78 protein-coding genes and 1 pseudogene are annotated in these 90,532 nt (G+C 67.1%); 41 read left to right on the top strand and 38 right to left on the bottom strand.

Features of this window, described 5'->3' with window-relative positions; translation table 11 throughout:
- Positions 1-37: 37 nt before the first annotated feature.
- The 4 genes from U0177_RS24120 to U0177_RS24105 form a co-directional block, all read right to left on the bottom strand.
- A complete protein-coding gene (locus U0177_RS24120) occupies positions 38-556 on the bottom strand; it encodes a hypothetical protein (protein WP_409573230.1) in 519 nt (172 codons plus the stop codon).
- Positions 557-736: 180 nt separating this feature from the next.
- Complete coding sequence (locus U0177_RS24115; protein ID WP_409573229.1) at positions 737-1,495, bottom strand: class I SAM-dependent methyltransferase; 759 nt, start codon at positions 1,493-1,495, stop codon at positions 737-739.
- Positions 1,492-1,941, bottom strand: a complete 450-nt coding sequence (locus U0177_RS24110) for a hypothetical protein (RefSeq protein ID WP_409573228.1) — start codon at positions 1,939-1,941, stop codon at positions 1,492-1,494. The genes U0177_RS24115 and U0177_RS24110 overlap by 4 nt, the downstream gene beginning before the upstream one ends.
- A 73-nt stretch (positions 1,942-2,014) precedes the next feature.
- Positions 2,015-2,680, bottom strand: a complete 666-nt coding sequence (locus U0177_RS24105) for a thiamine diphosphokinase (protein WP_409573227.1) — start codon at positions 2,678-2,680, stop codon at positions 2,015-2,017.
- Positions 2,681-2,962: 282 nt separating this feature from the next.
- Between U0177_RS24105 and U0177_RS24100 the strand changes: the two genes are divergently transcribed.
- Positions 2,963-3,340 carry a response regulator gene (locus U0177_RS24100; RefSeq protein WP_409573226.1) on the top strand — a complete coding sequence of 126 codons (378 nt, stop codon included), beginning with the start codon at positions 2,963-2,965 and terminating at the stop codon, positions 3,338-3,340.
- On the opposite strand, the gene U0177_RS24095 is transcribed toward U0177_RS24100, so the two are convergent.
- Together U0177_RS24095 and U0177_RS24090 are read right to left on the bottom strand one after the other, a co-directional pair.
- On the bottom strand, positions 3,335-3,802 hold the full coding sequence (locus U0177_RS24095; protein ID WP_409573225.1) for a hypothetical protein: 468 nt from the start codon (positions 3,800-3,802) through the stop codon (positions 3,335-3,337). The genes U0177_RS24100 and U0177_RS24095 overlap by 6 nt on opposite strands.
- Positions 3,802-4,746 carry a UV damage endonuclease UvsE gene (locus U0177_RS24090; RefSeq protein WP_409573224.1) on the bottom strand — a complete coding sequence of 315 codons (945 nt, stop codon included), beginning with the start codon at positions 4,744-4,746 and terminating at the stop codon, positions 3,802-3,804. Before U0177_RS24090 ends, U0177_RS24095 begins: the two co-directional genes overlap by 1 nt.
- A 201-nt stretch (positions 4,747-4,947) precedes the next feature.
- Here U0177_RS24090 and gltX point away from each other — a divergent pair, with 201 nt between their 5' ends.
- Positions 4,948-6,447, top strand: a complete 1,500-nt coding sequence (gene gltX / locus U0177_RS24085; RefSeq protein WP_409573223.1) for a glutamate--tRNA ligase — start codon at positions 4,948-4,950, stop codon at positions 6,445-6,447.
- Positions 6,448-6,722: 275 nt separating this feature from the next.
- Positions 6,723-7,850, top strand: a complete 1,128-nt coding sequence (locus tag U0177_RS24080) for a type III polyketide synthase (RefSeq protein WP_409573222.1) — start codon at positions 6,723-6,725, stop codon at positions 7,848-7,850.
- Here U0177_RS24080 and U0177_RS24075 read toward each other — a convergent pair.
- From U0177_RS24075 to uvrB, 3 genes are all read right to left on the bottom strand, one after another.
- Positions 7,847-8,404: an FHA domain-containing protein gene (locus tag U0177_RS24075; protein ID WP_409573221.1), complete on the bottom strand. Its 558-nt coding sequence runs from the start codon at positions 8,402-8,404 to the stop codon at positions 7,847-7,849. The genes U0177_RS24080 and U0177_RS24075 overlap by 4 nt on opposite strands.
- A gap of 313 nt (positions 8,405-8,717) precedes the next feature.
- Positions 8,718-10,079, bottom strand: coding sequence for a nuclease-related domain-containing protein (locus U0177_RS24070; protein WP_409573220.1), 1,362 nt, complete (start codon positions 10,077-10,079; stop codon positions 8,718-8,720).
- 196 nt (positions 10,080-10,275) lie between these two features.
- Positions 10,276-12,285 carry an excinuclease ABC subunit UvrB gene (uvrB, locus tag U0177_RS24065; protein ID WP_409573219.1) on the bottom strand — a complete coding sequence of 670 codons (2,010 nt, stop codon included), beginning with the start codon at positions 12,283-12,285 and terminating at the stop codon, positions 10,276-10,278.
- 396 nt (positions 12,286-12,681) lie between these two features.
- Between uvrB and U0177_RS24060 the strand changes: the two genes are divergently transcribed.
- Positions 12,682-14,919, top strand: a complete 2,238-nt coding sequence (locus U0177_RS24060; RefSeq protein WP_409573218.1) for a 6-phosphofructokinase — start codon at positions 12,682-12,684, stop codon at positions 14,917-14,919.
- A 154-nt stretch (positions 14,920-15,073) separates the two neighbouring features.
- Here the strand turns inward: U0177_RS24060 and U0177_RS24055 are convergent, their stop codons facing one another.
- The 3 genes from U0177_RS24055 to U0177_RS24045 form a co-directional block, all read right to left on the bottom strand.
- Entirely contained in the window at positions 15,074-16,144 is a 1,071-nt protein-coding gene (locus tag U0177_RS24055; RefSeq protein WP_409573217.1) for a class I fructose-bisphosphate aldolase, read from the bottom strand.
- Between the two features lie 170 nt (positions 16,145-16,314).
- Positions 16,315-17,472 (bottom strand): 6-phosphofructokinase, encoded by a 1,158-nt coding sequence (locus tag U0177_RS24050; RefSeq protein WP_409573216.1) that lies wholly within the window; start codon positions 17,470-17,472, stop codon positions 16,315-16,317.
- 102 nt (positions 17,473-17,574) lie between these two features.
- Positions 17,575-17,838, bottom strand: a complete 264-nt coding sequence (locus U0177_RS24045) for a hypothetical protein (protein ID WP_409573215.1) — start codon at positions 17,836-17,838, stop codon at positions 17,575-17,577.
- A 309-nt stretch (positions 17,839-18,147) separates the two neighbouring features.
- Between U0177_RS24045 and U0177_RS24040 the strand changes: the two genes are divergently transcribed.
- On the top strand, positions 18,148-18,570 hold the full coding sequence (locus tag U0177_RS24040; protein WP_409573214.1) for a hypothetical protein: 423 nt from the start codon (positions 18,148-18,150) through the stop codon (positions 18,568-18,570).
- A gap of 133 nt (positions 18,571-18,703) precedes the next feature.
- Here U0177_RS24040 and U0177_RS24035 read toward each other — a convergent pair whose 3' ends face one another.
- The 6 genes and pseudogenes from U0177_RS24035 to U0177_RS24010 form a co-directional block, all read right to left on the bottom strand.
- On the bottom strand, positions 18,704-20,929 hold the full coding sequence (locus U0177_RS24035) for a Tex family protein (RefSeq protein ID WP_409573213.1): 2,226 nt from the start codon (positions 20,927-20,929) through the stop codon (positions 18,704-18,706).
- Positions 20,930-20,991: 62 nt separating this feature from the next.
- Positions 20,992-21,843: a PASTA domain-containing protein gene (locus U0177_RS24030; RefSeq protein ID WP_409573212.1), complete on the bottom strand. Its 852-nt coding sequence runs from the start codon at positions 21,841-21,843 to the stop codon at positions 20,992-20,994.
- Positions 21,800-22,753, bottom strand: coding sequence for a protein kinase domain-containing protein (locus U0177_RS24025; RefSeq protein WP_409573211.1), 954 nt, complete (start codon positions 22,751-22,753; stop codon positions 21,800-21,802). The genes U0177_RS24030 and U0177_RS24025 overlap by 44 nt, the downstream gene beginning before the upstream one ends.
- Before the next feature lie 111 nt (positions 22,754-22,864).
- Positions 22,865-23,074 (bottom strand): ribonuclease H-like domain-containing protein, encoded by a 210-nt coding sequence (locus tag U0177_RS24020; protein ID WP_409573210.1) that lies wholly within the window; start codon positions 23,072-23,074, stop codon positions 22,865-22,867.
- 67 nt (positions 23,075-23,141) lie between these two features.
- A pseudogene (locus U0177_RS24015) lies at positions 23,142-23,186 on the bottom strand (hypothetical protein); the annotation flags it as partial.
- Entirely contained in the window at positions 23,183-23,368 is a 186-nt protein-coding gene (locus U0177_RS24010; RefSeq protein WP_409573209.1) for a hypothetical protein, read from the bottom strand. The gene U0177_RS24010 and the pseudogene U0177_RS24015, both read right to left, overlap by 4 nt.
- A gap of 161 nt (positions 23,369-23,529) precedes the next feature.
- Between U0177_RS24010 and U0177_RS24005 the strand changes: the two genes are divergently transcribed.
- The gene (locus tag U0177_RS24005) at positions 23,530-24,570 is read left to right on the top strand and encodes a nucleoside hydrolase (RefSeq protein ID WP_409573208.1); all 1,041 of its coding nucleotides are present in this window, start codon (positions 23,530-23,532) and stop codon (positions 24,568-24,570) included.
- 21 nt (positions 24,571-24,591) lie between these two features.
- A complete protein-coding gene (locus tag U0177_RS24000; protein ID WP_409573207.1) occupies positions 24,592-25,305 on the top strand; it encodes a glycerophosphodiester phosphodiesterase in 714 nt (237 codons plus the stop codon).
- Here U0177_RS24000 and U0177_RS23995 read toward each other — a convergent pair.
- Both U0177_RS23995 and U0177_RS23990 read right to left on the bottom strand, forming a co-directional pair.
- Positions 25,262-26,587, bottom strand: coding sequence for an MFS transporter (locus U0177_RS23995; protein ID WP_409573206.1), 1,326 nt, complete (start codon positions 26,585-26,587; stop codon positions 25,262-25,264). The genes U0177_RS24000 and U0177_RS23995 overlap by 44 nt on opposite strands.
- A gap of 485 nt (positions 26,588-27,072) precedes the next feature.
- Positions 27,073-30,144, bottom strand: coding sequence for a tetratricopeptide repeat protein (locus U0177_RS23990; protein ID WP_409573205.1), 3,072 nt, complete (start codon positions 30,142-30,144; stop codon positions 27,073-27,075).
- Positions 30,145-30,254: 110 nt separating this feature from the next.
- On the opposite strand from U0177_RS23990, the gene U0177_RS23985 reads away from it, so the two are divergent.
- Positions 30,255-31,100, top strand: a complete 846-nt coding sequence (locus U0177_RS23985) for an IS5 family transposase (RefSeq protein ID WP_409573204.1) — start codon at positions 30,255-30,257, stop codon at positions 31,098-31,100.
- On the opposite strand, the gene U0177_RS23980 is transcribed toward U0177_RS23985, so the two are convergent.
- The 4 genes from U0177_RS23980 to U0177_RS23965 all read right to left on the bottom strand — a co-directional run bounded on the left by U0177_RS23980 (position 31,091) and on the right by U0177_RS23965 (position 33,862).
- Positions 31,091-31,264: a hypothetical protein gene (locus U0177_RS23980; RefSeq protein ID WP_409573203.1), complete on the bottom strand. Its 174-nt coding sequence runs from the start codon at positions 31,262-31,264 to the stop codon at positions 31,091-31,093. The genes U0177_RS23985 and U0177_RS23980 overlap by 10 nt on opposite strands.
- 81 nt (positions 31,265-31,345) lie before the next feature.
- The gene (locus tag U0177_RS23975; RefSeq protein ID WP_409573202.1) at positions 31,346-31,657 is read right to left on the bottom strand and encodes a hypothetical protein; all 312 of its coding nucleotides are present in this window, start codon (positions 31,655-31,657) and stop codon (positions 31,346-31,348) included.
- Positions 31,658-31,830: 173 nt separating this feature from the next.
- Positions 31,831-32,862 carry a C25 family cysteine peptidase gene (locus tag U0177_RS23970; RefSeq protein ID WP_409573201.1) on the bottom strand — a complete coding sequence of 344 codons (1,032 nt, stop codon included), beginning with the start codon at positions 32,860-32,862 and terminating at the stop codon, positions 31,831-31,833.
- A gap of 61 nt (positions 32,863-32,923) precedes the next feature.
- Positions 32,924-33,862: an ROK family protein gene (locus tag U0177_RS23965; protein ID WP_409573200.1), complete on the bottom strand. Its 939-nt coding sequence runs from the start codon at positions 33,860-33,862 to the stop codon at positions 32,924-32,926.
- A gap of 170 nt (positions 33,863-34,032) precedes the next feature.
- Between U0177_RS23965 and U0177_RS23960 the strand changes: the two genes are divergently transcribed.
- From U0177_RS23960 to U0177_RS23935, 6 genes are all read left to right on the top strand, one after another.
- Complete coding sequence (locus tag U0177_RS23960) at positions 34,033-35,157, top strand: Stp1/IreP family PP2C-type Ser/Thr phosphatase (RefSeq protein WP_409573199.1); 1,125 nt, start codon at positions 34,033-34,035, stop codon at positions 35,155-35,157.
- Between the two features lie 383 nt (positions 35,158-35,540).
- Positions 35,541-37,403, top strand: a complete 1,863-nt coding sequence (gene mutL / locus U0177_RS23955) for a DNA mismatch repair endonuclease MutL (protein WP_409573198.1) — start codon at positions 35,541-35,543, stop codon at positions 37,401-37,403.
- Between the two features lie 90 nt (positions 37,404-37,493).
- A complete protein-coding gene (locus tag U0177_RS23950; RefSeq protein ID WP_409573197.1) occupies positions 37,494-38,327 on the top strand; it encodes a hypothetical protein in 834 nt (277 codons plus the stop codon).
- A gap of 21 nt (positions 38,328-38,348) precedes the next feature.
- On the top strand, positions 38,349-38,711 hold the full coding sequence (locus U0177_RS23945) for a hypothetical protein (protein ID WP_409573196.1): 363 nt from the start codon (positions 38,349-38,351) through the stop codon (positions 38,709-38,711).
- Positions 38,692-39,225 (top strand): hypothetical protein, encoded by a 534-nt coding sequence (locus tag U0177_RS23940; RefSeq protein ID WP_409573195.1) that lies wholly within the window; start codon positions 38,692-38,694, stop codon positions 39,223-39,225. The genes U0177_RS23945 and U0177_RS23940 overlap by 20 nt, the downstream gene beginning before the upstream one ends.
- A gap of 164 nt (positions 39,226-39,389) precedes the next feature.
- Positions 39,390-40,607: an MFS transporter gene (locus U0177_RS23935; RefSeq protein ID WP_409573194.1), complete on the top strand. Its 1,218-nt coding sequence runs from the start codon at positions 39,390-39,392 to the stop codon at positions 40,605-40,607.
- Positions 40,608-40,681: 74 nt separating this feature from the next.
- Here the strand turns inward: U0177_RS23935 and U0177_RS23930 are convergent, their stop codons facing one another.
- Together U0177_RS23930 and U0177_RS23925 are read right to left on the bottom strand one after the other, a co-directional pair.
- Positions 40,682-40,945 (bottom strand): hypothetical protein, encoded by a 264-nt coding sequence (locus tag U0177_RS23930; RefSeq protein ID WP_409573193.1) that lies wholly within the window; start codon positions 40,943-40,945, stop codon positions 40,682-40,684.
- A gap of 78 nt (positions 40,946-41,023) precedes the next feature.
- Entirely contained in the window at positions 41,024-41,728 is a 705-nt protein-coding gene (locus U0177_RS23925; RefSeq protein WP_409573192.1) for a metal-dependent transcriptional regulator, read from the bottom strand.
- A 247-nt stretch (positions 41,729-41,975) separates the two neighbouring features.
- On the opposite strand from U0177_RS23925, the gene U0177_RS23920 reads away from it, so the two are divergent.
- Positions 41,976-43,499, top strand: a complete 1,524-nt coding sequence (locus U0177_RS23920; protein ID WP_409573191.1) for an FTR1 family protein — start codon at positions 41,976-41,978, stop codon at positions 43,497-43,499.
- 347 nt (positions 43,500-43,846) lie between these two features.
- On the opposite strand, the gene U0177_RS23915 is transcribed toward U0177_RS23920, so the two are convergent.
- On the bottom strand, positions 43,847-44,710 hold the full coding sequence (locus U0177_RS23915; RefSeq protein ID WP_409573190.1) for an alpha/beta fold hydrolase: 864 nt from the start codon (positions 44,708-44,710) through the stop codon (positions 43,847-43,849).
- Positions 44,711-44,774: 64 nt separating this feature from the next.
- Positions 44,775-45,611 (bottom strand): GNAT family N-acetyltransferase, encoded by an 837-nt coding sequence (locus U0177_RS23910; RefSeq protein WP_409573189.1) that lies wholly within the window; start codon positions 45,609-45,611, stop codon positions 44,775-44,777.
- A gap of 229 nt (positions 45,612-45,840) precedes the next feature.
- Between U0177_RS23910 and U0177_RS23905 the strand changes: the two genes are divergently transcribed.
- Positions 45,841-47,388 carry a sensor histidine kinase gene (locus U0177_RS23905; RefSeq protein ID WP_409573188.1) on the top strand — a complete coding sequence of 516 codons (1,548 nt, stop codon included), beginning with the start codon at positions 45,841-45,843 and terminating at the stop codon, positions 47,386-47,388.
- 86 nt (positions 47,389-47,474) lie between these two features.
- On the top strand, positions 47,475-48,242 hold the full coding sequence (locus U0177_RS23900; RefSeq protein WP_409573187.1) for a sortase: 768 nt from the start codon (positions 47,475-47,477) through the stop codon (positions 48,240-48,242).
- A gap of 264 nt (positions 48,243-48,506) precedes the next feature.
- Here U0177_RS23900 and U0177_RS23895 read toward each other — a convergent pair whose 3' ends face one another.
- On the bottom strand, positions 48,507-49,016 hold the full coding sequence (locus U0177_RS23895) for a cyclic nucleotide-binding domain-containing protein (RefSeq protein WP_409573186.1): 510 nt from the start codon (positions 49,014-49,016) through the stop codon (positions 48,507-48,509).
- 337 nt (positions 49,017-49,353) lie between these two features.
- Entirely contained in the window at positions 49,354-50,049 is a 696-nt protein-coding gene (locus U0177_RS23890) for a class II aldolase/adducin family protein (protein ID WP_409573185.1), read from the bottom strand.
- Between the two features lie 338 nt (positions 50,050-50,387).
- Here U0177_RS23890 and U0177_RS23885 point away from each other — a divergent pair, with 338 nt between their 5' ends.
- From U0177_RS23885 to U0177_RS23865, 5 genes are all read left to right on the top strand, one after another.
- Positions 50,388-51,656 carry a BMP family ABC transporter substrate-binding protein gene (locus tag U0177_RS23885; RefSeq protein WP_409573184.1) on the top strand — a complete coding sequence of 423 codons (1,269 nt, stop codon included), beginning with the start codon at positions 50,388-50,390 and terminating at the stop codon, positions 51,654-51,656.
- Between the two features lie 98 nt (positions 51,657-51,754).
- A complete protein-coding gene (locus tag U0177_RS23880; protein WP_409573183.1) occupies positions 51,755-53,272 on the top strand; it encodes an ABC transporter ATP-binding protein in 1,518 nt (505 codons plus the stop codon).
- On the top strand, positions 53,269-54,399 hold the full coding sequence (locus tag U0177_RS23875; RefSeq protein WP_409573182.1) for an ABC transporter permease: 1,131 nt from the start codon (positions 53,269-53,271) through the stop codon (positions 54,397-54,399). Before U0177_RS23880 ends, U0177_RS23875 begins: the two co-directional genes overlap by 4 nt.
- 54 nt (positions 54,400-54,453) lie before the next feature.
- The gene (locus U0177_RS23870; protein ID WP_409573181.1) at positions 54,454-55,422 is read left to right on the top strand and encodes an ABC transporter permease; all 969 of its coding nucleotides are present in this window, start codon (positions 54,454-54,456) and stop codon (positions 55,420-55,422) included.
- A 3-nt stretch (positions 55,423-55,425) separates the two neighbouring features.
- Positions 55,426-56,028 (top strand): hypothetical protein, encoded by a 603-nt coding sequence (locus tag U0177_RS23865; protein WP_409573180.1) that lies wholly within the window; start codon positions 55,426-55,428, stop codon positions 56,026-56,028.
- Positions 56,029-56,072: 44 nt separating this feature from the next.
- Here U0177_RS23865 and U0177_RS23860 read toward each other — a convergent pair whose 3' ends face one another.
- Entirely contained in the window at positions 56,073-57,344 is a 1,272-nt protein-coding gene (locus U0177_RS23860) for a thioester domain-containing protein (RefSeq protein ID WP_409573179.1), read from the bottom strand.
- A gap of 87 nt (positions 57,345-57,431) precedes the next feature.
- Entirely contained in the window at positions 57,432-58,643 is a 1,212-nt protein-coding gene (tgt, locus tag U0177_RS23855) for a tRNA guanosine(34) transglycosylase Tgt (RefSeq protein WP_409573178.1), read from the bottom strand.
- Between the two features lie 327 nt (positions 58,644-58,970).
- Between tgt and U0177_RS23850 the strand changes: the two genes are divergently transcribed.
- Both U0177_RS23850 and U0177_RS23845 read left to right on the top strand, forming a co-directional pair.
- A complete protein-coding gene (locus tag U0177_RS23850) occupies positions 58,971-61,751 on the top strand; it encodes a metallophosphoesterase (protein ID WP_409573177.1) in 2,781 nt (926 codons plus the stop codon).
- A gap of 96 nt (positions 61,752-61,847) precedes the next feature.
- Positions 61,848-62,225 (top strand): hypothetical protein, encoded by a 378-nt coding sequence (locus tag U0177_RS23845; RefSeq protein ID WP_409573176.1) that lies wholly within the window; start codon positions 61,848-61,850, stop codon positions 62,223-62,225.
- Positions 62,226-62,302: 77 nt separating this feature from the next.
- On the opposite strand, the gene U0177_RS23840 is transcribed toward U0177_RS23845, so the two are convergent.
- Entirely contained in the window at positions 62,303-63,367 is a 1,065-nt protein-coding gene (locus U0177_RS23840) for a ParB/RepB/Spo0J family partition protein (protein WP_409573175.1), read from the bottom strand.
- Between the two features lie 709 nt (positions 63,368-64,076).
- Here U0177_RS23840 and ilvD point away from each other — a divergent pair.
- The 7 genes from ilvD to cimA all read left to right on the top strand — a co-directional run bounded on the left by ilvD (position 64,077) and on the right by cimA (position 74,126).
- Positions 64,077-65,762, top strand: coding sequence for a dihydroxy-acid dehydratase (gene ilvD, locus U0177_RS23835; RefSeq protein ID WP_409573174.1), 1,686 nt, complete (start codon positions 64,077-64,079; stop codon positions 65,760-65,762).
- Positions 65,763-65,856: 94 nt separating this feature from the next.
- Entirely contained in the window at positions 65,857-67,590 is a 1,734-nt protein-coding gene (ilvB, locus tag U0177_RS23830; protein WP_409573173.1) for a biosynthetic-type acetolactate synthase large subunit, read from the top strand.
- Positions 67,591-67,655: 65 nt separating this feature from the next.
- Positions 67,656-68,204: an acetolactate synthase small subunit gene (ilvN, locus tag U0177_RS23825; RefSeq protein ID WP_409573231.1), complete on the top strand. Its 549-nt coding sequence runs from the start codon at positions 67,656-67,658 to the stop codon at positions 68,202-68,204.
- Positions 68,205-68,463: 259 nt separating this feature from the next.
- A complete protein-coding gene (gene ilvC, locus U0177_RS23820) occupies positions 68,464-69,486 on the top strand; it encodes a ketol-acid reductoisomerase (protein WP_409573172.1) in 1,023 nt (340 codons plus the stop codon).
- Positions 69,487-69,603: 117 nt separating this feature from the next.
- Entirely contained in the window at positions 69,604-71,280 is a 1,677-nt protein-coding gene (locus U0177_RS23815; protein WP_409573171.1) for a 2-isopropylmalate synthase, read from the top strand.
- A 65-nt stretch (positions 71,281-71,345) separates the two neighbouring features.
- Positions 71,346-72,176, top strand: coding sequence for a prephenate dehydratase (gene pheA, locus U0177_RS23810; protein WP_409573170.1), 831 nt, complete (start codon positions 71,346-71,348; stop codon positions 72,174-72,176).
- 321 nt (positions 72,177-72,497) lie between these two features.
- Positions 72,498-74,126, top strand: a complete 1,629-nt coding sequence (cimA, locus tag U0177_RS23805) for a citramalate synthase (RefSeq protein ID WP_409573169.1) — start codon at positions 72,498-72,500, stop codon at positions 74,124-74,126.
- 361 nt (positions 74,127-74,487) lie between these two features.
- Here cimA and U0177_RS23800 read toward each other — a convergent pair whose 3' ends face one another.
- Complete coding sequence (locus U0177_RS23800) at positions 74,488-76,245, bottom strand: CHASE domain-containing protein (protein ID WP_409573168.1); 1,758 nt, start codon at positions 76,243-76,245, stop codon at positions 74,488-74,490.
- A gap of 160 nt (positions 76,246-76,405) precedes the next feature.
- Here U0177_RS23800 and U0177_RS23795 point away from each other — a divergent pair, with 160 nt between their 5' ends.
- From U0177_RS23795 to leuB, 5 genes are all read left to right on the top strand, one after another.
- Positions 76,406-77,329, top strand: coding sequence for a branched-chain amino acid transaminase (locus tag U0177_RS23795; RefSeq protein WP_409573167.1), 924 nt, complete (start codon positions 76,406-76,408; stop codon positions 77,327-77,329).
- Between the two features lie 192 nt (positions 77,330-77,521).
- Positions 77,522-78,949, top strand: a complete 1,428-nt coding sequence (gene leuC, locus U0177_RS23790; RefSeq protein WP_409573166.1) for a 3-isopropylmalate dehydratase large subunit — start codon at positions 77,522-77,524, stop codon at positions 78,947-78,949.
- Positions 78,950-79,174: 225 nt separating this feature from the next.
- Complete coding sequence (gene leuD, locus U0177_RS23785; protein WP_409573165.1) at positions 79,175-79,783, top strand: 3-isopropylmalate dehydratase small subunit; 609 nt, start codon at positions 79,175-79,177, stop codon at positions 79,781-79,783.
- A gap of 4 nt (positions 79,784-79,787) precedes the next feature.
- Positions 79,788-80,273 (top strand): YqhA family protein, encoded by a 486-nt coding sequence (locus tag U0177_RS23780; RefSeq protein WP_409573164.1) that lies wholly within the window; start codon positions 79,788-79,790, stop codon positions 80,271-80,273.
- A gap of 10 nt (positions 80,274-80,283) precedes the next feature.
- A complete protein-coding gene (gene leuB, locus U0177_RS23775; protein ID WP_409573163.1) occupies positions 80,284-81,381 on the top strand; it encodes a 3-isopropylmalate dehydrogenase in 1,098 nt (365 codons plus the stop codon).
- A gap of 101 nt (positions 81,382-81,482) precedes the next feature.
- Here leuB and U0177_RS23770 read toward each other — a convergent pair whose 3' ends face one another.
- On the bottom strand, positions 81,483-81,971 hold the full coding sequence (locus tag U0177_RS23770) for a DinB family protein (protein WP_409573162.1): 489 nt from the start codon (positions 81,969-81,971) through the stop codon (positions 81,483-81,485).
- 152 nt (positions 81,972-82,123) lie between these two features.
- Between U0177_RS23770 and U0177_RS23765 the strand changes: the two genes are divergently transcribed.
- The 3 genes from U0177_RS23765 to U0177_RS23755 are packed head-to-tail and all read left to right on the top strand — an operon-like array spanning position 82,124 to position 84,438.
- Entirely contained in the window at positions 82,124-83,719 is a 1,596-nt protein-coding gene (locus U0177_RS23765) for a hypothetical protein (RefSeq protein WP_409573161.1), read from the top strand.
- 57 nt (positions 83,720-83,776) lie between these two features.
- Positions 83,777-84,079: a hypothetical protein gene (locus tag U0177_RS23760; protein WP_409573160.1), complete on the top strand. Its 303-nt coding sequence runs from the start codon at positions 83,777-83,779 to the stop codon at positions 84,077-84,079.
- Positions 84,080-84,138: 59 nt separating this feature from the next.
- Entirely contained in the window at positions 84,139-84,438 is a 300-nt protein-coding gene (locus U0177_RS23755; protein WP_409573159.1) for a hypothetical protein, read from the top strand.
- Between the two features lie 184 nt (positions 84,439-84,622).
- Here U0177_RS23755 and U0177_RS23750 read toward each other — a convergent pair whose 3' ends face one another.
- Positions 84,623-86,938, bottom strand: coding sequence for a xanthine dehydrogenase family protein molybdopterin-binding subunit (locus tag U0177_RS23750; RefSeq protein ID WP_409573158.1), 2,316 nt, complete (start codon positions 86,936-86,938; stop codon positions 84,623-84,625).
- Positions 86,939-87,153: 215 nt separating this feature from the next.
- On the opposite strand from U0177_RS23750, the gene U0177_RS23745 reads away from it, so the two are divergent.
- Positions 87,154-87,900 carry an HAD family hydrolase gene (locus U0177_RS23745; RefSeq protein WP_409573157.1) on the top strand — a complete coding sequence of 249 codons (747 nt, stop codon included), beginning with the start codon at positions 87,154-87,156 and terminating at the stop codon, positions 87,898-87,900.
- Positions 87,901-87,907: 7 nt separating this feature from the next.
- Here the strand turns inward: U0177_RS23745 and U0177_RS23740 are convergent, their stop codons facing one another.
- Together U0177_RS23740 and U0177_RS23735 are read right to left on the bottom strand one after the other, a co-directional pair.
- Positions 87,908-88,228 (bottom strand): hypothetical protein, encoded by a 321-nt coding sequence (locus tag U0177_RS23740; RefSeq protein ID WP_409573156.1) that lies wholly within the window; start codon positions 88,226-88,228, stop codon positions 87,908-87,910.
- An 8-nt stretch (positions 88,229-88,236) separates the two neighbouring features.
- Positions 88,237-89,388: a response regulator gene (locus U0177_RS23735; RefSeq protein WP_409573155.1), complete on the bottom strand. Its 1,152-nt coding sequence runs from the start codon at positions 89,386-89,388 to the stop codon at positions 88,237-88,239.
- Between the two features lie 106 nt (positions 89,389-89,494).
- Here U0177_RS23735 and U0177_RS23730 point away from each other — a divergent pair, with 106 nt between their 5' ends.
- Positions 89,495-90,493 carry a dihydrodipicolinate reductase gene (locus U0177_RS23730; RefSeq protein ID WP_409573154.1) on the top strand — a complete coding sequence of 333 codons (999 nt, stop codon included), beginning with the start codon at positions 89,495-89,497 and terminating at the stop codon, positions 90,491-90,493.
- Positions 90,494-90,532: the final 39 nt, after the last annotated feature.

Raw genomic sequence — 90,532 nt, 5'->3', positions numbered from 1 at the left:
AGCGGGATGATGTGGACATTCCGAGGCCCTAAGAGCGCTAGCGTTCGTGCAGCAGCTCGTCGCGTACGAATACTTGCCCACCGCGCACCTCGACGGGCATGCGCGCCATGTTCTGCGGCTGCTCGCCGCCCTTCAGCCCGTCGAGGTAGCGGCCATCGGCGCTGTAGCGTGCGCCCTGGCAGTTGACATCCTGGTACACACCAGCGGGCTCGTCCCAGTACAGAAAGCAGCCCGACAGCGTATCGACGCCCAGCAGCGCCACCCAGCTACCGTCGGGCGCCTGCCGCACGAACAGCGTATCTTCGCTGAGCGTTACATCGCGGCGCGTGATCAGGCTGCTGACATTCGTCTTCGGCACGCTGAAGCGGTGCGTCTTGCCGTCGGCGTAGTCGGACAGCTGGCCCGCCGGCAGCAGCTTTGACGGCGGCGTGACCATGCGGAGGCTCGCCCAGGCGCAGAAGCCCAGCATGATCACTGCGGCAATCGCGAATATAAACAGCGCGCGGCGCTGCTTGCGCTCGGCCAGCGCAATCTCAATTGATCGTTCTCGCAGCATAATCGTCGTATCTCGTCAGGTTTCTGTTAGAGCCTGTTTGAAAAGGGCGTGAGCGAGGGGCTTTGCCCCTCGCACTTCCCTTCTGGCGGGTGGCGACCACGAATGTGGCCGCCACCCACCAGAAAAAGTGGAAACTTGGAGGGACTTCGTCCCTCCAAACCATCCTTTTCAAACAGCTTCTTAGACTCTACGCGCGACGGCCAGCATCAGATCGCTGGAGCTGATGTAGGGCTCGAGATCATACGAGCCATACACAGCCTCAAGCGCGAAGCCGGCGCGCGCCAGCAGGTGCTCGAGCTCGAAGCGGTACAGCCAGCGCATGGTGAATGGCAGCGTGCTGCGCGTCACCCGGCCTTGCGCGTCAAGCTCGTCGTAGAAAAACGTCACGTAGTTCATCTGGCCGGCCAGGTCGGTCTGCTGCGCCACAAACTTCTGCACGCGCGTGCCGTCGCCGAGCGTGAACACCTTGTCGAGCACCAGCGCGCCGTGGTGCTCGGCGAGCGCGCGCGGGTCGGGGTTGAACAGATCGAGCGCCAGCAGCCCACCGGGCCGCAGCGCGGCGTGGATCGTGCCGAGCGCGGCCAGCTGCTCGGCCGTGCCGGGCAGGTGCATAAACGAGTTGATCGCAACGATTGCCAGGCCAAACGGCCCCTGCGGCGCGCGCGCGCAGATATCGCCCTCGATGAGCTCGACGCGATCGAGCAGCCCAGCGGCCTGCAGCCGCACACGCGCGCGCGCCAGCATTGCGCCCGAGATATCGATACCGACCACGCGCAGCCCGGCGTGGGCCAGGGGCGCCAGCAGCCGGCCGCTGCCGCACATCACCTCGAGCACGCGGCCGCCGCTGCGGCGCGCCAGCTCGCGGTAGAAATCGAGATCGTCGTCGATCGCGCCATAGTCGGCGTCGTAGAAGCGCGCGAATGCGTCGAACTGGCTCATAGCACTCCCAGCAGCAGCGCGGCGCCGGCGATCAGCAGCAGGCCAAGCACGCCAAACAGCAGCACGCGCGGGCTGATGATCGGGTCGAAGCGCGGCGTGCTGAGTGATGGCGTAGCCGCGCCCGGCGGCGCGGCAGCCGGGCCGGTGCTGATCGGCGCGGGGCTGGCTGGCGGCGGCACGCCCGGTGCGGGCGGCATGCTGGTTGGCAGGCGCGTATCGCTGCGGCGCTGGCCTCCCCTGCCGACCGAGCGCACCGCCGACACCACAATGCTCAACAGCACAAGCCCGGCGATCAGCCACGGCAGCAGATTGCTCGGCAGCGACACCGAGCTGCCAAGCGTCTGCCGCAGCAGGTTCACGATCGGGCCGCCGGCGACCACCAGCAAAAAGATCAGGCCGCTGATCGCCGAGCCCCAGTTGATCCCTTTTTTCTTCTCGTCGCGCATGGCATGCTCCTTCCGACGCCGCACATTCTAGCATATATCGCGGTCGCAGCGCCGGGGCGGCAGCGACACAGGCTCACGCGCCGCCGCGCCACTGGTGGGCGCCGCCGTCGTCGTGGTGCACCAGCAGCAGCAGGCCCGCGCGCAGGCTAACGCGGCCGGGCGGATCGAGCAGCACATTGCTAATGCCGCGCGCCCGCTCGAAGCCAAGCGTCGCATCGTCGAGCGGGTACTGCAGGCCTTGGGTCGTAATGCCGTGGGCCGGGCCGGCCAGCGGGATGAGCGACACAGTATCGCCGCGCTGGCCATCGATCGCCGCTGTATCGCGCACAAGCAGGAGCGTCTGGCCATCGGCCAGCAGCCGCACCCGCCGGCCGGCAAGCTCGGGCAGCGCCAGCAGCGCCACGTTCGCCAGCGTGTGATCCCAGCGCCCGCCCAGCGCGCCGATCACGTCGATCGCGCTCGCGCCGGCCGCGGCGGCATACAGCAGCGCAAGCTCCAGATCGGTCTCGTCTTTGTCGCGGCGGAAGCGGCGCAGCTCGGCGCCGCGCGCTGCCAGCTCGCGCAGCGCCGCATCGTCGAGCGAGTCCATGTCGCCAATCACAATATCGGGAGCGCGGCCCAGCCGCAGCAGCGGCAGCGCGCCGCCATCGGCCGCCACCAGCCGGTCGGCGGCGCGCACCTGTTCCACGAATGGCGTGGCGTCCAGGTCGGGCGCGTTGGCGGCGATCACCATATACATGCAGATTCCTAGCCTTGTTAGCACAGATACGCCGCTATTATACCAAGCCGGGCGCACATCCGCCGCATCTACAATACGTATTAGGCATCAGAGTGGCAAATGTGAGTTGCGCATCTCGCTACATATGGTATGATAATAGACCGCGCGTGGCCCCGTATCTCCGCCACGCGCTCAGGCGGTCTCTTAACACATCCGAAGACAACAACCGATTAGCAGCACGCGCCAGGTCGCGCGTACTGTGCCGAGCGCCTCGTGCTGCGGTACACCACGGAGTGGATGGGTATGTCGAAGATCCTTGTGGTGGAAGATGATCCGATGAACCGCGATATGCTGATCCGTCGGCTGCTCTGGGAGGGCTACGAGGTCATCACCGCGGTGAATGGTGAGCAGGCGATTACCATGGCCTGCGACCAGCTGCCCGATCTGATTCTGATGGACGTAGGCATCCCGGTGATCAACGGTTGGCAGGCCACGCGCACGCTCAAGGCGCACGCCAGCGCAGGCTCGATTCCAATCATTATTCTCACGGCCTACGCGATGTACGAAGAGCGAGTTGCCTCGCTCGACGCCGGCTGCGACGACTACGAGACCAAGCCGATCAACTTTACCCAGCTGCTGGTGAAGATGCAGCGCTACCTGAGGCCGGCAGTCGCCTCATAGCCGCGCGTTGACGCCCGCACCCCATATCCCTTCCCACTCTTCCGTTTCGGCCGGCCGCCACAGCTCGGCAACGTCGTGGGCCGAAACCAGTAAATCAAACGTAGTTGGAATAAAGCAGACCCGCCGCAGCCGCCGGCTGGGCACCGGCACCGCCAGCCGCTCGAGCGGGCCAAGCGCGAAGCAGTAGTAGCGCTGGCTCGCGCGTGGGTGCGCCGGCTCGTCGGGCAGCAGCGCAGCGCGCTCGCGAATGCTCACCGCGCGCACGGCGGCGTAGTAGCGCACTGCCCAGCGCTCGTCGCCGAATACTGCCGTCTGGTAGAAGGCCAGGTACTCGGCCTGCATGGCGCGCGGCGCACGCGCCAGCGGGATGCGGTACCAGCCCTCGTCGCGCGCCGCCGCCAGGTCGCGCTGGCGCGTCAGCACCACGACCAGCACGCGCGCGCCGGCCACCGCGTCGTCCATCAGGCCACCTCCTTGGCAAGCTCGGGGGCCAGGCGGCGCAGGTCGTCGCGCAGGCGCAGCAGCGCCAGGTCGGCCGCCTTGGCCTCGAGCATGATGTCGAACTCGGGCAGGCCGCGCGCGGCGCGCAGCAGCCCGATCAGCTCGAATGGGTTGGCGAAATCGGCGTGCTGCCCGAGCTGCGGCGCCAGTACCCGCTGCTGCGCGCCACGCCGCGCCGGCAGCACGTGCGCCTCGGTGCGCTGCGAGCTGAAGTGCAGCTTGGGCCGCACGCCGCGCGGCCAGCTCGCCAGCGCCAGCGCCAGCGCCGCGCCCAGCGGGATGCCGGCCGGGTCGTTGATCTGGTGGTGCAGGCTGTCGAGCACGATCGGCGCACCGGTGATCTGGTGCAGCCGCAGCAGGTCGGCCAGGCTAAAGCAGTCTTCGTCGTGCTCAAGTACGATCCGCCGCCGCGCTGGCTCGGGCAGGCGCTCGTAGCGCGCCGCGAAGCGCTCGAGCGCGGCCTGCCGGTCGCCGTGCGCGCCGCCCACATGCAGCACCAGCACCGCCTCGCCGCCGCAGCCGAGCGCGTCGAGCAGCCGCGCCCGCAGGCCGATCGCCGCGGCGGCGCGCGCGGCAAGCGCGCCGTCGGGGGCCGCCAGCTGCACGTGCAGCGGCATGTGCATGCTCAGCCGGATGCCGTGCGCCCGCGCCAGCGCCCCCGTCTCGGCGAGCATGTCGGCGCACGCGCCAACCTGGCGCAGCGCGTCGTCGCCCGTGTCATCGCCGGGCACCAGGTCGTCGGCCAGGCGGTAGCAGCCGATCTGCTGGCTGGCCAGGTACAGCAGCACCTCGCGCACGAGCAGCAGGCTGACGCTCAGGTGCGGCGCGTGCTCGGCCCGCCGGCCATCGCGCGCCCGCAGCCCGCCCTGGCCCATGATTTTTACTGCAACGCCGAGTCGGATCATGTTTTTACACGAAAGCGGTACCGTTTACGAGTATACCACGCTTTGCGATTGCTGGCAAACCCGGCGCGGCTCGCAGCGCGCGAATCACCATGCGCCGGCATTCGCGGCCCGTGCCAGCGCCAGCTGATTGCGGCGCAGCGCTGGCCTTGCGCGCCGGCCACATCGGCGTATAATAGCGCGATCAGACTCAAAGGAGCATGTATGGCTGAGATCACCCCACCCGTGCGGGTGCGCTTCGCGCCCAGCCCGACCGGGTTTCTGCACATCGGCGGCGTGCGCACCGCCCTGTTCAACTGGCTGTTCGCGCGCCACTATGGCGGCCAGTTCCTGCTGCGGGTCGAGGATACCGACGAGAAGCGCTTTGTGCCCGGCGCCGCCGACGATATGATGGCCTCGCTGCGCTGGGTCGGCATCGACTGGGACGAAGGCCCCGACATCGGCGGCCCGCACGCACCGTATGTGCAATCCGAGCGCAAGGAGCTCGGGATTTACCAGCGCTACGCCGACGAGCTGGTGGCCGGCGGGCACGCCTACAAGTGCTTTGTGACGCCCGAGCAGGAAGAGCGCCTGCGCGCCGAGTGGGCCGCGCGCGGCGAGCGCCCCGAGCGCTTCCGCTTCCGCGGCCCCGAGCGCGATTGGTCGCCCGCGCAGGTTGCCGCAGCCGAGGCCCAGGGCCTGCCGTTCACCATCCGGCTCAAGGTGCCGCTCGACGGCAGCACCGGCTTCACCGATCTGGTGCGCGGCGGCGAGGGCATCAGCGTCAACAACGCCGATCTGTACGACCTGGTGCTGCTGAAAACCACCGGCATGCCGACGTACCACCTGGCGCACTTGGTCGACGACCACCTCATGGGCATTACCCACGTGATCCGCGGCGAGGAGTGGGTTCCCAGCGCGCCCTACCACGTGATGCTCTACCGTGCCTTCGGCTGGCAGATGCCGGTCTTCGCGCACGTGCCGAATATTTTGCGCCAGGATGGGCGCGGCAAGCTCTCGAAGCGCAAAGACGACGTCGCGACCAACCGCTTCTGGGAGCGCGGCTACCTGCCCGAGGCGATGTTCAACTACCTGGCGCTCCAGGGCTGGAGCTACGACGATCACACCGAGATCATGAGCCGCGACGAGATTGTGGCGCGCTTTTCGATCGATCGGGTGCAGGCCTCGCCGGCGCGCTGGAACCCCGACAAGCTCAAGGATATGAACGGGCTCTACATCCGCAAGCTCAGCAGCGCCGAGGTGGCCGCGCGCGTGGCGCCGTTCCTGAGCCAGGCCGGCCTGATCGCCAGCCCGCCCAGCGACGCTGAGCGCGCGTATGCCGAGCGGCTCGTGCCGCTGATCCACGAGCGGCTCGAGGAGCTGAGCGAGGCGTCCGATCTGCTCGAGTTCTTCTTCCACGACCTGCCACCGGCCGAGCCTGCTTTGCTGGTGCAGAAGAAGATGGATCCGGCCGGCACCGCAGCGGCGCTGGCCGCAGCCTACGCCGAGCTAGGCGAGCTTGAGGATTGGAGCGAGGCGGCGCTCGAGACAACCCTGCGCGCGCTGGTCGAGCAGCTTGGGCTGAAAGCCGGGCAGCTGTTCGGCACGCTGCGCGTGGCCGTCACTGGCCGTACGGTTGCGCCGCCGCTGTTCGAGACGCTGGCTGCGCTGGGTCGCGAGCGAGCGCTGGCGCGCATCGCCGCCGCGCGCGACGCGCTGGCCTGATTTCGGCCGCCGATACGCACTACAGGCTCGAAGCTTCGAGGCTTCACAGCACGCCTCCGGCTTCGAGCCTGTATGTCTGCGCGGTAGCCGATCCATTAGCCACCGGCGTACGTACTCTTTACGGCGGCGTGGCGCGATCCGTGCTATACAGCGCTTGTTGTGCCGCTCGCCGCTGGCGCCCAGGCCCGGCGAGGCCAGGTAAAACCACTGGCTGCGCCGGCCATGTTCGCTAAACGACACACGCGGTTGCCTCCAGACTAGAAGGAGCGGTAGCCATGCCCGTTATTCGCTCGGTAGCCACCGCGCTGCCGCCCTACGCGCTGCAGCAGGATGAGATTCGCGACCTGGCGCGCCAGCACTTTGCCCCGGCTTTCCCCGAGATCGACCGCTACATGTCGGTGTTTCGCCATGCCCAGATCGATACGCGCTACTTCGCGGCGCCGCTCGAGTGGTTCATCACGCCGCGCAGCTTCAAAGAGTGCAACGACCTGTTCGTCGAGGCCGCCACCGCGCTGGGCGAGCAGGCGGCGCGGCGCTGCCTGGCGGCGGCCGGGCTCGAGCCCGGCGATGTCGATCACCTGCTGTGGATCTCGACCACCGGCATGGCCGCGCCGAGCCCCGACGCAATGCTGATCAATCGGCTGGGCATGGGCCGCCATACCCGCCGCACTCCCATCTGGGGCCTGGGCTGCGCCGGCGGCGTGGCCGGGCTGGCGCGCGCCTACGAGTACGCCAGCGCGTTCCCCAGCCAGCGCGTGCTGCTGCTCTCGGTGGAGCTGTGCAGCGTCACATTCCAGTGGAACGACCGCTCGAAGCGCAACCTGATCGCGTCGTCGCTGTTCGCCGATGGCGCGGCAGCGGTGCTGGTGGAGGGCGACGAACTGCATACTCGCCAGGCTGATCAGCCGCTAAAAAGGCCGGAAGATCGCGCAAGCGCGGTCGCTTTACCCTCGCGCCCGCCCATCTCGATCCTCGGCACGCAGAGCACGCTCTGGCCCGACACCACCGAGATCATGGGATGGGATATGGTTGACACTGGCATGCAGGTGGTGTTCTCATCGCGCATCCCGTATATTGTGCAGACGCTGATGCGCGAGAATGTGGCCGAGTTTCTGGCCGGGCACGGGCTGACGATCGACGATATCGACCACTGGATCCTGCATCCCGGCGGCGCCAAGGTGATCGGCGCGTACGAAGGCGCGCTGGCGATCGACCGCGAGCGGCTTGGGCATACGCGCGAGGTGCTGCGCGCCTACGGCAATATGTCGTCGGCGACGGTGTTCTTCGTGCTCGAGGCGTTTCTGGGCGCCGGCACGCCCGCGCCGGGCGAGTATGGGGTGCTGGCGGTGCTGGGGCCGGGGTTCAGCTGCGAGCTGGCGCTGGTGCGCGGCCAGGCCGCCTAGTAGAACCGGTCGTTGAAATCCGAGCGCTGGTCGGCCAGGGCCATATCGAGCTGCGAGCGCGTGATGAAGCCCATATCGTAGGCCACCTGCCCGAACTGCAGCCGCGAGCCGTCGCGCTGCAGCCGCGACTGGCGCTCGGCCACGGCTATCACCTGCTCGCGGCTGAGGATGCCGCGCCGGATGAAGTACTCGCCCAGCCGCGGTACGCCGTTGTTGCCTGCCGGCGCCTGGCCGACCTCCTGCTCGATCACGTCTTCCAGATCGACCATGTACGTGACGCTGCCGAGCGTCAGCGCGTCGCCGGGGTTGAGCCGGCTTTGGCCGCTGATCGGCATGCCGTTCAGCGCCAGGCCCTGGCTGTTGCTGGCCAGCGGCACGACAAACCAGCGCTCGAGCACCTGCCGCAGCTCGATATGGCGCGGGTTCAGTAGCCGATCGTGCAGCACCAGATCATTCGATGCCGCGGTGCCGATCGAGCTGACCCGCGCAGTAACCACGTGGCGCTTCCCCGCCTGCGTGCCGGTGATCGCGCGTAGCACCAGTGCTTTCGCCATGCCACCCTCCCGTTGCCACAAAATCAGTGGAGACTAAAACAGCGGATCAGCCAGATGGCGATCCGCATCGGGCTGGCGTGGCCCTCCACCGATCTTGTGGTCTTACGGTGATATACCGCTATAAATGCAGCGCAATTCTATATCGGAGGTGCTGAATTTGTCAATAGTGATGAATAAAGTCTTATCACCATCTTCGGCAGATCAGGAAGCCGAATCTCGCAAGCGCGTAACTCCTATCTCGATTGCGATGGCCTGCCCGGCTTCGCCGGGCAGGCCATCGCAATCGAGAAACCTCTCATAAAGGCGGGCCGGGCTACTTGGCGGCGCTGCTGATCGGCACGATCCAGGTGGCCTCGCCGAATGGCAGCTGCTTGAGCTTGACGCGCAGCACCTTGGCGTTTAGGTTCGCCGGCCGGGCCACCACTGCGGTGCCGCGCGCCTTGCTGCGTGGCGCAACGCTGATCTGCGGCGGCTGCGATTTGTCGTCGGCAATCTGGTAGTCGTTCAGCAGCGAGTCGCTCACCGCGATGTTCTCGACGGTAAGCGGCAGCGCGACGCTCTCGTCGTCCAGGTTGTTGCGCACGCTCCACGTCAGCTTGATCGCCTCCTGGCAGAAGTTGACCTCTTCGAGCGTCACGACCACCTCGGGCTGCAGCGAGGGCGCGTTGCCGCCCACGCCAACGTTTTCCCAGCTGCCGGGCTGCCCGCCGCGCCGCCGCCCAACCGACTGAAATTCATTCCAGACGCAGCTTTCTTGCGATACGACGCCGCCGAAGCCTAGGCCGCCGGCGGCCTGGCTGGTGCTGACAATCCCGCTAGCGGTTTGGTCGGCCAGCACCGGCGCGCGCCGCGTCGCCAGCGCGATCAGCGCCGCCGCCAGCACCAGCGCCAGGGCGCTCATCAACACCGCCGCCCGGCCCGTCCAGGTATGCAGCGCGCGCCGCCCGCGCGACCAGAGTGTTGGCGGCGCCGGCGAGGCGGCCACGGCAGGCTCGGGCGGCGCCGCAGCCGCCGGCGCAGCGGCCTGCTCGGCGAAAGGCGAGTCAATCGCGTCCCAGCGCGGCAGAACGCCGGCCAGCAGCGAGTTGACCTCGTTCCAGCGCGTGCAGTGCAGCAGCTCGGGGATGGCCAGCATCTCCTCTTCGCTCAGGTCGATCTCCGAGGAGCGCTCGGTCACGAGGTATGCCGGCAGCTCGTCGAGGCCTTTGAGCTCGACTTTCCAATCGGTCTCGACCTGCGAGCCTTCCTGGATCGTCGGGGCGATCACCACCAGCCGCTTGCAGGTGCGGAAATCGACCGAGGTGGCCTTTTGCGGCGAGAGGAACTGGGTGCGGTGCTCGTTCAGAAAGTTGATCAGGCTATAGTAGTACGAGATAACCTGATTGTAGGGGTTTTTACGGCCAGGGTTCAGGCGCTTCCGCTCGCCGTTGGCGCTCTCGACAAACCACGGGCCGTTGACATCGCCGAAAATCTTGCCGTCGCACTGCTTCAGCTCGACAATAAAAATCGCGTCTTGCTTGATCAGCACCAGGTCGATATTCCGCCCGCCCACGCTGAAGTTGGCCAGGATCAGATACAGCCCGTCGAGCCGATCGAGCCCATTCGCCAGCGCGACAATCGCCCGGCGCTCGTTTGGATGTTCAGGCTTCTCGCCGATCCACACCTGCACTGCCACTGCGGTTCCCCCTTCCGCAGCTCAACAACCTTGGATGAGCCGTTCAGAACTCGTTGGATGCGCATACACTCTCTGTCGCGTGAGCGGGCTGGCCCCGGCGCGCCGCCAGGGCCGCCGTGTATCGTCCTATTATCGCGCTTTGGCGTGCGGTTTGCAATGGCAAAATTCGTGAAAGTTTCGTCAGGTTTTGGCCTGCCTACGGCGCAGTTTCCTCTTCCAGCGCCAGCGTGCGCCGCAGCTCGATCACCTGGTCGCGCAGTGCCGCGGCTTTCTCGAACTCGAGATCTTTGGCGGCCTGCTTCATCTGCTTCTCGAGCTCTTTGATCAGCTTGACCAGCTCATCCTTCGGGATGGGCAGCTCGCCCGCCGCGCCGCCGCGCCCGGCCTGGTATGCCTCGCGCTCCTCGGCGACCTTGCGCACGCGCTCGGTCAGGTCTTTCACGGCCTTGCTGATGCCCACCGGCGTGATGTGGTGCTCGCGGTTGTAGGCCTCCTGAATGGCGCGGCGGCGATCGGTCTCGTCGATCGCAATACGCATCGAGTTGGTGGTCGTGTCGGCGTACATGATCACGCGGCCCTCGACATGGCGCGCCGCCCGGCCGATGATCTGGATCAGCGACGAGCCCGAGCGCAGATAGCCCTCTTTGTCGGCGTCGAGGATCGCCACCAGCGACACCTCGGGCAGGTCGAGCCCTTCGCGCAGCAGGTTAATGCCGACCACCACGTCGTACACGCCAAGCCGCAGGTCGCGCAGGATCTCGACGCGCTCGAGCGTCTCGATGTCGGCGTGGAGGTACTGCGTGCGCACGCCCATCTCTTTGAGGTAGTCGGTCAGGTCTTCGGCCATGCGCTTGGTCAGCGTCGTCACCAGCACGCGCTGGCTCTTGTCGACGCGGCGCTTGATCTCGCCGATCAGGTTGTCGATCTGGCCTTTGGTCGGCCGCACTTCGATGACCGGGTCGACCAGGCCGGTCGGGCGGATGATCTGCTCGACCACCTGCTCGGAGTGCTCCATCTCGTACGGGCCGGGCGTGGCCGAGACGTAGATTGCCTGGTGGACGTGCTGCTCGAACTCGTCGAACTTGAGCGGCCGGTTGTCCAGCGCCGACGGCAGCCGGAAGCCATAGTCGACCAGCGTCTCTTTGCGCGATCGATCGCCGTTGTACATGCCGCGGATCTGCGGCAGGCTGATGTGCGACTCGTCGACGAACAGCACAAAGTCGTCGGGGAAGTAGTCAAGCAGCGTCCACGGCGTCTGCCCCGGCAGGCGGCGGTCCATGTGCCGCGAGTAGTTTTCGATGCCCGAGCAGTAGCCCACCTCGCCAAGCATCTCGAGGTCGTAGAGCGTGCGCTGCTTCAGCCGCTGAGCCTCGAGCTGCTTGCCGCCGGCCTCGAGCGTGGCCACGCGCTCGGTCAGCTCCTGCGAGATGTCGGCCACCGCCAGCTGCAGCTTCTCGCCGGTGGTGATAAAATGCTTGGCCGGGTAGACATCGACGGCAGTGCGCGTCAGGATCACCTCGCCGGTGAGCGGGTCGAACTCGGTGATCCGCTCGATCTCGTCGCCCCAGAACTCGACGCGCTCGGCAACCTCGGCATTGGCCGGGAAAATATCGAGCGTGTCGCCGCGCACGCGAAACGTGCCACGGTGGAAGTCGATGTCGTTGCGCTCGAACTGCAGGTCGATCAGCTGGCGCAGCAGCTTATCGCGGTTGCGCACCTCGCCGACGCGGATCGGAATCGCCACCTGGCCGTAGTCGGTGGGCGAGCCGAGGCCGTAGATCGCCGAGACCGACGCCACAATCAGCACGTCGCTGCGCGTCAGCAGGGCCTGCGTGGCGGCGTGGCGCAGCCGGTCGATCTCCTCGTTGATCTGGGCTTCTTTCTCGATATACAGATCTTTGCTGGGAACATACGCCTCGGGCGTATAGACATCGTAGTACGAAATAAACAGCTCAACCGCCGACTCGGGCAGCAGATCGCGGAACTCGGAGTAGAGCTGCGACACCAGCGTTTTGTTATGCGCCATCACCAGCGCCGGCCGCTCAAGCTGCTCGAATACCTGGGCCATGACAAAGGTTTTGCCGGTGCCGGTAGCGCCCAGCAACGTCTGATGCCGGTAACCTTTTTTGATGCCCGCCACAAGCTCGGCGATCGCGCGCGGCTGGTCGCCGGTAGGGCGATATGGCGCGTTCACACGAAACGACATACACCACCTGACTACATTTTGCGAGGATTGTATTATACACTGTGGGCGGCTGTTCTGGCATCGGACTTTGGGTTGAAGAGCTGAACATTTGTGTTAGGTAAGGCTTCGCCTTGTTGCCGCCAGCTTTCGCGGGTGGGGCCTGGGGGCGGCTTTGCCGCCCCCAGCGAGATGCTGTTTCGGGCTGTGGCAGGGCGGCGGCTGTGCCACAGCCCGAAAAACGCATACCTTTGGAGGGTGTGCGGCTCTCCAAACCTCTCGTTGGATGCTCGCCAACCGGCAGAGCCATAAAAGTGTGATTTGTTTCTCTGTAGTAAAGAAGTCTTTTCCACCCCGGCCAGGTGCTCGGCTATGATTCAGGGCGGACCCTTGGCAACGCAACGCGAAGGTAGGGCACATATGCCAGCTGAACATACAAAACGCATCGGCATTCTCACCAGCGGCGGCGACGCGGCGGGCATGAATGCCGCAGTGCGCGCCACCGCGCGTACCGCACTAGCACGCGGCATGCAGGTCTACGCAATCTACGAGGGCTACCAGGGCATGGTCGATGGCGGCGACCGCATCCACAAGCTTAGTTGGGATTCGGTCGGTGGCATTCTGCACCGTGGCGGCACGGTGATCGGCACCGCGCGCTGCCCGGCCTTCCGCAGCCGCGAAGGCCGGCTGCAGGCCGCGCGCAACCTGCTCGAGCACGAGATCGACAGCCTGGTGGTGATCGGCGGCGACGGCAGCCTCACCGGCGCGAACCTGTTTCGCCAGGAGTGGCCCGGCCTGTTGGCCGAGCTGGTGGCCAGCGGCGCGATCAGCCAGGAGCTGGCCGACCGCCGCGCGCACCTGGCGATCGTCGGCCTCGTCGGCTCGATCGACAACGATATGGCCGGCACCGACATGACCATCGGTGCCGATACCGCGCTGCACCGCATTACCGAGGCCGTCGACGCGATCAGCAGCACCGCGGCGAGCCACCAGCGCACCTTTGTCGTCGAGGTCATGGGCCGCCACTGCGGCTACCTGGCGCTGATGGGCGCGCTCGCCACCGGCGCCGACTGGGTGCTCATCCCCGAGAACCCGCCGAATGTCGATAACTGGGAGGCCACAATGTGCGATGTGCTGCGCGCCGGGCGCGAAAATGGCCGGCGCGACAGCATTGTGATCGTGGCCGAGGGCGCGCAGGATCGCACCGGCAAGCCAATCTCTAGCGATTATGTCAAACAGGTGCTCGAAGAGCGGCTCGGCGAAGACACGCGTGTGACGATCCTGGGGCACGTGCAGCGCGGCGGCGCACCCAGCGCCTTCGACCGCACCATGAGCACGCTGCTGGGCCACGCCGCCGTCGACGAGATTGCCGCAGCCACGCCCGACAGCGAGGCCATGCTGATCGGCATGCGCAACAACCGCATCACCCGCGCCTCGCTGATGCGCTGCGTCGAGCAGACGCGCAGCGTGGCCGAGGCGATCGGCGCGCACGAGTACGAGCGCGCCATGGAGCTGCGCGGCGGCAGCTTCCGCGATTCGTACCGCACCTTCCGCACGCTGGTGCAGACGCGCCCGCACCAGCCCGACCCGAAGCACAAGCCGCTGCGGCTGGGCGTGCTGATCTCGGGTGGCCCGGCCGCCGGTATGAACACGGCAGTGCGCGCGGCAGTGCGGCTGGGTATCGACAAAGGCCACGCCATGCTGGGCATTCGCAATGGCTTCCAGGGCCTGATCGACGGCGACATCGACGAGATGGACTGGATGAGCGTCAGCGGCTGGGCTTCTATGGGCGGCGCCGAGCTAGGCACTAGCCGCAAGCAGCCCTCGGGCCGCGATTTCTACGCGATCGCCCGCGCGATCGAGCAGCACCAGATCGACGGCCTGCTGATGCTCGGCGGCCTGAGCGGCTACCAGACGATCTACCACCTGTATGCCGAGCGCGAAAACTTTCCGGCGTTCAACATCCCGATGATCTGCCTGCCGGCGACGATCAACAACAACCTGCCCGGCACCGAGCTGAGCATCGGCGCCGACACCGCGCTGAACAATATCATCGAGGTAGTCGACAAGATCAAGCAGTCGGCGGTGGCGGCGCGGCGCTGCTTTGTGGTAGAGGTGATGGGCCGCGACTGCGGCTACCTGGCGCTGATGAGCGGCATGGCTACCGGCGCCGAGCGCGTGTACCTGAACGAAGAGGGCGTGACGCTGCGCGACCTCGAGGCCGACCTGCAGCATCTGATCGACGGCTTTCGCGGCGGCAAGCGGCTGGGCCTGATGATTCGCAACGAGCATGCCAGCCAGATCTACACCACCGGCTTCATGGCGGCGCTGTTTGAAGAAGAAGGCCGCGACCTGTTCGAGGTGCGGCAGGCAATCCTCGGGCATCTGCAGCAGGGCGGCGACCCATCGCCGTTCGACCGGATCCAGGCCACGCGGCTGGCGGCGCGCTGCGTCGAGTTTCTCCTCGACGAGGCGCGCAAGCCTGCCCCCGAGAGCGTGTTCATCGGGCTCACCGAGGGCCAGGTGCGGCTCTTCAGCATGGCCGACTTCCCGCGTATGGTCGACGAGGCGCACCAGCGCCCGAAAACGCAGTGGTGGCTCGATCTGCGGCCGATCGCGCAGCTGCTGGCGCAGCCGGGGCCGGAGATGGCCGAGTAACCCACGTGTATACCAAACCCGGCTGATCCTTTGCTTTATGCTGGGGTTCGGGGGCGGCAATGCCGCCCCCTGCGAACTTTTGAGGTGCCTGACCGGCTTTGCCGGTCAGGGCACTCCAAAAAAAGAAACTCATGAAGCTGTATGCAGGCCGGCCCTACGCCAGCGTGATCTCCTTGGCCAGGTACACATCCTGGATAGCGTGCAGCAGCGCCGCGCCCTCGGCCATCGGCCGCTGGAAGGCTTTGCGGCCCGAGATCAGGCCCGCGCCGCCGCCGCGCTTATTGATCACCGCCGTGCGCACCGCCTCGGCCAGGTCGCCCGCACCGCTCGATGCGCCACCTGAATTGATCAGGCTGACGCGGCCCATGTAGCAGTTGGCCACCTGGTAGCGCACCAGGTCGATCGGGTGCTCGCTGGTCAGGTCGGTATAGACTTTCTTGTTCGTCTTGCCGTAGGGGTTCTCTTTGCTGTTCAGCGCATTGTAGCCGCCGTTGTTCTCGGGCAGCTTCTGCTTGATCACATCGGCCTCGATCGTCACGCCCAGGTGGTTGGCCTGGCCAGTCAGGTCGGCCGAGACGTGGTAGTCGACGCCGCCGATTTTGAACGCGCTATTACGCAGGTAGCACCACAGCACGGTGGCCATGCCCAGCTCGTGAGCCATGGTGAACGCCTGCGCCACCTCGACGATCTGGCGGCCCGACTCGGCCGAGCCGAAGTAGATCGTCGCGCCAACCGCAGCCGCACCCATGTCGCGCGCCTGCTTCAGCGTGCCGAACATGATCTGGTCGAACTTGTTCGGGTAGGTCAGGAACTCGTTGTGGTTGATCTTGACCAGGAACGGGATCTTGTGGGCGTATTTGCGCGCGACAGCCCCAAGCACACCATATGTCGAGGCCACGGCGTTGCAGCCACCCTCGAGCGCGAGCTTCACGATATTTTCGGGGTCGAAGTACAGCGGGTTGGGCGCGAACGACGCGCCAGCCGAGTGCTCGATGCCCTGGTCGACCGGCAGGATCGACATGTAGCCGGTGTTCGCGAGCCGCCCGGTGCCAAACAGCGCCTGCAGGTTGCGCAGCACCGGGATCGGGCGATCCGACTGGGCCCAAACCTGGTCGACAAAATCAGCGCTCGGGGCGTGCAGCTGGTCTTTGGCAATTGTCTTCGACTGGTGTTCGAGCAGCGATGTCGCCTCCGAGCCCAGCAAGTCGACGATACGATCGATCATATGTTTCTCCTTTTGCCTGCTTTGGAAATAACAATGGTGGGAGTTTGGGGGCCGCAGGCCCCCGAAATTTCCTCTTAGTGGGGCGTCTATGATAGCAAAGCTACCATAGATGCCCCGCCAGGGAAGTTCGGAGGCGCAAAGCCCCTCCGGCTCCCCATTTCCGATAAAGTCTAATACAGGAACATGGGCTTGCCAAGCACGTGGCGCACCTTGGGGCGGTAGGCCTCGGTGTCGTACAGCTCGTTCACGTCCACGCGCTTCAACCCCTGCGTGCACGTGTCCACCGGCACCGTCGTGTACTGCCCGTTCTGCAGCGCCACCATCCGCCCGCTGTGCCCCTGCAGCAGCTGATCCACCGCCAGGTTCGCGTAGCTGATCGCCACCATCCGGTCCAGCGAGTCCGGCGCCCCGGCGCGCATCAGGTAGGCGATCTGCTGGTGCACAATGTCGATGCCCGTCAGCTGCTTGAGCGCCTCGCCGGCGATCTGCCCGATCCCGCCCAGCTTCTTGTGCCCGTACGCGTCTTCTTGCCCGTACTCGACCACCTGCCCGCCGAGCATCGACGCGCCCTCCGAGATCACCACCATTGCGTAGTTGCTCGGGTTATCGCGCTTGTCGATGACAACCTGGCGCGCCAGGCGCTCGATGTCAAACGGCACCTCAGAGATCAGCGTGCGGTCGACATCGGCCAGGTACGCCGAGATCAGCGCCGTCTCGCCCGAGTTGCGGCCGAACAGCTCGATCACCGCGATGCGCTCGTGCGAGCCGGTGGGGGTGCGCAGCGAGTTGATGAACTCGACCGAGCGCGTGACGGCGGTGGAGAAGCCGATGCAGTAGTCGGTGCCGAACACGTCGTTGTCCATGGTCTTGGGGATGGCCACGACGCGCACGCCCTCTTTGTGCATACGCGCCGCGAACGAGAGCGTATCGTCGCCGCCGATCGGGATGAGCGCGTCGATGCCGAGGTGCTCGAGCACGCGCAGCGCGTGCGATGTGCAGTCGGCCAGCTTTTTATCGCCGGTAAATGGGAATTTCCCTTCGAGAAACCCCGGCATTGAGGAAGCTTTGACTTTGGCAGGGTTGGTACGGGAGGTATGCAGGTGGGTGCCGCCGTAGCGATCGATGGTGCGGACGGAGGCGGGAGTGAGCGGCTGAATCCATTCATCGGCGCTGGTGGGGTCGTCGGGGTTGAAGTTGAGCAGACCGCCCCAGCCACGGCGAATGCCGACTACGTCCCAGCCGGCGTCGCCGGCGCGGTTGACCACCGCCTTGATGCACGGGTTCAGGCCCGGTACATCGCCGCCGCCGGTCAAGATCCCAATTCGCATAGATCACCTCATAGATCAACACATATTGTGCACAAGGGCATGCCACCGCGCGCCGCGACCGGCTGCGGTGGCCGCGCTGTGATATATTCGGCGTTGGGTGGTTCAGTTGCGCGCAGAGGGGCTGAGCTCAAGTTGGCGCTCAAGCCAGGCCAGGCGATGATGCAGCTCGTACAGATTGCGGTCGGTTGTCTCGAGCAGCAGCTCAAGGCGGCCGGCATCGCCCTCGGGGTAGCGCTCGCGATACTCCGCGATCAGCTGCTCGAATTCGGCGCGTGCGCTCGGCCAGGCCGAGAGCCATGCCACCAGGTTGGGCAACGAGCCGACAATCTGCTCAATCGGCATACGCTGTTCTTGCTGGGTCATCATAGCCCCTCCGTATTCTTAAGGCGACCGAGCGGCGCTGCGATCGGCCGTAGACACAGCAACAGCTGCCAGAACACCAGCAGCTGCTTCATGCGTGGCGCTAGTGCCTTCTTTGCCACCTTTGCGACTTCCCAAAAGAATTAATTTGTATTTTACGGTAGGGTTCGTGGGGCTAAAGTGCAGCGTAGACACTTCTTAGTTAAGGAGCCGCAATTGTACCGCACGGCTAGCCGGCATACGAGTGCGGCACTCACGGCGGCTTTACGGTAGAATGATTGGCGCGAGCGCTGGAGTAGAGTGCGAGGATCGGCGATGCGACGCTGGATGCTGTTCTTGCTGGTGCCGCTGCTTGTGCTGGCGATCGCCGGCGCGGCCGGCTTTTGGTTCGTGGCGCGGCCGGCGGTGGAGCCGTTTGTGGTGCCGGGCGCCAGTGGCGTGCAGGTACGCGAGGTTGGCATCGGCACGCGCCTGATCAGCTACGACGCGCCTGGCGGCCAGTACGATTGGTACTTCACGATCGCCAGCCAGCTCGAGCACAGCGGCTGGATCCCGCCGGACATGTGGGGCCCTGCCGCGCAGATCAACACCTACACGCACGTCTCGGCGATCTGGGGCGGCTATGGCGGGTACCTATGGGAACAGGTCGAGCTGCACGGCGAGCCACGCCAGGCGCGGATCACCGTGCGGCGCTGGTTCAGGTTCCCGTGGCGGCAGTACCTCAGCTACTTGCGCTAAGCGGCTCGGAAAGGTTCAATACATCCCGCTTGCTGGGGGGCGCGGGGCGGCTTTGCCGCCCCGCAGGATGCTTTTTCGCGCTCTGGGAGAGCGCGAAAAGCGGTTTTTCGCGCTTCGCACGAAGCACCGGGCGCTAGGCCTTGCGCATGCTCAGGCCGATCCGGCCGCGCGCCGCGTCGACCGCCAGCACGCGCACGTCGACGACATCGCCCACCTGCACGACGTCAAGCGGGCTCTTGACAAAGCGGCCGGCCATCTCGGATACGTGCACCAGGCCATCCTGCTTGACGCCGATATCGACAAACGCGCCGAAATCGACCACATTGCGCACAGTGCCTTTGAGCCACATGCCGGGCTGCAGATCCTCGATCTTCAGCACGTCGGCGCGCAGCAGCGGCGGCGGCGCGTCGTCGCGCGGGTCGCGGCCGGGGCGCGCCATGGCGTCGAGCATGTCGTTTAGGGTGGGCTCACCGACGCCAAGATCGGCGGCCAGCAGCGCCAGCTCGGCGCCGGGGAACTGCTGGCGCACGCGCGCGGCAATCGCCGGCAGGCGCGGCTCGCCCTCGCCGTAGCGCGCAATCAGCACGCGGGCCGCCGCGTAGCTCTCGGGGTGCACAGCGGTATTGTCGAGCGGGTCGGGGGCCTCGGGGATGCGCAGAAAGCCAGCCGCCTGCTCGAACGCTTTGGGGCCGAGGCCCTTGACTTTCAGCAGCTGCTTGCGGGCGCCGAACGGGCCGTTGGCATCGCGGTGGGCCACGATCGACTTGGCGGTTTTGCTGTTCAGGCCGGCCACGTAGCCCAGCAGCGCCGCCGAGGCGGTGTTGAGATCGACGCCCACATAGTTGACGCAGCTCTCGACCACGGCGCCAAGCTGGGCGCCCAGGCGCTTCTGGTCGACATCGTGCTGGTATAGGCCTACGCCAAGCGCCTTGGGGTCGATCTTCACCAGCTCGGCCAGCGGATCCTGCAGGCGCCGGGCGATCGACACATTGCCGCGTTGGGTCGCATCCAGCTCGGGAAACTCGTCGCGCGCGGCCTCGGAGGCCGAGTACACCGACGCGCCGGCCTCGCTCACCATAACATATCTGAGCAACGAAGAACCAACGACGAAAGACGAACGTTTGTTGTCGCCAGGCTCATGGTTTTGGGATGTTTCCGAGCTGCTTTCGTCCTTGGTCTTTCGTGCTTGGTCAGCCTGCTTGATCACCTCGGCAACCAGCGCCTCGGTTTCGCGGCTGGCGGTGCCGTTGCCGATTGCGATGATCTGCACGCCCCAGCGCCGAACTGTCTTCAGCAGCGTGTCTTTGGCCTTGTCGGGCTGGTGCAGGTACACCACGCCGCCCTCGAGGTACTTGCCGGTAGCGTCGACGACGGCGATCTTGCAGCCGGTGCGAAATCCAGGGTCGACGCCCATTACCACGCGTCCGCGCAGCGGCGGCTGCAGCAGCAGGCCGCGCAGGTTGGCGGCGAACACCGCCAGCGCGTGCTCCTCGGCGCGCTCGGTCAGCTCGGCGCGCAGGTCGCGCTCGATCGCCGGGGCCAGCAGGCGCTTGTAGCCGTCGGCAACGGCCGCGCGAACCTCGCCGGCCAGCCAGCCGCCGCCGTGGGCGTAGCGCTTCTGTAACGTCGCGACAAACGCGTCGTGGTTGGCGTCGACATCGGCCTTCAGCGCACCCTCGTGCTCGCCGCGGTTGATCGCCAGGATGCGGTGCGGCGGCAGCTTCGCCAGGCTTTCGCCGAACTCGTAGTACAGGCGGTACTTGCCCTCGGCGTCGGCGGCCTCGTCTTTCCGCACAACGCGCAGCACGCCGGTGCGGCGGGTGGCCTCGCGCACGGCCTGGCGCACCGCCGCCGTCTCGGCCACCGTCTCGGCCACAATATCGCGCGCGCCGGCGTAGGCGGCCTCGACATCGGCCACGCCCTTTTCCGGATCGACAAACGCCGCCGCGAGGGCGTCGCGGTCGCGCCCGCTCGCGTCCTGGGCAAGCAGCGCCTCGGCCAGCGCGGCGAGGCCCAGCTCGCGAGCCACCTGGGCGCGGGTACGGCGCTTGGGCCGGAACGGCAGGTACATATCTTCGATCGATTGAAGCGTCTGGGCCTCGGCGAGCTGCGCGTCGAGCTCGGGCGTCAGGTGGGCGCCCTGCTCGAGCAGCGCGCGCACCTCGGCGCGGCGGGCCTCGAGGTTGCGCAGGTATTCGAGCCGGTCGGCCAGCTTGCGCAGCTGGTCTTCGTCGAGGCCGCCGGTTATTTCCTTGCGGTAGCGCGTGATGAACGGGATGGTGTTGCCTTCGTCGAGCAGCGCCACGGTGCGCTCGACCTGGCCCAGGCCAAGGCTCAGCTCCTGAGCGAGGCGAGTCAAGATTTCATTATGTAGAGTCATGTTCATTTTCTACGGTCAAAACAAACGACGGGCACAAACGGCTATGGCGCGCGCTGGCCGAGCGTCACGCCGCTATTGCGCTGCACCTTGCTGCCCGGGCGCGGCGCCGAGCTGACGATCGTGCCAGGGCCGAAGCGATTGCACAGGTCGCCGAGCTTGTCGCAGCCCTGAACATCGACAAACGACACGAACAGGCCGGCCGCCTCGATCTTGGCGCGGGCGTCGGCCTCGCTCAGGCCAGTGATCTCGGGCACCACCACCTTGTCGCCAATGCTGACGTAGATCGTTACGGTCTGGCCGCGCGGCAGCTTCACGTTCACCGGGTCCTGGCGCGTCACAAAGCCCTCGCTAAGGTCGCTGGTTTCTTGCTGCTCTTGCACCTGAAAGCCGGCGGCGCTGAGCAGGCTGCGCGCGTCGGAGGCGCGGGTGCGCTGCACATCGGGCACATCGACCAGCTCGGGGCCAAGGCTGAGCGTCAGCGTTACCACAGTGGCAGGCGACTGGTTCACCGGCACGTTGGGCGGCGGGAACTGCTCGAGCACCAGGCCGGCGGTAATCACATCGCTGGCGCGCGGCTCGGCCACAAACGCGCTCAGGCCCTGGGCCTGCAGCGCCGCGCGGGCCTCGGCCTCGGTTTTTCCCACCAGGTCGGGCACGGGCACCAGCGGCACGGTGGCAGTGCCTGGCAGCGGAGCCTCGGTGGCGGCGCCGGCCGGCGGGCGGCTGATCGTGCTGCTGGCGAAGTTAAACAGCCCATCGAACGCGCCGACCGCGAACAGGTACACCAGGCCGAGCACGCCGCCGAGCAGCAGCAGGCCAAGAATGAACCCGCCAACGCCCATGCCGCGATTATCGGGGCGCGGCTGCAGCACGGCCGGGCGCGGCGGCAGCACCGCGCGCGGCTGGGTGGGCCTGGTTGGTGCGCGGCTGCGGCGCCGGGCGCGGCGGGCCAGGCGCCACCGGCCGCACCACGGTGGCCTGGTCGCCGGCAGTGCGGTAGGACTCAAGCAGGTTGGCGAACTCGCGCGCCGAGTGCGGGCGGCGCGACGGATCTTTGTTCAGCGCGCGCAGCACAATCGCCTCGAGCTGCGGCGGGATGCGCGAGTTGTACATGCGCGGCGGCGGCGGCTCGGCGCTGACGTGCTGCATCGCCACGGCGATCGAGCTATCGCCGGTGAAGGGCAGCCGCCCGGTCAGCATCTCGTAGAGCGTCACGCCGAGCGAGTAGATATCGGATTGCGGGGTGGCCGGCTGGCCGCGCGCCTGCTCGGGCGAGATATAGTCGGCGGTGCCGAACGTCACGCCCGTCTCGGTCATAGCCGTCGACATGGTGCTCTTGGCGATGCCGAAGTCGGTGATTTTCACCTGGCCGGCCTCGCCGATGATGATATTCTGTGGCTTGATATCGCGGTGGATCATGCCCAGCCGATGCGCCGCGTCGAGGCCGCGCGCCACCGCCTCGGCGATCGACACCGCGCGCTCGACCGGCAGCGGCGCCTCGCGCACGATCAGCGCTTTCAGGTCGCTGCCGGGCACATATTCCATCACGATGTAGTGCATGTCGCCGTCCTGGCCGACATCGTACACATCGACGATGTTGGGGTGGCGCAGGTTCGCCACCGCCTGAGCCTCGTGGTGGAAGCGCTGGAGAAAGCCGGTGTCGGAGGCATAATGGCTGTGCAGCACCTTGACCGCCACCGCGCGGCTGAGCCGTAGATCGCGGCCGCGGTAGACGCGCGCCATGCCGCCCTCGCCGATCTTCTGCTCGAGCTCGTAGCGGTTGTTGAGGATTTTTTGTTGCATCGTATCGCCGTATAAAAACTGCACCACCGAGGCTCGGGAGGATGCGCGCATCGGGTGCGGCGCATCCTCCCGAGCGCTTCGTTGATGCTCGATTATTACGCTAGGCTGCTGCTAGGCAAACACGTGCCGCACCTGCTCACAGGCCGGCGACAGCTCCGAGATGCCCAGGTGGTATTCGAGCACCGCCAGGTTCACCACATCTTCGCGGTTATAGTCGAGCAGCGTCCGCAACGCCAGGCGGTCGCCGCCGGCCTCGTAGCGCTGCCACAGCCGCGGCGCGTCCCAGCCGGTGATGCCGGCGGTGGCGCCATCCGATCCCAAGCATCTGCTCGACTTTCTTCCAGACGCAGCGCGCGCTTTGCGCCGGCACGTGCAGCAGGTCGCAGTGCTCGAACTCGCGCTTTAGGTCGGCGTACAGGCAGCGGCGGATCACCGGCAGATCAAACGAGCTGCCGTTGAAGTCACCAGCGTGCGCACACCGCCAAGCGCCTCGTACAGCGCCAGGTCGCGCACGCCGCCGCCGACCAGCTGGATGGTACCGATGTCGGGCCGGTAGATGCCGATCACGCTGATCGTATTGCTGAAGGTTGTCTCGATATCGAGATAGGCGCGCATGCTTATTGCCCATTTCAGGCCGCGCTATGCGGCTGGCCGTTAACTGGCCCCGCGCGCGGGCCGTGTCATTATGGCATAGCAATGCAGCATGGTCAAGCCGTGCGGCATGAAACGTGGTATAATCGGCAGCTCACACCGCTCGCCGACAGCAAGGTTGATGTATGCCGTTACGTGTAGTGCTCGATACCGACCCAGGCATTGACGACTCGCTGGCAATCTTGCTGGCGCTGGCCTCGCCCGAGATCGACTTGGCCGGCGTGTGCGTCACCGGCGGCAACTGCCCGCTCGAAGATGGCGTGCGCAACGCGCTGAATGTGCTGGCGGTGGCCGGCCGCCCCGATATGCCGGTGCACGCCGGGATCGGCCACCCGCTGATCCGCCCGCCCTTCACCGCGCCCGAGACGCACGGCGACACCGGGCTGGGCTACGCGCGCCTGCCGGCCTCGCCCGCCGCGCCAGCCAGCGAGCACGCCGTCGACACGATCATCCGCGAGATCATGGCTCGCCCCGGCGAGGTGACGCTGGTGGCAGTGGCGCCATTAACCAACGTGGCGGTGGCGCTGCGCAAAGAGCCGCGGATCGTGCAGAACGTGCGCGAGGTGATCATCATGGGCGCGGCGCTGCGCGCCGATGGCAATACCACGTCGCTGGCCGAGTTCAACTTTTATGTCGACCCGCACGCCGCGCATATTGTGCTCGAAAGCGGCATGCCGATCACGCTGCTGCCGTGGGATATCACCAAAGACGTGCTGCTGACGCAGGCCGACGTCGACCGGCTGCTGGCGCTGCCGTCGCCGGTGACGCGCTTTATCGCCGACGCCACGCGCTTCTATATCGAGTTCCACGAGGCATGCTTCGGCTTCTCGGGCTGCTCGATCAACGACCCGGTCGCGCTGGCGCTGGCGTTCATGCCCGGCCTCGCGCGCACCCAGGCCATGCACGTCGCCGTCGAGTATAGCAGCGAGCTGACCGCCGGCAAAAGCGTGATCTCGTACGTGGGCGACCACCAGCGCGAGCCCGACGCGCACGACCAGCTGGGCTTCGACGTGGCGCGCTGGCCGATGCAGTGGGGACGCCAGGTGCGCAGCAAGCCAAACGTGCGCGCGGTGGTCGAGTTCGACAGCGCCGGCTTCATCGAGCTGTTCGTCGAGCGCATGGAGCACCTGGCCGCAGGCCGGCCCGCCAGCGATCGGCGGCACTGACGCGCAGAGATGGAGCCACCCATGACGCTTGTGATCGCCCACCGCGGCGCGTCGGCCTATGCCCCCGAGAACACCATGACGGCATTCGAGCTGGCAGTGCGCCAGGGCGCCGATATGCTCGAGCTGGATGTACTGCGCAGCGCCGACGGCGCGCTGGTGGTGTTTCACGACGACACGACCGAGCGCTGGGATGGGCGCAGGCGCCTGGCGGCCGGCTGCACCCTGGCCGAGCTGCGGCAGCTCGACATCGGCGGCGAGCGCGTGGCCACGCTGGCCGAGGTGTGCGCCTTCGCGCATGAGCACGGTGTGCGCCTGAATGTCGAGCTGAAAGGCGCCGGCTTCGGCGCCGACGTAGCGCGCATGCTGCGTGCCGAGCGCGTCGAAGAGCTGGTGCTGATCTCGTCGTTCAACGAGACGGCGCTGCACGAGATCGCCGCCGCGAGCCCGGCGCTGCCCCGCGCCTACCTCATGGGCGACGACACGTGGCGGCCGGATGTGCGCCTGCGCGAGGCGTGGCCATTCGCTGCGCTGCGCCGGGTCGGCGCGGTTGCCTGGCACCCCGCTGCCGAGCTGCCGCTGCTGCAGCAGCTCATCCCGCTAGTGCGGCGCGCCGGCTACCAGGTGAATGTCTGGACAGTGGACGAGCCTGCGACGATGCGCGCGCTGCTCGGGCTGCGCGTCGATGGCATCATCAGCAACCGGCCCGATGTGCTGCGCGAGCAGCTTGGCGGCTAGCAGGCTGCGGCGCTGAATCAAATCGGCTATCGATGATCGCGCCGTCCATTGCAAGAGTGGCACGCAGCCGCAGCCCAACGAGTGCCACAGCGACCGAGCTGGCGCCGCCGATTGTGAGCACAGCTGCAGCGGTCGCGTCGTTCATGAGCGCGCCGGCCAGCAGCACACCAAGCGGCCCGAATACCCACGAGACCGCGTTATCGACTGCCGACACGCGGCCGAACACTGCGTCGGGCACAGACAGCTGAAGCGCGCGCGTCCAAGCCAGGCTGCCTGCAGTAAGTGTCCCGCCGTAGATAGCGGCTCCCGCTGCGCACATCCACCAAGCGTCGGCCAGGCCGAAGCCCAGCATAGCCAGGCCACCCACAATGGCGCTACCATAAAACATCAGGTTGAGCCGCTGGGCGGGCAGCTCGAACTGCCCCAGCACCACAGCCACCACCAACGACCCGCCGGCCACAAGTGCAAGCATCACCCCTAAATCGTACGGCTGCGCGCCAGGTCGCGCGGCGACAAGCAGCGGCAGGCCGATGATCATAATAGCGTTTTGCAGTATATTCAACAGCATACAAGCGACAATGCCCACGCGCAGCCAGGGAGTGTCGCGTACCACGCGCAGGCCGGCAGCAGCCTCGTGCAGCAAGCTTTCCGAAGTTTCGCCGGCAGGTGCGCGCACTAGTCGGCGCTCGCCGGCGATAAGGCCAGCGGCCAAAGCACAGCCAGCGGCCACGAAGAACGTAGCGGCGTTGAGCAAGAAGATCAGCGCTGGCCCCCAGGCCGCAATTGCCAGCCCACCGATTGTCATCCCGGCAATATCACTAGTGTCGTAGCCAATGCTACGCAGCGCATTGGCCCCAGCCAGCAGCGTCGCCGGCGCAACCCATGGTACAGCTGCGTCGTAGGCTGGCGTGAAAAACGCCTCGGCCGTGCCAAGCAGCGCCGCAACCAAATACAAGTGCCAGAGCTCAAGCCCACCGCCGAACGCCAGCAGCGCGACCAGGAGCATCAGCGCGCCGCGCAGCACATCGCATACTGCCATCACACGCGTGCGTGGCAGACGGTCGGCCAGTAGCCCGCCCCAAACAGCGAATAGCAGCGAGGGGATATAGCTGCATGCTAGCACCAATGCCAGGTCGAAGCCCGAGCCGCTTTTGCTCAGCACCCACCAGATCAACGCGATGTGATACAGGCCATCGCCGATCTGCGAGCAAACCTGGCCAGCCCAGAGCGTGCCGAACGGGCGGTGTCGTAGCGCGCCGAGGATCGGGCTGTTCGCGAACATGATCTGCTCCTTGAGCGTAGCGCTCGATAATAAACGGCAGGAAGCCATCCTGGCTTCCTGCCGAACAAGCGAGGTGAGCGAGCGAGTAGCTGGGCAATTACTTCTTTCGTCCGCGCCAGCTGCGTATATTGATCTGCGGGGCCGGCTGCGGCTGGCGATTGGCCTGAGTGTTCATGGTCGGTTCCCTTCTGGCATTATGAAGCGCTTCAATACCTAGGGCCAACAAGCTACTTGCGGCGCCCCGACCGGGCGTTGCGGGCGGCATTCCGCCGATTGAACTGCGGGCTGCGGGCGCTGATGGTGTGGCTAGTCATCTCGATATCTCCTTTGCTGTGTGCCGCGCGTCGGTTTGCGCTTGCGATGGCAAAAGCATAGCCGATCAGGATGTGGGGCGCATTGTCAGAACTACCAATCAGGGGATACCTACTTTTCGGATCCAGTCGTTTGGGGGATACCTAGATCTTGGAGCAGGGCGTGTAGAGGGCCTACGCCAGGCCGTGGGTCAGCGCGAAGCGCACGGCGGCAGCGCGGCGATTCTCGCCGCTGCCCTCGTCGGCCAGGCCGATCTTGGCATAGAGGTTGTTGAGGTGAGCATTGACGGTGCGTGGGCTAATCACCAGCCGCTCAGCGACCTGCGCATTCGTCAGGCCGGCGGCCACCAGCCGTAGCACTTCGGCCTCGCGCTCGCTGAGGCCTGCCTGCAGGGCAGGCGCGGCTGGCGGAGCAAACGAAGCAGGTTGCTCAAACGCACTTTCAGGCAGCTCTTCGAGCGCGTAGGCGAGTGCCTGCTCGAGCGGCAAGGCACGGCCCTGGGCGTAGGCTGTGTCGAAGGCTGCGTCGCCGAGCAGCGCGCGCGCGCCTGCATAGCCCTCGCTACGTTGCGCCCGCTCATAGCTTTGAAGCTCGAGACCCGAGGCAGCGAGATACATGTCGAGCGCGCCCCACAGCCGCGCAGCGCGGTGCGGCGCGCCGGTGGCAGTGGCGCACAAAGCGCTTACATTCAAGGCGCCGGTTAAATAGGTAAGAAAATTGCTCTGCCGAATATATGCCAGGCTTTCATGCATATACACCCGCACACTGGCCCAATTCTTGGTCTGTGCAGCCAATTCGCCCAAGGTAACCAGCACAGTACAGGTCAGCTTTCGATTACCGATCACTTGCGCCACTGCCAGGCACTGTTCGGCGAGCTGTTGCGCTCGAACGAGATCGCCGCTTTCCTGTGCATTACACGCCAGGTTATTCAGCGCCACGCCAATGCCTTCGCGATCGCCCAGGTAGCGGCAGGCGTCGAGGCTCTGCTGGTAAAACTCGTTCGACTCGGCTAGGTTACCGAGCTCTGCGAGCGCATTGCCGAGCAACAGCAATTGCATGGCCTGGCTATAGCGATCGCCCAAGGCAACGCTGATCGCCATACTCTCCTTGTGGAGCTCAAGCGCCTGAGCGTACTTGCCCGACATGCACTCGAGCCGCCCAACCCCATCGATCACCCTGGCAGCATTGCGGCGATCGCCGCAGGCACGATACAGCGCCAGGGCCCGATCGAGCAGCGGCCGCACGCCAGGTAGATTGCCTTGCTCCATCTGTGCTGCGCCGCGAACCAGCAGCACTTCCGCAATCCCGCGCTGATCGCCGGCTGTGTGGTAGAGCGCTGCGGCGCGCTCATAATACACGAGCATTTTAGCAATCTCACCCTGGTGCCTGGCAACATTGCCTAATCCCACCCAGGCAGCTGCCTCAGTGCCTGGATCGCCCAATTCGGCTGCGATGGCAACACTACTCTCGTAGAGCTGCCGGGCATCGGTATAATCGTCGGTATCCAGCGCGAGGTCGCCGGCCGAGCGCTGCGCTTGAGCGCGCGCGAGCGAGCTGTTTGTTGATTGGCTAAGCGCAGCGCTCAAGCGGCGGCGGCCTTCGGCGTAGTGGCCATGCACCCGCCAAAAATAGCCCAGCGCGGCGCCCAATCGTAGCGAGCTTTCGGGATCTGCGTGTGCTATAAGGTGATCGAAGGCGGCGCGCAGATTATCATGCTCTTCTTCTAGCCGATCAAACCAGTGCTTCTGGGCTGGGCCATATAGCTGGGGCTCGGCCTGATCGGCAAAAGCCAGGAAGTAAGCCGCGTGGCGCTCGCGCTGGTTGTTTTCCTCGCCGCTGGCAGCCAGGCGCTCGTGCGCGTACTCGCGCACGGTTTCGAGCATGACAAAGCGCGGCTCGCCGTCGGCGCCCGCGCGGGCTAGCAGCAGGCTCTGGCTCACCAAGGCCTCGATCTGGTCGAGCGTAGCGCCACACACCGCCTCGGCTGCCTCGGAGCCAAGCCCACCCACAAACACGGCCAGCCGGGCAAACAGCGCCTGCTCGTCGGTGGCCAGCAGATCGTAGCTCCAGGCGATTGCGGCGCGCAGTGTCTGCTGGCGCGCCGGCAAGTCGCGCGCGCCGCCGGTGAGTGTGGCAAGGCGGTAGCCCAGCCGCGCCAGCAGCGCCTGAGGTGTGAACAGGCGCACGCGTGCGGCGGCCAGCTCGATCGCCAGGGGCAGACCGTCGAGCCGCACGCAGATCTCAGCCAGTGCTGGCGCATTTTCGTTGGTCACGGCAAAGTCGGGCCGGGCCGCCACCGCGCGCTCGATAAACAGGCGCACGGCGTCAAACTGCGTCAGCTGCTCGAGCGTCGGCCAGCCTGCGCCAGGCAAGTCGAGCGGCGGCACCGGGTACTCGCGCTCGCCATAGAGCCGTAGGGCGGCCCGGCTGGTCACCAGCACATTCAGGTGCGGCGCAGCGGCCAGCAGCTCGCCAACCAGGCCGGCGGCTTCCAGCACCTGCTCGAAGTTGTCGAGCACTAGCAGCATTGCCCGGTCGCGCAATAGATCGGTCAGCAGCGCACGCGGCGGCGAGTCGCCGCGCTCTTGCAGTCCTAGGGCGCGTAGAATAGCGCTAGCCACCAGTCCTGGGTCGCTAATCGGTGCCAGCTCGACAAACATCACACCATCGGCGTAGCGGCTCGCGCCGTCGCCGGCCAGCTCGGCGGCCGACTGTAGTGCCAGGCGCGTCTTACCTACGCCGCCTGGCCCGGTCAGCGTCAGCAGCCGCACATCGGCGCGACGCAGCAGCGCGCAGATCTCGCTAAGCTGGCGTTCACGGCCTATCAGCGCGTTCGGCTGTGCCGGCAGGTTGTGCTGGTAGGCGTCGAGGGTCTGCAGCGGCGGGAAGTCGTCTAGCAGATCGGCTGAGCAGAGCTGGAATACGCGCTCGGGGCGGATGAGATCGCGTAGGCGGTGCTTGCCCAGATCGCGCAGGGCTGCATCGGGAGGCAGCGCGTCGCGCACTAGCTCCTCTGCAGCAAGCGACAGCAGCGTCTGCCGGCCATGGGCAGATCCGAGCAGCCGCGCGGCCCGAGCGAGCGCCGGGCCATAGTAATCAGCGGCGCGCAGGTCGGCTGTGCCGGTGTGGATGGCGGCGCGTGCCAGCAGTGGCGACGGCGTGGGCCAGGCTTCGGCTTGCATTGCGCGTTGGGCGCTCAGCGCGGCCAGCAGTGCAGCCGGGGCGATCGAGAAGGCGGCATACACGCTGTCGCCGGTCAGCTTAAGTGTCTATCCGTAAATAGGGGGGAGTGGACAACGAGACGTAGCCGACTGACAATACTGGTGCTAATCCGCATTGTCAGAAAGGCTACGTCATGCGCTATCCTAGCACAAAACCTGCGAACGTTGACTACTTTCGTGTTCCGCGCCCGCTGTGGCGCAAAATCAAGCGACTGTTGCCTAAACACCCTGTCCGCCGTGGTCCGGGACGCCCGCCCGCCAATACGCGTGCGATTATCAATGGCATCTGGTACGTCTTGTGGACCGGCTGCCAGTGGAAAGCCGTCCATCGCTCGTGGTTTGGCGTTTGCAGCTCGGTCATCCACGACCGCTTCCAAGTCTGGCAACAGCAAGGCCGTTTCGCCAAGATCCTGGAGGTGCTGCTGCGCTTCTACAACCGCACCCGCGGCATCCAGTGGACCTGGCAATCGATTGACAGCCGCAGTGGTGCAGCGCCACTGGGTGGCCAAGCCACAGGCAAGAACCCGACCGACCGCGCCCGCTCGGGGAGTAAGATCCACCTGCTGGTCGATCAGCGCGGCGCGCCCATCGCGGTGCAGGTCACGGGGGCGAATGCAGCCGACAAAACCATGGTGCGCGAGGTGGTGGTTGCTATCGCGGCCAAACGACCGACGCAGCAGCAACACTTCTGCGCCGATCGTGGTTATGACTACACGGATGTGCATACCTTCGTCCTGGATGCGGGTTATACGCCACATATCAAGCATCGGCGACGACGAGGTGAACCGGCTGCGCCTGCAGGCGACGTACCAGGCGAGGCAAGCTTTCCGGCGCGGCGATGGGTGGTCGAGCGCACGTTCAACTGGTTGCTCAAGCGTCGCAGTCTGCGTACCCGCTGGTGTAAGAAAGCCAGCAATTGGTTAGCCTTGCTGCAACTCGCTTGCGCCCATATTTTGTGTGACATGGCTATTTACGGATAGACACTAAAGCACCATCCGCCCTGCTCGGCGATCGCCTGCTCCCAGATCTTGCGGTAACGTTCCAGCGCGACAGGCATTGTGGCTGGTGCATACTCCCATATCTGTGAGCTGCCAGCAATATCGGTGAACAAAAACGTGACGGTGCCGTACGGCCGCTCGCCCATCGCCTCTCCCTACTTTGCCGGTGTGCTGGCTCGCGTATGAAGGTGGCGCAAAGTATGCCTAGCTCACTGCGCTGGTTGGCGCTACTTCGAGGTGGTGGCCTTCACCACGCGGCGCTGTGCGTCGATCGTCACGCGGGCGATGCGCGGCAGGGTATAGCCATCCGGGGTGTGGGTGTGGCCGGCGAAGGTGAATGTGTACTCGGCCCCAGCAGCCGTGGCCAGCGGCACGGCGCCAACGCGCTCGAGCTCGGCCGGCGCGGGCATGTGCCGCGCGCGCAGCGTTACAGTTGGCTCGACGCCAGCCAGCTCGGGCCAGCGGCGCTCGACCTCGGCGCGCGCTACCTCACGCGCGCTAGCGACTGGGTCGGGCGGTGCGGGTATGCGTTTGCCCATAGCAGGCTCCTGGTTTGCTCCATCCCGTCGATCGCGCCGCACAGGCAGCGCGGCTGCAGCCGATTCGTTCTGACTTTATTATCGACGAACCGCACGCCAGCTGCGTGGCATTCTTGTCGCCCGGCGTGTGAATCCGGCAATTCTCCAGCTTTCGGCATACGGCAGTGTGGCACTTATAGTACCACGAGAGTCGGATCGCCGTAAAGCACAAACTCCAGCAGCGTCTTCTGGTCGTCTTCGTCGAGCGCGCCCTGGCGGGCCATGGTATCGCGCAGCATGCCCGCGCGCGCCTCGAGGAAGGCCGCGCCGATCGTGGTGCCGGGCTGGCCGAGCGCGCGCAGAAAGTGCAGCGCAATCAGATCGGCCTCGCCGGGCGGCGGCGTGGTCGGGCCATACGAGATCGCCGTAGCGCCCACGAACGCGGCGGCGCCGCGCTCGAGAAACGCCAGCGCCAGCGAGCTATCGGCGTCGCGGCCGGCGATGGCCGCGCCATAGCAGGCCTCGCTGATCACAATCGCGCCGTGCAGATCGAGGCCGGCTAGGTCGGAAGGGCGCAGCGCCGGCACCAGCGCGGGGTGGTTCGCGGATTGGCCGTACCAGGGCGGGCCTTCGGGCACGCCGTGCAGGTTGCAGTATACCAGCCGCGCGCCGTCGAGCCGGGCGCGGTCGAGGGTGGCAGCCACCGTCGGCGGCGACACCACCAGCCGCTCGGGGCGATCGACCTCGGCGTACACGCCCGCCGCGGCGCGCTGCCACACCGCAGTGGCATAGCCGAAGATCTTGCGCCGTGGCGTGAGCGCGCCGAAGCCGGCAGCGTAGCCCAGCAGCTGGATGAGCAGGCGCGGATCGGCGCCTGCGGCGCCGGGGATGCGGCCTACCGGCCAGTCGGGCAGCAGCGCGTAAGGGTTTGACGCGCCGTAGTAGCAATCGCCCGGCACCACCGCGTCGCCGTCGTAGGGCGTGGGGTTCTCGGCCGGATGGAACGGCACGATCTCAGGGCCGCCGATCAGCAGCACGCTGGCCAGCCGGTCGCCCTGGCGGTCGAGCGCGGCCGACAGCAGGGCGATCTGGCGCGCGATGCCGTCGGGCGTCACCAGCGCCGGGGCCACGCCCAGGTCGGGCGCGCCGCGCTCGATCAGCAGCAGCCGCCCTGGCAGGTCGCGGGCCGCGCGCGCGGCCAGCACGCGCTCGGCGGCGGCCAGCACGCGCTCGGCGCGGCGCGGCCATACAGTGCGCGCAGCCGCTCGGACGACGAGATCAGCACATTCACGCGCGGCCCTCGCGCATGTGCAGAAACAGCGCCACCGCGCCCAGAATGCCGGCGCGGTCGCCGAGGGCGGCCAAACCGATCGGCACGCTCTGGTAGATCGCATGGCCGCGCGCGCGCACCACCTCGCGCGCCCAGTCGATCAGGTAGGGGTTATGGATCACCACGCTGCCGCCGATCACAATCTGCTCGGGCGCGAACAGGTGCAGCATGTTCACCAGGCCCGCGCCCAGCAGCTGGCCCTCGCGCTGCATGAGCTGCAGCGCCAGCGCGTCGCCGGCGGCGGCCGCGCGCGAAACCTCGGCGGCTGTGACAGACTCGGGCGAGGCCAGGCCATGCAGCAGGCTGGCGGGCTCGGCGGGCATGCCCTCGGCGGCGGCGCGGCCAAGCGCAGTGCCCGAGGCTAGCTCCTCCCAGTAGCTCCCGCTCGCCGCGTCGACAATATGCAGCCCGACTTCGGCAGCCGAGCCGCGGTAGCCCAGCAGCAGGCGACCGTCGGCGATCACGCCGCCGCCAATGCCGGTGCTGACGGTCAGGTACACCAGGTTGCGCCGGCCGCGCCCAGCGCCGAACATCCACTCGCCCAGCGCGGCGGCGTTGGCGTCGTTGCCCAGCTCGACCGGCAGGGCGCAGCGTTCGGCCAGAATCGCGCGCAGCGGCACATTGTTCCATCCGGGGATGTTTGGCGGGTCGAGCACCACGCCCTCGAACGGGTCGAGCGGGCCGGGCGCGCCTACGCCAATACCGATCAGCGCGCCGCCGGCCGGCAACGCCGCGCGCACCTGCACCACGCAGTCGACGATCTGGTCGATCACTGCGGCGGAGCCTTCGTCGGCGGCAGTGCGCACCCGGACTTCGTCGTAAAGCTGGCCCTGTTCGTCGGCCAGGGCGGCGCGCAGCTGCGTTCCCCCCAAATCGACGCCAATGATGTAGCGCATACAGCTTTGTTCCTCGTTGCAATCACCTCGTGGGCATTATAGCATCGCGCCGGGCGCGCCAGGATGACAAGTTCGCAACGTTTGCCGCAGCCGCATCGCAAAGCTTGTCACCTTGTCGCGAGCATGCTATACTTGCCGCTCAGCAAGCGCACCAGCCATCCGGGGTTTGCATGAAGCTGCGTCACAGCGCCCGAACCGACGTTGGCAAAACCCGCGATCACAACGAAGATAACTTTGGCGTTGGCGGCGACGAGCGGGCCGCGCAGCTTGGCGAGCTGCTGGTGGTCTGCGATGGTATGGGCGGCCATGCCGCCGGCGAAGTCGCCAGCCAGATTGGCGTCGAGACGATCCTGGCCAACTACTATGGCGACTCGTCGGACGATCGCCAGTCTGCGCTCGAGCAGGCGTTCGAGCAGGCCAACAGCTCGATCTTCGCGCGCGGCCAGGGCAGCATGGGCACCACCGGCGTGGCGGCGCTGCTGCACCACGACGCGCTGCATATCGCCAATGTCGGCGACAGCCGGGCCTACCTGGTGCGCGACGGCGAGATCCGCCAGGTATCGCGCGACCACTCGTTTGTGAGCGATCAGGTGGCGGCCGGCCTGATCACCGCCGACCAGGCGCGCTTCTCGCCACACCGCAATGTCATCACCCGCGCGCTGGGCTACCAGCCCGACGTGACGGTCGACCTGTTTCGGCTGCCGCTGCAGGTCGGCGACATTGTCGTGCTCTCGTCGGACGGCCTGCACGGCCTGGTGACCGACGCCGAGATCCTGCAGATTGCCGGCGAGCAGCCGCCCGAGCAGGCTACCCAGGCGCTGATCGACCTGGCCAACAGCCGCGGCGGCACCGACAACATCACGGTGATGATCGCCCGCGTCGACGGGCTGGAGTGGTACGGCGAGGGCGCGCCCGCCCCCGACGACCTGCATGATCGAACGACGATCGAGCTGCCCGCCACCGAGCGCCTGGCCGCGCGCGCCGAGGCGCCCACCGAGCGCCTGGAGCCGCAGCCCGCCCCAGCCGCCGCACCGCCAGCCGCATCGGCCCGGCCCACGCGGCCGCCCGAGCCTGGCCTGAACTGGCGCGGCCTGGTGCTGGCGCTGGCGCTGCTGTCGGTGCTGATCGGCATTATTCTGTTCTACGCGCCGTCGGTGCTGGCGCCTGGCGGCGCCGAGTCCACGCCGACCGCTGCGCCCAGCGCGCCTGCCGCCACCGCGGCCCCGCCCACGCTGCCGCCCGCCCCCAGCGTGGCGCCTACATCCAACGCCGCGATCACACCAACCGCGCGCTGAGCAGGCGCAGGCCATGGCAGCGCGCGATCCACACAAAGCATTGGCCGCGCATATGCGACGACGCGTGCACATTTGTGGCTCGCGCGTAGCGCCCGGCGCGACCCAGCGCCAGGGCTGGTACAAAGTCGGCCCTCACCCCCCTTACCCCCCTCTCGTGCACGCGGGAGAGGGGGATTCTCGGCCAGTGGTGGCTGTGTGGTGCGGTCGCCGCCGCGACCGCACCACCTACAACCAGATGGCCCCTCCTTGCCAGGGGAGGGGGTAGAAGAGAGATCGAAGACGTTGCACGAGCCCTGGGCCTAGCGTGCGGAAAGCTGCATGCGCCACCCCAATATGGTACAATAACGGCTCACACATCTGTTCTCTGTGTAAACGAGGGACGCATGCCCATTCGAGTGCTCGAGCCGACGGTTGCCGCCCAGATCGCCGCCGGCGAAGTGGTAGAGCGGCCGGCATCGGTGGCGAAAGAGCTGATCGAGAACGCGCTCGACGCAGGTGCGACCCGCATCGGCGTTGAGGTGCGCGGCGGCGGCCTGCAGGAGCTGAAGATCCAGGATAACGGCTGCGGCATCCCGGCCGACGAAGTCGAGCTGGCGTTCGAGCGCCACGCCACCTCGAAGCTGCGCGCCCCCGACGACCTATGGGCGATCGCCACGCTAGGCTTCCGCGGCGAGGCGCTGCCGTCGATCGCCTCGGTCGCGCAGGTTGTGTGCATCACGCGCGCGGCCGCCGAAGAGCTTGGCACCGAGCTGCGGATCGCCGGCGGCGAGCTGCAGGGGCGCAGCGCGCGCGGCTGCTCGCCGGGTACCAGCTTCAGCATCCGCAACCTGTTCTACAACGCGCCGGTGCGGCGCGAGTTTCTGCGCTCCGAGGCCACCGAGGCCAGCGCGATCAGCGCGGTGGTGACGCAGTACGCGCTGGCGTACCCCGAGGTGCGCTTCTCGATGCTGGTCGACGGCCGGCTGGCCGTGCAGACGAGCGGGCGCGGCGATATGCGCGAGGCGCTGATCGAGCTGTACGGCCTCGAGGTCGCCCGCCAGCTGCTGCCCGTCGATACGACGATTGGCGAAGATCAGGAGGCGATCAGCGTGCGCGGCCTGGTGTCGCCGCCTGGGCTCACCCGCAGCTCGCGCGGCTACATCCACCTGTTCGTCAACCGGCGCGCGATCCAGCCGCGCGGCCAGCTGGCGATGGTGCTCGAGGAAGCCTACCATACGCTCATGATGAAGGGCCGCCATCCGGTTGCTGCGCTCGACATCCGCGTGCACCCAGCGATGGTCGATGTGAACGTACACCCGACCAAAAGCGAGGTCAAGTTCCGCGACAGCGCCCGCGTCATGGGCGCGCTCGGCCGCGCGGTGCGCGCGGCGCTGATCGAGGGCGGCGGCGTGCGCCCCTGGGACGACCCGGCCGCGCCCATGGCCGGCGAGGTCGCGCAGCGCCGCTTCGAGCTGCGCCGCCTCGGCGACCGCTGGGACACGCCGCAGGTCGGCAGGCAGGGGGCCGACGCGGCCCAGCTGCCGCAGGGCGAGGCCGATCGGTGGGGCGAGCGCGGCCTGCCGTGGCAGGCAGACGAGATCGCGCCGGCGAGCCGGAGCGTCGGCGACGCCACGCAGGCGCCGGCCGATAGCCTGCCCGCCTTCCCCGCGCCTGGCTTGCCCGCCTCGAAGCTCCCGCCGCTGCGCGTCGTTGGCCAGGTGAGCCAGACGTATATCGTCGCCGAGTCGCCCGACGGGATGTACCTGATCGATCAGCACGCCGCCCACGAGCGCGTGACCTACGAGCGCCTGATGGCCCAGCGCGGCGCCGGCGGCTTCGACCGCCAGAACCTGCTGATCCCGCAGACGCTCGAGCTGCCGCCTGCCGCCCAGGCGCTGCTGCTGAGCAACGCCGAGGCGCTGGAGGAGTGGGGCTTCGCGATCGAAGATTTCGGCATGCACCTGAAGATCCGCGCCGTGCCCGCCGGCCTGCGCGACAGCACGCTCGATGGCGCGCTGCTCGAGGTGGCCGACCACCTGCATGGCCGCGGCGGCAGCACGCCCAACGACTGGCGCGAGGCCATGCTTACCACGCTGGCGTGCCATAGCTCGATCCGCGCCGGCCAGACACTTTCGCCCGAAGAGATGCGCCAGCTGATCGTGCAGCTCGAACAATGCCAGGCGCCGCGCACCTGCCCGCACGGCCGCCCAACCATGATCTTGCTGACAACAAGCCAGCTCGAACGCCAGTTCGGGCGCATCAAGTAGTACGCCGCACATTCGAACCACCGCAGCGCCAACGCAACATCACAGCCGATCGACCGCAGATGATCGTATTCGTTATGCGGGGAAGGTGGTATGCGACGATCAAACTGGACAACACGCCGGATCATTCTTTTCGCGCTGCTGGTGCTGGTTTTCTACCTACTGCTGCGCTCGTACCAGGCGCCGCAGCCGTCGCCTCAGCCCGACATCCCGGTGCTGATCAGCACGGAAGCCGCGCCGGGCGGCCCGCTCCCGGCCGATACCGCCGCGCCCGGCCCGGCCGCGACGGCCGCCGCTGGCCCGGCCGGCGGCCTTCCCGATATGCCGCGCAAGCCGCGCCCGGCCGGCAGCGACTTCCAGGGCTGCCCGCCCGCTGGCGACGGCGGCGACACCGCGCTCAACCAGCTGAAGAACCGCGTCGACGAGGGCGACTACGCGCCGGTGAGCTTTGACGCGGTGGCACAGCTGGCCTGGCCGCAGGCGATCGAGCGCAAGCGCCGCAGCGATTGGCCGGCCGCCGACGCGCGCGATATCGCAGCCCACGAGGGCACGCCGATCGCCGTAGAAGGCTACCTGGCCGGCGCCAAGGAGGAAGGCCCCGAGTCGACCAACTGCCACGGCGCCGACGCGCAGTTTCGCGATTTCCACGTCTGGCTGGTCGATCAGCCCAGCACCGATCGCAGCGGCGCGGTGGTGGTTGAGGTCACGCCGCGCCTGCGCGCCAAACACCCGGCCTGGTCGATCGACACGCTCACCCAGCTGGTTCACGCTGGCAGCCACGTCCGCATCAGCGGCTGGCTTATGTTCGACCCCGAGCATCCCGAGCAGATCGGCAAAACTCGTGGTACGCTATGGGAGATTCACCCAATTATGCGCATCGAGGTCGAGCGGCGCGGCCAGTGGGTTGCGCTCGACCAGCTGCAGTAGTCGATAGGAAAGACGCGGCCGATGCATAAAGCGATTCAGCTCAAGGCGCAGTTCGCGCTCGTCGGCGCCGGCGGGCCACCACCTACGCCCGAGGCCGGCGCGCAGATCGTGCGCGATGTGCTCGGCGCCGGCCACTGGCGCCATCCGCGGCTCTCGGTGGCGGTCAAGGCGCTCGCGGCCGGCCCGCCGGCCGCCGATACTCAGCAGCCAACCGTCGTCGCAACACTGTGGATCGAGGGCCAGGCCGCCCCGGCCGACGATTTCGCGCAGTACAGCGGCGGCGCGCTGCGCGAGATCGTCGGCGCTGGGCGCTGGCGGCACCCGCTCGTCGCCATCAGCGTGCTCGACGTGGCCGAGGCAGCCGATGACGCCGACGACGCGTAGCAGGCGCGCGTACTGGCAGATCGGCGTGCTCGCGCTGGTGGTGGGCGGCCTCGCCGTGGCGGTGTTCGCCCTGGGCGCATACTTTCCGGCAGCGCAGGCGCCGCTGGGCGCCGCCGGCAGCCTGCCCGACCCGTGCAGCCTGCTGACCCAGGCCGAAGTGGATCAGGCGCTCGGCGCGCCGCCGGCCGAGCCGATTGGCGAGCACGAGCTGATCGACGCCGAGTGCTCGTACGAGCCGCTGGCGGCCCATACCGCCGCGTCGGTGCTGGTCGAGCTTACGGCGGTGCGATCCGACGCGGCCAGCTTCGAGCAGCGCGCGCGCTTTTTCCAGCACGAGGGCGCGCGCGCGATCGGCGGCTTTGAAACCGCCGCCTATGGCAAAGGTGGCAGCGTGCTGGTGTCGAAGCCCGGCATCATCGTGTTCGTCATTCTTACCGACGCTCGCCGCGCGCCGCAGTCGCTCGGTCCGGCCGCCCAGGCCCTGGCCCACGCGGTGCTCGCGCGGCTGCCCTAAGAACCTTTCTGAAAGGGGAAGTGCGAGGGGCATAACCCTGGCGCACCTCTTTTCTGGTGGGTGGCGGCCACATTCGTAGCCGCCACCCACCAGAAAGAGTGGCTTGGAGGGACGAAGTCCCTCCAAACCACCCTTTTCGGGCAGCTTCTACCATTCGAGGAGCTATGGAATCACAGACACAGCCCACCGGCTGGCGCGCCGGGCTCAACCGCAACGTCGTCGTACTCGGGCTGGTGAGCTTCTTCACCGATATCAGCAGCGAGATGCTGGTGCCGATCCGCTTCATCTTTCTGGTGCGCTGGCTCGGCACCCCGCTGGCGCTGGCCGGCTTGATCGAGGGCATCTCCGAGGCCGCCGCCAGCCTGCTGAAAGTGGCGGTTGGCAAGCGCAGCGACCGGGTGGCGCGCCGCGGCCCGATGATCATACTTGGCTATAGCCTCAGCAACCTGGCCAAGCCGCTGATCGGCTTTGTCAGCACGTGGCAGCCGGCGCTGGCGCTGCTGCTCGTCGACCGCGTCGGCAAATCCATTCGCGGCGCGCCGCGCGACACGATCATCGCCGACAGCGTGCCGGCCGAGTATCGCGGCAAGGCGTTCGGCTTTCACCGCTCGATGGACACCTTCGGCGCTGCGCTGGGGCCGCTCGCCACCATGCTGGTGCTGAACCGAACCGGCGAAGATCTGTCGGCGGTGTTCCGCTGGACGATCGTGCCGGGCCTGATCAGCATTTTGATCATCCCGCTGTTTCTGCGCGAGCCGGCGCGCAAGGCGCCGGTTGCGGCCGAGCCGGCCGCGCCCTCCAGCGCCGAGCCGCTGGGCGCGCGCTTCTGGGCCTTCGCCGTGATCTGGGCGATCTTCTCGCTCGGCAACTCCTCCGACTCGTTTATCTTCCTGCGCAGCTTCGACATCGACGCGCAGCTGATGCTGGTGCCGCTGTTCTATGCCGGCTTCAATATTGCCTACGCGCTGGCCGCCACGCCGCTCGGCTCGCTGAGCGACGTGCTTGGCCGCCTGCCGCTGCTGCTGTTCAGCCTGGTGGTGTTTGGCTTCACCTACCTGGGGTGGAGCGTTGCCAGCCAGCCGTGGCATATCGCCGAGCTGTTCGTGATGTACGGGCTGTACTACGCGGGGACCGAAGGAGTGGCGCGCGCGTTCGTCGCCGATCTGGTGCCGAAAGGCCGGCGCGGCGCGGCGCTCGGCTGGTTCACCGCGCTGAGCGGCCTGGCGACGCTGCCGGCCAACCTGATGGCCGCCTACCTGTGGAATAATGTCGGCAAGCAAGCGCCGTTTGTCTATGGCGCCGGCCTGGCCTTCGGCGCCGCGCTGCTGCTGCTGATCGGCTACCGCTGGCTGCGCGGCCCGCGGGCGGCGCCGGCGCCATAGCGCGCCCTGGCCGAGCCAACGAAAAAAGCAGCCTGGCGTGCCGCCGGCTGCCTTTTTGTGCGATAGCGCCGCCCTCAGCGCGTTGCGGCCGACCGGCGCCGCCACCAGCTCACGCCGAGCACCACCGCCGCGGCCGCGGCAAACACCAGCGGAATATCGAAGAAGATGAAATCCCAGCTGATAAACAGCTCGCCGCTGATAAAGCTGGCCAACACGCCTGCCAGCACGCTCAGCGCGATCAGAGCGATCGCACGAATGCGTGGGCTAGCGATGCGCAGCACTACCAAGCCAATAACTAGCCCAGCAGTGACCGGGAAAAACTCAGAAATTTCGGACATGCGGTGCCTCCATGCTAATATCGAGAAATTCGTCGGTACTACGATTATATGCTATCTTCGGTAAATGTAAATAGCGCATTATGCTCGCTCGCCCCAGAGCACCGCCGCGATCTGCGCCGAGATCGTCAGCGCTTTGCTGGCGCCGCGCAGCTCGACCCCATACGAGGGTGACTGGTCGATCACCTCGAACTGGGCGCCGGGCATCAGCCCGTGCGACTGCAAGTAGCGCATCAGGTCGGAGTCCTCTTCGGCCTCCTCGACGATCCGCCGCAGCACAAACCGGCTGCCCACCGGCGCCTGGTCGAGCCGTACCGTACCAACGTAGCCCACGCCGCTGCCGGGGATCGGGTTGCCGTGCGGGCAGGTGGCCGAGTGGCCTACGAGCGCCACAATGCGCTCTTCCATCAGCGGCGAAAGGCTGTGCTCGAGCCGCACCGCCTCTTCGTGGATCTTGTGCCAGGGAATGCCCATCACATCTACCAGAAAGCGCTCGAGCACCCGGTGGCGCTTCACCATAGCCTCGGCAAGCGCGAAGCCGGTGTCGGTGAAGCGGATCTCGCCGCGCCCATCGCGCAGAATATAGCCCTGCTCCTCCATGCGCTGCACAATATTCGTCACCGTCGGCGGGGTGACGTTCATCCACTCGGCCAGCCGCGCGCCAATGATCCGTTCGTTGCGCGCCGCTAGGTAGTAGATCACTTCCAGGTACTCGCGCATCTTTTCAGTCGGCCCATCCTGGGCGTGGCGCCGGCGCGATGTCGAGTGCTTCTGCGCTTCTGTCATGCATGCGCCCCCTGCGCTAGGCTGAGTTTAGCAAATAAAAAGTTGACAAACTGTCGATATTAGATTATATTAACGCCGTCGATGAGCACATACAAATAACACCAGTTCGCATATAAGAACATTTGTAGCGATGCGCGGCTATTATAGCCCAGCCAGGGGCAGCATGCAAGCTTCCCCTGTGTTTGCGCATGCCCGTGTCATGCGCCAGGTAGCCTGGCCGCCCCCGATAGCATCAGGAGGAACACGCATGATCCCCCGCTTTCGCAACCTCGTGCTCGCCGCGCTAGCCGGTATGCTGGCCTTGTTCACCGCTGGAATAGCGGCCGCGCAAAGCCAGCCGCTGCCTGATCAGGTGCGCGACCTGACGCGCCACACCGCCGAGGGCGTGGCCGCCGCCGAGGCTGGCAAGCCCGAGCTGATGCGCGCCGAGTACGAAGAGCTGCACGCGATCTGGGGCGGCTTCGAGCAGCAGGTCGGCGCCCGCGATCCCAAGGGCTACGCCGACATCGAGGCCGCGCTCGATCAGCTGAAGGCGGCCGCGTATGCCTCCCCGCCCGACCCGGCCGCTGTCAAGGCTGCCTACACGCATCTCGGCAGCGAGATCACCGAAGTGGCCGATCGCCTCGCCACCGCGCCGGCCGAGCCCGCGAGCGCACCCGCCGCCGCGCCCGCCAAGGTAACTCCGGCCGGCCTGCTCGCGACAGTCGGCGCGGTCGACGCGGCGCTCGCGCAGGGCGACGCCGACACCGCGCGCGCGCGCTTCGACGATTTCATCCGCGCGTGGCCATCCGCCGAGGATCAGATCGCCACGCGCTCGAACGACGATTACCACGCGATCGAAGCGACCATGGGCACGGTCGCGGCGGCGCTGCGCGCCAGCCCCGCCGACCTGGCGGGCGCACGCGCCGCGCTTGGCAAAATTCAAACCACGCTTGCGCCCTACAGCACCGCCAGCGCCTACACCGCGGTCGATGCGGCGGCGATCATCTTGCGCGAAGGCCTCGAAGCGCTGCTTGTGATCATCGCGCTGCTGGCGTTTCTGACAAAATCGGGCAACCGCGACAAGCGCGGCTGGATCTGGGCCGGCGGCGCGCTCGGCGTGCTGGCTAGCCTGCTGGCCGCGCTGCTGCTGCAGATGCTGTTCAATAACATCAGCGCCGGGCGCAATCGCGAGCTGATCGAAGGCATTATCGGCCTGATTGCCGCCGCGATGCTGTTCTATGTGTCGTACTGGCTGCATAGCAAGGCCAGCCTGCACGCCTGGCAGCGCTACATCAACCAGCAGACGACCCGCGCGCTGGCGCGCGGCAGCATGGCCGGCCTGGGGTTGCTGGCATTTCTGGCGGTATTCCGCGAGGGTGCCGAGACGGCGGTATTCTACCTGGGCATGGCGCCCTCTATTGCCATGCGCGACATGCTGCTCGGCATTGGCATCGGCGCTGCGGTGCTGGTGGTACTGGCAGTGCTGATGCTCGTAGTTGGCGTGAAGCTGCCGCTGCGGCCGTTTTTCCGCATTGCCGGCCTGCTTGTGTACTACCTGGGCTTTAAGTTCGTCGGCACCGGCATCCACGCGCTGCAGGTCGCCGGCGCCATCCCGGCCTCGCCCATCGGCGATGGATCCGGCAACGCGCTGCTGGAATTTTTCGGCATCTACCTGACGTGGCAAACATTGCTGCCGCAGCTGGCGCTGTTGGCCGGCGCGCTAGCGGCGTTCCTCTACCTGCGCGCCCAGGATCGCCGCGCACGCGGGCTGAGCACCGCAGCAGCATAGCCAAAGCGCATCCGGCCGATCACGTGCTGTATATGGGGTTCGGGGGCGGCGAAGCCGCCGAACTTTGTTGTGGCCCTGCCCGGCTTCGCCGGGCAGGCCACAACAAAAGAGAAGCTACGCACTTGCGTTACATACACGAGCTACGCGGTGCGCGTTTTTGCCTTCGGCAGAGCGGTACTTTTTCATGTTTGGTGCTCAGATGTTGGCGCAAAGCGCCAACATCTGAGCACAAAAGAAAGCGAAGTACCATGCTGCCGCAGGCAGAACAAGCTCATATTGCAGGCGACCGCGTAAGCCCTGTTATATAGAGGTTGTTTCGATCCGAGCGCTGCAATCGGTACCCGGTGCTACCACTGCCCGGCCAGCCCGCCGCCCGCCCGGCCGAGCGCCTGCGGGCCGGCGATAAACGCCTCGATCGCCGCGCTGAACTCGTCGGGCGCCTCAATGTTCGCAAGGTGCCCGGCGCCGGCGATTTCGACAAGCGTGCTGTGAGCGATCGCCCGCTGCATCGCGCGGGCCTCGTCGGGCGGTGTAAGCACATCGGCCGCCCCGACGATCAGCAGCGTCGGTATGTCGATCGTCGCCAGCAGCGAGTTTGAGTCGGGCCGCGCGGCCATGGCCCGCTGCGCCGCAGCAATGCCGGCGCGGTCGTTCGCTACCACGATCTTGCGCACTTCGTCGCGCACTGCCGCGCTGGCGCCGGCCGAGAGCAGCCTGGGCAGCATCTGCTCGGCGATGGCGCCAGCGCCGTTTTGCTCGGCCAGCTGCGCGCTCTGCTCGCGGCCCAGCCGGCCCTCCTCGCTGTCGGCGCCGGCGCGCGTATCGGCCAGCACCAGCCGCGCGATCCGCGCGCGGTGCCGCCGCAGCATGGCGAAGGCAATATAGCCGCCCATCGAGAGGCCAACCAGCGTGGCGCGCTCGATCTGCAGGTGATCGAGCAGCGCCGCCACGTCGTCGGCGGCTTGGTCGAGGCTGGCCATGCCGCTGCCGCGCGCGCTGGCGCCAAACCCACGCAAGTCGGGCGCTACGACGCGAAAGCGCGTGGCCAGGGCGTCGATCTGATCTTCCCACATCGCACCGCTGAGCGGAAACGCGTGAACGAGCACAATCGGCTCGCCCTGGCCTTCGTCGCGATACGCGAGCGCGATGCCGTTGACCGTAGCGCTCGCGCCGGCCGCGCTCTTGCGGCTGAACCAGTCGAATAGCGGCATAGTATTCGCTCCTCTATTTGTCGTTGTGAATCTTCCGTGGCCGCGCTGCCGAAAAGTGTTGGCGCTAGAGTTCGATCGCAAGCTCGTGCTGGCGCTCAAACTCGGCCCAGCCCTCGGCCAGAAACGCGCTGGTGATCGGGCTGTCGGCCGGCTCGTTGATGGCGACAAGCGGCGCGCCATAGGCCCGCAGCCCTCGCAGCAGCTGGGCGGCGGCGCTCGCATCGGCGGCGCCAAGGTCGGCCAGCTGCACCTGGCGGTTTGCCGATACCTGAAACAGCGCGTAGGCCGCCAGCCGGCCGCGCTCGCGCAGCGCCAGGCCGCGCAGCCCGCCGCGTATCAGCAGCGACGGCAGGTCGCGCTGCCAGGCGGCAGCGGCCGGGTGCAGCGCGTCGAAATGCGCCAGCAGCTCGCGCGGCGCACACTCTTCCAGCGCGGTGTCGGCCACAGCCGGCGGCGCGCCTTCAGCCGGCACCCAGCGCAGCAGCAGCAGATCGCGCTCGGCGCGCAGCCCGGCGCGCACATAGGTGGCCAGCGCGGGCTGGTTGCCCGCCAGCACCTCGAGGCTCAGCCGCCGCGCGCCAGCCTGGCGCGCCTGGTCGATCATTGCCACCGCCAGCGGCACGGCCAGCCCGCGCCCGCGCGCCGCTGCCACGATGCCGAAGCCGCCACACCAGGCCTGCGCGCCGCGCAGCCCCAGCAGCGCCACGCCGGCAGGCTCGCCGCCCAGCAGCACCACCAGCGAGCGGTGCAGGTCGATATTCTCGCCGGCAATACGGTCGGAAAGCAGGCTGGCGGTGACGCGCATCGCGTAGCGGTAGCCCTCGAACGCACGGGTAAACAGATCGGCCAGCGCATCAAGCGTAAACGCCGACGCCGGAACGAATTGCTGCGTGTCAGTCATAGCACTACCTTTCGTTAGGTTTGCATCGTTTCTCAGAATTTCGGCCTGCCACTGCGCCGGCGCAGTTTATCGTACCGCTGCGTAAGGCTCGATTCGCGCCGATCTGACAGAAAGTATAGCATTGCATTTGCCGCATCTTACAGACGCGCGTAAACGATAAACATAGTGGATGGCCGTTGCCAGTAGCTATTCGCCGCGCCTTTGCCGCGCCAAGGTTGATCGAAACACCATGTTTGTGCCGATAGACATCCATTTTAATACCGTGCTCGGGTTTACCTGCGGCCTGATCAGCATTGTGGTTGGCCTGGCGACAATGTTGCTGGTGCTGTGGCAAGGATCAGGTCAGCGCAACAACCTATTCATGGCCAGCTACATGGCCACTGTCACCACCTGGGGATTGGCGGGCTTTCTGCTGAGCCTGGCGGTGCTGCTTGGCCGCTCCCCAACCTTCTACATCTTTGTGCTGGCCTTCACCATCGCGCTTAATGGCATCGCCACCTTTGCGCTGGCCGCGCACTACACTGGCCTCTGGGATCGGCCGATCGCGCGCGGGCTCACCGGCCTGGGCCTGCTGCTGCTGCTGTTTGTCACGCCGGCGCTGTTCAATGGGCAAGTGCTCACGTTCGAGTCGCTCAGCGCCGACGGGCGCTATGTGATTCAGTATACGCAGGTAGGCCTGCCGCTGCTTGGCGTCGTCGGGCTGTTTCACCTTGCGGCACTCGGCTGCATTCTGGCGAACCGGCGTGGCCGCGCCCGCCATATTCTGCTGGGCAGCGTGCTCACCGCCTGCGCTGTGCTCGTCAATACGCTGCCAGTGATCAACACCTACTCGACCGACGCGCTGCTGGCGGCGATCGCCAGCATCCTGTTCGCGCGGGCGATCCTGCGCGAGCAGCTGTTCAACCCGCTGCTGTCGGCCAATGCCTACCTGGCGGACAGCAACGCCCAGCTGCTCGAGCTAAGCAATGGGCTGCAGCGCACCACCGAAGAGCTGCAGCGCGCCAAGGAGGCCGCCGAGGCCGCCAACCGCGCCAAAAGCACGTTTCTGGCAAATATGAGCCACGAGCTGCGCACGCCGCTCACCGCCATCCTCGGCTACAGCGACCTGATGGAAGAGCAGCTGCAGGCGCTCGGCCAGATCGATCTGGTAGGCGACCTGAATAAAATCCAGATCTCGGGCCGCCACCTGCTGGCGCTGATCAGCGATATCCTCGATCTCTCGAAAGTCGAGGCCGGCAAGATCGAGCTACAGTCCGCGCCGGTCGATACCCGCGATCTGATGTACGAGGTCACCACCGCCATGGCCTCGCTTGCGCGCCAGCACGGCAACACGCTGAGCGTCGACTGCCCGCGCGAGATCGGGCCGATGTTCACCGACAAGACCAAGCTGCGCCAGGTGCTGTTCAACCTGCTTGGCAACGCCTGCAAGTTCACCCACCAGGGGCGCATCCACCTGAAAGTGCGGCGCCTGCCGGCCGCACCCGGCAGCAGCTTGCCCGAATGGATACAGTTTACGATCACCGACACGGGCATTGGCATGTCGCCCGACCAGATCAAAGGGCTGTTTCAAGCTTTCACACAGCTGAACAAAGGCGGCGAGCGCTTGTATGGCGGCAGCGGCCTGGGCCTGGCGCTCAGCCGCCACTACTGCCATATGCTCGGCGGCGACCTCCAGGCCAGCAGTATTATCGGCGAAGGTTCGACATTCACGATTACGCTGCCAGTAGCAATTGGCACGCCCAACCAGGCCGCCGAGGCCGAGGCGCATGTGGTATAGTATAGCCGAGCATTCGAAAAGGCACCGGCCCGGCCCCACGCCGCCGCGGCCGCACGGGCCACCCCAGGCCCCCCCGGAGAACACACATGCGACGACACCTCTGGCTCTGCATTCCCGCTGTGCTGCTGAGTGCCTGTGGCGGTGGCGAGGCCGCGACTGCGCCCACCGCCGCGCCGGTAGCCACGCTCGCGCCGATCGCCACCGACGACCCGAGCCTGTTCCGCGCTGAGCCAACCGCCGAGCCATCGCCAACCGCCGCGCCCGCGCCGACTGCTAGCGCAACCGCGCAAGCCGAGCCGACCGCCGCGCTGATCCTGCCGCCCACCGAGCCACCCGCCCAGCCGGCCCCCAAGCCTGCCGCCAGCAACCCGGCGCCGGCCGCGCCCGCGCCGGCTCAGCAGCCCGCCAGCAGCGCGCCGACGCGGCTGGTGATCGGCGACATCAACCTCGACTACCGCCCGGTGTCGGTTGGCCTCGACCGCAACAATGTGCCGATCGTGCCAAACCACGATGTCGGCTGGTACAACCTGAGCGCCGGGCCGGGCCAGGGCGAGAATATTGTGCTGTGGGGGCACGTGCTGCGCTTCCGCAGCGCCCCGAATATCGCCGCGCCATTCGCCCACCTGAAAGAGCTCAAGCCGGGCGCCAGCGTAGTGCTGTACGACGCCGCCGGCGCCGCGCATAGCTACGTCATCACCCGGCAGGTGTGGGCCACGCCCGATCAGGTCGAGTATGTGCTGCCGCAGGGCAAAGAGATGGTGACGATGGTCTCGTGCATCGGCGACAAGGTCATTCAGGATGGCGAGGTGATCGACGAGAGCCACCGCCTGATCACCATCGCCGAGCCTTCCTAGAGCCAATACGTCTCATACCAAATTCGCTTGATTACTTACACTTTAGTGGGGGTTTGGGGGCGGCTTCGCCGCCCCCATTTCGTATTGTGTTGCACGACGTAGCTTCGCCACGTCGTGCAACACAATCGAGAAATAATCAAGCGAACAGCGTATCAACCAGGCGGCTGGCGCGGGCATAGCCGGCCGGCCGCGGCCAAGAGCGAGTGCGAGGGGCTACGCCCTTCGCACTCGCTCTTTTCAGGCAAGCGTTTGGGCCGAGAACGGCTACGAAGAAGAGTGAGCTTTGCCCAGCTCGTCGTGCTGCCAGCGGATCTGGCCGCGCAGCAGCAGGTTCGACGAGCGCAGCTTGAAGGCCAGATCCTGGGCGAGGTTGCGGATCACCACATAGCCGATCCGTGGGTCGGACTCGCACAGCTGGCGAAAATCGTGCTCGTACATCACGATAAGCGTGGTGGTATCGACGGCTTCGACGGTGGCCGAGCGCGCGGCGTTGTTCAGCAGGATCATCTCGCCGAAGCACTGGCCGGGGTAGAGCCGGTTGATCGTCGAGGGCGCGAACGAGCCATCGGCGCCGCGCGTGTTGATCATCACGCGCACACAGCCGTCGAGGATGATATACAGCTCATTGCCGCTGTCGCCTTCTTTGAAGATCGCCTTGCCGGCGGCGACCTTCAGCCCCCGGCAAACCGCCGCCACTTTCAGCAGCTCGGCGTCGACAAGGCCGAGGAAGATCTCGGCGCGCCGCAGGTGCTCGATCACTTTGAGGTTGGTCATAGTTGCTCTCCGGGCGGCTGGCGAATGCTGTGCTGGTAGTATAGCACAGCACGCTACTGCGGCTTGAGGCCGTATAAACCTCATCAATCGGCTTGTTCCGGGCAACTGCGCAAATAAATTGCTACACTTTCGTTTATCGAACTGTAATATACGATTCTTGGTCGTATATCTGCAAATCTCCTAAAATAGCTCTAGTTATTGGATCACTGGAGACATGGCAATGCCGCACTACAACGCAACCGATGACTCTCCGGGCTGTGATTGCCCCGAGCATGGCCCCTACGCCGACGACGAATGCCCGAAGTGTTAGACGGCCATCCCTTCATATCAGCCCGCACTACGGCGCGCGCGAGGAAAGCCCCGCGCGCGCCGGGGTTTTCATATCGCCACCCGGCCCTAAGTTAAGCCACCAGCCGTGCAGCTCGGCGCAGACCTCGGGCGGCAGCGCGGCCGGCGCGGCGCCGAGCTGGCAGCCGAAGATATAGGCGCGGGCGCTATCCTCGACGGCCACGGTAGAAGCGTAGGCCCGGCGCAGGTCGGCGCCGCAGGCCACGATGCCGTGCTGGCCCATCACCGCCGCCAGGCCGCTGCCAATCGTCGCAAGCATCAGCTCGGCGAATTGCGGCGTGCCCGAGGGCATGAACGGCGCCACCGGCACCGGCTGGCCAAGGCACGCGGCAGCCTCGGCTAGCACCAGCGGAATGGGGCGCAGCGCCGCGGCGAAGCCCGAGGCATACGGCGCGTGGCAGTGGATCACCGCGCCCACATCGGGGCGGCGGCGGTAGAACAGCGTGTGCAGCGGCGTCTCGATCGTCGGCTTCCAGCGGCCCTCGACCACCGCGCCGTCGCGGTCGACCACCACGATATCCTCGGCGGTCATGGTCGCGTAGTCGGCCGCCGATGGCGTGATCGCCACCAGGCCGCTGGCGGCGTCGAGCGCGCTGATATTGCCCTGCGAGCCGTGGGCCAGCCCATCGGCGGCCATCTGGCGGGCGTAGGCGAACACCTGGCGGCGTAATTCTTCAAGCAGCATTGCGATGCCTCCTTGTCTTTCGAACGTAGCGCCATGGTACATCAAAAGCCGCGCGCCACGGTCGATCGGCGTCATAACGATTTCTTGACAGACAACCAGCCGTACGCTATACTCGCTCCCGCCCAATCCACACGTAGTAGTCTGAGTGAGCAGCGCCGCTCGAAGTCGACGAGTATAACTCGTTTCGAAGCGCACCCGGCCATGCATTCCAGCGACGCGGGCATCGGCGAAAGTCGTGTGCCTGCGTTTCTTTTTCCCATCCCGACGCGGTGATGCGCGCGTGCGCGCTGCCGATAGTAGCTGGAGTTCACGCCAGAAGTATCACAAGGAGAGAACACATGCGAACGGGCTCATTCGTACGGTGGTCGAGCGTGCTGATCGTGCTGGCGCTGCTGCTGAGCGCCTGTGGCGGCAATGCGCCGGCCGCGAGCGGCGGCAACGCGCCGGCCGCTGGTGCCACGGCAGCCCCGGCGGCCGGGGGCGGCGCAACCACCGAGGGCAAGTTCCAGATTCCCGCCGTCGAGGACGGCAAGTTCAATATTGCGATGGTGCTGATCGGCCCGCACGACGACGGCGGCTGGTCGCAGGCGCACTACGAGGGCCTGCAGTTCGTCGAGAAGAACGTGGCGAACGTGCACACCGCGTATGTCGAGAATGTGCCCGAGGGCGCCGACTCCGAGCAGGTGTTCCGCAGCCTCTCGCGCAAGGGCTTCAACCTGATCCTGGGCACCTCGTTCGGCTTCATGGATCCGATGGCTACGGTGGCCGAGGAGTTCCCCAAGATCACCTATGTGCACATCAGCGGCTTCAAGACGAACAACAAGAACTTCGGCAACCTGTTCGGCGCGATGGAGAGCATGAAGTACCTGGCGGGCATGCTGGCCGGCGCGCGCGCCAAGAAGGACGGCAACCCCAAGCTCGGCTACATGGCCACGTTCCCGATCCCCGAGGAGCTGCGCCTGGGCAACGCCTTCGCGCTGGGCATGCGCAAGACATGCCCCGAGTGTACGCTCGACGTGCGCTGGATCAACACCTGGCACGACCCGGTGAAGGAGAAAGAGGGCGCGGCCTCGCTGTTCGACGCCGGCGCGCAGGTGGTGTTCACCGGCGCCGACACGCCCGCCTCGGCCGACGTGGCCCAGGAGAAGGGCAAGTGGGGCATCACCTACGACTGGGCTGGCGGCTGCAAGGTCGAGCGCTGCCTCACCGCGCCGTACTGGAACTGGGGCCCGATCTATGCCAAGGTGGCCAAGGGCGTGCAGGATGGCAGCTATAAGGTCGGCTACGACTACTTCGACGCCGACAGCGGCGGCCTTGGGCTATATGGCTTTATGGAGGGCCAGCAGCCGACCAAGGGCGTGGCCGACCTGCCGCCCGAGGTGATCCAGCAGGTGAAGGACACGCTGGCCAAGATGCAGAAGGGCGAGTTCACGCGCTTCGACGTGTTCTCCGGCCCGATCAAGGACAACACCGGCAAGGAGGTCGTGCCCGCAGGCGCCAAGCTTGAACAGGGCGACCTCGACCAGTTCGACAAGAAGTCGGGCTGCAAGTTCTGCATGTACTGGTGGGCCGAGGGCGTGAGCGCCGAGCTGCCGAAGGCCAGCTAGGCCGCGCGAGGCGACAAGGAGAGCGCGAGGCAAAGAGACGCGCTCTTTCGCCCCAGCTCTCCTTGTCGCCTGAGTTTCAACAAGATAGTGCTGCAACCATGACAGATACGCCGAATGTCGTCACCATGCGCGGTATTGTCAAGCGCTTCCCCGGCGTATTGGCAAGCGATCATGTCGACTTTGATCTGCGGCGCGGCGAGATCCACGCGCTGCTGGGCGAGAACGGGGCCGGCAAAAGCACGCTGATGAACATCCTGGCCGGCCTCTACCGCGCCGACGCCGGCGCGATCGAGGTGCACGGCAAGGCGGTGCAGTTCGGCTCGCCGCGTCAGGCCATCCAGGCCGGCATTGGCATGATCCACCAGCACTTCATGCTCGTGCCGTCGCAGTCGGTCACCGAGAACATTCTGCTAGGGCTGACGCACCCACGCTTCTGGCTGCGCCTGGCCGAGAACGAGCGCGTGGTGTCCGAGCTGGGCGAGCGGTTCGGCCTGAAAGTCGACCCCAAGGCCAAGATCTGGCAGCTCTCGGTTGGCGAGCAGCAGCGCGTCGAGATCCTCAAGATGCTGTATCGCGGCGCCGACGTGCTGATCCTCGACGAGCCGACGGCGGTGCTCGGCCCGCAAGAGACCGAGCAGCTGTTCAAGACGCTGCGCAACATGACCCAGCAGGGCAAGTCGATCATCTTCATCAGCCACAAGCTCAACGAAGTTATGTCGATCGCCGACCGAGTGACGGTGATGCGGCGCGGCCGCGTGACCGCCGCCGACGTGGCGACGAAGGGCAGCACCACCGCCGAGCTGGCGCGCCTGATGGTCGGGCGCGACGTGCTGTTCCGGGTGCATCGCGAGGCGCAGGAGCCAGGGCCGGTGGTACTGCAGATCGAAGATCTGCACGCCGACAACGACCGCGGTGTGCCGGCGCTGCGCGGCCTGAGCCTGGAGGTGCGCGCCGGCGAGATCGTGGGCCTGGCTGGGGTGGCCGGCAACGGCCAGCGCGAGCTTTCGGAAGTGATCACCGGGCTGCGGCGCGCCAAGAGTGGCCGGGTGCGGCTGAACGGCGAGAACCTGACCAACCAGCCGGTGCGCAAGGCGATCGAGCGCGGGCTGGCGCACGTGCCCGAAGACCGCAACAAAGTCGGCAGCTCGCCCAACCTCAGCCTGACCGACAACCTGATCATGAAGCAGTACGCCGAGGAGCCGATCGGGCGCGGCTGGCGGCTCGATGCCGGCGAGGCGGCCGCCTTCGCCAACCGGCTCAAGCACAGCTACGAGATCAGCGCGCCATCGGTCGAGACGCAGGCGCGCCTGCTCTCGGGCGGCAACCTGCAGCGCCTGATCCTGGCGCGCGAGATCAGCACCAAGCCCAAGGCGATGATCGCCATGCAGCCGACGCAGGGGCTCGACGTGGGCGCGGTAGAGGTGGTGCACAACCTGCTGCTCGAGCAGCGCAAGCAGGGCGTGGCAATTCTGCTGGTCTCGGAAGAGCTCGAGGAGCTGCTGTCGCTGAGCGACCGGATCGCCGTGATCTACGAGGGCACGATCGTCGGCGATGTCGAGTCCGGCGATGTCGAGTGGATCGGCCAGCTCATGACTGGCTCGTCAGGAGCGCTATGAGTGCGGAAGTGCCTGTTTCCCCGCGGCGCGGGCTGCCGTTCGGCGTGCGCGCCGTGCCGCGCGAGGTTGTGCCTGCCTGGCTGCCGCCGCTGGTATCGATCGGCGCGATTGTGCTGGCGCTCGCGATCGGCGCGATTGTGCTGGCGCTGGTGGGCGGCGACCCGCTGGCGGCGTATGGCCAGATCGCCCGATCGTCGTTCGGCAGCATTGATGTCTTCTCCGACACGCTGATCAAAGCCATCCCGCTCATGATCGTTGGGCTGGCGTGCTCGGTCGCCTTCCGCATGCGGCTGTGGAACATTGGCGCCGAGGGCCAGTTCTTCATGGGCGCGTGGGGCGCCAGCGCGGTGGTGCTCATCCCGCTGGTGGCCGAAGACACCTCGCGCTGGCTGGTGATCCCGCTGATGCTGCTGGCCGGCATGGCCGCCGGTGCGCTGTGGGGCTTCATCCCTGGGGTGCTGAAGGCGCGCTTCAACGTCAACGAGATCATCTCGACGCTGATGCTCAACTACATTGCGATCGCCTGGAACGACTTCTTTATCTTCGGCGTCTGGAGCGAGGGCGGCTTCCAGATGAGCAAGACATTCCCGAAGAACGCCTGGCTGCCGCGCCTGACCGACTATGCCGATTATGTCGACTGGTTCAGCGGGCTGACGACGCACATGGGCCTGCTGTTTGCGCTGGTGGCCGTCGTCGTGGTGTGGCTGATCCTATACCACAGCCGCTGGGGCTACGAGATCCGGCTGATCGGCGACAACCCGCGCGCGGCGCAGTATGCCGGCGTGCCGATCGCGCGGCACACCGTGCTGGTGCTGATGCTCTCGGGCGCGCTCGCCGGCCTGGCGGGCATGTCGGAAATCAGCGGCGTGGTGCACCGGCTGCAGGGCCAGATCTCGCCGGGCTACGGCTTCACCGGCATCATCGTGGCCTGGCTGGCCAAGCTCAACCCGTTCGTGATCGTGATCGTGTCGATCCTGTTTGGCGCGCTGATCCTGGCCGGGCGCGAGATCCAGCCCTCGGGCATCCCCAAGATGATCCAGGGCATCATCCTGGTATGCCTGATCGCCAGCGACTTTCTGCTGCGCTACCGCGTGCGGCTGCAGCGCGTTGAACGTTTGAACGCCTGAATGCGAGCACGCTGTTTAACCTTCTAAGCTTGCAACCTGCAACCAAAGGAACGTATGGATCCAACCATCATCCTGCAGGCGGGCGTGGCGAGCGGCACGGTGCTGCTGTTCGCCACCATCGGCGAAATTTTTGCCGAGCGCGCCGGCGTGCTGAACCTGGGCGTCGAGGGCATGATGCTGATGGGCGCGATGACAGCGTTCAGCGTGGCGCTGCTGACCGGCAACGCCTGGCTGGGGGTGCTGGCGGCCATGCTGGTGGCCGGGCTGCTGAGCCAGCTGCACGCGCTGATCACCATCCACCTGCAGGCCGACCAGGTGGTGAGCGGGCTGGCGCTCACGTTTGTGGGCACCGGCCTGAGCCTGGTGTTCGGCGAGGGGCTCAGCAAGGCCGGCGGGGGCGCGCTGATCGAGCCATTCTCGATCCCGCTGCTCGCCAGCATCCCGGTGGTCGGGCCGATCTTCTTTGCCAACCAGAGCCCGCTGGTGTACCTGGGCTACCTGCTGGCCCCGGCCGCCTGGTACTATGTCTACCACACCCGCCCAGGCATGAACCTCCGCGCGGTGGGCGAATACCCGGCCGCGGCCGACTCGATGGGCGTGAATATCTATCGCCTGCGCTACCTGTACGTGTTTGTCGGCGGGGTGCTGGCCGGGCTGGCCGGCGCGACGATCAGCCTGGCGGTGTCGCCGGGCTGGTTCAGCGAGCTGACGACTAGCGGCCAGGGGTGGATCGCCGTGGGCCTGGTGATCTTCGCGCAGTGGAACCCGCTGCGCGCGATGTTCGGCGCGTACGCCTTTGGCGCGCTGCGGCGGCTGATTCTCGACATTCAAGGCCCGACGGTGCTTTTTGGCGCGCGCAACCCGTTCTTCTATAACCCGTACCTTGGCTTCTTCCTGCAGATGCTGCCGTACGCCTTCACGATCATTATTCTGGTGCTCGGCTCGCGCGAGGCGGTGCGCAACCGCCTGGGCGCGCCGGCCGCGCTGGGCCTGCCGTATGTGCGCGGCGAGCGAGGGAGGTAGGCTATGGCCGATGAGTACGTGCTCGATACCCCGGCCGTGCGCGCGTTTGTCGGCGCGGTACGCCAGGCGCTGGCTGCGGCCCCGCCCGATCAGGCGATGCACGCCATGCGGCCGGCCTTCGCCGCGCTGCTGGCCGACGAGGGCTGGCTGCCCGAGGCGTTTCGCCAGCCCGACACCAGCGGCGGCATGGGCGGCGGCATCGCCACCTGGCTGATCTACCGCGCCGCCGACGGCGGGCTGTCGCTGTTCGCGCTGGTGGTGCCGCCCGGCGCGGCCACGCCCGTGCACGATCACCTGGCGTGGGGGTTGGTCGGGCTGTACGCCGGCGAGCAGGACGAAGAGGTGTTTCGCCACGCCGGGCCTGCCGATGCCCAGCGCGCGCCGCTTGCGCTGGCCGAGCGCAACCACCTGCGCCCCGGCGATTTCTACGTGCTGCTGCCGCCCGAGGGCGACATCCACCGCGTGGCCACGACTTCGGCCACGCCGTCGGTGAGCATTCACCTGCTCGGCAACGATACCGGCTGCACCTGGCGCCACGCCTATACCCCTGAAGATGGCGGCGTGCGCGAGTTTCGCTCGGGCTGGAGCAACTCGCCCTGCAGCTGAGCCCACCCGCGCGCTACACCACCTCCATCCCGCCACCTTGCGGCCTAGCTGCGCGCCCGCCGCGAGGCTAGCCAGCCGCCCAGCACCATCGCCGACCCAACCAGCAGCAGCCAGGCCGGCCGGTCGGCTGGCGCGCCAGTGCGCGGTAGGCTGCGTGGCTGGTTGGGCGGCGCTCCACCCGCTGGGCCTAGCGGTAGCGTTGGCGCTGGTGTGGCCAGCGTGCCCGACGCCGGCGCGGCCGGCGTTTCGGCCGGCGCGGCTGGCGTAGCAGCGGGCGTCTCGGCCGGCGCGGCTGGCGTAGCCGAAGCAAGCTCGCCGGTCGGCGTCGCCTCTGGCGTGTCGGTGGGGGCGGGCGGGCGCGGCCGGCGCGTTGGAGTGGGCGGCGCCGGCGAGGCGGTAGGCGAGGGCGAAGGCCCCGGCGCACCTGCGGCCCACTGGATCTGTGCCGCCGCGCTGGCGGTAAGGCTGGCGCTCTCGGCCTGCACCAGCCGCTGGGTCGGGTGGCTGGGGTCGTGCTCGGAGTAAACAGTGCCAGCATCGAGCTCGTAGGACAGCGCCGCGCGCACGCTGCTTTGGCCCGCGCCGGTGCCTACCACCCAGAAGCTCGCGGCGCCCTGCGCGTCGAGGGTGATCTGCTGCTGCTGCTGGCCGCCGCTGGCGCCGCTGGCGTCGGTGAGCGCGGCCGGCCCATCGACTGCGACCGTCAGCGGCTGGCCGGCGTCGGCCGGGCCGGCGCGCACGCTGTAGGCCACCACCTGGCCGGGCGCAGCGCTCGTGGCGGCTGGCTCGATCGCCAGGTCGGGCGCCTCGGTGCGGTGCGGCGGGCAGGGCTTACCGCGCGCCTCGTTCGCAAGCGCAATCGCGCGGTCGCGCACCGCCGCGTCGGCCACTGTCGCGAGGTCGAGGTTGTCGGAGAACGCCCAGATCGCCAGCTGGCGCGCGGCGGCCTCGTCGGCGGTGGTGGCGCTCGATGCCGGGTAGGTGTCGAGCAGGTAGCGGATCTGGCAGCCGTTGGGCAGCTCGGCAACCGATCCGCCGCTGGTGTAGCGGTCGCCGGCGCTCACGCGCACGTCGAGCTGAATACAGAACACCGGCACGTCCGAGCCGTCGTCGAGCCGGAACTTCAGCACCCCAGCCCAGTCGTTGCGCGGCTTGCCGTTGTGGCTGAAAGCGACCTGCCGGCCCTGCACCTTGCCGATAAAGGTGCCGCTGAGGGGCTGCGCCAGCGCAGCCACGGGCGCCAGCAACGCCAGCACGGCGAGCAGTGCCAGCAAGTTGCGCCAGCCGTGCCCGGTAGCGCGCGTGATTCGGTTCATATGCCATCTCTCTTTCCACGGCGCAGGCTCCTCCGCGCCAGAAGGGGAACGAGAGATGAGCAAGATATGTGCCGCGCCGCCTAACGATCAGGCCGCAAGCCAGGCGCGTCGCAGCTCGCCAAAGCGGCCCTCGCGGATGCTCGCGCGGATCTCGGCCATCAGATCGCACAGAAATGCGACATTGTGCAGGCTGAGCAGCCGGATGCCGAGCAGCTCTTGGGCGCGGAACAGGTGGTGCAGGTAGGCGCGCGAGTAGCTGCGGCAGGTGGCACAGCGGCACTGCGCGTCGAGCGGGCCGGCGTCGTCGCGCAGCGCGGCATTCAGCACATTCAGCCGCCATTTACGCGACGGGTCGCGCACCAGCGCAGCGCCATGCCGGCCCAGCCTGGTCGGGCTGACGCAGTCGAACATATCGATGCCGCGCGCCACGCCCTCGATCAGGTCGTCGACATCGCCGATGCCGAGCAGGTGCCGTGGCAGCGCGTCGGGCATGTGCGGCACGGTCATATCGACAACCTCGTTGATCTGCTGCTTGTCTTTGCCAAGCGACCCGCCGATGCACAGGCCATCGAAGCCCATCGCGCCGAGGTATTCGGCGCTGGCCTGGCGCAAGTTTTCGAACACGCCGCCGTGCACGATCCCGAACAGCGCCTGATCGGGGTTGGGCGCCGCGAACGCGAGCCCGGCGCCGCCGAGCGTCTGGCGGTGAAACGCCAGGCAGCGCGCCTCCCAGCGGTGGGTGCGCTCGAGCGAGCGCGCGGTGTAGTCGTAGCCGGCGCGAAACGGCGGCAGCTCGTCGAAGCACAGAATGATGTCGGCGCCGATGCCCTTCTGGATCTCGATGCTGCGCTCGGGCGTGAACAGGTGCTTCGAGCCATCGATGTACGAGCGAAAGATCACGCCGTTCTCGGTCACTTTCACCATGCCGGGCTTGAGCTGCGCCTGCTGCGACGGCCGGCGGCCTTTCACTTCGTCGGCGATGCCGCCGTACACCAGGCTGAAAACCTGAAAGCCGCCGCTATCGGTTAGAATAGGGCCGTGCCAGCCCATAAAGCGATGCAGGCCGCCCATCCGCGCGATCAGCTCGTGCCCAGGCTGAAGATACAGGTGGTAGGTATTACCGAGAATGATCTGCGCGCCGGCCTCGCGCACCTCGCCGGGCGTGAGCGACTTGACCGTGCCGCGCGTGCCGACGGGCATAAACACCGGCGTCTCGACCGGGCCGTGCGCGGTGTGGATCAGGCCGGCGCGCGCGCGTGTGTGTGCGTCGCGCGCGCTGATCTCAAATGAAAGTGGCATAGCGCTGTAGCGTTTCCTTAGGCATGGTTCACGCCAGCAGTTCATCGCCCGAGGGCGTAGCAGCGCGATAGATCGCGCCCGTACCGTGTCACGCGAAACCTCGGGAATTGAACCAGGCCCTAGCGAACAATGGCGCTATTCTACCAGCAATTGGCGGGCGCCGCGCCGGCGCGAAAACATGCCGCTGGCGCGTTCAATAGATGGCACGAGCTACGCAATGGAGGTTTGGGAGCGGCAAAGCCGCCCCTGAAAACCTCCCACGCGCGAGGACGCCGCGTTTCTCGTGTAGATGACACGATCGAGCAGCTGCCAGGGGAACGAGCCGCTATGGACGCGATGATCATCTGGGGCGTAGCTGTCGCCGCCGGGGTGGCGCTGTGGCTGCTGAAGACGAGCATGCTCGACCAGCCGATCAATGCCAACGCCGCACGGCTGGCGCGCATGAGCAAGGCCGAGCCCGACGCGGCGCTGCAAGAGCAGCAGAAGCGCCTGCAGCGCTCGAGCGACCTCGCCGGCTGGCTGCTGCTGGCGCTGCAGGTGCTGACGATCGCGCTGCTGCCGGCCTGGCCGAGCGCGCGGATCTACGAGGCCATGCAGTCGGCCGCATTCGGCTGGCTGGTGATCGCGACGCTGATCCTGCTGCTTCAGCTCGAGCTGTCGCCGTTCTTCTACCAGTCGATCGCGCGCATGCGCCTGCGCGGGCTGGCCACGGGCGCGCTCACCGGCGCGATCGCCCTCGGCGCGCTGCTGATCATTGTCACGCTGCCGCTGGCCGAGCACGCTGGCGTTCCTCACCCGGTCGACCTAGCGAGCGTGCGCCGCTTTCTGCTGGGCAACATGGCCTTCTGCGGCGGGCTGACGCTGCTCCGCGAGCAGCGGCGGCGCGTGCGCAGCGGCGATATGCTGCGCTACGGTGCGCGCGACAGCCTCTACGTGGCGCTGCAGCTGCTGATTGTGTTTAACGTGGCCGCCATGGCTATCGCCGCGCCGCTGATCATGATTGTGCAGATCACCGGTCTACTCGACCCGCGCCAGACGATCGCGGCTAGCCTGAACCTGCTGGCGTTTATCTGGACGTGCGTGTCGATCGCGTACCTGTTTCTCTACTTCCTGCGCCGCGTCAGCCAGGCGCGCGGCTTTTCGTGGCTCGACCCGCCCAACTGGCGCGTGGCAATGCCGCACCTGCGCTACAACTTCCGGGCCTACGGCGCGCTTCAGGTGCTCACGTTCGCCGTGGTGCTGGCGGCAGTGCTGGCGCTGAGCCGCCCCGGCCAGCTGTTCGGCTGGCTCGGCGGGTGGCGGCGCGGCGCGCTGGCGGCGGGCGCACTGCTGGCCGGCGTGGCGCTGCTGCTCTACCGCAACCGCCCGCCCGAGTCGCGCGGGCTGGCCTGGCTGCGGCCGGCGCGCTGGCCCGGCGCGCTGGCCCGCGCCTTCCGCAACCGCCAGGCGCCGCCGCTCGCCGACATTGTGCGCGTCACGTACCTGCGCGCGCTGCTGCCGGGCGCCCAACACGACGAGCAGCTGGCCGAGCGCGTGGCTCAGGCGGCGGTGATCGCGCCGCTGGCGGGCCAGCCCGGCCCCGAGGTCGTGCGCTTCGACATTATCGGCGACCCCGGCGAGGGCGACGAGAGCCAGCTCTACCCCACCAACCGCCGCCACGGCGCCGCGCGCCAGCAGATCAGCGCCTCGAAAGAGCGCAAGCCGGCGGCCTCGGCCGACGACCTGCTGCTGCGCGCGCTGATAGACCCGGCCGCCCCAGCCGACGACGCCGAGTCGATCGATTTCTCGATCGTCAGCTCGGATGTGATCTACCCCGGCGGCGAAATCTTCGACTACGAGCGGGCGTTCTACCGGCCGAACGCGCCGCGCGACAAGCACGGGCGCATGTTCGAGTATGGCCACGGGAGCGACCGGCCCGGCGCGCTCAACGAGATTCTCGACCGCTCGCCGCCCTGCTATGCCATCCCCGGCAACCACGACTGGTACGACAGCCTGCACGGCTTTCTGCTGAACTTCAGCTACAACGCGGCGATTGGCGCACCGGCGCCGGGCCTGGCGCGGCTGAAAGATATGCCCTGGGATTGGCGGCCCTGGCGGCGCGCCGACCGGCGGCGCGCCGCCGCGCTGCGCCGGCGCTATCGCCTGCGCGCGATCGGCGGACTGGTAGGCCAGCCCGCCACGCAGCAGCGGCTCTCGTTTTTCGAGGTCGCACTCGGCGAGGCGCCGCTGAGCGTGTTTGGGCTCGACAACGGCGTGACCGGCTCGGTCGACGTTATTCAGTACCGCTGGCTTGAGCGGCGCCTCGCCGAAATTCGCGCTGGCAGGGACGGCGCGCAGCGCTATATCATCGTGCTGGTGGGCAACCCGCTGTATGTGGATGGCCGCTTCGACGGCAGCGCCGAGGCGCCCGATGCCGCCGCGCCACAGCCGCAGCGCTCGTACTCGCCGCGCGAGATCTACGAGCTGCTGCGCCGCTACCAGGCCGATGTGGTGATCGGCGGCGACACGCACGCCTACCAGCGCTATGAGGTGCGCTACTACGACGAGCAGGGGCGCGAGCATACCATGCACCACATCGTCAACGGCGGCGGCGGCGCGTACCTTTCGCCGCCAATGGACGCGGGCTGGCTCGATTTCGCGCAGGGCCTGGCGCCGCGCCTCAGCAAGCGCGGCGTGTACCACCCCGGCGTGTGGGGGCGCGACGCCGCCGCCGACGGGCGCGCCGACGAGGCGACGCTGCACGACGTATTCCCGACCATGAACGAGATGATGGCGAAGTTTGTGTGGAGCCAGGCCGATGCGGGGCAGGCAGCCGGCCCGTACCACCGCATCAGCGCGCCGATCGCGCTCTACAGGCGGCTCGAAACCTGGCTGCGCCGGCAGTATGTGCGCGGCGCGCTCGCCAGCGGCTTCACCAACGCGCTCAACCACGACGAGCACCCGCTACTCCAGAGCTACGTGCGCGTCGAGCTTGTCCGGCACGGCGACAGCTGGCAGCTGCGGCTTGTGCCGTACATGGAGCAGGGCGACGAGCTGCAGCGCCAGGATGCGCGCCAGCTGGTGCTGCCCGAGCGGCCAGCTGCCCCCGAAAATACGCCCTACGAATGAAACCAATACATCACCCTGCTGCGTTATATCTCATGAAGGCCGCGCACCGCCGCGCATACCGGCAGCGCACGCCGCTAACACATGAGGTATACGGCGATGTTCAAATTGCTATCGTTTCAGCTTCGCGCGATTCTGACGCGCGGTGCTCTGCTCTACCGCGCTGCGCTGCTGGCCGGCCTGGGCGCGTTTGCCGCGCTGGCCGCGATGCTGGTGTTTAAGGCAGCAGCCGGGCCTGCCGGCGACCCGACGCGTATCGCGCGGCTGCTGGCGGCGTTCAACGGCAATTACTTGATCGAGCTGGGGCTGTTTAGCGCTGTGGCTCTGGGCTACTGCCACTGGGCGCTGGACATGCTCGCCGGGCTGAGTGCCGAGCGCCCGCACGCCGCGCTGCGGATCAGCGCCGAGGCGCTGTTTGTGCTGGCCGTAGCCGCAGCCGGCGCGGCGCTGCTGGCCTGGAACCTGGCCCTGCTCTAGCCGGAACGCAGGAGCGGGCCATGTGCGGCTTTGCCGCGCATGGTCCGCTCCTGCATCCAGCCGCCCTGTACGCCCGCCTACTCGTCGAACTCCCAGCCTTGCTGGCTGGCGAGCTGGCGCAGCGCGCGCGCCAGCGACTCGACCTGCTTAAGCAGCAGGCGCACCTTCATTGGCGCGCCGGTGTCGCTCTTCACCCACTTCACCAGATCGCCCTCGACGTGCGCGCGCGCGAGGCGGTCGGTCTCGTCGAGCATCTGGTCGAGCGAGCGGATGCGAAACACGCGCGCCTTGTTCTTCGGCTGGTTCTCGAGCGTCTCGTCCTCGACGCCGAGAAAGCCGGCGTCGTCTTTCGGCTCGTCCTCGTCGTCCCACAGGTCGCTGTCGTCGTCCTTCTCCACCACCGCGGCCGCGCTCGTCTTCCCGAGCGGCCCGCCGCCAGCCGGGGCCGCCGGCTGGCCCACCAGCTCGCGCTTCAGCTCGACGCCCTGCTCCAGCGCGCTGAGCGCGTCGTCGAGCGACAGGTTCGGGTTGGCGGCGAAGTACGACGAGAGGCGGCTCAGCTCGGCGGCCGACATTCCCTCGTCGACGGCGGCGTGCGCCAGCTCGACCTGCGTGCGCGGGTTCGGGATGCGCCGCAGATGCTGAGCCTGGGTGACGCTCAAGTCGCCGGCGCGCAGCAGCAGCTGGATCTCCTCGGGCAGGTCGAGCAGGCCAAGGTAGCGCCGCACCGTGCGCGCCGAAAGCCCGACCGCGCGCGCCGTCGCCTCGTCCAGCTCGCCCTCGTTGTGCGCCTGGCCGGCCGCGAGCTGCTCGCGCAGCCGCAGAAACGCGCGCGCCTTCTCGAGGTCGTTCAGATCCTGCCGCTGGACATTCTCGGTCAGCTGCTGGATGAGCGTGCGCGGATCGTCGGAATCAAGGATGATGCAGGGCACACGCTCGAGCCCCAGCCGCAGCGCGGCCTCGCGGCGGCGGTTGCCGTACACCACCTGGTAGCGCCCCGCGCCGGCCTCGATCACGCCGATCGGCTGGAGCAGCCCGTGCTCGGCGATCGTGGCGGCCAGCCCCTCGACATTGCCGGGATCCTCGCGCACGCCGTTTGGGTCGGCGGCAAGCGCGCGCGGGTCGAGATACAGCAGTTTCATGGATATCTCCGCAGCACAATGCACGAGCCGCCGGCCGAGCCCATACGCGCCGGCGATTCGCACGTTTAAACAACACACCTGTTCGATTGAGGAGTATAGCAGAAGAAAGCCATGTCGGCAAAAACGCTCGCGCGCGCGCAGGCAAAATCCTACTTGACAGCTTTGTCACTTCTAGAGTATACTCACGCCAGTCCGATTGTACGAAGCGACACAAGCTCTATGAGTCGTCTGAACCACAGCCTCCTCCTAGGCCTCGTACTTGTAGCCCTGATTATTATCACGGGCCTATAAGTGTTTGGGAGGAAGCAAAGTCAGCGCGGCGAAAGTCAACTGCCAGGCCCCTCCCGAACACGGAGGGGCCTTTCGCTTATGCCCTTTGGACGGATCGCGCGGCGCGGCACGGTTCGCCCAGCTAGCCGAAAGCACTCGCCATGATCAAGCAACTCAAAAAGCTGCTGGAGCAACTGCTGACGCCGCACCAGCCCGCGCCCGTGCCGGTGCCAGTGCCGGTGCGTGGGCCGCGGCGCACGCGCTAGCCGAAGGTTATTGATGCTGCCGGCGCTGGCAGCCCCCGGCCACGCGTGGCCGCGAGCATCGCCGCTCGAAATCGCCATAGCTGATTGACGCAACCGAATCGCCGGCTCGCCGGCACGACCCCGAGGTCGCCGAACCTGGGCGCCGGATGGCGCACCCGTAGGAGAGCTTTGCTATGCGTTCAGACACGATCAAGCGCGGATTCGAGCGCGCGCCCCACCGCAGCTTGCTGCGCGCCACCGGCCAGATCCGCGACGAGTCCGACTTTGAGAAGCCGTTTATCGCGATCTGCAACTCGTACGTCGACATTATCCCCGGCCACGTGCACCTGCAGGAGTTCGGCCGGGTGGTGAAAGAGGCAGTGCGCGCGGCCGGCGGCGTGCCGTTCGAATTCAATACGATCGGCGTCGACGATGGCATTGTGATGGGCCACGAGGGCATGCGCTACTCGCTGCCGTCGCGCGAGCTGATCGCCGACTCGGTCGAGACAATGGCGGCCTCGCACTGCTTCGACGCGATGATCTGCATCCCGAACTGCGACAAGATCACGCCGGGCATGCTCATGGGCGCCGCGCGCGTGAACATCCCGACGATCTTTATCTCGGGTGGGCCGATGCTCGCCGGCCAGGACGAGCAGGGCGTCAAGAGCGACCTGATCACGGTGTTCGAGGCGGTGGGCAAGCGCGCCGCCGGCAAGATGACCGACGCGCAGCTGCTCAAGCTCGAACAGATCAGCTGCCCGACGTGCGGCAGCTGTAGCGGCATGTTCACCGCGAACTCGATGAACTGCCTGTGCGAAGCCCTCGGTATCGCCCTCCCGTTTAACGGAACCCTCCCCGCCGTATCCCCCGAACGCCACGAGCTCGCCCGCAAAGCCGCCAGCCAGATCATGGAGCTGGTAGCGCGCAATATCCGCTTCCGCGACATCGTCACCGCCGAGGCGATCGACAACGCCATGGCGCTCGACGTAGCCATGGGCGGCAGCACCAACACCGTGCTGCACGTGCTGGCGCTCGCGCGCGAAACCGGGCTCGACTACCCAATCGCGCGCTTCAACGACGTGTCGGATCGCACCCCGCACCTGGCCAAGGTGTCGCCGGCGTGGGATGGGCCGAAGCAGTGGCATATTCAAGACGTGCACGCCGCCGGCGGCGTGCCGGCAATTCTGGCCGAGCTGGCCAAGCGCCCCGGCGTGCTGAAGCTCGACGCGCAGACTGTGACCGGCAAGAAGCTGGGCGAGAACCTGGCCCACGCCGAGCGCCGCGGCGACGAGTGCATCCGCGATGTCGATAGCCCGCACTCGCAGCGCGGCGCGCTCAGCGCACTGTTCGGCAACCTCGCGCCCGAGGGCTCGATCATCAAGGTCGGCGCGGTCGACCAGCACGAGATGGCGTTTCGCGGCCCGGCGCGCGTGTTCGACAGCGAGGAGCTGGCGACCAACGCCGTGGTGAACGGCAAGATCAACCCTGGCGACGTGATCATCGTGCGCTACGAAGGCCCGCGCGGCGGCCCGGGCATGCGCGAGATGCTGGCGCTCACCAGCATGGTCAAGGGCATCCCCGAGCTGAGCAGCACCACCGCGCTGATCACCGATGGCCGCTTCAGCGGCGGCACGCGCGGCCTGTGCATCGGCCACGTCTCGCCCGAGGCCGCCGAGGGCGGCCCGATCGGGCTGATCCGCGACGGCGACATTGTGAATATCGACCTGAGCGCGCGCAAGCTCGACGTAGAGGTAGGCGACGACGAGCTGGCCGCGCGGCGGGCCGAGTGGCAGGCGCCGGCGCCCAAGTACGCGCGCGGCTGGCTGGCGCGCTACACGCGCCTGGTGACGAACGCGAGCAACGGAGCGATCCTCGAATAGTTTTGAGTTCTCAGTTCTGAGTTAAGAGTTGCGAAGGTGCAACGCGATAGCTCACAACTCAAAACTCAACACTCAAAACTTTAGGAGCAATTGCATGTCAGATCAACGAACCGGCGCACAGATCATGTGCGAGGCGCTCATCCGCGAGAACGTCGAGGTGATGTTCGGCATCCCCGGCGGCGCGATCATGCCATTCTACTACGCCATGTGGGAGTACCGCGACAAGCTGCGCCACGTGCTGTGCCGGCACGAGCAGGGCGCCGGCCACGCCGCCGAGGGCTACGCCCGCGCCACCGGGCGCGTGGGCGTGTGCATCGGCACCAGCGGCCCAGGCACCACCAACCTCGTCACGCCGATTGCCGACGCGATGATGGACAGCACGCCGATGCTGGCGATCACCGGCCAGGTGTACAGCCACCTGCTCGGCAAAGACGCCTTTCAGGAGACCGACATCGTCGGCATTACCATGCCGATCACCAAGCACAACTACCTGGTGAAGAACGTCAACGACCTGCCGTATGTGTTCAAGGAGGCCATCCATATCGCCACCACCGGCCGCCCCGGCCCGGTGCTGGTCGATATCACCAAGGACGCGATGCTGGCGAAGATCGTGCCGAACTGGAATGTGAAGCTGAGCCTGCCGGGCTACAAGCCAAACTACCTCGGCAACCGCAAGCAGGTGCGCGAGGCCATCCGCATGCTCTCGCAGGCCAAAAAGCCGCTGATCATGGCTGGCAACGGCGTGATCCAGGCGGGCGCGACCGAGGAGCTGCGCCAATTTGCCGAAGAGCTGCGCGTGCCGGTGGTGACAACGCTGCACGGCATTGGCGCCATCCCCGAAGATCACCCGCTGAACATCGGCATGCCGGGCATGCACGGCTGGGTGCACGTCAACAAGGCCATCCAGGAGTGCGATGTGCTGTTCAACATCGGCGGGCGCTTCGACGACCGCGTGACGGGCAAGGCCAGCACGTTCGCGCCGCACGCCAAGGTGATCCACGTCGACATCGACCCGAGCGAGATCGGCAAGAATGTGAAAGTGGCCATCCCGATTGTGGGCGATGCGCGCCAGGTGCTGCAGACGATGCTCGACGAGATGCCCGGCGACGAGGAGTTCAAGGAGCTGCACGAGAACGCCCGCGAGTGGATGCGCCACATCCACGAGATGCAGGCCAAGCACCAGCCCAAGCAGCAGTACCTGAGCCGCCCCGACACCGCCGCGCTCATGCCGCACGACGTGTACTCGACCTTCACCCGGATCGTAAACGAGCGCGGCAACTACCGCGTGGTCACCGATGTCGGCCAGCACCAGATGTGGGCCGCGCAGCTGATCGACTGGTTCCGGCCGCGCACGCATATCACCAGCGGCGGCGCCGGCACCATGGGCTTCGCAGTGCCGGCCGCGCTTGGCGCGGCGATGGCCTACCCGAACGAGACGATCTGGGCGATCTGCGGCGACGGCGGCTTCCAGATGACCAACCAGGAAATGCAGACGATCATGCAGGAGGGCCTGCACAACATCAAGGTCGCGATCATCAACAACGGCTACCTCGGCATGGTGCGCCAGTGGCAGGAGCTGTTCGAGGGCAAGCGCTACAGCGGCACGCCGCTCTCGGGGCCGAACTTCCAGAAGCTGGCCGAGGCCTACGGCTGGAAGGGCATCACCGTCGAGCGGATCGAAGATGTCGAGGCCGCGATCGAAGAGGCCTACGCCACCGACGGCCCGGTGCTGATCGACTTCCGCGTCGAGCGCGAAGTGAACGTGTGGCCCATGGTGCCGCAGGGCAAGAGCATCGGCGAAACGATCACCGACGCGTCGCAGGTGTAATTGCAGATTGGCAAGGGGCGGGCTATCGCGCGCCCGTACAATGTCAAAAGGAGCAACCGTTGAAAATCCAAAAGCATACGATTGTCGCACTGGTGCAAGATCGGCCGGGCGTGCTCAACCGCGCCGTGAGCCTGTTCCGCCGCCGCGGCTTCAATATCGAGAGCCTGGCCGTGGGCCATAGCGAGACGCCCGGCGTCAGCCGGCTGACGCTGGTGGTCGAGGCCGAGGATGTCGAGCAGGTGACCAAGCAGCTCTACCGGCTGATCGAGGTGCTGAAGGTCAGCGATGTGACGCACGACCCGACCGTCGAGCGCGAGATGGTGCTGGTGAAGATCCACGCGCCCTCGGCTAGCCGGCCCGAGGTGGTGGCGCTCATCGGCGTGTTCGGCGCCAAGATCGTCGACATCGGCTACAACACCATGGTGATCGAGATGACCGGCACGCCCTCGAAGGTCGAGAACTTTGTCGAGGTGATCCGCCCGTTCGGCGTGAAAGAGATGATGCGCACCGGCCGGATCGCCATGGTACGCGGCGCGCACACCCACCAGGCGCCGGCCGACGCCGCCGACAGCGGCAACGGCCACGTATCGGCCGATGCGGTGGCGCTGAACTAGAGTCTCGTGGCGGGGCGGTTTGCGAACCGCCCCTCGCTATGTGCGGGCTGGGCCACCTATTTAGAACCCCACCCCCTGCCCCCTCCCCGGGCGCGGGGAGGGGGTACAGTTGTCAGGCTGGCGGACGCTACGCGCCCGCACCAGCCTGACACAACACCCCCTCTCCCTTTGGGAGAGGGGGCAGGGGGAGAGGGCCATCGCTGACTGCGACGCTCGTAAGCGACAATGTCTGTCGTTCCGATTCAATAATGAGGAGATCATGGCAGAGCTTTTCTACGACAACAACGCCGACCTTGACCGCCTGAAGGGCCGCCCGATTGCGGTGATCGGCTTTGGCAGCCAGGGCCACGCCCACTCGCTCAATCTCAAGGACAGCGGCCTCGACGTGCGCGTGGGCCTGTACGAGGGCTCGAAGAGCTGGGCCAAGGCCGAGGCGGCCGGCCTGCGCGTGCTGCCGGTGGCCGAGGCGGCGAAAGAGGCCCAGATCATTATGATCGTCACGCCCGACACCGGCCAGGCCGCGCTCTACCGCGACCACATCGCGCCGCACCTGAGCGCCGGCAAGACGCTGATGTTCGCGCATGGCTTCAACATCCGCTTCGGCCAGATCGTGCCGCCGAAAGACGTGGACGTGAGCATGATCGCGCCCAAGGCGCCCGGCCACCGCGTGCGCGAGGTGTTCACCCAGGGCGGCGGCGTGCCGGCGCTGGTGGCCGTGCACCAGGATGCCTCGGGCCACGCCTTTGAGGACGCGCTGGCCTACGGCAAGGGCCTGGGCAACACGCGCGCCGGCGTGCTGAAGACCACCTTCGCCGAAGAAACCGAGACCGACCTGTTCGGCGAGCAGAGCGTGCTGTGCGGTGGCGTGTCGGCGCTGGTAAAGGCCGGCTTCGAGACGCTGGTCGAGGCCGGCTACCAGCCCGAGGTGGCCTACTTCGAGTGCATGCACGAGCTGAAGCTGATCGTCGACCTGTTCTACCAGGGCGGCCTCAACTACATGCGCTACTCGGTGTCGGATACTGCCGAGTGGGGCGACTATGTGGCCGGTAGCCAGATCATCAACGAGCAGACGCGCGCGGCCATGAAGCAGCTGCTGGCCAACATCCAGAGCGGCGCCTTCGCCGAAGACTGGATCGAGGAAAACCACAACGGCCGGCCGCGCTTCAACGCCGCCCGCACAACCGATATCGACCACCCGATCGAGCGCGTTGGCCGCGAGCTGCGCGCCATGATGCCGTTCGTCGGGCCTAAGGAAGTGGTGCCAGGCCAGGGCGGAGCGTAAATCGACTGAAGCCTAACGACCAAGGACGAAAGCCTGGTTTCGGTGCCGGCAAATACGTCGGCAAAGTCAAAAGGCCTTCGTCCTTGGTTCTTCGCCCTTCGTCAAGGAGATAATCCCATGGAGCCTCACGTAACCGATCACGTACGGATCTTTGATACTACGCTGCGCGACGGCGAGCAGGCGCCCGGCTGCACCATGACCAAAGAGGAGAAGCTCGAGGTCGCCCGCCAACTCGCGCGCCTGAAGGTCGATATCATCGAGGCTGGCTTCCCGGCCGCGTCGCCAGGCGATTGGGACGCCGTCAATACAATCGCGCGCGAGATCGGCACCGTCGACGGCCCAACTATCTGCGGCCTGGCGCGCGCCAACAAAGACGACATCGACAAGTGCTGGTCGGCGATCGAGCCGGCGGCGCATAAGCGTATTCATACATTTATGTCGACCTCGGATATCCACCTCGAGCACCAGTTCCGCAAGAGCCGCGGCGAGGCGCTCGAGCTGATCGGCGAGATGGTGACCTACGCGCGCAGCCTGTGCGACGATGTCGAGTTCTCGCCGATGGATGCCGGCCGCTCCGACCCGCAGTTCCTCAAAGAGGTGCTGAAGGTCGCGATCGAGTGCGGCGCCACGACCCTCAACATCCCCGATACGGTCGGCTACACCACGCCCGAAGAGTATTACGCGATGATCGACGGCATCCGGCGCAACGTGCCCGGCGCCGACAAGGTGATCATCTCGACGCACTGCCACGACGACCTGGGCATGGCCGTGGCGAACTCGCTGGCCGGCGTGCGCGCCGGCGCGCGCCAGATCGAGTGCACGATCAACGGCATCGGCGAGCGCGCCGGCAACGCCTCGCTCGAAGAAGTGGTGATGGCGCTGCACACGCGCCAGCCGTTTTTTGGCATCGAGACGAACATCAACACGCGCGAGCTGGCGCGGGCGTCGCGGCTGGTGTCGGCATGCACCGGCGTGCATGTTCCGCCGAACAAGGCGATCGTCGGCGCCAACGCCTTCGCGCACGAGTCGGGCATCCACCAGGACGGCGTGCTGAAGAACCGCCAGACCTACGAGATCATGAGCGCCGAGACGGTCGGGCTCGATGGCAACGCGCTGATCCTGGGCAAGCACTCGGGCCGCCACGCCTTCCGCACGCACCTCGAGGGCATGGGCATCCAGCTGAACGACGACGAGTTCCGCCACGTGTTTACGCGCTTCAAAGAGCTGGCCGACAAGAAAAAGGTGGTCGACGACCGCGACATCGAGGCGCTGGTGGCCGGCGAGGCGCAGCGCACGGTGGCGATCTACGAGCTTGAGTATGTGCAGGCGTTCTGCGGCACCAATGTGGTGCCCACCGCCACCGTGCGCATGCGCGGCCCCGGCGGCGAGACGCGCACCGAGTCGGCGCAGGGCACCGGCCCGATCGACGCGGTGTGCCAGGCGGTCAACAAGATCGTCGGGCGGCCGGGCGAGCTGGTCGAGTTCGCGGTCAACGCGATCACCGAGGGCATCAACGCCACCGCCGAGGTGACGATCCGCGTGCAGGAGTATGGCACGCGCGGCGCCGACGCCGAGAAGCCGAATGGCAAGGCCGAGCGCGGCCGCCAGCCGCGCGTGTTCAGCGGCTATGGCGTGAACACCGACACCGTGGTGGCGGCCGGCGAGGCCTACGTGGCCGCGCTGAACAAGCTGTTCTACGCCCGCCAGGAGCGCCAGCGCGCCGGATCGCGCCAGGACGCGCCGATCGAGGCCGTCGACCTGTTCGGGAATAGCATGCTTGGGAAGGCCGACTGACCACCCGGCTGCCAGCAGCCATCGCCGACTGGCTGCTAGCTGCTGGCAGCCGACTGCAAACTCCTATGACAACAATTGCCTACCTCGGCCCACCCGGCAGCTTCAGCGAAGAGGCGGCGGTGGCGTATGGCGGCGCCGATGCCGAATATTTACCACTTGGCAGCATGCCCGCAGTGGTGACGGCGATCGAGACCGGCGCGGCCAGCGGCGGCGTGCTGCCGATCGAAAACGTGCTGGAGGGCAGCGTCCCCACTACGCTCGACCTGCTGATCCACGAGACCGACCTGCGCATCGCCGGCGAGACGGTGATCCCGATCACGCAGTACCTGGTGGCGCGCCCGGGCATCGGCCTGACGCAGATCAAGCTGCTGTACGGCCACCCGCAGTCGCTTGGCCAGTGCCGCAAGTTCATCGAGCGCTGCCTGCCGGGCGTGGCTACGGTGGCCTCGCTCAGCAACAGCGCCGCGCCGGCCGAGGCGCTGGCCGACGAGCGGCCGGCCGCGGCGATCAGCACGCTGCGCGCCGCCCAGCTCACCGGCGCGCACATTCTGGCCAGCAGCATCAACGACCGCGCCGACAACGTGACGCGCTTCATCATCCTGGGGCGCGACGACGGCGCGCCAACCGGCGACGACAAAACCAGCCTGTGCTTTGGCTTCCCCGAAGACCGCGCCGGCATCCTGGTGGAGACGCTGCAGGAGCTGGCCAGCGCGGGCGTCAACATGACCAAGCTCGAGTCGCGGCCGAGCAAGGCCACGCTCGGCGAGTACATCTTTCTGGTCGACATCAACGGCCACCGCGCCGAGCCGCGCATCGCCGCGCTGCTGGCGCGCATCCGCGCCAAAACCGGCCTGTTCAAGGTGTTTGGCTCGTACCCTTGCTACCGAGAGAAGTAATGCGCTATAGACCAAGAGTAAAGGTGCTGCCGGCAGTCGCTCTTCGCGAGCGGCTGCCCGCCATTCAGGGCTGCTAGCATTCTTTTCGTCTTTATCCGCGTACTCGCGCGACGCTCCACGCCACCTGTTCGCACAGGCGGCCCTCGCCTTCGGCAGAGCAGTACTATTTTGTTCTTTGTTCTGCCACATTCCGCGCGAAGCGCGGAATGTGGCAGAACAGATAATCGTAAAGTACCTTGCTGCCGCAGGCAAAATGAAGCGGCTGGCGAAGACATTCTGAAATAAAAGAAGGCCGCGCAGCGGCCACATAAGGAGCTAGCAGTGCAAATCCAACTTTACGATACCACCCTGCGCGACGGCACGCAGCGCGAGGGCCTCTCGCTTTCGGCCGACGACAAAGTCAAGATCGCTCGCGAGCTCGACCAGCTTGGCGTGCACTATATCGAGGGCGGCTGGCCCGGCTCGAACCCGAAAGACGCCGAGTTCTTCCAGAAGATCCAGCATGTCGAGCTGCGCAACGCCAAGGTCGCGGCGTTCGGCAGCACCCGCCACGCCAAAAACAGCTGCGACGACGACCCAAACATCCGCGCGCTGGTCGAGGCCAATACGCCGGTGGTCACGCTGGTGGGCAAAAGCTCGGTGCTGCACGTCGAGAAGGTGCTCGAGACGACGCTCGACGAGAACATTCGCATGATCGCCGACAGCGTGGCCTACTTCAGGCGGCTGGGCAAAGAGGTGATCTACGACGCCGAGCACTTCTTCGACGGCTACAAGCTCGACGCCGAGTACGCGCTCGAGACGATCACCGCTGCAGCGCAGGCCGGCGCCAGCTGCATCGTGATGTGCGACACCAACGGCGGCTCGCTGCCCGAAGAGGTGGCGCAGGCCGTGAAGATCGTGCGCGAGCATCTCAAGGCCAACGCCGAAAGACCAATGACCAAAGACGCCGATCTTGGTTCTTTGTCTTTGGTCGTTGGCCCGCAGCTGGGCATCCACACGCACAACGACGGCGCGCTGGCGGTGGCCAACGCCATGGCCGCAGTGCAGGCCGGCTGCGTGCAGGTGCAGGGCACGATCAACGGCTACGGCGAGCGCTGCGGCAACATGGACCTGATCCCGCTGATCGCCAACTTGCAGCTCAAGCAGGGCTACCAGTGCGTCGCGCCCGAGCAGCTGCGCCGTCTGAGCGATGTGTCGCACGTGGTAGCGGCGATCGCCAATATCAACCCCGACACGCATGCGCCATACGTGGGGCGCAGCGCGTTTGCGCACAAGGGAGGCATCCACGTGGCGGCGATCGCCAAGGTGGCCGCGAGCTACCAGCATGTCGAGCCCGAGCTGGTGGGCAACCAGCTGCGCGTGGTGGTGAGCGAGCTGGCCGGGCGCGGCAATGTGCGTATGCGCGCCGAGGCGCTTGGGCTGACGCTCAACGGCAACGAGCGCGCGGTGCTGCAGCGGATCAAGGAGCTCGAGAGCGATGGCTTCCAGTTCGAGGCCGCCGAGGGCTCGTTCGAGATGCTGGTGCGGCGCGCGTCGGCCGACTACGTTGCGCCGTTCGAGCTGCTCGACTTCACGGTGATCGTCGAGAAGCGCGGCGCCAACAGCGTGATGTCGCAGGCAACCGTGAAGCTGCGAGTCGGCGGCGAGGTGATGCACACCGCCGCCGAGGGCGAAGGCCCGGTGAATGCGCTCGACCAGGCGATTCGCAAGGCGCTGCTGCCGCACTACCCCGATCTGGCCGAGGTTCGCCTGGTCGACTACAAGGTGCGCATCGTCGACGAGCACTTGGGTACGGCCGCCAAGCCGCGCGTGCTGATCGAGTCGGCGCGCGGCGAAGAGCGCTGGAGCACGGTCGGCTGCTCGGAGAATATCATCGAGGCCAGCTGGCAGGCGCTGTGGGACAGCCTGGAGCTGCCGCTGCTGCGCTCGCGCGCCGCCGTGGCCCACTAGCTTGTGCCTTTGGCAGAATGTTGCTCGAATTTCGGCACTCCGCGCCGAAATTCGAGCACAGAAGAGTATACGCTCTTCGCTTGATCACTTCCCGAGTGCGTGGCACTGCGTGGCGAAGCCACGCAGTGCAACACAATTAGGAGCTACGCACTTGCGTGATTCGGCTTCCTCAAGGTATGCGATTGAGCCTGCGGCAGCATGGTACGTGTCCATTTTCCGCGCTCCGCGCGGAAAATGGACACGATACGGAGATAGAGTACCGCTCTGCCGAAGGCTGAGGGCGCCAACTGCGTACGCCCTAACAATAAAGAAATTTGGAGGCGGCGAAGCCGCCCCCAAACCCCCACCAAAGTGTAAGTGATCAAGCGAATGCGGCGGCCGGCTGCTGCCAGCGCGCATCGAGCGGCAGCCGCAGGGTGAAGGTGCTGCCGGCGCCCTCGGCGCTTTCGACGGCGATCGTGCCGCCGTGCTGCGAGACGATCTGGCGCGCCAGATACAGGCCAATGCCGATGCCGCCAATGTTCTGCGCCTCGGCGTTGGGCGCGCGGTAGAACTGCTCGAACAGGCTCGGCAGCGCCGATGCCGGGATGCCCATGCCGTGGTCGATCACCGCAATAGCGGCGGACTCGCCGTCGCGCGCGACGCGCACCAGCACCGCGCCGCCGGCGGGGCTGTACTTGATCGCGTTGCTGATCAGGTTCTGGATCACCTGCTCGAGCCGCAGCTCGTCGCCGTCGACCACGAGCGTATCGGCGTCGGCCTCGAGCGCGATCGAGTGGCGCACCAGTGTCGGCTGCGTTTCTTCGACCACCTGGCGCACCAGCGCGACGATGTCGAACGGCGTGCGCTCGATCGCCAGGCTCCCGGCCTGCAGGCGCGAGTGATCGAGCAGCACGGTAATCAGACGGTTCAGGCGATGCGACTGCTGGTCGATCACGCGGATGACGGCGATGTCGCGCGGGGCGACGTTTGGGTCGCGGCTGGCGCGGCGCAGCAGCAGCTGGGCGTTGCCGGCAAGCGCAGTCAGCGGCGACTTCAGCTCGTGCGCGGCGATCGACAGAAATATGTCGCGCGTCCGCACCGCGGCCTCGGCCTGCGCCCGCGCCACCACCTGCGCCCGAACCATGATCAGCAGCGCGACGCTGGCGAGCGTGCCGGTGAACATGATGAACGGCGGAAGATAGCGCGCGTTGGGGTCGTCGAAGGCCGGCAGCGTGGTGTAGGTGATCGTCCAGAGGCGCCCGGCTACCGGCAGCGTCGTGGTGCTTGCCAGCGCGGCGCGCCCTGGCGCGGCACCCGGCGCCGACTCGTACAGCAGCTGGTCGGGGCGCTGCTCGGCGCCGTCGAAGATCCGAAAGGCGATCTGTGGCTGCTGCTGGCTGCCAAAGATGCCGTTCAGCAGGTCGTAGACGCGAAACGGGCTGTAGGCGAAGCCCAGCAGCGCGCGCTGGCGCTCGGCGGGGCTGGCGGGAATGCCGCCGCCCTGGTACACCGGGGTATAGATCAGAAAGCCCGGCTGCTTGTTCTGGTCGATCTCCTGAACCAGCGTCACCTTGCCGCTGGCCGCAGGCTGCCCGCCGTCGCGCGCCTGCTCCATAGCGGCGCGGCGGATCGCCTCGGAGAACATGTCGTAGCCGATCGCGGCGGCGTTGCGGCGATCCTGCGGCTCGAGGTACACGATCGTGTGGTACTCGGCGCGCTGGCCTTCGGGCCAGATGTGAAAGTCGGGGAAGCCCTGCGCGCGCATCCGCGCCAGCAGCGCCGCGCGATCGGCCGGCGCGACGCGCTGGCTGAAGCCAATGCCCTGGGCGCCGGGGTAGTGCCGGGCAATGTCGAGCCGCATGACATAGGCGCGGAACTCGGCGCGCTCGACCGAGGCGCTGGCGGCGAATAGCCCGCCGACGCCGCGCAGCATCGAGATATACGTCTCAAGCCGCGCGCTAATGCTGTCCTGCGTCTGCTGCACCTGGTTGGAAAAACGCAGCTGATCGTAGGCGCGGCTACTGGTGGCAAAGTACACCGTCGAGAGCAGCGCCGTGCCGAAGGCCAGCGCAAACACCAGGTAGGGCAGCCAGAACCAGCGCGGCTTGGGCCGTTGGCTTCGAAGCCGTTGCAGCATGGCGGTGCCTCTTGTAAAACGACGCGTAGGTTACCCATAGTCTAGTATACATACAGGCGCGATGCAACTGAAAGGCGGGAGGCGTCCGGTTCCGGTGTATAATGTGCGCCGCCGACGCCGCGTTCGAAACATCAGCAACCACAACAACGGGAGGAACACAATGCCAATGACGCCAACCAAGTATATCTGGTTCAATGGCGAGCTAGTGGCTTGGGAGAAAGCCACCGTGCACGTAATGACCCACGCGCTGCACTATGGGTCGTCGGTGTTCGAGGGGATCCGCTGCTACAGCACGCCGAAAGGCCCGGCGATCTTCCGGCTGGCGCCGCACACGCGCCGCCTGATCGATTCGGCCAAGATCTACCGTATGGAGCTGCCGTATAGCGCCGAGCAGATCAACGAGGCCTGCAAGGCGGTGGTGCGCGAGAATGGCCTGAAGAGCGCGTACCTGCGGCCGCTGGCCTGGCGCGGCTATGGCGAGCTGGGCGTCTTCCCGCTGAAAAACCCGGTCGAGGTGATGGTCGCGGCGATCGAGTGGGGCGCGTACCTGGGCGCCGAGGCGCTCGAGAACGGCGTGAATGTGGGCGTGTCGTCGTGGAACCGCGTGGCGCCGAACACGCTGCCGGCGATGGCCAAGGCCGGCGGCAACTACCTCTCGTCGCAGCAGATCGTGATGGAGGCGGTGCGCCACGGCTACGCCGAGGGCATCGCGCTCGACGTGAGCGGCAACCTGAGCGAGGGCTCGGGCGAGAACCTGTTCGTGATCCGCGACGGCGCGATCTTCACCCCGCCGATCACCGCCGCGCTGCTGCCGGGCATCACGCGCGACTCGGTGATCACGCTGGCGCGCGAGCACGGCTACGAGGTGCGCGAGCAGAACCTGCCGCGCGAGGTGCTGTACGTCGCCGACGAGCTGTTCTTCACCGGCACCGCCGCCGAGGTCACGCCCATCCGCTCGGTCGACGGCATTACGATCGGAGCGGGCAAGCGCGGCCCGATCACCACGGCGATCCAGCAGGCGTTCTTCGGTCTGTTCAGTGGCGAAACCGAAGACAAGTGGGGCTGGCTCGACTTCGTTTCGTAGCCCCTCACCCACCTGCCCCCTCTTCCAACTGAGAGGGGGAATGTTGTTGCGGCGCGTAGCGCCCGCCGCACCACAAAAATAGAACCCCTTCCCCGCAGGCGGGGCAGGGGGTGGGGCAATCGATAGCGCAGGAATCACATGATCTATGCCAAACCATTTGCCGGCCTGCAAGGCCATGGAAGAGAGCAAGGAATGACAACCCAACCAAAAACCCTGTTCGAGAAGATCTGGCAGACCCACATCGTCCGGCCCGAGACGCCCGAGACGCCGGCGGTGCTGTATATCGACCTGCACCTGATCCACGAGGTGACCTCGCCGCAGGCGTTCAGCGAGCTGCGCGCGCGCGGGCTGAAGGTGCGCCGCCCCGACCACACGCTGGCGACGATGGACCACTCGACGCCGACCACGCCGCGCGGCGCCGACGGGATCATTCCGGTGCTCGACGCGCAGGCCGCCGCGCAGCTGAGCCAGCTCGAGCGCAACTGCGCCGAGTTCGGCATCCCGCTGTTCGCGCTCGGCAGCGATAAGCAGGGCATTGTGCACGTGATCGGCCCCGAGCAGGGCCTCACCCAGCCGGGCATGACGATCGTCTGCGGCGACAGCCACACCAGCACCCACGGCGCGTTCGGCGCGCTGGCCTTCGGCATCGGCACCTCCGAGGTGGCCCACGTGCTCGCCAGCCAGTGCCTGATCCAGAGCAAGCCGAAAACCATGGCCATCCGCGTCGACGGCCGCCTGCAGAAGGGCGTGACCGCCAAGGATATCATCCTGGCGATCATCGCCAAGATTGGCGTCGGCGGCGGCACCGGCCATGTGGTCGAGTATATGGGCGAGGCCATCCGCGCACTCAGCATGGAAGAGCGCATGACGATCTGCAATATGTCGATCGAGGGCGGCGCGCGCGCCGGCCTGGTGGCACCCGACGACACAACCTTCAACTACATCGCCGGCCGGCCCTACGCGCCACAGGGCGCCGACTGGGACGCGGCGCTGGCGCAGTGGCGCGCGCTGCCCACCGACGACGGCGCGGCCTACGACGCCGAGGTGACGCTCGACGCCAACACGCTGACGCCGATGATTACCTACGGCACCAACCCCGGCATGGGCCTGCCGATCACCGGCCACATCCCCAACCCGGGCGAGCTGAGCGACCCGAGCCAGCGCGTGGCGCTCGACAAGGCGCTGCGCTACATGGATCTCCAGCCCGGCCAGCCGATGCTCGGCCAGAAGATCGACATGGTGTTCATCGGCAGCTGCACGAACTCGCGCATCAGCGACCTGCGCCAGGCCGCCGGCTTGATGGCAGGCCGCAAGGTGGCCGACGGCGTGCGCGTCATGGTCGTGCCGGGCAGCCAGCAGGTCAAGAAGCAGGCCGAGGCCGAGGGCCTGCACACGATCTTCAAGGCGGCCGGCGCCGAGTGGCGCGAGGCCGGCTGCTCGGCCTGCCTGGCGATGAACGACGACAAGGTGCCCGCCGGCAAGTACGCGGTTTCCACCAGCAATAGAAATTTCGAGGGCCGCCAGGGGCCAGGCGCACGTACCTTCCTGGCCAGCCCGGTCACCGCCGCTGCCTCGGCGCTGGCCGGCGCCGTCGCCGACCCGCGCGAGCTGCTGGGCTAGCCCCAATATGTTTCACATAGCCACAAAGACACAAAGACGCAAAGGCTATCCAGCTGCAGCGCGCCTTCGAGTCTTTGTGGCACGCAAGGGGAACAGCAGTGTGGCGGTTTCAGCATTGCCGAAACCGCCACACTGCAACACATCGCCGCCGCACGCAGGAGCGGCAGGCAGGCGAGCAGGCCCACGCAATCATCGGCCTGAGCAACAAGAAGAAAGAAGAATAGCATGGATCCAATCAAAACCTTCAGCGCGCGGATTGTGGCGCTGCCGCTCGAGAACATCGACACCGACCAGATCATCCCGGCCAAGTACCTGAAGGTGACCGATAAGTCGGGGCTGGGCGAGGGGCTGTTCCAGTCGTGGCGCTACAACGCCGACGGCAGCCCGAAGGACGATTTTGTGCTGAACCGCCCCGACGTGCAGGGCGCCGAGGTGCTCGTAGCCGGCAACAACTTCGGCTGCGGCTCGTCGCGCGAGCACGCGCCCTGGGCGCTGCAGGGCTATGGCTTCAAGGCGGTGATCAGCACCTACTTCGCCGATATTTTCCGCAACAACTCGCTGAAAAACGGCCTGCTGCCGATCCAGGTCGACAGCGAGACGTACTACCAGCTCGTGAGCCTGTTCGACGAAGACCCGGCCACCAGCGTGACGATCGACCTCGCCAGCCAGCAGCTGATCCTGCCCGGCGGCCAGGCGGTCAGCTTCCCGATCGACGGCTTCGCCAAGCACTGCCTGCTGAATGGCGTCGACCAGATGGGCTTCCTGCTGGCGGAAGAGGCCAGCACCGCAGCCTACGAGGCCAGCCACCCGGCGCGCGTCGCGACGGTGCGCTAGCAGTATGCCGCGCCGCATTATCTCTGCCAGCCGCTACCTGATCGCGATCGCCGCCGCGGCGATCCTGCTGCTCGCCACCGCGCTGCTGCTGTACGGCGCGGCCCAGACCTACGTGCTGCTGGCGGGCATCGCCGCCGGCTCGCTTGCCAAAAGCAAGGCGCTGGTGCTCGCGGCGATCGAGCTGGTCGATCTGCTGCTGCTGGCGACGGTGCTGTATGTGATCGCGATCGGCCTGTACGAGCTGTTTATCGACGACCAGCTGCCGCTGCCGGAGTGGCTCGAGATCCACTCGCTCGACGACCTGAAGGACAAGCTGATCGGCGTGGTGGTGCTGGTGATGGCGGTGCTGTTCCTCGGCCAGCTGATCGGCTGGGACGGCCAGCGCGACCTGCTGGGCTTTGGCGCGGCGACGGCGCTGGTGATCGCCGCGCTCACCTACTTCGCCAGCCAGAAAAAGGCCAAGAAGAACAACGCATTGAAAGATCAATGAGGTCGAATACATGGATGCTGTGATCACCACCCTGCCCGGCGATGGCATTGGGCCGGACGTGGTAGCCGAGGGTGTGAAGGTGCTGGCGGCCGTAGGCGAGCGTTTCGGCCACAGCTTCGAGCTGCACGAGGCGCTGCTGGGCGGCTGCGCGATCGACGCCGCCGGCACCGCCCTGCCGGAAGAAACCCTGCGGCTGGCGCACGCCGCCGACGCGGTGCTGCTCGGCGCGGTGGGCGGGCCGAAGTGGGATAACCCCGAGGCCAAGGTGCGCCCCGAGCAGGGGCTGCTGGGCATCCGCAAGGCGCTCGGGCTGTTCGCAAACCTGCGGCCGGTGACGCTGCACCCGCGCCTGGTGGCCTCGTCGCCGCTGCGCCCCGAGCGGCTCGCCGGCGTCGACCTGCTGGTGGTGCGCGAGCTGACCGGCGGGATCTACTTTGGCGAGAAGCGCCGCGAGCGCCAGGAGAATGGCGAGGAGTGGGCGCTCGACGCCTGCACCTACACCACCGGCGAGATTGAGCGCGTGGTGCGCACCGCCGCAGCCATGGCGCGCGCCCGCCGCGGCAAGCTGACTTCGGTGGATAAGGCGAATGTGATCGAAACCTCGCGGCTGTGGCGCAGCGTCACCACGCGCGTGATGCGCGAGGAGTTCCCCGATGTGCAGCTTGAGCACATCCTAGTGGACGCCTGCGCGATGTACCTGATCAGCCGCCCTGCCAGCTTCGACGTGATCGTGACCGAGAATATGTTCGGTGACATCCTGACCGACGAGGCTTCGATGCTGGCCGGCTCGATGGGCATGCTGCCGTCGGCCTCGCTTGGCGCCGCGTCGAGCGCGAAGGGCACGCGCATGGGCCTGTACGAGCCGATCCACGGCTCGGCGCCCGACATCGCCGGCAAGGGTATCGCCAACCCGCTGGCGACGATCCTGAGCGTTGCGCTGATGCTGCGCTACTCGTTCGGGCTCGAGGCCGAGGCCCAGGCGGTCGAGCGCGCGGCCTACGCCGCCGTCGACGCCGGCTATATTACCAGCGACATCGCGACGCCCGGCGAGCGCACCTATACCACCAGCGAGGTTGGCAGCGCGGTGGCCGCGCGCGTGGCGGCGTAATGCAGGCCATTTGCCACAAAGACGCAAAGACACGAAGGCACCTTTCCTGCCGTTCGTTCTTTGCGTCTTCGTGTCTTTGTGGCTATATAAAAGTATGATGCCTAGATCACCTTGTCGTTCTTGCCGGCCAGCTGGCGCAGCAGCTCGGTCTGGCCGACATGGTAGCTTTCGTGGAAGTACAGGAAGAACACGCGCTGGCCGAGCGTGGACGTGCGCTCGCCGATCGTGACCGGCCGCTGCATGTCGGCGTCGCCGAGCGGCGCGAGCGCGGCAGCCAGATGCTCCTGCGTCTGGTCGAGCTTTGCGAGCAGCTCGGCAAGCGGCAGCGCGCCGGGCGCGCCCTCACCGTCGATTGGCTCGGAGCCACGGCGGTAGCGTTCGAGCATCGCCGGCTCGGCGAGCGGCGGCTGGCCCAGCAGCTCGAGCACGTCGTCGCGGCTGATGGTGATATGGCCGATCACCCAGTTGAGGCAGTTGCCGCGAAATGGCAGCTGCAGCATGCTCTCTTCGTGCGAAAGACCCTCGGCCTGTGAGCGCACGATCATGACATTGCGCGCAAATGCGCCCACCAGATCCTGCGGAGTGATCATACTGCTCTCCTTCACATGTGTCGCTTGTAGCTCGGATGTTCGATTATAGTCCGCCGGCGCTGGTTTGTCTAGCGGCGGCTCGCAGCTTTCAGGGCTCGCGCGGAGCATGCTATAATGCGCGCACGGCATTGCAGCGAAGCGAGAGGAACGCCATGCTCGACCAGCTCGACCTCGACCGCACGCTCGACAAGCACGACTACAAGCGCCACCTGGGCGAGCTTCAGCTGCGCCTGTACGATCTGCAGCAGGCATTATTCGAGGCCCGCCGCCCGGCGATGATTGTGTTCGAGGGCTGGGCCGGCACCTCGAAAGTCGGCACGATCGGCCTGCTGACCCGCCGGCTCGACCCGCGCGGCCTGCGCGTGCACTCCGTCACGCCGCCGCGCACCTACGAGACGATGTACCCCTGGCTGTATCGCTTCTGGCTCAAAACCCCCAGCTACGGCCAGCTGGCGCTGTTCGACCGCTCGTGGTACCGCCAGGTGCTGGCCGAGCGCACCACCGAAAAGACCGCCACCGCCGAGTGGCGCAGCCGCTGCGAAGATATCGTGTCGTTCGAGCGCCAGCTCGCCGACGATGGCACGATTATTTTGAAGTTCTGGCTGCATATCGATCGAAAAGAGCAGGCGCGGCGCTTCCGCAAGCTCGCGGCCGACCCGCTGACCGCTTGGCAGGTGACGTCCGAGGATCGCTGGCAGAACAAGCACTACAACGCGGTATATGCCGCCGTCGAAGACCTGATCGCGCGCACCGATACGCCGTATGCGCCCTGGAGCTTGCTGCCCGCCACCGACAAGCGCTTCGCGCGCATCGCGGTGTTCGAGACGATCACAACCGCGCTTGAGACGCAGCTGGGCCTGGCAGCCACGCCACGCGCCGATCGGCAGGACGAGGCGTTCGACGCCAGCGGCGCGTCGTTCCGGCGCAGCCTGGCGCCGGCGCAGGCCAGCGGCGCGCACGCCACGGCGAACGGCCACGCGGCGCCTGGCGCTACCGCGATCGAGATGCCGCCCATGGCGGTATCGGGCGTGCTGCGGCGGGCCGACCTGAGCCAGAAGCTCGAGCAGAAAGCCTACGACCACGAGCTGACCGAGCTGCAGGCCAAGCTGCACCTGCTCGGCTTCCAGGTGTACACCCAGAAGCGGCCGGTTGTGCTGGTGTTCGAGGGCTGGGACGCGGCCGGCAAAGGCGGGGCGATCAAGCGCATCACCGAGAAGCTCGACCCGCGCAGCTACGTCGTGCACGCAATCGCCGCGCCGGCGGGCGACGACAAGGCGCACCACTACCTGTACCGCTTCTGGCGCCGGCTGCCGCCGCAGGGCAATATCGGCATCTTCGACCGCTCGTGGTACGGCCGCGTGCTGGTCGAGCGCGTCGAGGGCTTCGCGCGCGCCGACGAGTGGCAGCGCGCGTTTGCCGAGATCAACGAGTTCGAGCGCCAGCTGGTCGAGTTCGGCACAATTGTGTGCAAGTTCTGGCTGCACATCAGCCCCGAGGAGCAGCTGCGGCGCTTTGAGGAGCGCCAGAATGTGCGCTATAAAGCCTGGAAGCTCACCGACGAAGATTGGCGCAACCGCGAGAAGTGGCCGCAGTACGCCGAGGCGACCGACGAGATGCTGCTGCGCACATCGACTCCGGCCGCGCCGTGGACGGTTGTCGAGTCGGAGGATAAACGCTTCGCGCGTGTGAAGGTGCTGCGCACGGTGGTGCGCCGCCTGGAGGAGGAGCTGGGGCCGATCAAGCTGTGAGGTGCGCGGCGCGCGTGCGCGGTCGAATGCCACGCGCTATTCAGCTCGGAGGCGCCTATGAGTAAGCTCACGTTCGTCTCGATCGTCGGCGTTACGCTGCTGCTCGCGGCGGTGCTAGGCTGCGCTACGCTGGGGCTGGCGGTGCGCACCGGGATGATACGCGAGCAGCTGCTGCGCTACCCGCCGAACACGCGCTACCAGCTGATCGTGCGGGTCGGCAACGACGCGCTGCCGTGGGATCTGCGCCGAGATCGGCCGCATGCGATCAATGTGTGGGTGCACGGCCGCGGCACCGCCTGGCATATCGTCAATCTGCTGCGCGTGCCGCTTGGCAGCCCGCCGCCGCAGCCGCAAACATAGCCCGGCGCGCCGCCCACAAGCGGCGGCGCCGGCAACATACCAGCTGAGGAGAACGCCCCATGCGCCTGAGTGAAGACAAGATCCGCCGCATCGCCGAGCGCCTGCACGACGAGCTGGCGCAGCGCGATCTGCTGGCCTATAAAGATCCCGCCGGCACAAAAGCCGGCACCGGCCGCGCCGCCAGGGTGAAGGCGATCTACGACTTTATTGTCGAAGATTTGCACAAGGAAGAAGAGATCGACGCCGAGGTCGAGCGTATTCTGAACACCTACTCGCGCGATCTCAAAGGCACCGAGCGCGATGTGCTGTTCCGCAAGCACAAAGAGGAAGTCGCGCGCAAACGCGGCTATATTTTGTAGCGCTTTTTCGTGTGTGCGGTTTTGCCGCGGGTGGCGGCCACGAATGTAGCCGCCGCCCGCCTGCATAGGGAGCGCGAGGGGCTGTGCCCCCCGCTCCTTTGTTGCAGAAAACGCTTAGCCTGCTCAAGGACGCCCGGCGGAAGCTCAAGCGTCCTTGGGCGTTGGTGAGCGGGTGTGCGGCGCGCTACGCGCCCTGCAGCGCGCGCCAGATCTTCTCGGCGCGCAGCGGGATGTCGAGGTGCGGCGCGCCCAGCCCGGCCAGCGCGTCGGTGACGGCGTTGGCGATCGCCGGCGTCGAGCCGATCGTGGCGGCCTCGCCGATGCCCTTGGCGCCCAGCGGGTTGAACGGCGTGGGCGTCACGGTCGCGTCGGTGGTGAAGGCGCTGAAGTCGTCGGCGCGCGGCAGGGCATAGTCCATCAGCGAGCCGCTGAGCAGCTGGCCGTTCTCGTCGTACACGATCTCTTCGAGCAGCGCCTGCGCGATCCCCTGCGCCAGGCCGCCGTGCACCTGGCCCTCCACCAGCATCGGGCTGATGCGCGGCCCGCAGTCGTCGACGGTGAAGTAGTCGCGGATGCGCACGACCCCAGTCTCGCGCTCGATCTCGACCACCGCGACGTGCGCGCCGAACGGGTAGATAATCTTCGGCACGAAGAAGTCGGTCGCCTCAAGGCCGGCGTCGATCTCTTTCGGCAGCTCGTCGCTATACGCCCGCGCGGCCACGTCGGCCAGCGTGAGAGCGCGCGCGGGCACGCCGCGCACCTGGTAGCGCCCGGCCTCGAGCACAATATCGTCGGGCGCGGCCTCGAGCATGTGCGCCGCAATCTGGCGCACCTTGTCGCGCACCTTGCCGGCCGCGCGCACCAGCGCCGAGCCGCCCACCGCAATGCTGCGGCTGCCCATGGTGCCCTGGCCCATCGGCGTGTTGCCGGTGTCGCCGTACTTGACGACGATCTTGTCGAAGGCGACGCCGAGCTCGTCGGCGACGAGCTGCGCGAAGGTGGTGCCGCCGCCCTGGCCGTGCGGCGAGATGCCGGTGAACACCGTGACGGTGCCGGTCGGGTCGACGCGCACCACCGCGCTTTCGTACGGGCCAAAGCCGCACATCTCGACATAGCACGCCACGCCGATGCCAAGCAGCGTGCCCTGGTCGCCGGCCGCGCGGCGGCGCTGCTGCTCGGCGCGCAGCCCGGCGTAATCGGCGATCTCCAGCGCGCGCGTCAGCGCCTTGTCGTACTCGCCGCTATCATACAGCGGGCCGCAGGGCGTCTTGTAGGGGAAGCGCTCGGGCGCGATGAAGTTCTTGCGGCGCACCTCGATCGGGTCGAGCCCCAGCTCGGCGGCCACCAGGTCGATCATGCGCTCGATATAGTAGGCCGCCTCGGGCCGGCCGGCGCCACGGTAGGCCGCCACCGGCGTGGTGTTGGTGTAGACGCAGGTAATCTCGATGTCGACCGCCGGGATGGCGTAGACGCCGACCGCCATCTGGCCGGTCAGCTCGGGGATCACCGGGTCGACCGGGTAGGCGCCCAGGTCGCCGACGACACGCATGCGCATGCCGGTGATCGTGCCATCGCCCTGCACCGCCAAGTCGATGTCGGCGACCTGGGCGCGGCCGTGGGCAGTCGCGGCCATGTGCTCCATGCGCGTCTCGGCCCAGCGCAGCGGCAGGCGGTAGGCGCGCGCCAGCGCGGCCAGCGCGATCTCCTCGGGGTAGGTGTAGATCTTCACGCCAAAGCCGCCGCCGACATCGGGGGCGATCACGCGGATCTGATTCTCGTCGAGGCCCAGCACCTTGGCCAGGTTGCCGCGGTTGAGGTGCGGCCCCTGGCAGCTCGTCCATACCGTCAGGCCGCCGGTGGTCGGGTCGGGTGCGGCAACCACTGCGCGGCCCTCCATGGGCACGCCCGAGAGGCGCTGGCTGAGGATACGCTGGCTGACGACGCGCTCGGCGGCGGCGAAGGCCGCGTCGGCGTCGCCGCGCTTGCGCGTCCAGACGTGGTCGATATTGCGCGGCATGCTCTCGAACAGCTGCGGCGCGCCGTCTTCCAGCGCCTTGAGCATATCCGCCACGGCGGGCAGCGGCTGCCAGTCGACAACCACATCGGCTGCGGCGTCGACGGCAATCGTCGGCGACGCGGCGATCACTGCGGCCACCGCCTCGCCGACGTGGCGCACGCGGTCGATCGAAAGCGCGTAGTGCGTCGGCCGGGTATCGCTGGCCGGGTCGGCGACCGCGCCGCCCTCGCCGCCACCGATCGGCATTGGCCCGCACAGCGGCAGCAGGTCGGCGCCGGTGACGACGGCGACCACGCCGGGGCGGCGTAGCGCGGCTGCGGCGTCGATGCCGCCAATGCGCGCGTGCGCGTACGGGCTGCGCACAAACGCCACGTAGTGCATGCCAGGGAGCTTGATGTCGCCGACGTAGCTGCCAGAGCCAACGATCAGCCGCGGATCTTCTTTGCGCTTGACACGCGCGCCGATCAACGACGAATACGCCATTGTGTCGCCTCTTCTGGTGTTTCAATGCGGTTGGTGCGCTACCAGTATAGGCGAAAGCGGCGGTTGGCACAAATTCGGCTAGCTCTCAAGCCCGATGATTTGGACTTTCCGAGTCTCTTGAAGTATGCCTTCGCAGGATAAACGTGATATTATCGAGGCTCTCGATTTTACGTTCGAGTTCGCGGTCGAGAATGTTCAGAAGGTGATCTAAGTTTATGGCACATCCACGAATTTCGGCTTTCTTTAGCGGAGGAGAGCGAGCAGGAGAACTCATCATCTTCGACAAAGACGGCACGTTGATCGACTTTGGCGCCATGTGGGGCGGCTGGATCACCACGCTGGCGCGCCGGCTGGAGGCCGCGTCGTACGTGAGCGTGGCGCCGCAGCTGTTCGAGGCGGTCGGCTACGACGCGGCCACCGGCAAGGTTGGCCCGGCCGCGCCGCTGGCGATCGGCACCATGGACGGGCTGCGCGAGCTGTGCGGCGAGGTGCTGCGCGCGGCCGGGCTGCCCGAGCCCTCGGCGGCGGCGGTAGTGCGGGCGGCATGGTATCCCCCCGACCCGGTGGCGCTGGCCAAGCCGCTGGCCGACCTGCCTGCGCTGTTTGGGGCGCTGCGCGCGCGCGGCTGCCGCATCGCCATCGCCACCACCGACGACCGCGCGCCCACCGAGGCGACCCTGGCCGGGCTCGGCGTGGCCGCGCTGGTCGACGCGCTGGCCTGCGGCGACGACGGGCACGCGCTGAAGCCCGCGCCCGACGCGGTGCTGAAGCTTTGCGCGCGGGTCGGCGTCGCGCCGGCGCACACCGCTGTCGTCGGCGACACCAGCGCCGACCTGCGCATGGGCCGCGCGGCCGGCGCCGCGCTGACGGTCGGCGTGCTCTCGGGGGTAGGCACGCCCGCGCAGCTGGCACCGCTAGCCGACGCATTGCTGCCCTCGGTGGCGGCGCTTGCAGGCGAGTAGCGCAGCGCTACTTTGGCGGCGGCCCCTGGCGGTGGCAGAAGCCGCAGCTTGGGAAGGCCAGGTGCGGCATGGGCGGGGCGTTGTTCGTGCCGGCGGCGTGGCACGCCACGCAGCGGCTCGGCTGCACCGTCACATCGTGGCCGGGCAGCGCCTCGACATCGCGCGCAAGTGCCGCTGCCACGCCAAAGCCCCAGGCCACCAGAATGATCAGCACCAGCGCGATATTCATCCTGCGCATGAACGGCCCGCGCATGGTGGCGCGGTAGCGCCGGCGTGCCGCCTCTTTGTCGAACGCGGGCGGCTCGGGGCGCGGCAGATCGTCGGTCATACGGGCTCCTAGCGGCGCGGCGTGCGCGTGGGCGTACCAGCCGGCGTCGGCACGGGCGTGTCGGTCGGCGGCGGCGTACTCGTCGGCGTCGCGGTGCTGGTCGGCACGGGGGTACTCGTGGGCGCCGCCGTCGGCGCGGGCGTGCTGCTCGGCAGCGGCGTGCTGGTGGGTGGCGCCGCCAGGGCGCCGATGCGCTGGGCCAGCGCCACCGCGCCGGCGCGGTCGTAGGCCCAGATCGCGCCGCAGCCCACTGCCACCGCCAGCAGCGCGGCCACTGCGCCGAGCAGCCAGCCGGGTATGCGCCGTGGCGCAGGCGCGCCGCCCAGCCCGGCGATCGGCTCGGCCGGCGCGATATAATGCAGCCGCCGGTACTCGTCCAGCGCCGAGGCCACATCGACGCCCACAAACGTCGCGTAGCTGCGCAGCAGCTCCTCGGCCATGGGGCCGCGCGGCAGCAGCGAAAACTTTTCCTCTTCCATGGCCTGAATGTAGTGCATCGGCACCGAGGGGCGCGTCTCAAGCTCCGACTGCACCAGCGTCAGGCGCTTGCGCACGCGCGCGGCGTGCAGCCGCTGGCCCAGCGGCAGCTGGCCGATGTCGCTCATGTCGGCGCCGCTGGCGCCGCGATCCTCGCGCAGCAGGCGCTCTTCCTCGCCGTACGGGATGAACACCGGCTCGTCCTGGTCGCCGGGGGCCAGCACGGCGCGGCGGCGCGCCTGCGGCGGGGCGGCAGGCTCGGCGGGCGGCGGCGCGAGCGGCATGGTTGCGCTGGTAGCCGGGGCGGCATCGGCCGCCAGCCCGGAGCGCTCGTGCTCGCGCAGGCGCGTGCGGATGCGCGCCAGCAGCTCGGCGCTGCCGAACGGCTTGGGCAGGTAGTCGGCCGCGCCGGCGTCGAGGCCGCGCACAATATCTTCCTCGAGCCCTTGGCCGCTGATCACAATCACCGGCCCGCGCGCGGCCGCGGCGCTCAGCAGCACCCAGCCGTCGCCGCTGCCAATATCCGGGTCGATCAGCACAAGGTCGGGGCGGCGCTCGCGCAGCAGCATCTCGCCATACTGCACCTGGTTGGCGCGCACCACCGTATAGCCCGCCTCGCCCAGCAGCGTCGCCAGGCGCTCTATTAATGTCACGTCGTCGTCTACCAGCAGAATTGTTGGCATAGATTTCGTTCTACTCTTTCAATGGCCGCGCTAGCGAGCTTTGACATGGCGCAGGCGGCGCGCTATTATAGCATGGCCCTGTTGTCGCTACAAAGGAGAGAATATTATGACGATCCGTGTCGTGTGCTATGGGCTCGGCCCGATCGGGCTGGGGATCGCCCGGCTCGCGGCCGCCCGCAGCGGCGTCGCGATTGTTGGTGCAATTGACGTCGACCCGCACAAGGCCGGCCAGCCGCTTGCGGCATTGCTCGGCGCGGGCGCTCCGGCGGGTGGCGATGTAATCGTCAGCGCCGACGCGGCCGCCACGCTGGCGGAAGCCCAGCCCGACGCAGTGCTGCACGCCACGTCGTCGTCGCTGGCGAGCGTGCGCGGCCAGCTGCTGCAGATCATCGAGGCCGGCGCGAACGTGGTTTCGACCTGCGAGGAGCTATCATTCCCCTGGACGGCGCAGCCGCAGCTGGCGGCCGAGCTCGACGCGGCCGCGCGCCGCGCCGGGGTGACGCTGCTCGGCACCGGCGTGAACCCCGGCTACGCCATGGATGCGCTGCCGCTGATGCTCACCGCGCCGTGCGCGGCGGTGCACGCCGTGCGGGTGCTGCGCGTTGTCGACGCTGCGCGCCGCCGCGGGCCGCTGCAGCGCAAGGTTGGCGCCGGCCTCACGCCGGCCGAGTTCGATCAGCGCGTCCAGGCCGGCACCGTGCGCCACGTCGGCCTGCCTGAGTCGCTGCATATGCTGGCCACCGTGCTCGGCTGGCACCTCGAGCGCACCGACGACTCGATCGCGGCGGTGCTGGCCGACGCGCCGATCACCACCGAGTTCGCGCAGGTCGCGGCCGGGCAGGTGGCCGGCGTGCGCCAGGTTGCGCGCGGCTTTATTGGCGAGCGCGAGGTGCTGCGGCTCGAGCTGCGCATGTACCTGGGCGCGCCCGACCCGCAAGATACCGTGGAGATCGACGGCGACCCGCCGGTGCGCATGACCATCGCGGGCGGGCTGCACGGCGATGTCGCCACCGCCGCGATTGCCGTAAACGCGCTCGCGAGCGTGGTGCGCGCCGCCCCTGGGCTGGCCAGCATGGGCGAGGTGCCGCTGGTGCATTTCTGGTAGAAGCGAGCGCCGTGGCGGCCCGCGCGTGGCTGGCGCATG

It is taken from the genome of Kouleothrix sp. (assembly GCF_046328425.1).
GTDB lineage: Bacteria > Chloroflexota > Chloroflexia > Chloroflexales > Roseiflexaceae > Kouleothrix.
The sequence above is the reverse complement of the archived record's forward strand: the minus strand, read 5'-3'. Positions and strand labels throughout refer to the sequence as shown.

What these genes read in the sequence shown, in the direction of transcription:
- U0177_RS24120 (WP_409573230.1), bottom strand. Translation starts at nt 556, where the DNA reads ATGCTGCGAGAACGATCAATTGAGATTGCGCTGGCCGAGCGCAAGCAG.
- U0177_RS24115 (WP_409573229.1), bottom strand. Translation starts at nt 1,495, where the DNA reads ATGAGCCAGTTCGACGCATTCGCGCGCTTCTACGACGCCGACTATGGC.
- U0177_RS24110 (WP_409573228.1), bottom strand. Translation starts at nt 1,941, where the DNA reads ATGCGCGACGAGAAGAAAAAAGGGATCAACTGGGGCTCGGCGATCAGC.
- U0177_RS24105 (WP_409573227.1), bottom strand. Translation starts at nt 2,680, where the DNA reads ATGTATATGGTGATCGCCGCCAACGCGCCCGACCTGGACGCCACGCCA.
- U0177_RS24100 (WP_409573226.1), top strand. Translation starts at nt 2,963, where the DNA reads ATGTCGAAGATCCTTGTGGTGGAAGATGATCCGATGAACCGCGATATG.
- U0177_RS24095 (WP_409573225.1), bottom strand. Translation starts at nt 3,802, where the DNA reads ATGGACGACGCGGTGGCCGGCGCGCGCGTGCTGGTCGTGGTGCTGACG.
- U0177_RS24090 (WP_409573224.1), bottom strand. Translation starts at nt 4,746, where the DNA reads ATGATCCGACTCGGCGTTGCAGTAAAAATCATGGGCCAGGGCGGGCTG.
- gltX (WP_409573223.1), top strand. Translation starts at nt 4,948, where the DNA reads ATGGCTGAGATCACCCCACCCGTGCGGGTGCGCTTCGCGCCCAGCCCG.
- U0177_RS24080 (WP_409573222.1), top strand. Translation starts at nt 6,723, where the DNA reads ATGCCCGTTATTCGCTCGGTAGCCACCGCGCTGCCGCCCTACGCGCTG.
- U0177_RS24075 (WP_409573221.1), bottom strand. Translation starts at nt 8,404, where the DNA reads ATGGCGAAAGCACTGGTGCTACGCGCGATCACCGGCACGCAGGCGGGG.
- uvrB (WP_409573219.1), bottom strand. Translation starts at nt 12,285, where the DNA reads ATGTCGTTTCGTGTGAACGCGCCATATCGCCCTACCGGCGACCAGCCG.
- U0177_RS24060 (WP_409573218.1), top strand. Translation starts at nt 12,682, where the DNA reads ATGCCAGCTGAACATACAAAACGCATCGGCATTCTCACCAGCGGCGGC.
- U0177_RS24055 (WP_409573217.1), bottom strand. Translation starts at nt 16,144, where the DNA reads ATGATCGATCGTATCGTCGACTTGCTGGGCTCGGAGGCGACATCGCTG.
- U0177_RS24050 (WP_409573216.1), bottom strand. Translation starts at nt 17,472, where the DNA reads ATGCGAATTGGGATCTTGACCGGCGGCGGCGATGTACCGGGCCTGAAC.
- U0177_RS24045 (WP_409573215.1), bottom strand. Translation starts at nt 17,838, where the DNA reads ATGATGACCCAGCAAGAACAGCGTATGCCGATTGAGCAGATTGTCGGC.
- U0177_RS24040 (WP_409573214.1), top strand. Translation starts at nt 18,148, where the DNA reads ATGCGACGCTGGATGCTGTTCTTGCTGGTGCCGCTGCTTGTGCTGGCG.
- U0177_RS24025 (WP_409573211.1), bottom strand. Translation starts at nt 22,753, where the DNA reads ATGCAACAAAAAATCCTCAACAACCGCTACGAGCTCGAGCAGAAGATC.
- U0177_RS24010 (WP_409573209.1), bottom strand. Translation starts at nt 23,368, where the DNA reads ATGCGCGCCTATCTCGATATCGAGACAACCTTCAGCAATACGATCAGC.
- U0177_RS24005 (WP_409573208.1), top strand. Translation starts at nt 23,530, where the DNA reads ATGCCGTTACGTGTAGTGCTCGATACCGACCCAGGCATTGACGACTCG.
- U0177_RS24000 (WP_409573207.1), top strand. Translation starts at nt 24,592, where the DNA reads ATGACGCTTGTGATCGCCCACCGCGGCGCGTCGGCCTATGCCCCCGAG.
- U0177_RS23995 (WP_409573206.1), bottom strand. Translation starts at nt 26,587, where the DNA reads ATGTTCGCGAACAGCCCGATCCTCGGCGCGCTACGACACCGCCCGTTC.
- U0177_RS23985 (WP_409573204.1), top strand. Translation starts at nt 30,255, where the DNA reads ATGCGCTATCCTAGCACAAAACCTGCGAACGTTGACTACTTTCGTGTT.
- U0177_RS23980 (WP_409573203.1), bottom strand. Translation starts at nt 31,264, where the DNA reads ATGGGCGAGCGGCCGTACGGCACCGTCACGTTTTTGTTCACCGATATT.
- U0177_RS23975 (WP_409573202.1), bottom strand. Translation starts at nt 31,657, where the DNA reads ATGGGCAAACGCATACCCGCACCGCCCGACCCAGTCGCTAGCGCGCGT.
- U0177_RS23965 (WP_409573200.1), bottom strand. Translation starts at nt 33,862, where the DNA reads ATGCGCTACATCATTGGCGTCGATTTGGGGGGAACGCAGCTGCGCGCC.
- U0177_RS23960 (WP_409573199.1), top strand. Translation starts at nt 34,033, where the DNA reads ATGAAGCTGCGTCACAGCGCCCGAACCGACGTTGGCAAAACCCGCGAT.
- mutL (WP_409573198.1), top strand. Translation starts at nt 35,541, where the DNA reads ATGCCCATTCGAGTGCTCGAGCCGACGGTTGCCGCCCAGATCGCCGCC.
- U0177_RS23950 (WP_409573197.1), top strand. Translation starts at nt 37,494, where the DNA reads ATGCGACGATCAAACTGGACAACACGCCGGATCATTCTTTTCGCGCTG.
- U0177_RS23945 (WP_409573196.1), top strand. Translation starts at nt 38,349, where the DNA reads ATGCATAAAGCGATTCAGCTCAAGGCGCAGTTCGCGCTCGTCGGCGCC.
- U0177_RS23940 (WP_409573195.1), top strand. Translation starts at nt 38,692, where the DNA reads ATGACGCCGACGACGCGTAGCAGGCGCGCGTACTGGCAGATCGGCGTG.
- U0177_RS23935 (WP_409573194.1), top strand. Translation starts at nt 39,390, where the DNA reads ATGGAATCACAGACACAGCCCACCGGCTGGCGCGCCGGGCTCAACCGC.
- U0177_RS23930 (WP_409573193.1), bottom strand. Translation starts at nt 40,945, where the DNA reads ATGTCCGAAATTTCTGAGTTTTTCCCGGTCACTGCTGGGCTAGTTATT.
- U0177_RS23925 (WP_409573192.1), bottom strand. Translation starts at nt 41,728, where the DNA reads ATGACAGAAGCGCAGAAGCACTCGACATCGCGCCGGCGCCACGCCCAG.
- U0177_RS23920 (WP_409573191.1), top strand. Translation starts at nt 41,976, where the DNA reads ATGATCCCCCGCTTTCGCAACCTCGTGCTCGCCGCGCTAGCCGGTATG.
- U0177_RS23915 (WP_409573190.1), bottom strand. Translation starts at nt 44,710, where the DNA reads ATGCCGCTATTCGACTGGTTCAGCCGCAAGAGCGCGGCCGGCGCGAGC.
- U0177_RS23910 (WP_409573189.1), bottom strand. Translation starts at nt 45,611, where the DNA reads ATGACTGACACGCAGCAATTCGTTCCGGCGTCGGCGTTTACGCTTGAT.
- U0177_RS23905 (WP_409573188.1), top strand. Translation starts at nt 45,841, where the DNA reads ATGTTTGTGCCGATAGACATCCATTTTAATACCGTGCTCGGGTTTACC.
- U0177_RS23900 (WP_409573187.1), top strand. Translation starts at nt 47,475, where the DNA reads ATGCGACGACACCTCTGGCTCTGCATTCCCGCTGTGCTGCTGAGTGCC.
- U0177_RS23895 (WP_409573186.1), bottom strand. Translation starts at nt 49,016, where the DNA reads ATGACCAACCTCAAAGTGATCGAGCACCTGCGGCGCGCCGAGATCTTC.
- U0177_RS23890 (WP_409573185.1), bottom strand. Translation starts at nt 50,049, where the DNA reads ATGCTGCTTGAAGAATTACGCCGCCAGGTGTTCGCCTACGCCCGCCAG.
- U0177_RS23885 (WP_409573184.1), top strand. Translation starts at nt 50,388, where the DNA reads ATGCGAACGGGCTCATTCGTACGGTGGTCGAGCGTGCTGATCGTGCTG.
- U0177_RS23880 (WP_409573183.1), top strand. Translation starts at nt 51,755, where the DNA reads ATGACAGATACGCCGAATGTCGTCACCATGCGCGGTATTGTCAAGCGC.
- U0177_RS23875 (WP_409573182.1), top strand. Translation starts at nt 53,269, where the DNA reads ATGAGTGCGGAAGTGCCTGTTTCCCCGCGGCGCGGGCTGCCGTTCGGC.
- U0177_RS23870 (WP_409573181.1), top strand. Translation starts at nt 54,454, where the DNA reads ATGGATCCAACCATCATCCTGCAGGCGGGCGTGGCGAGCGGCACGGTG.
- U0177_RS23865 (WP_409573180.1), top strand. Translation starts at nt 55,426, where the DNA reads ATGGCCGATGAGTACGTGCTCGATACCCCGGCCGTGCGCGCGTTTGTC.
- U0177_RS23860 (WP_409573179.1), bottom strand. Translation starts at nt 57,344, where the DNA reads ATGAACCGAATCACGCGCGCTACCGGGCACGGCTGGCGCAACTTGCTG.
- tgt (WP_409573178.1), bottom strand. Translation starts at nt 58,643, where the DNA reads ATGCCACTTTCATTTGAGATCAGCGCGCGCGACGCACACACACGCGCG.
- U0177_RS23850 (WP_409573177.1), top strand. Translation starts at nt 58,971, where the DNA reads ATGGACGCGATGATCATCTGGGGCGTAGCTGTCGCCGCCGGGGTGGCG.
- U0177_RS23845 (WP_409573176.1), top strand. Translation starts at nt 61,848, where the DNA reads ATGTTCAAATTGCTATCGTTTCAGCTTCGCGCGATTCTGACGCGCGGT.
- U0177_RS23840 (WP_409573175.1), bottom strand. Translation starts at nt 63,367, where the DNA reads ATGAAACTGCTGTATCTCGACCCGCGCGCGCTTGCCGCCGACCCAAAC.
- ilvD (WP_409573174.1), top strand. Translation starts at nt 64,077, where the DNA reads ATGCGTTCAGACACGATCAAGCGCGGATTCGAGCGCGCGCCCCACCGC.
- ilvB (WP_409573173.1), top strand. Translation starts at nt 65,857, where the DNA reads ATGTCAGATCAACGAACCGGCGCACAGATCATGTGCGAGGCGCTCATC.
- ilvC (WP_409573172.1), top strand. Translation starts at nt 68,464, where the DNA reads ATGGCAGAGCTTTTCTACGACAACAACGCCGACCTTGACCGCCTGAAG.
- U0177_RS23815 (WP_409573171.1), top strand. Translation starts at nt 69,604, where the DNA reads ATGGAGCCTCACGTAACCGATCACGTACGGATCTTTGATACTACGCTG.
- pheA (WP_409573170.1), top strand. Translation starts at nt 71,346, where the DNA reads ATGACAACAATTGCCTACCTCGGCCCACCCGGCAGCTTCAGCGAAGAG.
- U0177_RS23800 (WP_409573168.1), bottom strand. Translation starts at nt 76,245, where the DNA reads ATGCTGCAACGGCTTCGAAGCCAACGGCCCAAGCCGCGCTGGTTCTGG.
- U0177_RS23795 (WP_409573167.1), top strand. Translation starts at nt 76,406, where the DNA reads ATGCCAATGACGCCAACCAAGTATATCTGGTTCAATGGCGAGCTAGTG.
- leuC (WP_409573166.1), top strand. Translation starts at nt 77,522, where the DNA reads ATGACAACCCAACCAAAAACCCTGTTCGAGAAGATCTGGCAGACCCAC.
- leuD (WP_409573165.1), top strand. Translation starts at nt 79,175, where the DNA reads ATGGATCCAATCAAAACCTTCAGCGCGCGGATTGTGGCGCTGCCGCTC.
- U0177_RS23780 (WP_409573164.1), top strand. Translation starts at nt 79,788, where the DNA reads ATGCCGCGCCGCATTATCTCTGCCAGCCGCTACCTGATCGCGATCGCC.
- leuB (WP_409573163.1), top strand. Translation starts at nt 80,284, where the DNA reads ATGGATGCTGTGATCACCACCCTGCCCGGCGATGGCATTGGGCCGGAC.
- U0177_RS23770 (WP_409573162.1), bottom strand. Translation starts at nt 81,971, where the DNA reads ATGATCACTCCGCAGGATCTGGTGGGCGCATTTGCGCGCAATGTCATG.
- U0177_RS23765 (WP_409573161.1), top strand. Translation starts at nt 82,124, where the DNA reads ATGCTCGACCAGCTCGACCTCGACCGCACGCTCGACAAGCACGACTAC.
- U0177_RS23760 (WP_409573160.1), top strand. Translation starts at nt 83,777, where the DNA reads ATGAGTAAGCTCACGTTCGTCTCGATCGTCGGCGTTACGCTGCTGCTC.
- U0177_RS23755 (WP_409573159.1), top strand. Translation starts at nt 84,139, where the DNA reads ATGCGCCTGAGTGAAGACAAGATCCGCCGCATCGCCGAGCGCCTGCAC.
- U0177_RS23750 (WP_409573158.1), bottom strand. Translation starts at nt 86,938, where the DNA reads ATGGCGTATTCGTCGTTGATCGGCGCGCGTGTCAAGCGCAAAGAAGAT.
- U0177_RS23745 (WP_409573157.1), top strand. Translation starts at nt 87,154, where the DNA reads ATGGCACATCCACGAATTTCGGCTTTCTTTAGCGGAGGAGAGCGAGCA.
- U0177_RS23740 (WP_409573156.1), bottom strand. Translation starts at nt 88,228, where the DNA reads ATGACCGACGATCTGCCGCGCCCCGAGCCGCCCGCGTTCGACAAAGAG.
- U0177_RS23735 (WP_409573155.1), bottom strand. Translation starts at nt 89,388, where the DNA reads ATGCCAACAATTCTGCTGGTAGACGACGACGTGACATTAATAGAGCGC.
- U0177_RS23730 (WP_409573154.1), top strand. Translation starts at nt 89,495, where the DNA reads ATGACGATCCGTGTCGTGTGCTATGGGCTCGGCCCGATCGGGCTGGGG.